This window comes from Paenibacillus filicis, from assembly GCF_038070315.1.
In the GTDB taxonomy this organism is placed as follows: Bacteria; Bacillota; Bacilli; order Paenibacillales; family NBRC-103111; genus Paenibacillus_G; species Paenibacillus_G filicis.
The window spans coordinates 1-115,343 of sequence record NZ_JBBPCC010000024.1 but is presented as its reverse complement, the minus strand read 5'-3'; the positions used below and the strand labels follow the sequence as shown (position 1 = coordinate 115,343).

92 protein-coding genes (1 of these 92 running past the window's edge) are annotated in these 115,343 nt (G+C 54.8%); 69 read left to right on the top strand and 23 right to left on the bottom strand.

Annotation, left to right across the window (positions count from 1 at the left end; genetic code table 11):
• Positions 1 to 295: the 3' end of a hypothetical protein gene (locus WMW72_RS28665; RefSeq protein ID WP_341419015.1), read on the top strand. It extends 704 nt beyond the left edge of the window; the window shows 295 of its 999 coding nt (coding positions 705-999); its start codon lies beyond the left edge, outside the window; the stop codon is at positions 293 to 295.
• A gap of 109 nt (positions 296 to 404) precedes the next feature.
• Here the strand turns inward: WMW72_RS28665 and WMW72_RS28660 are convergent, their stop codons facing one another.
• On the bottom strand, positions 405 to 734 hold the full coding sequence (locus tag WMW72_RS28660; protein ID WP_341419014.1) for a zf-HC2 domain-containing protein: 330 nt from the start codon (positions 732 to 734) through the stop codon (positions 405 to 407).
• Complete coding sequence (locus WMW72_RS28655; RefSeq protein ID WP_341419013.1) at positions 731 to 1,210, bottom strand: RNA polymerase sigma factor; 480 nt, start codon at positions 1,208 to 1,210, stop codon at positions 731 to 733. Before WMW72_RS28655 ends, WMW72_RS28660 begins: the two co-directional genes overlap by 4 nt.
• Before the next feature lie 164 nt (positions 1,211 to 1,374).
• On the opposite strand from WMW72_RS28655, the gene WMW72_RS28650 reads away from it, so the two are divergent.
• The gene (locus tag WMW72_RS28650) at positions 1,375 to 2,118 is read left to right on the top strand and encodes a DinB family protein (RefSeq protein WP_341419012.1); all 744 of its coding nucleotides are present in this window, start codon (positions 1,375 to 1,377) and stop codon (positions 2,116 to 2,118) included.
• Positions 2,119 to 2,159: 41 nt separating this feature from the next.
• On the opposite strand, the gene WMW72_RS28645 is transcribed toward WMW72_RS28650, so the two are convergent.
• Genes WMW72_RS28645 through WMW72_RS28630 form a run of 4 tightly spaced genes read right to left on the bottom strand, consistent with a single transcriptional unit; the run spans position 2,160 to position 5,197 of the window.
• Positions 2,160 to 2,738, bottom strand: coding sequence for a hypothetical protein (locus WMW72_RS28645; RefSeq protein ID WP_341419011.1), 579 nt, complete (start codon positions 2,736 to 2,738; stop codon positions 2,160 to 2,162).
• 51 nt (positions 2,739 to 2,789) lie between these two features.
• The gene (locus WMW72_RS28640) at positions 2,790 to 3,518 is read right to left on the bottom strand and encodes an ABC transporter permease (RefSeq protein ID WP_341419010.1); all 729 of its coding nucleotides are present in this window, start codon (positions 3,516 to 3,518) and stop codon (positions 2,790 to 2,792) included.
• 12 nt (positions 3,519 to 3,530) lie between these two features.
• Positions 3,531 to 4,274, bottom strand: coding sequence for an ABC transporter permease (locus WMW72_RS28635; protein WP_341419041.1), 744 nt, complete (start codon positions 4,272 to 4,274; stop codon positions 3,531 to 3,533).
• Positions 4,275 to 4,279: 5 nt separating this feature from the next.
• A complete protein-coding gene (locus tag WMW72_RS28630; protein WP_341419009.1) occupies positions 4,280 to 5,197 on the bottom strand; it encodes an ATP-binding cassette domain-containing protein in 918 nt (305 codons plus the stop codon).
• 169 nt (positions 5,198 to 5,366) lie between these two features.
• Here WMW72_RS28630 and WMW72_RS28625 point away from each other — a divergent pair, with 169 nt between their 5' ends.
• Positions 5,367 to 6,074 (top strand): response regulator transcription factor, encoded by a 708-nt coding sequence (locus WMW72_RS28625; protein WP_341419008.1) that lies wholly within the window; start codon positions 5,367 to 5,369, stop codon positions 6,072 to 6,074.
• A 6-nt stretch (positions 6,075 to 6,080) separates the two neighbouring features.
• Entirely contained in the window at positions 6,081 to 7,472 is a 1,392-nt protein-coding gene (locus tag WMW72_RS28620) for a sensor histidine kinase (RefSeq protein ID WP_341419007.1), read from the top strand.
• Between the two features lie 104 nt (positions 7,473 to 7,576).
• On the opposite strand, the gene WMW72_RS28615 is transcribed toward WMW72_RS28620, so the two are convergent.
• Complete coding sequence (locus WMW72_RS28615) at positions 7,577 to 7,936, bottom strand: ArsR/SmtB family transcription factor (RefSeq protein WP_341419006.1); 360 nt, start codon at positions 7,934 to 7,936, stop codon at positions 7,577 to 7,579.
• A 120-nt stretch (positions 7,937 to 8,056) separates the two neighbouring features.
• Here WMW72_RS28615 and WMW72_RS28610 point away from each other — a divergent pair, with 120 nt between their 5' ends.
• The 14 genes from WMW72_RS28610 (at position 8,057) to WMW72_RS28545 (ending at position 36,172) form a co-directional block, all read left to right on the top strand.
• The gene (locus WMW72_RS28610; protein ID WP_341419005.1) at positions 8,057 to 9,436 is read left to right on the top strand and encodes an MFS transporter; all 1,380 of its coding nucleotides are present in this window, start codon (positions 8,057 to 8,059) and stop codon (positions 9,434 to 9,436) included.
• 243 nt (positions 9,437 to 9,679) lie between these two features.
• Entirely contained in the window at positions 9,680 to 11,968 is a 2,289-nt protein-coding gene (locus tag WMW72_RS28605) for a helix-turn-helix domain-containing protein (RefSeq protein WP_341419004.1), read from the top strand.
• Between the two features lie 250 nt (positions 11,969 to 12,218).
• Positions 12,219 to 13,850 carry an extracellular solute-binding protein gene (locus tag WMW72_RS28600; RefSeq protein ID WP_341419003.1) on the top strand — a complete coding sequence of 544 codons (1,632 nt, stop codon included), beginning with the start codon at positions 12,219 to 12,221 and terminating at the stop codon, positions 13,848 to 13,850.
• An 85-nt stretch (positions 13,851 to 13,935) separates the two neighbouring features.
• Positions 13,936 to 14,904, top strand: coding sequence for an ABC transporter permease (locus WMW72_RS28595; RefSeq protein WP_341419002.1), 969 nt, complete (start codon positions 13,936 to 13,938; stop codon positions 14,902 to 14,904).
• Positions 14,905 to 14,910: 6 nt separating this feature from the next.
• Positions 14,911 to 15,792, top strand: coding sequence for a carbohydrate ABC transporter permease (locus tag WMW72_RS28590; RefSeq protein ID WP_423227612.1), 882 nt, complete (start codon positions 14,911 to 14,913; stop codon positions 15,790 to 15,792).
• Between the two features lie 24 nt (positions 15,793 to 15,816).
• Positions 15,817 to 18,117, top strand: a complete 2,301-nt coding sequence (locus WMW72_RS28585) for a glycoside hydrolase family 88/105 protein (protein ID WP_341419000.1) — start codon at positions 15,817 to 15,819, stop codon at positions 18,115 to 18,117.
• Positions 18,104 to 21,670: a BNR-4 repeat-containing protein gene (locus WMW72_RS28580; protein ID WP_341418999.1), complete on the top strand. Its 3,567-nt coding sequence runs from the start codon at positions 18,104 to 18,106 to the stop codon at positions 21,668 to 21,670. The genes WMW72_RS28585 and WMW72_RS28580 overlap by 14 nt, the downstream gene beginning before the upstream one ends.
• Before the next feature lie 33 nt (positions 21,671 to 21,703).
• A complete protein-coding gene (locus tag WMW72_RS28575; RefSeq protein WP_341418998.1) occupies positions 21,704 to 23,905 on the top strand; it encodes a family 78 glycoside hydrolase catalytic domain in 2,202 nt (733 codons plus the stop codon).
• Positions 23,906 to 24,299: 394 nt separating this feature from the next.
• Complete coding sequence (locus tag WMW72_RS28570) at positions 24,300 to 26,645, top strand: helix-turn-helix domain-containing protein (protein WP_341418997.1); 2,346 nt, start codon at positions 24,300 to 24,302, stop codon at positions 26,643 to 26,645.
• A 152-nt stretch (positions 26,646 to 26,797) separates the two neighbouring features.
• A complete protein-coding gene (locus WMW72_RS28565; RefSeq protein WP_341418996.1) occupies positions 26,798 to 28,435 on the top strand; it encodes an extracellular solute-binding protein in 1,638 nt (545 codons plus the stop codon).
• Between the two features lie 145 nt (positions 28,436 to 28,580).
• Positions 28,581 to 29,438 (top strand): ABC transporter permease, encoded by an 858-nt coding sequence (locus WMW72_RS28560; RefSeq protein WP_341419040.1) that lies wholly within the window; start codon positions 28,581 to 28,583, stop codon positions 29,436 to 29,438.
• Positions 29,439 to 29,522: 84 nt separating this feature from the next.
• Entirely contained in the window at positions 29,523 to 30,347 is an 825-nt protein-coding gene (locus tag WMW72_RS28555) for a carbohydrate ABC transporter permease (RefSeq protein ID WP_423227613.1), read from the top strand.
• Between the two features lie 22 nt (positions 30,348 to 30,369).
• Entirely contained in the window at positions 30,370 to 33,147 is a 2,778-nt protein-coding gene (locus tag WMW72_RS28550) for an alpha-mannosidase (protein ID WP_341418995.1), read from the top strand.
• A 283-nt stretch (positions 33,148 to 33,430) separates the two neighbouring features.
• Positions 33,431 to 36,172, top strand: a complete 2,742-nt coding sequence (locus WMW72_RS28545) for an alpha-mannosidase (protein WP_341418994.1) — start codon at positions 33,431 to 33,433, stop codon at positions 36,170 to 36,172.
• 222 nt (positions 36,173 to 36,394) lie between these two features.
• Here the strand turns inward: WMW72_RS28545 and WMW72_RS28540 are convergent, their stop codons facing one another.
• From WMW72_RS28540 to WMW72_RS28530, 3 genes are all read right to left on the bottom strand, one after another.
• Entirely contained in the window at positions 36,395 to 37,000 is a 606-nt protein-coding gene (locus WMW72_RS28540) for a DedA family protein (RefSeq protein WP_341418993.1), read from the bottom strand.
• Positions 36,997 to 37,572, bottom strand: coding sequence for a class I SAM-dependent methyltransferase (locus WMW72_RS28535; RefSeq protein WP_341418992.1), 576 nt, complete (start codon positions 37,570 to 37,572; stop codon positions 36,997 to 36,999). Before WMW72_RS28535 ends, WMW72_RS28540 begins: the two co-directional genes overlap by 4 nt.
• 203 nt (positions 37,573 to 37,775) lie before the next feature.
• Positions 37,776 to 39,191 carry a hypothetical protein gene (locus WMW72_RS28530; protein ID WP_341418991.1) on the bottom strand — a complete coding sequence of 472 codons (1,416 nt, stop codon included), beginning with the start codon at positions 39,189 to 39,191 and terminating at the stop codon, positions 37,776 to 37,778.
• A gap of 204 nt (positions 39,192 to 39,395) precedes the next feature.
• Here WMW72_RS28530 and WMW72_RS28525 point away from each other — a divergent pair, with 204 nt between their 5' ends.
• From WMW72_RS28525 to WMW72_RS28485, 9 genes are all read left to right on the top strand, one after another.
• Complete coding sequence (locus WMW72_RS28525) at positions 39,396 to 40,562, top strand: acyl-CoA dehydrogenase family protein (protein ID WP_341418990.1); 1,167 nt, start codon at positions 39,396 to 39,398, stop codon at positions 40,560 to 40,562.
• A gap of 233 nt (positions 40,563 to 40,795) precedes the next feature.
• On the top strand, positions 40,796 to 42,481 hold the full coding sequence (locus tag WMW72_RS28520; protein WP_341418989.1) for a DUF6138 family protein: 1,686 nt from the start codon (positions 40,796 to 40,798) through the stop codon (positions 42,479 to 42,481).
• Positions 42,482 to 42,737: 256 nt separating this feature from the next.
• Complete coding sequence (locus tag WMW72_RS28515; RefSeq protein WP_341418988.1) at positions 42,738 to 43,400, top strand: FusB/FusC family EF-G-binding protein; 663 nt, start codon at positions 42,738 to 42,740, stop codon at positions 43,398 to 43,400.
• A gap of 215 nt (positions 43,401 to 43,615) precedes the next feature.
• Positions 43,616 to 44,872: an Nramp family divalent metal transporter gene (locus tag WMW72_RS28510; RefSeq protein ID WP_341418987.1), complete on the top strand. Its 1,257-nt coding sequence runs from the start codon at positions 43,616 to 43,618 to the stop codon at positions 44,870 to 44,872.
• A 132-nt stretch (positions 44,873 to 45,004) separates the two neighbouring features.
• Positions 45,005 to 45,553, top strand: a complete 549-nt coding sequence (locus WMW72_RS28505; protein WP_341418986.1) for a GNAT family N-acetyltransferase — start codon at positions 45,005 to 45,007, stop codon at positions 45,551 to 45,553.
• A gap of 235 nt (positions 45,554 to 45,788) precedes the next feature.
• Positions 45,789 to 48,218: an EAL domain-containing protein gene (locus tag WMW72_RS28500; protein ID WP_341418985.1), complete on the top strand. Its 2,430-nt coding sequence runs from the start codon at positions 45,789 to 45,791 to the stop codon at positions 48,216 to 48,218.
• A gap of 153 nt (positions 48,219 to 48,371) precedes the next feature.
• The gene (locus tag WMW72_RS28495; protein ID WP_341418984.1) at positions 48,372 to 48,968 is read left to right on the top strand and encodes a hypothetical protein; all 597 of its coding nucleotides are present in this window, start codon (positions 48,372 to 48,374) and stop codon (positions 48,966 to 48,968) included.
• A 77-nt stretch (positions 48,969 to 49,045) separates the two neighbouring features.
• Entirely contained in the window at positions 49,046 to 50,905 is a 1,860-nt protein-coding gene (locus tag WMW72_RS28490; RefSeq protein ID WP_341418983.1) for a cyclic nucleotide-binding domain-containing protein, read from the top strand.
• 155 nt (positions 50,906 to 51,060) lie between these two features.
• A complete protein-coding gene (locus WMW72_RS28485; protein ID WP_341418982.1) occupies positions 51,061 to 51,615 on the top strand; it encodes a GNAT family N-acetyltransferase in 555 nt (184 codons plus the stop codon).
• A 96-nt stretch (positions 51,616 to 51,711) separates the two neighbouring features.
• Here the strand turns inward: WMW72_RS28485 and WMW72_RS28480 are convergent, their stop codons facing one another.
• The gene (locus tag WMW72_RS28480) at positions 51,712 to 52,131 is read right to left on the bottom strand and encodes a CTP synthase (RefSeq protein ID WP_341418981.1); all 420 of its coding nucleotides are present in this window, start codon (positions 52,129 to 52,131) and stop codon (positions 51,712 to 51,714) included.
• A gap of 257 nt (positions 52,132 to 52,388) precedes the next feature.
• Between WMW72_RS28480 and WMW72_RS28475 the strand changes: the two genes are divergently transcribed.
• From WMW72_RS28475 to WMW72_RS28460, 4 genes are all read left to right on the top strand, one after another.
• Entirely contained in the window at positions 52,389 to 53,891 is a 1,503-nt protein-coding gene (locus tag WMW72_RS28475; protein ID WP_341418980.1) for an FTR1 family iron permease, read from the top strand.
• A 31-nt stretch (positions 53,892 to 53,922) separates the two neighbouring features.
• Complete coding sequence (gene efeO, locus WMW72_RS28470) at positions 53,923 to 55,122, top strand: iron uptake system protein EfeO (RefSeq protein ID WP_341418979.1); 1,200 nt, start codon at positions 53,923 to 53,925, stop codon at positions 55,120 to 55,122.
• Positions 55,123 to 55,142: 20 nt separating this feature from the next.
• The gene (gene efeB, locus WMW72_RS28465; RefSeq protein ID WP_341418978.1) at positions 55,143 to 56,378 is read left to right on the top strand and encodes an iron uptake transporter deferrochelatase/peroxidase subunit; all 1,236 of its coding nucleotides are present in this window, start codon (positions 55,143 to 55,145) and stop codon (positions 56,376 to 56,378) included.
• 163 nt (positions 56,379 to 56,541) lie between these two features.
• Positions 56,542 to 57,057 (top strand): GNAT family N-acetyltransferase, encoded by a 516-nt coding sequence (locus tag WMW72_RS28460; RefSeq protein WP_341418977.1) that lies wholly within the window; start codon positions 56,542 to 56,544, stop codon positions 57,055 to 57,057.
• Between the two features lie 114 nt (positions 57,058 to 57,171).
• Here the strand turns inward: WMW72_RS28460 and WMW72_RS28455 are convergent, their stop codons facing one another.
• Positions 57,172 to 57,723, bottom strand: a complete 552-nt coding sequence (locus WMW72_RS28455; protein WP_341418976.1) for an NADPH-dependent FMN reductase — start codon at positions 57,721 to 57,723, stop codon at positions 57,172 to 57,174.
• A 42-nt stretch (positions 57,724 to 57,765) separates the two neighbouring features.
• Complete coding sequence (locus WMW72_RS28450) at positions 57,766 to 58,497, bottom strand: copper homeostasis protein CutC (RefSeq protein WP_341418975.1); 732 nt, start codon at positions 58,495 to 58,497, stop codon at positions 57,766 to 57,768.
• A gap of 159 nt (positions 58,498 to 58,656) precedes the next feature.
• Between WMW72_RS28450 and WMW72_RS28445 the strand changes: the two genes are divergently transcribed.
• The 8 genes from WMW72_RS28445 to WMW72_RS28410 all read left to right on the top strand — a co-directional run bounded on the left by WMW72_RS28445 (position 58,657) and on the right by WMW72_RS28410 (position 69,431).
• A complete protein-coding gene (locus WMW72_RS28445; protein WP_341419038.1) occupies positions 58,657 to 60,003 on the top strand; it encodes a spore germination protein in 1,347 nt (448 codons plus the stop codon).
• Positions 59,996 to 61,105 (top strand): GerAB/ArcD/ProY family transporter, encoded by a 1,110-nt coding sequence (locus WMW72_RS28440; RefSeq protein ID WP_341418974.1) that lies wholly within the window; start codon positions 59,996 to 59,998, stop codon positions 61,103 to 61,105. Before WMW72_RS28445 ends, WMW72_RS28440 begins: the two co-directional genes overlap by 8 nt.
• Entirely contained in the window at positions 61,081 to 62,175 is a 1,095-nt protein-coding gene (locus WMW72_RS28435; protein WP_341418973.1) for a Ger(x)C family spore germination protein, read from the top strand. Before WMW72_RS28440 ends, WMW72_RS28435 begins: the two co-directional genes overlap by 25 nt.
• Before the next feature lie 142 nt (positions 62,176 to 62,317).
• Positions 62,318 to 63,211, top strand: a complete 894-nt coding sequence (locus WMW72_RS28430) for an ABC transporter permease (protein WP_341418972.1) — start codon at positions 62,318 to 62,320, stop codon at positions 63,209 to 63,211.
• Between the two features lie 3 nt (positions 63,212 to 63,214).
• Positions 63,215 to 64,111, top strand: a complete 897-nt coding sequence (locus WMW72_RS28425; RefSeq protein WP_341418971.1) for a carbohydrate ABC transporter permease — start codon at positions 63,215 to 63,217, stop codon at positions 64,109 to 64,111.
• Positions 64,112 to 64,216: 105 nt separating this feature from the next.
• Positions 64,217 to 65,887, top strand: a complete 1,671-nt coding sequence (locus WMW72_RS28420) for a type 2 periplasmic-binding domain-containing protein (RefSeq protein WP_341418970.1) — start codon at positions 64,217 to 64,219, stop codon at positions 65,885 to 65,887.
• Positions 65,888 to 66,040: 153 nt separating this feature from the next.
• Positions 66,041 to 67,849 (top strand): sensor histidine kinase, encoded by a 1,809-nt coding sequence (locus WMW72_RS28415; protein WP_341418969.1) that lies wholly within the window; start codon positions 66,041 to 66,043, stop codon positions 67,847 to 67,849.
• Positions 67,821 to 69,431 carry a response regulator gene (locus tag WMW72_RS28410; protein ID WP_341418968.1) on the top strand — a complete coding sequence of 537 codons (1,611 nt, stop codon included), beginning with the start codon at positions 67,821 to 67,823 and terminating at the stop codon, positions 69,429 to 69,431. Before WMW72_RS28415 ends, WMW72_RS28410 begins: the two co-directional genes overlap by 29 nt.
• 97 nt (positions 69,432 to 69,528) lie before the next feature.
• Here WMW72_RS28410 and WMW72_RS28405 read toward each other — a convergent pair whose 3' ends face one another.
• Positions 69,529 to 71,658, bottom strand: coding sequence for an alpha-galactosidase (locus WMW72_RS28405; RefSeq protein ID WP_341418967.1), 2,130 nt, complete (start codon positions 71,656 to 71,658; stop codon positions 69,529 to 69,531).
• Positions 71,659 to 71,948: 290 nt separating this feature from the next.
• On the opposite strand from WMW72_RS28405, the gene WMW72_RS28400 reads away from it, so the two are divergent.
• Positions 71,949 to 72,959, top strand: coding sequence for a LacI family DNA-binding transcriptional regulator (locus WMW72_RS28400; protein WP_341418966.1), 1,011 nt, complete (start codon positions 71,949 to 71,951; stop codon positions 72,957 to 72,959).
• A 274-nt stretch (positions 72,960 to 73,233) separates the two neighbouring features.
• On the opposite strand, the gene WMW72_RS28395 is transcribed toward WMW72_RS28400, so the two are convergent.
• Together WMW72_RS28395 and WMW72_RS28390 are read right to left on the bottom strand one after the other, a co-directional pair.
• Positions 73,234 to 73,671 carry a GNAT family N-acetyltransferase gene (locus WMW72_RS28395; protein WP_341418965.1) on the bottom strand — a complete coding sequence of 146 codons (438 nt, stop codon included), beginning with the start codon at positions 73,669 to 73,671 and terminating at the stop codon, positions 73,234 to 73,236.
• A 200-nt stretch (positions 73,672 to 73,871) separates the two neighbouring features.
• Positions 73,872 to 74,342: a pentapeptide repeat-containing protein gene (locus WMW72_RS28390; protein ID WP_341418964.1), complete on the bottom strand. Its 471-nt coding sequence runs from the start codon at positions 74,340 to 74,342 to the stop codon at positions 73,872 to 73,874.
• A 254-nt stretch (positions 74,343 to 74,596) separates the two neighbouring features.
• Between WMW72_RS28390 and WMW72_RS28385 the strand changes: the two genes are divergently transcribed.
• From WMW72_RS28385 to WMW72_RS28365, 5 genes are all read left to right on the top strand, one after another.
• A complete protein-coding gene (locus WMW72_RS28385; RefSeq protein ID WP_341418963.1) occupies positions 74,597 to 75,619 on the top strand; it encodes a zinc-dependent alcohol dehydrogenase in 1,023 nt (340 codons plus the stop codon).
• Positions 75,616 to 76,443 (top strand): sugar phosphate isomerase/epimerase family protein, encoded by an 828-nt coding sequence (locus WMW72_RS28380; protein ID WP_341418962.1) that lies wholly within the window; start codon positions 75,616 to 75,618, stop codon positions 76,441 to 76,443. Before WMW72_RS28385 ends, WMW72_RS28380 begins: the two co-directional genes overlap by 4 nt.
• A gap of 72 nt (positions 76,444 to 76,515) precedes the next feature.
• On the top strand, positions 76,516 to 77,373 hold the full coding sequence (locus WMW72_RS28375; RefSeq protein WP_341418961.1) for a sugar phosphate isomerase/epimerase family protein: 858 nt from the start codon (positions 76,516 to 76,518) through the stop codon (positions 77,371 to 77,373).
• Between the two features lie 49 nt (positions 77,374 to 77,422).
• Positions 77,423 to 78,337, top strand: a complete 915-nt coding sequence (locus WMW72_RS28370) for a helix-turn-helix domain-containing protein (protein ID WP_341418960.1) — start codon at positions 77,423 to 77,425, stop codon at positions 78,335 to 78,337.
• A 41-nt stretch (positions 78,338 to 78,378) separates the two neighbouring features.
• Positions 78,379 to 80,697: a glycoside hydrolase family 95 protein gene (locus WMW72_RS28365; protein ID WP_341418959.1), complete on the top strand. Its 2,319-nt coding sequence runs from the start codon at positions 78,379 to 78,381 to the stop codon at positions 80,695 to 80,697.
• Positions 80,698 to 80,708: 11 nt separating this feature from the next.
• On the opposite strand, the gene WMW72_RS28360 is transcribed toward WMW72_RS28365, so the two are convergent.
• The gene (locus tag WMW72_RS28360; protein ID WP_341418958.1) at positions 80,709 to 82,595 is read right to left on the bottom strand and encodes an ABC transporter substrate-binding protein; all 1,887 of its coding nucleotides are present in this window, start codon (positions 82,593 to 82,595) and stop codon (positions 80,709 to 80,711) included.
• 161 nt (positions 82,596 to 82,756) lie between these two features.
• On the opposite strand from WMW72_RS28360, the gene WMW72_RS28355 reads away from it, so the two are divergent.
• From WMW72_RS28355 to WMW72_RS28305, 11 genes are all read left to right on the top strand, one after another.
• Entirely contained in the window at positions 82,757 to 83,722 is a 966-nt protein-coding gene (locus WMW72_RS28355) for a DMT family transporter (RefSeq protein WP_341418957.1), read from the top strand.
• Between the two features lie 353 nt (positions 83,723 to 84,075).
• Positions 84,076 to 85,524: a substrate-binding domain-containing protein gene (locus WMW72_RS28350; RefSeq protein WP_341418956.1), complete on the top strand. Its 1,449-nt coding sequence runs from the start codon at positions 84,076 to 84,078 to the stop codon at positions 85,522 to 85,524.
• Positions 85,525 to 85,578: 54 nt separating this feature from the next.
• Entirely contained in the window at positions 85,579 to 85,944 is a 366-nt protein-coding gene (locus WMW72_RS28345) for a hypothetical protein (protein ID WP_341418955.1), read from the top strand.
• Between the two features lie 98 nt (positions 85,945 to 86,042).
• On the top strand, positions 86,043 to 86,885 hold the full coding sequence (locus tag WMW72_RS28340) for an STM4015 family protein (RefSeq protein WP_341418954.1): 843 nt from the start codon (positions 86,043 to 86,045) through the stop codon (positions 86,883 to 86,885).
• Positions 86,886 to 86,887: 2 nt separating this feature from the next.
• Positions 86,888 to 88,120: an STM4014 family protein gene (locus WMW72_RS28335; RefSeq protein WP_341418953.1), complete on the top strand. Its 1,233-nt coding sequence runs from the start codon at positions 86,888 to 86,890 to the stop codon at positions 88,118 to 88,120.
• Positions 88,121 to 88,151: 31 nt separating this feature from the next.
• Positions 88,152 to 88,928 (top strand): STM4013/SEN3800 family hydrolase, encoded by a 777-nt coding sequence (locus WMW72_RS28330; protein ID WP_341419037.1) that lies wholly within the window; start codon positions 88,152 to 88,154, stop codon positions 88,926 to 88,928.
• 56 nt (positions 88,929 to 88,984) lie between these two features.
• Entirely contained in the window at positions 88,985 to 90,367 is a 1,383-nt protein-coding gene (locus tag WMW72_RS28325; RefSeq protein ID WP_341418952.1) for an STM4012 family radical SAM protein, read from the top strand.
• The gene (locus tag WMW72_RS28320) at positions 90,364 to 91,230 is read left to right on the top strand and encodes an STM4011 family radical SAM protein (protein WP_341418951.1); all 867 of its coding nucleotides are present in this window, start codon (positions 90,364 to 90,366) and stop codon (positions 91,228 to 91,230) included. Before WMW72_RS28325 ends, WMW72_RS28320 begins: the two co-directional genes overlap by 4 nt.
• A 136-nt stretch (positions 91,231 to 91,366) precedes the next feature.
• Positions 91,367 to 91,582, top strand: a complete 216-nt coding sequence (locus WMW72_RS28315; RefSeq protein ID WP_341418950.1) for a hypothetical protein — start codon at positions 91,367 to 91,369, stop codon at positions 91,580 to 91,582.
• Between the two features lie 66 nt (positions 91,583 to 91,648).
• On the top strand, positions 91,649 to 92,599 hold the full coding sequence (locus WMW72_RS28310; RefSeq protein WP_341418949.1) for an MBL fold metallo-hydrolase: 951 nt from the start codon (positions 91,649 to 91,651) through the stop codon (positions 92,597 to 92,599).
• A 136-nt stretch (positions 92,600 to 92,735) separates the two neighbouring features.
• Positions 92,736 to 93,038 (top strand): hypothetical protein, encoded by a 303-nt coding sequence (locus WMW72_RS28305; RefSeq protein ID WP_341418948.1) that lies wholly within the window; start codon positions 92,736 to 92,738, stop codon positions 93,036 to 93,038.
• A gap of 227 nt (positions 93,039 to 93,265) precedes the next feature.
• Here WMW72_RS28305 and WMW72_RS28300 read toward each other — a convergent pair whose 3' ends face one another.
• The gene (locus WMW72_RS28300; protein WP_341418947.1) at positions 93,266 to 95,275 is read right to left on the bottom strand and encodes a serine hydrolase domain-containing protein; all 2,010 of its coding nucleotides are present in this window, start codon (positions 95,273 to 95,275) and stop codon (positions 93,266 to 93,268) included.
• Positions 95,276 to 95,466: 191 nt separating this feature from the next.
• On the opposite strand from WMW72_RS28300, the gene WMW72_RS28295 reads away from it, so the two are divergent.
• From WMW72_RS28295 to WMW72_RS28285, 3 genes are all read left to right on the top strand, one after another.
• Positions 95,467 to 96,147, top strand: a complete 681-nt coding sequence (locus WMW72_RS28295) for a hypothetical protein (protein ID WP_341418946.1) — start codon at positions 95,467 to 95,469, stop codon at positions 96,145 to 96,147.
• A 340-nt stretch (positions 96,148 to 96,487) separates the two neighbouring features.
• Positions 96,488 to 98,200, top strand: a complete 1,713-nt coding sequence (locus WMW72_RS28290; protein WP_341418945.1) for a proline--tRNA ligase — start codon at positions 96,488 to 96,490, stop codon at positions 98,198 to 98,200.
• Between the two features lie 244 nt (positions 98,201 to 98,444).
• Positions 98,445 to 99,959 (top strand): methyl-accepting chemotaxis protein, encoded by a 1,515-nt coding sequence (locus WMW72_RS28285; RefSeq protein WP_341418944.1) that lies wholly within the window; start codon positions 98,445 to 98,447, stop codon positions 99,957 to 99,959.
• Between the two features lie 90 nt (positions 99,960 to 100,049).
• On the opposite strand, the gene WMW72_RS28280 is transcribed toward WMW72_RS28285, so the two are convergent.
• Positions 100,050 to 100,373 carry an AMP-dependent synthetase and ligase gene (locus WMW72_RS28280; protein WP_341418943.1) on the bottom strand — a complete coding sequence of 108 codons (324 nt, stop codon included), beginning with the start codon at positions 100,371 to 100,373 and terminating at the stop codon, positions 100,050 to 100,052.
• Positions 100,374 to 100,571: 198 nt separating this feature from the next.
• Between WMW72_RS28280 and WMW72_RS28275 the strand changes: the two genes are divergently transcribed.
• Positions 100,572 to 101,585 (top strand): helix-turn-helix domain-containing protein, encoded by a 1,014-nt coding sequence (locus WMW72_RS28275; protein ID WP_341418942.1) that lies wholly within the window; start codon positions 100,572 to 100,574, stop codon positions 101,583 to 101,585.
• A 105-nt stretch (positions 101,586 to 101,690) separates the two neighbouring features.
• Complete coding sequence (locus tag WMW72_RS28270) at positions 101,691 to 102,872, top strand: MFS transporter (RefSeq protein WP_341419036.1); 1,182 nt, start codon at positions 101,691 to 101,693, stop codon at positions 102,870 to 102,872.
• Positions 102,873 to 102,911: 39 nt separating this feature from the next.
• On the opposite strand, the gene WMW72_RS28265 is transcribed toward WMW72_RS28270, so the two are convergent.
• On the bottom strand, positions 102,912 to 103,211 hold the full coding sequence (locus tag WMW72_RS28265; protein ID WP_341418941.1) for a hypothetical protein: 300 nt from the start codon (positions 103,209 to 103,211) through the stop codon (positions 102,912 to 102,914).
• A gap of 134 nt (positions 103,212 to 103,345) precedes the next feature.
• Between WMW72_RS28265 and WMW72_RS28260 the strand changes: the two genes are divergently transcribed.
• From WMW72_RS28260 to glyS, 4 genes are all read left to right on the top strand, one after another.
• Complete coding sequence (locus WMW72_RS28260; RefSeq protein WP_341418940.1) at positions 103,346 to 103,648, top strand: putative quinol monooxygenase; 303 nt, start codon at positions 103,346 to 103,348, stop codon at positions 103,646 to 103,648.
• Positions 103,649 to 103,750: 102 nt separating this feature from the next.
• Entirely contained in the window at positions 103,751 to 104,803 is a 1,053-nt protein-coding gene (locus tag WMW72_RS28255; protein WP_341418939.1) for a GNAT family N-acetyltransferase, read from the top strand.
• A 401-nt stretch (positions 104,804 to 105,204) separates the two neighbouring features.
• Entirely contained in the window at positions 105,205 to 106,092 is an 888-nt protein-coding gene (glyQ, locus tag WMW72_RS28250) for a glycine--tRNA ligase subunit alpha (protein WP_341418938.1), read from the top strand.
• The gene (glyS, locus tag WMW72_RS28245; RefSeq protein ID WP_341418937.1) at positions 106,085 to 108,169 is read left to right on the top strand and encodes a glycine--tRNA ligase subunit beta; all 2,085 of its coding nucleotides are present in this window, start codon (positions 106,085 to 106,087) and stop codon (positions 108,167 to 108,169) included. Before glyQ ends, glyS begins: the two co-directional genes overlap by 8 nt.
• A 440-nt stretch (positions 108,170 to 108,609) precedes the next feature.
• Here glyS and WMW72_RS28240 read toward each other — a convergent pair whose 3' ends face one another.
• Positions 108,610 to 108,783 (bottom strand): hypothetical protein, encoded by a 174-nt coding sequence (locus tag WMW72_RS28240; protein WP_341418936.1) that lies wholly within the window; start codon positions 108,781 to 108,783, stop codon positions 108,610 to 108,612.
• Between the two features lie 445 nt (positions 108,784 to 109,228).
• On the bottom strand, positions 109,229 to 110,107 hold the full coding sequence (locus WMW72_RS28235) for a LysR family transcriptional regulator (RefSeq protein ID WP_341418935.1): 879 nt from the start codon (positions 110,105 to 110,107) through the stop codon (positions 109,229 to 109,231).
• A 149-nt stretch (positions 110,108 to 110,256) separates the two neighbouring features.
• Between WMW72_RS28235 and WMW72_RS28230 the strand changes: the two genes are divergently transcribed.
• Together WMW72_RS28230 and WMW72_RS28225 are read left to right on the top strand one after the other, a co-directional pair.
• On the top strand, positions 110,257 to 111,141 hold the full coding sequence (locus WMW72_RS28230) for a DMT family transporter (protein ID WP_341418934.1): 885 nt from the start codon (positions 110,257 to 110,259) through the stop codon (positions 111,139 to 111,141).
• 75 nt (positions 111,142 to 111,216) lie between these two features.
• A complete protein-coding gene (locus tag WMW72_RS28225) occupies positions 111,217 to 111,957 on the top strand; it encodes an SDR family NAD(P)-dependent oxidoreductase (protein ID WP_341418933.1) in 741 nt (246 codons plus the stop codon).
• 58 nt (positions 111,958 to 112,015) lie between these two features.
• Here the strand turns inward: WMW72_RS28225 and ahlS are convergent, their stop codons facing one another.
• Positions 112,016 to 112,864 carry an AhlS family quorum-quenching N-acyl homoserine lactonase gene (ahlS, locus tag WMW72_RS28220; protein WP_341418932.1) on the bottom strand — a complete coding sequence of 283 codons (849 nt, stop codon included), beginning with the start codon at positions 112,862 to 112,864 and terminating at the stop codon, positions 112,016 to 112,018.
• Positions 112,865 to 113,023: 159 nt separating this feature from the next.
• On the opposite strand from ahlS, the gene WMW72_RS28215 reads away from it, so the two are divergent.
• Positions 113,024 to 113,440: a winged helix-turn-helix transcriptional regulator gene (locus tag WMW72_RS28215; protein WP_341418931.1), complete on the top strand. Its 417-nt coding sequence runs from the start codon at positions 113,024 to 113,026 to the stop codon at positions 113,438 to 113,440.
• Between the two features lie 607 nt (positions 113,441 to 114,047).
• Positions 114,048 to 115,343 (top strand): alpha-helical endospore appendage domain-containing protein (locus WMW72_RS28210; RefSeq protein WP_341418930.1); only part of this gene is annotated, 1,296 nt, incomplete at its 3' end.

The window sequence follows — 115,343 nt, the reverse complement described above, 5'->3', positions numbered from 1 at the left end:
TCCGGCTTCGAGCGGAGCCACCGTTCAAATCCAAAGTACAGTTGCTGTAGCCGAGGAGAAGAGTTCTGTTGTATCGTTTGGGTTTAGTGATCATCTTCGGCTTTGGATGAATGACGAAGCGGTGTATGATGGTTCCTGGAACTGGAGTCCTCCTAAACATGACGGGCGTATTCGTCCGGATTTCGTGAGTATTCCTGTCTCATGGCAGGCTGGTTCAAATACCATCCGAGCGGAACTTTCCTCTAATGAGAAATTTGGTTGGGGAATTTCGTTGAAAACAGGTCTGACGGAGTGAAGTTCGATTGGTGGTCACTTTCTGCATCCAGCCGTCACGGTAGGGTGACGGCTCCTCACGGACAGAAAACAGCGGCTTCCGAATCATGGAGTATTCCCTGTTAACAGAATTAGGCTTTCGGCACAACCTTGACATCCACAAAAACATACAACACAAGAAGAACAATCGCTATTGTTGTTATCGCGATAAAAACTCCTTTTAACAAAGATTGGAGCATTCCTTTTTTCCACCTCCTGGACAGGTTTTGTACGGCTTCGGCTTCTTTCAAATTCTGCTCTGTTTGGTTCATGGGCAGCTCATCGTCCATAGCCTGTAACTCGGCTTTGCAGCTATCACAAGCAGCAAGGTGTTCCTCGACCATGGCTTTCGTCTCATTACTGCAGACACCATCGTGATACAAGGGCAGCAAATCTTTGATGATGGCACAAGATATGTTCATCGAAATTCCTCCTGCAGTTGTTTTTTTGCCCTATAAAAGATCAGCCTCGCCCAGCTATCGGTTTTCCCGAACAACTCGCCGATCTGTGAGAAGGGCAGCTCTCCAAACACGCGTAAAGTAAAAACCTCTTTGTACGGCTCGTTCAGATGATGGAGCCGAATATGTAACCGACGCGCTGCGTCTTTGTCGAGAAAGCTAGTTTCTATATCCGGTGCTCGATCTGATGAACAGTCCGTATCCAGACCGGGAAGCGTACGCTTCTGTTTCTGGGACCATGAAAAATAAGTATTTTTCGCTATCTGGCAGAGCCATACGTACAACTTACACGTTCCGTTGAATCGATCAATGTTCTGCATAGCCTTGAAAAAGGTCTCCTGCGTAACTTCTTCCGCAATGGCTTCATTTCGGCTAAGAGACAGTACGTATTTGTATACATCAGAAAAGTAGTGTTTATAGATGGCATCGAAGCCTGTCACTTTGTCACCTCCTATGGATAAGACTCAAATCTATCCAAAGCGTTTCAAGATTTTTTATTTTCTTTTCATCGCTTATTCTAAGGCTGCTGGAATCTTTCATGATAAACTAGGTATAGCTATCATTTCCATATCAAATATCACAGCTTATATTGGAGTGGATTTCCATGGATTTGGAACAACGAAGGGCTTGGAATGAAACGCATAAGAGATTAACTGAAATGATCTTAGTTCCAAATGAACATCCTCGAGCGATTGAACTATTTCTCGAGCATCACGCTTTGTTGTACGCTTCGAAGATGGTGAATGGCTGCATCCATACATTAGAGGATGATGTTTGGGAGGGTCTGGAGGAACGTACATTGAGGGAGTACCCTGTACAGGCTACGGATACAAAGAACTCAATCGCATGGCATCTCTGGCATATAGCAAGAGTCGAAGACATGACGATGAATATTCTAGTTGCTGACAGCGAGCAGGTGCTGCATTCCGATCATTGGTTGCACAAAATGGACGTCAGATTCACCCACAGCGGAAACAGCATGAGTGACGAAGATATCGCAGAACTCAGCTTTCATATTGATATGGATGCTCTATTAGATTATCGGATCGCTGTAGGCAAACAAACTAGGCTGATTATTTCGTCTCTGCAACCAGGAGGGTTCAAAGATAAAGTTCAAGATCGTAGAATCCGAAGGCTGTTTGAGGAAGGGGCTATCCTTCAAGAAGCCAGCGGTATTGCTGAATATTGGAGCAAGAAGACGATTGCCGGACTTGTGCTGATGCCAGCAACAAGGCATAACTTTTTACATTTGAACAAATGCGTCCGTATCAAGGATAAGCTGCAGAAAAAGATGAAAAAATCAAACCGGCAAGCGCAAAACCCTAATAGCCGCAGCATGGGTCTATGACTCAGAATCATAGAGCAACGCTGCGGCCTATTAGACGGCAGTTATCGGTTAGTGCAATAGGATAAGATTTTATCCATATTCATAGGTATTGATGTAGCCGTGTCCACAACTAATTCTTCTTCAAAAAACGCTGGCCCCGATTCCTTATAATGTTCTTTTAACTCAGATAAATTAGTGATGAGTTGATTGGGGAGCGGATTGTTGCTTCGTTCAGAAAGCCGTGCTGACCAGATCTTTTCATCATTGCAGACACAATGTATCGTGATGAGTTCTCCGCCTCTTTCTGTAATCCACTGATCTAATTTTCTAACATCCTCAAGATTATTGAGTCCATAATCGACTATGATCGTCGCTTTTGAATCGATGATGTTGACTAGAAAGCGATAAAGAAAGTCGAAGCAGACTTTGTTTCTTGAACCGTGCTCCGGAATGAAGCCAGTTCCTCCATAGGTTTTGAGTCTACTGTTCAAGCTACTCATTACTTCGTCAACAAGACGCAAACAAATGGGAAGATGTTTCAGATCCTCATCGTAATGATGCAGCGAAAAAGGGACAGAGAACCCCCATTGATCCGTGAAACAATCGTGAGCCATTCTAAAAAATAGCTTTGTCTCGGACAAGGGCCCTGCCTCTAAAACCGAATCGGCATGAAACAGAAGACGGCTGCTCCTTCAACCCACATCCCCCCGCCGCAATCCCCTAACTGTCAACGCCGTGAAGCCGGCCGTGAACAGCATATTCATCAACATAAATGCTCCGTTCTCCACCACGTTCAAGCTCTCCTGACTCAGCACGCCCATCCCCAGCGTCAGCAGGGAGTAGGGAGAAAGGTAGCCTAGCTTAGCCACATACAACCCCAACCCCAGAAACACCGCGCACAGCGCGATGCCGACCGGGGCGGCGAAGCTGCGGATGCGCATGGACAGCATGAGCTGCACGGCGCCGATGGCGACGGAGGCAAGCCAACCCCTCAGTGCCCATCCGGGCAGCTCAGGAGGCAGGGAGTTCCCTAGTCCAAGTGTCAGTCCCGCTCCCACATACAGCCCGACAAACAACAGCTGGACGCCTGCGATCAGGACGCTTACGACCCCTAGCTTGGAGAGCACGACGCTCGCCGGAGAGACGGGGGCGGTCAGGAGGGCATTCCAATTGTGATTCATATGCTCCAGGCGGCAGACGTAGGCACAGCAGATCGCGATCAGCACGGGCAGGAAAAACTCGCCGTAGAACAGGCTGACCTGGGTCCACAGGCTGTACCAACCATTCTGCAGCACGGCTTGGTTGATGACAAAGTTGGCGCAGCCCATCAGCAGGCTGAGCACCGGAAGGACAGCCAATACGAGCCCCAGGCGGGATCTGCGCAGCTTGAGCCACTCGGCGGAAAAGGTTTGTTGCCACATCGTAACCACCTCCTACATATCCTGCCGGGAGACTTGAAGGCTTCCGGCCAAATACAGAATCACGGAAACCATCCCTACAGCCAGCAGCAAGCCGACATGGATGGAATGAAGCTCGTATTGCGCCGTTTGACCAGTATACACCATCTGTACGGGATTCAGACCGGTATAGTACGACCAGATGAGGAAGCGGCGGACAGGCTCCGGGAAGAAGCTGGCGGCCATGCCGATGAAGCCGCCAACCATGCCGAGGCAGAGGGCGAAGGCCTGGTTTCTCACGGCCAGTGAGATCCATTGCTGCAGTGCGCTGACGGCCAGATTGACCAGGATGGTTCCGCCGAGAAAGGCCAGCAGCAGGCGGATGGGGACCAGGCCCGCGAAGTCCTTGACCAGCCCGAAGGCCACCATCACCCCTGCTTGCAGCAGCACATAGTAGAGAAGCAGCAGATTGGCACAGGCGTACTTGGCGAGGTACAGCCGGCTGCGCTTGACGGCGACAGGGATCAGCAGCTTCCACGTATTTCCCTTATGCTCCATGTCGCAGACGCGGGAGATGGCGATGGCCGACATCAGGGGCAAGAACAGTCCGTTGATGGACCCGGCCATGACGAGGATGGTCTCCCACGAAGCGTTGCTGGTATTTCTGGACATGTAGATGCTTATGGACATTAGCATCCAGATCAGCTGCACCCCCAGGAATAGGGTCATCATGACCAGAATCCGCTTGCGGCGCAGCTTGTAAAATTCCAAGGCCAGCATCTGGATCACAATGTTCGCTCCCTTCCCGTCAAGTCTAGAAAAATTTCTTCTAGGCTTTTCTTATGCTCCTCAATCCGGATGACGGGAATTCCCGCACTCACCAGCAGCCGATTGGCCTCGGCAATCTGCTCGTCCTGCATGCCTTCGATATGAAGGCGCCCTTGACGATTCACGGGCTGGAACCCGCTTGCTAGCAGCAGGCTTTCCGCGGAAGCGGCATCCTGGGTTGTGAAGGATACGGAGGATTGTCCTCGGGCCTGCAGCTCGGTCAAGTCTCCTTGAAACAGCAGCTTCCCTTCATGAATAATGCCGACTGACGTGGCCATCTGCTCGATTTCCGATAACAGATGGCTGGAGATCAGCACGGTGATGCCATAGCGTCCGGGCAAGGACTTGATCAGCTCGCGAATCTCGCCGATTCCGGCCGGATCGAGTCCGTTGGTCGGCTCGTCGAGGATGAGCAGCCGGGGAAAGGCAAGCAGCGCCATGGCTATCCCCAGCCGTTGCTTCATACCGAGCGAATATTGATCGACCCGCTTGTGCTGGTGCTTCTCAAGCCGGACGATGCCCAGCGCCTCCCGGATATTCCGTTCAGGTACGCCCCGCAGCCGCTTCATCACGCGCATATTTTCCAAGCCGGTCAGGTGCCCGTAGTAGGAGGGGGATTCGATCAACGAACCGACCTGGCTGAGAATGGATATGCGGTGCTGACTTAGCTCCTTGCCGAATAAGGTGATTCGTCCGCCAGACGGCTGGGTTAGGCCGAGCAGCATTTTGAGCGAGGTGGACTTTCCGGCTCCGTTCGGTCCGAGGAAGCCGTAGATCTCGCCTTGCCTGACATTCAGATTGAGAGTGTCTACCCGGTAGACACTGTTGTACGACTTGGACAGGTTGTAGGTGGCGACCATGTATTCGGCGCTCATGTGGCTATTCAGCTCCCATTCATAGATTCTGTGCTCACCACCTACTGTAGCGTTAGCAGCTTGCGACAGGCTGACGCCAACCTTACACTAGCCTTAAATTCATCTCCCCGGCTTGTAAGAAGCAGCATACAGATTCGCGGGCATGTATAATAGGGTCAGGTGATGCTGAGTGGACATACTCAAGGACAAAAAAATATTGCTTGTGGACGATGAGCCGGAGATCAGGCAGATGGTGGAGATGTTTTTACGCAAGGAAGGCTTTTACCGGATTTATTCAGCGCCGGACGGGGAATCGGCGTTGTCGATCTGCCGGCTGGAAAAGCCGGATATCGCGATTCTGGATGTGATGCTTCCAGACCTGGATGGCTTCGCGGTGCTGACACGAATCCGGCAGTTCTCCCAGCTGCCAGTGCTGTTTCTGTCGGCGAGGGGTGAGGACGAAGACAGGCTGCTGGGGCTTGGACTCGGAGCGGACGACTATCTTGTGAAGCCTTTCTTGCCCCGCGAGCTGATCCTGAGGCTGCTGGCGATTCTGAAGCGTGTATATGCACCGGTCGTCTCCGAGAGCCTGCCTTGCTTCCAACTGGGCGGATGGGTGGTGGATCTGGAACTGGCGATGGTGACCCGTGATCGGGAGGAAATTCCGCTGACGCCCAAGGAGCGGGGGCTGCTGGTCAAGCTGTATGAGAACCAGGGTCGGATCGTCACAACCGATGCCCTCTGTCAGTCGGTCTGGGGGGATGATGCGTACAGCTACGAGAATACGCTGATGGTGCACATCCGGCGCATCCGGGAGAAGATCGAGCGAGATCCCTCGAAGCCCAAACATCTGCTTACGGTCAGAGGACTCGGATATAAGCTGCAGGTAAAGGAGTAACTCGGGATGGACGGCATGATCCGCATATTGAGGCGATTCATCGGGATTACCCTGCTGATGTTCGCCCTCTTAGTCATCGTAAACCTGGTGCTGCTGGGGACGTTGATTTTCAAGGGAATGAATGAGGGGCAGTCTCCCGGTGCGGTGGTGAAAGAAACGGCGCAGGCGCTAAGCCGGGAAGGGGGCGACTATCGGCTGAGTAGCAGAGAAGAGGAACGGCTGAATCAGGCGGAGGCTTGGGCTATGCTGATCGGCCCGGATGGCCAAGTGGCGTGGAGATATAAGCTGCCGGAGGAAATCCCCCTCTCGTACAGCTTGATAGATGCGGCCAAGTTTTCCCGTCATTACTTGATGGAATACCCCGTGTACAGTTGGGAGCATCAGGACGGTCTTCTGGTGGTCGGCTACCCGAAAACCAGCTATGCGAAGTACCAGTTCATGTTTCCGGTTAGCTGGGTCAGTACACTGCCGCTTAGGTCGCTGCTGCTGCTGGCAGGCAACATCGTATTGGCCTTGCTGCTGTCGGTGCTGATCGGCACACGGATGGTACGTGCGATCAAGCCGCTAGTTGCAGGCATTCACGGCCTAGCCAAGGAAGAGCAGGTGCATGTCGAACCGGGTGGGGTGCTGAACGATCTGGCTCAAAGCATCAACCATACCTCCGGGATACTTCAGGCCAAGAATAAAGCGCTCAAAGCCAAGGATGAGGCCCGCTCGAATTGGATCGCGGGGATTTCTCACGATATCCGCACACCGCTGTCTATGGTGCTCGGCTATGCCAGTGAGCTCGAGGAGCACGGGGAACTGCCTGAGGAACAGCGGCAGTATGCGGGTATTATCCGCAAGCAGGGGGAGAAGCTCCGCTCACTCGTGCAGGACCTGAATCTCGTGTCCATGCTGGAGTATGATATGCAGCCGCTGCATGTTAAGCGGATGAGACTGTCCGCGGCCGCCAGGCAGACGGTATCCGACTTTCTAAATCAGGGGCTGGATGCCCGATATTCGATTACGCTGCACATAACGGATGAGAGCATCGCTGTTAAGGCGGATGAGAAGCTGCTGCTGAGAGCGATTGCCAATCTGGTGCAGAACAGCGTCCGCCATAACCCGCAGGGCTGTGAGATCCGCATCGAAGCCGCCCTGCAGCCTGGAGGCGTCACGTGCCGCTTGAAGGTAACGGATAACGGCCGCGGCATCCCACCGGAGGAGTTATCCGGTCTGCTGGAGCTGCCGTATGCCTCGTCCCGCAAACGCCTCGCCGCTAACGGTCATGGACTCGGACTGCCCATGGTGGCTAGAATTGCCCAGGCTCACCATGGACGACTCATACTCCGCAGCGGACCAGGTCAAGGGCTGGAGGCTGTACTGGAGCTGCCGGCTCTACAGAGCGCAGGCTAGCAAGTCCATGCTTTCTTCTATTATAGAGTGGGCCTTCTCCGGTCAGATGAGCGGGGAGGGCTTTTGCGCTAGGGTATGAATGACGTCCCCGGCGAATGGCTTGCCTAGAAACGGCCGACTACCGTTCCTTGCGCCCTCAGCAGCTGTTTCTTTTCTTCCGACGTTTCGAAGGCATCGAGAATAGAGGAAAGCAATCCGGGAAAACGTAATTCCAGATCCTCCGTTCGCAAGGACAGAAGACGCTGTGTACCCTGGACACGGACCTTGATGATGCCAGCTTCCCGCAAGGTGCGGGCGTGATGGGATAGTGTGGATTTGACGACAGGCACCGAGATATCCCCGCAGGTGCACTCCTGGTTGTTGCGGAGCTCTGAGACGATTAGCAATCGGATCGGATCGCTTAAAGCATACAGGACAGAGGATAAATGCAAGTCTGCTACGTCCGGATGGAATAGAACTTTCATGAGAGAGAGCCTCCTCTTTGTAAAGCTTTTATGATTGCATTATACCACAACGCATGCTATATTAAATACAATTATTCGATGACAATCGAACTTTCGAAATAAAGAAAGAGGAGGAGAACCATGAATAACCATGCTGTACATGACACAACTCAGGCAGCGGGGAAACCAAGCGTGATGAAGGAAGGGATCGTCCTCTCCCTGCTGGGGGTTGCGATCGTGCTCGTCATCATGAATACGATGATGTTCAATCTGGCCTTACCGGACGTTGCCGAAGCTTTTCAATTATCTGCTGCTTCCACCTCGTGGATCGTCACCGGCTATTCCATCGTATTCGCGATCTCATCGATCACGTATAGCCGATTGGCCGACTTCATTCCGATCCGCAGGCTATTCATTATCGCTATTCTGTCGCTAAGCCTCGCGGCTATCGCCGGGTTGTTCAGCAACAGCTTCATCATGCTGCTGCTCGTCCGTATTCTTCAAGCTACGGGAGCAGGTGCGATCCCGGCCCTGTCCCTGGTGTTGATCTCCCGCTACATCCCGCTGGAGAGACGGGGGAAGGCGATGGCGCTGATTATGTCGTCCGTATCGCTCGGCCTTGGCCTCGGTCCGGTCGTCGGCGGAGCAATTGTTGAATTTCTGGGCTGGCATGTTTTATTCGTCGTCACCGGGATAACGATACTGTTGGTTCCTTTATTCGCCGCGCTGATTCCTAAGGAAGAATCGCAGCAAGGCTCATTCGACGCGCTGGGCGCACTTTTCATTAGTGTTGGAACGACGGGGCTTCTTTTATTCCTGACAAGTCATTCCCCGGTCGCATTGATTGCCGGGTTGGTCTCGCTTATTTTGTTCGTGCTTCGCATTCGTTCTGCCAAGGAGCCTTTCGTACTCCCGTCACTCTTTGCGAACCGATCGTATCTGGTGCTCGGCGCGGTCGGGATTGCAGCTTACCTGTGCAGCTTCGCGACACTGTTTCTAATGCCGCAAATTCTCGTGAAGCAGTATGGCCTGAGCGCGATCCAAACCGGCCTGATCATCTTCCCTGGGGCCTTCCTCGCGATGCTGGTGTCCAGGAGCGTAGGTCGCTTCATCGATAATCGCGGCAACAGCTCCATCATCCGGGTTGCGCCTCTGATGATGCTCGCCTCGGTGGTCTTGTTCGCCTTGTTCGAGCGAACTTCGTTTGTGGCCATTCTGGTTATTTATATGCTGATGAGCACGAGTTTCACCGCCTTATCGAGCAGCATCTCCAATGAAATGTCCAGAATTCTGGAGCCTGAGCAGATTGGGTCGGGACTCGGCTTGTTCCAGCTCCTTCAATTTTTCACCGGAGCGTTCGGTGTGGCGGCGACAGCCAGCGCGCTTGTCCTGCAGAAGGATCTGCCGTTGGCCAGTGCCTATAGCAATATTTATTGGGGCCTGACCGTTATCGTTATTTTGTCCATTATCTGTGCAGTTGTGTACCTGCGTTCGGCGTGGCGTTCCGTCCAAGCTTCTTAAGACTTATGATATGTGAAAGCTCAAGAGCCCTGATGTATGGGGTGGCTTGAGCTTTTTTGGTATGTTTTTTTTTCGCAAATCTCAATTTTGTTCATGGCGTTATGCCTCTGAGTTCTTATATAATGGGAATCCGGTCAGGTGATGATCGGGTGTATATCATAGACAAGCCTGTATCCCTTCAAAAACGGGCAGTGGTATAATAAATTCCGACAGAGGTCTTGAACAAAAAGAGGGGGAAGGCAATTGTTTCGAAAAGTGGCATTCAAGCGGCGCAGCATCATTGTGACCTGGCTGTTATCCTATATCGCGATATTGCTTGTTCCGGTATTACTGAGCATTGTCATGTACACCCAGATGAATCAGACGATTGTGGATGAGATTAACCGCTCCAACAGCCTTATCCTATCCAAAGTCCAGACGGATATGGATAATCAGCTTCAGGATATTAACCGGCTCAGTGTTGAAATCGGTTACAATCCGCAGGTGCAGGAGCTGCTATCGATTGGCGAGCCATTGAGGACTGAACAATATTTTTCGATCTACAAGGCCTTTGAGAACTTGAAGGTATTCCAGGCCTCTAGCCGTTCGGCTCATTTCCTGGTGTATTTTCGTGCTATCGACACGATCATTACGCCGGACAGCAGCAATACGAGCGAAGTGATATTCAATAATTTGTACCCTGGGGAGCGGTCTTCCTATACGGCATGGATGGAGAAGCTTAATCATTACTACAGCGGCGAATATGTGTCCCTGGGGGAAGGGGAGAGCCGGATGAACGAGCTGGCCTATATCCGGTCGATTCCCATCGGAAGGACTGGGGTCAGCCTGGGCAGCGTTGTTATATTCCTGGACCCAGATAGGTTCTGGGTGAAGGATGGGGCGGATTATATTCATAGCGGTGCTGCGGTCATTCTGGATCAGAACAATCGGGTCGTAGCCTCTTCAGAGCCAATGGCCGAGCCGGTCCCGGTGAGCTACAGCGAGCTTACGGAGCAGAGCGGGATGGTCAAGGCCCGCTGGAAGGGCCAGGAGACGGTCGTCTCGTACATAAGCTCCGGAGCGACCGGATGGAAGTATATGATCCTGATGCCGCGCCATGTATTCTGGGATAAGTCGGAATCGATCAAGAAATCGACTGCCATCGGCCTGCTCGCGTGTCTGATTGTCGGTGGCGGCCTATCCTACGCCTTTGTCCGTAGAAATTATTCACCCGTTCGCGGGATGATGGAGCTGCTCCAAGGGCGGAAACACACTGCCGACCCGGATAAGGTGCCGGGCAACGAATACGAGTTCATGCGTCAGGCCATCAGCTCTACGCTGATGGAGAATACCGATATGAGCAGCAGGCTATGGCGGCAGAAAAGCTTTATGCGCGGCTACTTTCTGGAGAAGCTGCTTAAAGGCAGGAGTAGTGCCGTGCCACTAGAGCCATCGCTGGAAGCATACGGGGTGAGGTTTGCATCCGATGCGTTTGCCGTCATGATTTTGAACGTGGAGGAGGATCAGGACCTGTCATATCCGCTGATCCGTTTTGCGATGATGAACGTGACAGAGGAGTGGGCAGGCCGGATGCATCAAGGCTTCATGACGGAAATCGATGACCTGCTCGTCTGCCTGATCAATCTGACAGGCCAAGACACGGAGGCGTGGAAGGAGCAGCTGGCCGGAATCGCCGCCGGGGTGGCCGGCTTCATGGGCAATTACTACCACGTCGCTGTATCCATCTCCGTCAGCAGTCCGCATTATACGGTTGTCGGTATTTCCCGGGCCTATGAGGAGGCGCTGGAGGCGATGGAATATCAGAGCATCTATGGCGTGAAGGATATTATGCACTATGATGATATGGACATCCCGCGTGCCAAGGAGGAGTATTATTATCCGCTAGAGAAGGAGCAGGCACTGATGAATTGCATCAAAACGGGGGACTATGCCAGCGCAGAGGCCATCGTGGATGCTGTGTTCAAGGATAACCTGGAGCAGCGTAAGCTGCCGCTGAAGATTGCCAAATGCTTATTCGTTGACTTGGTCAGTACGATGCTGAAGACGATTCATGAGGCAGGCAGTCATTATGACAGCTCGTTCCTGGAAGAGCTCAATCCAATCGAGCAGCTGCTGAATTGCCATACGGTCAGTGAAATGAAGCAGCAGCTCAAGGATATTCTGCAGAGCTTCTGCAGCTATATTGCGCAGGAGCAGGGCAGCAGACGGACAATGGAAATTCTGCAGAGTATCATGGAGACGGTCCACAGCCAGTATCGGGATCTCAATCTAAGTATCGCTTCCATCGCGGAACAAATCGGACTGCATCCCGCTTACGTCTCCAAGCTGTTCAAGGAACGGAGCGGGGGCTCGCTGCTCGATTATATCGGGAAAATCAGAATCGAGCAGGCGAAGGTCATGATGAAGGAACAGACGGCGACGATGGAGCAAATCTCGCTGTCGGTAGGGTATTCGAATGTCCGCACCTTCCGGCGGGCATTTGCCAAGTATGAGGGGGTCACGCCGGGGAAATACGCGGATTTACTGGAATAAGCGTTAGGGGGCATGGATATCGATACCATGGCTCCTTCTTCGTTTTTGTCCCTCTATAGCCGGAAATGTCCTGGAAGAATGGATAAGCCTAACCGGCGGATCAGAGGAAGATTTTACATTTTGACCCCTGATCTTGTAATCTGACTCTTTAGCTCAGACGGGTTTGCTTCTATACTTGGCACAAGGTTGACCCCAACAGCGGCAACCGCAATTACCGTAATCAGGAACATACAATCAGAGGAGGGGCAGCATGAACAAATGCACAGCGTGGATTTCATCATTAACAGCCGTAGTAATGCTCGCAGGAGTATCGGCTGGATGTTCGCAAGGAGGCGCGAAGGGGGAGCCGGGCGCACCAGGACCAGGAGGTCAGACGGGTCCGGCCGCTGCGGAGCAGGGAACAGGCTATCCGATCCCAGGCGGCGTCAAATTGAAATACTGGACTCACCTGCCGGCTAATACATCGGCGATCGCCAAAAATCTGGGCGAGACCGAATTTGCCAAGGAGCTGAAGAAACGCACCGGCATCGAAATCGAATACATCCATCCGGCCGCAGGCAAGGAGGATGAACAGCTGAATCTGATGATTGCCTCCGGCGATCTTCCGGATATTATCGAATACGATTGGACGAAGTATCCCGGCGGACCGGAGAAGGCCATCTCAGATAAAATCATCACCAAGCTGAATAGTCTGCAGGATCAGTATGCGCCTAACTGGTCCGGGTATTTGAAGCAGCATCCCGATATCGAGAAGATGGTCAAAACCGATGAGGGGAGCTACTATTCCTTCCCGTTTATCCGCGGCGATCAGGCGCTGCTGGTGTCTGCCGGTCCCATCATGCGGAAGGATTGGCTGGATGATCTGGGTCTGGCGGCACCGACAACGATGGATGAATGGTACACCGTTTTGAAAGCGTTTAAAGAAAAGAAAGGTGCGGTCACGCCGTTCAGTCCGTACTGGAACTTTCAGAATAGTGTTCTATCCTGGGGAACCTTCGTCGGCGCTTACGGCATAACGAAGGGCTTCTACGTCGATGACGGCAAGGTCAAATACGGGCAGATCGAGCCAGCCTACAAAGATTTCGTGGTGACGATGAACCGGTGGTTCAAGGAGAAGCTGCTGGACAATAATTTCGCGACACTGGACACCAAGACCGTGGATGCCAATATTTTGGACGGCAAATCGGGGGCGACCGTCGCCAGCGCCGGAAGCGGCGTAACCAAATGGATGACGACGATGAAGGACAAGGATCCTAAATTCCAGGTGATGGGTGTGCCGTATCCCGTGCTGAAGAAGGGGGATAAGCCGCAGTTCGGACAGTATTCGCTTCCGTTCGTCGGCTTCGGTTCAGCGGTCTCGGCGAGCAGCAAGCACAAGGAGGCGGCTGTCAGATTTCTGGATTACTTATACGGTGAGGAAGGGCAGAGACTGGCGAATTTCGGAATTGAAGGAGCCAGCTATACGATGGAGAACGGCAAGCCGAGATTCACGGACCTGATCATCAACAATCCGAATAAGCTTCCGCAAAGTCAGGCCATGGCCAAGTACACCTTATCCCATGACATGGGGCCCTTCGTTCAGCGTGGGGATGTGAATCAGACGATGAATCCCGTGCCGACTGAAGCGGTTCGCACATGGGCAGACACCGATGCGGCCAAGCATTTCCTGCCGCCCATATTTGTCGCGCCCGATCAGAGAGAAGCGATGGCCAAGATCATGAATGAAGTAACGACCTACGAGAATGAGATGCTGTTGAAGTTTATCATGGGCACGGAGCCGCTGGACAACTTCGACAAGTACGTGCAACAGATGAAAAAGCTCGGTATCGAGAAGGCCGTGGAGATGCAGCAGGCAGCCTTCGAGCGCTATAGCAAGCGTTAAAAGGACCATGCCGGTGGTTGGAGCCTAACGGCTCCCCCGGCATCCTAACGTAACGACGAGCAGGAAGCAGGGAGTGGTTGACGACATGAATGTATCTTCATCACGATGGCAAGAGCTGGAAAGACCGGCAGGCAGCGAGAGGGAAAGTCTGGGGCAGAAGCTCCGCAAGGACTGGCTGAGACATTACCCGCTGTATCTCATCGTTTCACCCGTACTCATCTATTACTTGGTGTTCCATTATGTGCCCATCTACGGCGCGATCATTGCCTTCAAGGATTATGTGCCTACGAAGGGAATCCTGGGCAGTCCTTGGGTGGGCTTCAAGCATTTTCAAGCGTTTTTCGACAGCTATTATTTCTGGAGGATTTTGAAGAATACACTCGTGATCAGCTTGACTTCGCTTGTATTCGGGTTCCCCGCCCCGATACTTCTCGCGTTGTTGATCCATGAGGTCAAGAGCCGTCTGTTCTCCAGATTCGTGCAAACCTTAACGTATATGCCGCATTTCGTATCGCTAGTCGTGGTTTGCGGTCTGATCATCGACTTTACGATGGACAACGGAATTGTCAATTCAGTGATTGGCATGCTCGGCGGGGAGAAGGCTACGCTGCTGAACTATCCGTCGAATTTCGTCCCGCTCTATGTGATCTCCGAGATCTGGCAGGAGGTGGGCTGGGGATCGATTATTTATCTGGCGGCGATGGGATCGATCGATCCGCAGCTGTACGAGGCGGCGACGATTGACGGCGCCAACCGGTGGAAGCAGACGCTGCATGTAACCCTGCCGGGCATCGCGGCGACGATCATCATCCTGCTGATCCTGAAGGTCGGGGGCATCCTCAGCGTAGGCTACGAGAAAATTATATTGCTGTACAACCCGGCGATTTACGAGACTTCCGATGTCATCTCTACCTTTGTATACCGGAAGGGCTTGCAGGAATTTAACTGGAGCTTTAGCTCGGCGGTAGGACTGTTCAATTCAACGATTAATTTCCTGCTGCTGGTGGGTGCCAACTGGGTCAGCAAAAAAATAAACAATTCCGGCTTGTGGTAGGAGGGCTTGAGCTTGAAGGAAAGCGCAGGAAGAAGAGCATTTCGCCTCTTGAACGCCATCGTCTTATCGCTGCTGTCGCTAGTGACCGTCTATCCGATTCTCTATGTGGTATTGGCATCGTTCAGCAATCCGGCCGAGTTTCTGGCTCATCGGGGCCTGCTGATCACGTCCCTAGGGTTTTCTTTGGATGCCTACCGGCTCGTATTGTCCAATACCATGATTCTTCACGGCTATGTGAATACGATCATCGTTGTCGTGTCCGGCGTAGCCCTCAATCTGCTGATGACTTCGCTCGGAGCCTACTTTCTCTCGCGTAAGGGCATGCTCTGGCGAGACCCGATCATGTTCCTGTTCGTCTTCACGATGTTCTTCAGCGGCGGACTGGTGCCTTATTACTTAACCGTAAGGGGTCTGGGTCTGGATAATTCGTACTGGGCGCTTATTATTCCCACCGCTGTCAACACGTTCAACCTGATTCTCATGCGCACGTCCTTCCTCGGCATTCCCGATGAGATCGAGGAATCCGCCAAGCTGGACGGAGCTTCTCATCTGACGATACTGTTCCGCATCTTCCTGCCCTTGTCGATGCCTGTCGTCGCGGTAATGATTCTATATTATGGCGTCGGACACTGGAATGCGTGGTTCAACGCGATGCTGTTCATCCGGGACCGGGATCTGTACCCGCTGCAGCTCGTCCTGCGCGAGATTCTCGTGCAGAACGATACGAATGCGATGCTCGTCGGCACGGACTCCTTCGATAAGGGCTTGGTGGCGGAGACGCTGAAATATGCCGTGATCGTGGTGGCTACTCTGCCGGTGCTGGCGTTGTATCCGTTCCTGCAGAAATATTTCGTCAAGGGCATGATGATCGGCGCATTAAAAGGCTAAGCAGGCCAGCGAAAGGAGCCAGTCATGAACGAAAAGTTGGAGAAGGGCAAATCTTTGTCGGAGGCGGGGGTGACCGATCCGGCTCAGGTCATCCGGATCGTCGCTGGTCGGATGCTGGACACCCGCCCCCGGGAACCTGTGCGGCTGAGGCCTTATCTGCAGCAGCCGATCCGCCAGAAGTCTTCATTCGGACCGTATGAGGGGGACTTCGCCGCCTGCTGGCCGGATGCCAAGCAGGGCTCCGCTGCGTATGCGGCAGCGCGCTTCTATGCAAGCCGCGACCAGGACGTCATGCTCACGGCGGGCGGAGTGCGGAAGCTGTGGCTCAATCACGAGCTGCTGCTGAGCTGTCCGGAAGAGATCGAACGGCCAGTAGCGCGGGAAGGTGCCGGTCCAGACGACTCTATCCGAATTCCCGTGCGGATGAGAAAGGGCTGGAACGAGCTACTGCTGACAAGCGTCCAGGACTTGGCGGGCTGGGGGTTTAAGCTCACGATCGCATTCCCGAGATATCCGGGGATGTGGGCCAAGGACTACTTGTTCGCCACGCGTCCAACCTTTCCCCAGAAGGAGCTGCAAGGGGAGGAAGGCTTTGCGTACATCGGTCCGTTCGATCCGGGGGCGCAATCGTTAAGCGAGGCTTCTCTGCTGGACCGGTTGGAGTTTGCGAATCTGCCGGAGGCCGATGGCGTTGATGAGAGCGCTTGCGAAGCGGTCTGGCAGCCGGTCGTATCGGCGCAGCCGCCATCCGGCTTGACCGATCTGTGCGAGCTTTACGGAGAAGCAGCAGCCTGTGCGTATGCTTTGACCTGCTATGATGCGGGGAAAGCCGGACTGCTCCTGAGCCTTCGATGGACAGGCGCGGTCGTTGTCTGGATCGGGGGAAGGGAGGTATACCGTTCGATAGATGGAGGCGTGCAGGCGATCCCGATTCCGCCTGGAACGGCGGAAGGGCAGGTGCTCGTGAAATGTGTACGCACGGCTGCAGATTGGAGCCTTGGGGCGGAGGTTATCGATACATGCACCGGCCGGCGGGCAGAGATATTGCCCATGCTCGACACGGGGCGCGGGGATGGGGCGCACTGGCTCCATATCGGGCCCTTCGGCGACCGGGAACCCGACCCGGACCCTCTGCTCTTGCTGGATCAGTGTTTTGCCGTGGAGAAGGAGATCCGCTTCGATCGGCCGTATCCGTCCGGTGAGCCTGGGCGCTCTGTCTACTGGAGGCTCTCGGCTCCGGGTACCCTGGTCAGGCCGTACCGGGACGGATTTTTTTTCGGACAGTGGTTCTATGCGATCCAGGTCGGTCTGTACGGCCTGCTGAAGGCAGCGGAAACGATCGGCGAAGCGGAACTGCGGCAGTACGCCCTGGATAGCACCTCCGCGCTGGGGCAGTATCACGACTACGCTCTATGGGATGCGAAGGAATACGGCGTGCCTTCTTTGCTCCCCAGAGCCGAGCGTTTGGAAGAGCTGGACCCGTGCGGAGCGGCAGGTGTGATGCTGCTCGAATGCTATGAGCGTACCCGAGACCCTGTGCTGCCCCCTGTTATCGGACGGTTGGCCGATACGGTGATGAAGGTCGTGCCGCGTATGGAGGACGGAACCTTTTACCGGATAGAGACGCTGTGGGCGGACGATTTCTTCATGAGCTGTCCGTTTCTCATCAGGATGGGAAGGTTTACCGGCGAGGAACGCTATTACACGGAAGTTATCCGTCAGGCAGGCGGCTTCCACAGCCGTCTCTGGATGCCGGATAAGCGGCTGTATGCGCATATTTACTTTCCTTCTCAAGGCGTTAACAGCGGAGTGCCCTGGGGACGCGGGAACGGCTGGGTGATGCTGGCCCTGACGGAGATTCTGCTGTATCTCCCCGAGGAGCATCCGGAGCGGGAGCTGATGCTGGCGATGCTCAGGAATCTGGCCGCAGGCATCGCCGCCTATCAAGCCGATTCCGGACTCTGGCATCAGGTACTGGATGAACGGGATTCCTATGAAGAAACCTCGTGTACGGCGATGTTCGTGGCCGCAATCGCCAGAGGGATTCGCCTCGGATGGCTGGATGCCGCGTTGCTGGCGAGTGTCCGGCGAGGATGGGAAGGATTGTTGAGCGCTTGCCTGGATAGCGAGGGCAACGTGTACGGGGTGTGTCTGGGTTCTGGCTGTTCGATGGAAGCTGCCTATTATGAAGACATACCGACCTATATCAACGACGACCATGGGACCGGTATCGTGCTGTTGGCCGCATCGGAGATGCTCCAATTGGCGGAATGGTCCATCCCAGGCGTACATGAACATGGAGGGGTAAATCATGAAACGGTATAAAACAAAGCTGCTTACGCTGCTGATTCTGCTGCTGATGCTTCCTTCGAACAGCCAGTGGGCTTATGGCTTCACGGGCGGCCCCCTAACCGAGTCAAGCGCCAAGCCCCTCTTCAAAGTCAAGCAGGTGACGGAAGTGGCTCCAGCCTTTGCGGGCAATCCGGTTGGCTTATCCTGGCTGACCTACGGAGGCTACCAGTATGTTGCTTTCTACGATCCCGACCGTCAGTTAACTGTGGGGAAAAGAGACCTCACATCTACGGCATGGCAGTTCCACAAGCTAGATGAATATGTGGCGCTTGACGCGCATAATTACGTCACGCTGACTGTGGACAGCGAAGGGTACCTGCATATGTCGGGAAATATGCATGTGGACCCGCTGAAGTATTGGAGAACCGCCATCCCAGGTGATATCGACAGCTTCGTGCGGATCAGCTCCATGGTCGGCACCGAGGAGAGCAGCGTGACCTATCCGTTATTTATGAAGCTGCCTGACGGAAGATTGCTGTTCTCCTACCGGAACGGGTCCAGCGGCAACGGCAATCAGCTGATCAACGTCTACAACACGGCTTCCCGTACTTGGTCGAGGTTTCTCGCTGCCCCCATGTTTGACGGTGAATCGCTGAGAAGTGCCTACACGTCGGCGACAAAACTGGGGCCGGACGGGAAGTTTCATATGGGCTGGGTATGGAGAGATACGCCAGGTGCAGAGACCAATTCGAGGCTGTCCTACGCACAAAGCCCGGATCTGCAGAATTGGACGGCCAGCTCCGGCCAGCCCGTGCAGCTCCCGATTACTTATGCGAGAGGGGAGGTGGTAGACCCTGTCCAGCCGAAATCCGGGATGTTGAATAATGTCAAGTTGGGTTTTGATTCCGCGGGCCGTCCCGTGCTGACCTATATCAAATTCGATAGAGAGGGGGATACCCAGATTTACTCCAGCCGACGGAATGCGGCAGGCTGGCAATCGTATCAGATGACCGACTGGACTGGCCGCTGGGATTTTAACGGGGGAGGCAGCTTGCCGAATCTCATCTCCATGGGCAGCGTGGAGTACATGGGGCCGGAACTCGGCTTATGGATGAAGTTCAGCCATACTGGCCAGCCTGGCGGCGGCAGACAGCAAGCCTATCTGCTGGATGAAGCTACCTTGCAGCCGAAGGCGCAGCCTGTGCTGATCTATCCCGATGAAGTGGGGAAGGTCCAGTCCGCCATTCCCGGCATGAAGGTGAATCTGCTGGAGGATTATTCGCAGCTCCAGTCGAGCGGGAAAGTATTCCTGCTGCGCTGGGAGACGCTGGATGCGGCCCGGGATATCGTCAAGCTGGAGGATCTGCCCCGCGATCAAAAGCTGCAGCTCATCGAGCTGGAGAAAAACTACAGCGAGCTGAAGCTCCCGGTGAACGGGGCTCCGGCCTGCCAGGAAGCGTCCGGGCCGTACATATGCCCGGCGCCTTATGCGCCCGGTAAATCCCGGACAGCATCCGCCAACGCTTTTTTCCAAAGCTTGAATTACGATCAGTCCCTGGAGCTCAAGCAGATTGAGCCTTGGGTACAGAACGGGCAGTACACGGAGGCCGCGCATCAGCTGAGAAATGTGATGAAAAACAGAACGCAGCCGGCCTATCGGGTTAACCCTATGTCGCATCCAAGCCCGCCCGCGTTACCGGTCAAGGATGCGGCAGGGGAAGATATGCTCAAGCATCGCTTTGCATGGAGCGGACTGACACGCACCGCTTCATATGATATCCGGACCTGGTGGCCTTATCCCAAGGAGATGGCGGTTTGCTGGAATGCTGACTTGCAGTTCGATACGTGCAACCCGATCGGCTACGATGAGCTGGAGCGGATCAGCCCGATCGCGGGATGGTACAACCGGCTGAATGCGTGGACCCATCTCGGTACGCTGGGCAAGGCCTATTTCACAACCCGGAACCCCGAGTATGCGCGACAGTGGGCGCATGATATGATGGATTGGATCTATGATAATCCGGTGCCCGCGAAGCTGCAGGATCAGGGACCGTGGAGCGTATCGGCAGCAGGCATCCGGCTGTCCGGCCCGCTGATTGATCATATTCATCAATTCCTGGATGCGCCTGAAGTAAATGACGAGGAGTTTTCGGCGCTTCTGCAAGCGCTGTCTCAGACTGCCGATCTATTGACCGGCTATGAGCCGGGTCCTCTGGATGGGGGAGTTGTGATCGGGAGAGTGGCCGCAGCGCTTCAAGCCGCCGGGACATTGTTCCCTGAGTTCGCCCATGCTTCCGCCTGGAAGCAAAGAGCTGACAATCTGTACCTGCTCTCGTTCTCCGCTCCGCGTGTAGGAGCCTATGCTTCCCAGTCGCATGGCACATTTCCCGTATCCCGATTGATCGATGGCAATGTGAATACGTTCTGGTCGACACCGACCAGCAAAACGAATGTGACGCAATGGGTTTATCTCGACCTCGGGCAGAAGCTGCAGGTGGGCCAGGTCAGGCTCGCTCCCCGTCAGGAAGCCGGGTATGGCTTCCCGGTAGACTTCATGCTGGAATACAGCGGGGATGCGGTCAACTGGGCACAGGTGCCAGGGCAGAGCTATAGCGGATATCCAAATCCGGGCAAGCAACTGCAGACGTTTACGTTCACAGAGCCGGTGCCTGCCCGCTACATCCGGTTAACCGTAACCAAGCTGGGGAAGGACAATAACCTGGACTATGTGCTGCAGCTGGGAGAGTTTTGGGCGGACTACAAGCTTACGCCTGCAGGTAACGAAGAGCCTCCTGCCGATACGGTTCCTCCCAAACTGACAGAGGTCACCAGAGTTAGCGATACCCGGCTGATTGTAACGTTGAGCGAAAGCTCGGTGAATTTGAACCAGCCTCATGACGGAGGGTTTACCGTGTCGGAGACGGGCAATACGTCCGTGCAATATCCTGTCACCTCCGTCGCCCAGGGAGAGGATAACCGGCATGTGGTGTTAACGGTAGCCGATATGGGGGAATCCGCGCTAACGGGTGTGACCGTGACCTATACCGCCGGCGGCCATGGCCTGATCACTGATCTAGCCGAGAATCCGCTCGCTACGGACACGGTGGGAGTAACGGTCCCTGCCTGGGAGACGCCGGGACAATTGCACCAGGCTCCGCGCATAGGAGCAGGCGCCTCGCAATCGCATCCGCTCTTCCCTGTGGAGCGACTGATCGACGGCAACCTTCAGACGTTCTGGTCGACGCCGACCAGCTTGACGAGCGTAACCCGGTCGGTCTATCTGGACATGGGGCAGATCTTGCCTGTGAAGCAGGTAAGGCTGGCTCCGAGAGCTGACCGTGGCTACGGGTTCCCCGTCGATTTTCAGATCGAAGCCAGCACGGATGCGTTGAATTGGACAGTCGTGCCGGGACAGTCGTATACCGGGTATCCGAATCCGGGGCCTGCGGTTCAGACCTTTTCCTTCGCGGAACCCGTGTCTGCCCGTTATATCCGGATCTATGCGACTGGATTAGGTATAGATAATAACCGTGACTATGTATTCCAGCTCGGAGAGCTGTGGGCGGACTATATCCGCTCGCCGTAGCAACCGGTAAACGATACAGGGAGAGGTTAATCGATGTCCAAAGCATGGAAGGCCAACTGGCTGACGGATGAGCCGTTCGGCGAACTCGCGAAGCTTCATCCATTTCACAAGGAAATGAGCCCTGTAAGCGCCATGACGCATCGGGAAGATTTGCTTCATCATCATTGGCTGGTCCGGGGCGTATTCCGCATAGAGGAGGCGGAGCTTGCATCCGGACTTGCATCCGGCCCGATCGTTCTGGATATTTCGGCGGATGATTACTACAAGCTCTATATCAACGGGCATTTCGTCGCCCAAGGACCGGCGCAGAGTGAAGCGGATCATTATTATTACAACCGACTGGAGGTCGGAGAGTTTCTCCAGCCGGGACCTAATGTGATCGCCGTTCATGTGTATTACCAAGGCCTGCTCAATCGTGCATGGAACAGCGCTGACTACAGACAGGGCCTCATCGCCGAGCTGACGGCAGGCGGGCGTATGATCGCAGTGTCGGACGGTACCTGGAAGGCCCGGCGGGCAGAGGATAACCAGCCGGGAGATATATTCGGCTATGACACGCAATTCACCGAGCATATCGATGCCCGCAAGACGGAGCGAGGCTGGCGTGAGCTTGACTTTGACGACTCTTCCTGGTCTGAGGCCCACGTCAGCAAGCAGACGGACTACGTATTCATCGAGCAGCCGACACCTGCATTGACGGTGTATCACAAGCTTCCCCAAGCCGTAACCCAGCTCGGACCGGATCGTTATCTGATCGATTTTGGCGAGGAAATCACGGGGCAATTCACGATGGAAGCATCGGGCCGGGCCGGGGACACGATTGAAATCCGCTGCGGCGAGGAGCTGGAGGAGGACGGACTGTCCGTAAGGTTCCAACTGCGCTGCAATTGCCTGTATCGGGATCTATGGACACTATCGGGCAGGCACGACCGATTCGAGAGCTACGATTACAAAGGCTTTCGTTATGTGGAGGTAGCGGGTGGAGAGCTGGCTGTCGACCCTGACTCCTTCGGAGCGGTCGTCAGACATTATCCGCTCGAGGAGGATAACTGCCGGTTTCACAGCTCGGATGAACGGATGAACGCCATCTTTCAGATCTGCAAGAACGGGGTGAAGGCTGGTGCGCAGGAACATTATGTGGATTGCCCGACGCGAGAGAAGGGGCAGTACCTGGGGGACAACACGGTCATCGGGCATTCCCATATGCTGTTGAGCGGCGATTTCCGGCTGTATCGCAAGACTATCGGGCAGTTTGCCCGCAGCTCCACGTTGTGTCCGGGCTTGATGGCCGTCGTTCCGGGGCATTTCATGCAGGAGATTGCCGACTTCTCGCTCCAATGGCCCGGGCAAGTGCTGGAATATTACCGGTACAGCGGTGATCTGGACTTTGTTCGGGACATGTATCCTCATGCGAAGAGGCTGCTGGAGCATTTCCGCCAGTATGACCGGGGAGACGGGCTGCTGCATGAGATCACCGATAAGTGGAATCTGGTGGACTGGCCCAGGGAGCTTCGCGACGGCTACGACTTCGAGCTAGCCAAGCCGATTGGCCCGGGCTGCCATAACGTGATCAATGCCTTCTATCTCGGCTGTGTACGCAGCGTGGACGAAATGGGTGAGATTCTGGGTATGCCCATTGAGTCTGAGCTTCCCCGCCTGAAGCAGCGATTCCTCGAGGTCTTCTACGACCCGGCGCTCCGGCTGTTCAGAGATGCGGAGGGCAGCGGGCATCACGCGCTTCACTCCAATACGCTTCCGCTGCTGTTCGGGCTGGCTCCCACCGAGTCCGTCCCCGCTGTGGTGGAGCTGATCCGCGGTAAAGGCTTTTCCTGCGGCGTATACTTCGCCTACTTCGTGCTTCGAGCCCTGGCCCAAGCGGGGGAGCACGCCCTGATGACGGAGCTGCTGTTGTCGGAGGAACAGCGTTCATGGGGCAATATGGTGAAGGAGGGGGCCACCGCTTGCTTCGAGGCTTGGGGCAAGGACCAGAAGTGGAACACAAGTCTCTGCCATCCGTGGGCGAGCGCTCCCGTTCCGGTATTGATCGAAAATATCATCGGGCTGAAGCCGTCCAAGCCGGGCTGGAAGGAGATTTCCTTTGCTCCCCGTCTTCCTGAGGCATGGAAGAGCTTCTCTCTGCAATTGCGTGTGCCTACGGGATGGATCCGTCTAAGCTATGATCATGGGCAATGGACCGAGGAGTTTCCCGATAAGGTCCGGGTCATCCGCTGCTGATGTCTTTTGGCTCCTTATGTGTATGATCCAGCGGTACCGATGAGGCTGTCCGTGCTGTCAATAACAACAACGGGAGCGGGCGTCTCGGATGGCTCGAATGGAGCAGCGGGATCGGTCAGACCAAAAATCCGGCCGAATACGGTAAGGTTTGGACGACAATCAGTCCCTAGTTCAATTCAACACAGGATTACCCTACCCTAGGGTGATCCTGTGTTTTTTTCTTTATATGATGGTTGGCACGGGCATCCGAAGCGGGATAATCTTACAAATGGATCATCGATCCAACGAATCGATTGGACTTATCTGGTTGTAATGTTGGTATACTAGAGGCACATTACGAGACCCGCGTTCGTGTGGGCAGACTGACAACCGTGTTGAAGGTGGGAGAGATTGGATGGGGGAGAAAAGCATTGGAAGCTGGCAAGGGTTTAGATTCAGAGGCGCATGGTCGGCCTTATTCTGGTCGTATATCGCTATTCTGCTGCTGCTGATCATACTGGGCGGATTGCTCTATTGGCGCGCCAATGACGTGGTAGAGAAATCCGTAGAGAGCACGAATTCGGCGATGCTGGGACAGCTACGGGAGCTTGCCGACGGTCAGCTTCAGCTGATCGAGCAGTTGGAGCAGCAGATCGCCAATCATCCGAAGCTTCAGCAGCTGATGAGCGGTAGAATACCAGCTTCCGATTGGGAGCAGTACGAGATGATCTCGTTAATCGACGATCTGAAACGCTACCGGCAGCTGACGCCGTTTATTTACGATTATTATGTGTACTTGCCCAAGGTGGGTACGATGCTCGGTCCTGGCGTTAGAACGACACCGGATATTTTTTTCGGACAGGTAGCCCGGTTCGAAGGAAGGTCGCCGGGGGATTGGGTGAAGGAGTTTGAAAGCGGCTATCATTTCCGCACCTTCGAGCCTGCTCTGCGCATTAGCAATAACTTTGGCGAGAGCCGGCAAATTCTCGCTTACATCCAAACGCTACCGCTCGTCGATCGGTCCAAGCAGCTGGCTACGCTGTTCATTATGATCAGCGACGAACAACTGATGAAGATGTTCCAGGGTCTGGCTGAAGCCGGCAAAGGAAAGATCTATATTGTCGATTCGTCGGATCGGATCATCGGGTCAACAGGGGCAGCGAGCGATCCGCTCACGTTCCGGTACGCCGATATGCCGGGAGACCGCGGCAAGCTGGAAGCCCAGCGCAGCGGAGAGCAGCTGGTTGTTTCTTATGCTTCATCCAGCGTATTCGGGTGGAAATATGTACTGGAGGTGCCGCGAGCCGTGTTCCTCGAAGAGGTCAACAAGGTTCAGCGCTGGGCACTGTGGCTGTTCGCGATGGCCGCGATCTCCGGTGCGGTTGTCTCCTGGTATCTGGCTTACCGCAACTATAGGCCGATCCGCGATCTCGTGCGGACCGTAACCGGCCATGGCGGCGACTCGTGCAGCAAGCAGAGTCCGATCGAGTACGAGCTTATCCGCACGTCGATCCATACGGCCAGGATGACGGAGTCAGAGCTCCGAAGCCGATTGTCGCAGCAGGCGCCGGTAATGCGTATTCATTTCCTAAGCCGGCTGATCAAAGGCTACGCGGGCCCGCATGAGCTGCGCCCGGAAGCGCTGCAGTTCATGGGAATTCGCCTTGTATCGGAGCAATTCGCTGTCATGCTGATTGACGTGGAGGATAGGAGCGCATTCTCGGCAGAGAATGATGAGAAGGAATGGCTGTTTGTGAACTTCATTATTTCCAATATCGCCGCTGATCTTGCGAATGAGCGCCATGTGGGGTACGCGACCGAGCTGGATCAGGGCCGGATTGCGTTACTGGTTAATTTCAACGAAGTAAGCGACGAGGAGGGGCAGGCCGAGCTGGTATCGGTCGCTGAACGTCTGGAGCAGGTGCTGCGCCAGCGCTTTCATCTGAAGGTAGCGATCGGGAGGAGCTTGATCGCACATGATGTCCAGATGATCGGGGAGGCGTTCCGCGATTCGCTCAAGCGGCTGGATGAAAGTCGCAAGAGCCAGGCGAGAGACAGTGCGGTGGATCGATTGCTGGAGCAGGCCCCCGTGTATTACTACCAGCTCGATGTCGAGCAGCAGCTGACCAATTATGTGAGGTCAGGTGAGGAAGAGAAGACGGAGCAGCTGCTCGACGCGCTATACGCCGACCATTACGAAGGCAATGAAGCCAATCCGCTGATCGGCTCCTATTTTCTGCGGCAATTATCCACGACGTTATTCCGGATCGTGCAGAGTACGCCCAAGGTTCACCCCGATATTGCGATGCGGCTGCTGGAGCTGCACACGGAAGCGGCTGCTGACCCGCGTCGGACCTTCCTGGAGCTGAAGGAGGATTTCCGGGCCATCTGCAGGCTATGGAAGGAAGGACGGAGCGATCAGGGCAATCGGATGCTCGAGACGATCAAGCGCATCGTCCATGAGCGTTTCAGTCAGAATATGCTGAGCGTTGGCTTTATTGCGGACGAACTCGGCATTACGCAGCCGTACTTGTCCTCGTTCTTCAAGAAGGCGACAGGACAGACGATTTTGGAGTTTATCGCTGAGGTTCGTCTGCAGGAGGCAAAGCGACTCCTCGGTGGCACCGAGTATACGATGGCGCAGATTGCCCAGGCGATCGGGTATTCCAACGATATCGGATTTATCCGTTTCTTCAAGAAGCACGAGGGAATTACACCCGGCCAATACCGTGAAAACACACAAACGGAACATAGATCTTAAGTCTGTATAGTCCCCGATCTTCCAAACCGCAAGCCGATCTAACAACCGGACTGTATCGGGCTCGCTATACAACCGGGTATTCTGAGATCGGGAGCTGAGAAGCAAGCGCATCCCGCAGCACCAGACATGATGAGATGAGGGGAGACTTATTCATGAAGCACCGCAACAAAAGCTTGACCGCTATGATGGCGGCGGGGACGGCATTGGCAGTTGCCTTGACGGGCTGCTCAGGCAGCAACGGAACGTCCGTGGACACGTCCACACCGGCACCGGCCGGAGCGGCGGAGGCGCCGAAGGACGGCAAGATCGTATCCAGTCCGCTGACATTGAGCTACTTTGTTCAGATGTCGGGCAATCCGGCGCCTGGGGTTAAGAGCTACAATGATATGGCGGCTTACCAGGAAACGGAGAAGAAAACCGGCATTCACATCGACTTCCAGCATCCTGCGACCGGGCAGGAGAAAAATCAGTTCAACCTGCTGATGGCCTCCGGCAGCTATCCGGATGTGATCGAATGGGGCTGGGGGGATTATCCGGGCGGCGGCGTAGGGGCAATGAACAGCGGCGTCATTATTCCGCTCAACGACTATATTGCCAAATATGCGCCAAATCTGACCAAGCTGCTGACGGACAATCCGGAAATCAAGAAGGCGATATCGACCGATGACGGTAGAATCTTCGCCTTTCCATTCCTGAGAAGCGATCCTTACCTGCGGACTTACTTCGGACTTGGCATCCGCCAGGACTGGCTGGATAAAGTCGGACTCAAGATGCCGGAGACGATTGATGAGTGGCATACGGTTTTGAAAGCGTTTAAGGAAAACGATCCGAACGGAAACGGCAAGGCGGATGAAATTCCGCTGCTGATCCGCAAAGACACGATGCTGAACTTCAGCAACGTCTTCCTGAATGCATGGGGGATCTCTGCCCGCTTCAATCTCGACGGGGGCAAGGTCATCTACGGCCCGATTCAACCCAAATACAAGGAATTTCTGCAAACGATGCGCAACTGGTATAAGGAAGGCTTGATCGATCGGGATTACGCTGGAACAGATGATAAGCAGAAGGATGCCAAGTGGACGGGAGAGCTGGTCGGGGTATCCGAGCTCGCCGTAGGCGGCGGGATCGGGAAGTACACGACGGCCATGGCCGGCAAAAATCCGAAGTTCAGTCTCGTTGGTGCGCCATACCCAGTCTTGAATAAAGGCGATAAGCCGGTGCTTGGTCAAGTAGAGCCGATCTTCAACAGCGTGGGCGCTGCGATCACCAAGAACAATAAACATGTGGTAGAAACGGTGAAATGGCTGGATTACAAGTACGGCCAAGAGGGCGCGATGCTGTTCAACTTCGGGATCGAGGGCAAGAGCTATACGATGAAGGACGGATTCCCGGCCTATACAGATGAAATCATGAAAAATCCTGACGGCTTGTCCTTCGCTACATCACTGGGCCGCTATGCGGTTCCATTCGGAGGTCCGTTCGTTCAGGACAAACGCTATCAGGAGCAAAATGCCGCCCTGCCTCAGCAGCAAAATGCGCTCAAGACCTGGATGGATGTGAAGAACGACGGATGGCTGCCGCCGCTCTCATTCACCAATGAAGAATCCACGCGCCTGGCCGCCATCATGACGGACATTACGACCTACCGTGATGAGATGTTCGACAAATTCATCATGGGTGCTGAGCCGATCGAAAACTTCGATAAATACGTGAAGACGATTCAAGGTATGGGCATTCAGGAAGCGATCGACATTCAAGAAGCGGCGTACAAACGATACTTGAAACGGTAATGCCGGCTGAAGCGGGTTCTTCGGGCATAGCCGCAAGTCTATGCAATGCCCGGAGACACCCGCTGCTTTTCCGCCTTGCATGCGAAGGAGGGCATAGGGGTTGAAACTTGCACGTGATTGGTCCAGAAATAAGTACATCTATCTGATGCTGCTGCCTGTCGTGATTTATTACATCGTCTTTCTCTACTTTCCGATGTACGGCCTGCAGATCGCCTTCAAGAACTTTATGCCTGCCAAAGGAATCTGGGGCAGCGAATGGGTCGGCTTTAAGCACTTCATCTCCTTTTATCAGAGCTATTACTTCTGGAGACTGCTGCGCAATACGGTGATGATCAGCTTGTATGAGCTGGTATTCGGCTTTCCGGCTCCGATCCTGCTGGCACTGCTGCTCAATGAGCTCCGGAATCGCGTATTCAAAAACTTTGTCCAGTCGGTCACGTATTTGCCGCACTTCATATCTATCGTCGTCGTGGCGGGGATGATGGTCGACTTTCTGTCGGGAGACGGATTGATCAATCAACTGACCGGCATGTTTGGCATGCCCTCCGTTTCCTTCCTGATCGTACCGGAGTGGTTCCGCTCCGTCTATGTGTCATCCGGGATTTGGCAGGGAGTAGGCTGGGGGTCCATCATCTATCTGGCCGCGATCGCTGGCATCGACCCGAGTCTGTACGAGGCGGCCAAGACTGACGGAGCAGGGCGGTTTCGGCAAATTCTGTACATTACGATTCCCGGCATCATGCCGACCGTGATCATCATGCTGATCCTGAGGTTCGGGACGCTGATGTCCGGCGGAAGCCTGGAGAAAATTCTGCTGCTGTACAATTCCACGACCTATGAGACGGCAGATGTGATCTCGACCTTCGTCTATCGCCGGGGTCTGCTCCAGATGGACTACGGCTTCTCGGCCGCCGTCGGTTTGTTCAATAACGTCATGAATTTCATCCTGCTCGTCTCGGCTAACGCGATCAGCCGGCGAATCAACAACACGAGCCTGTGGTAGTTCAAAATTGTGGGGGTGAACAAACCTTTGAAGATACGACTCAGTTTGGGCGAACGCTTTTTTGATGCGTCGAACGCCTTGCTTATGCTGGCCTTAACAGCCGTCACGCTGTATCCGTTCCTGTATGTGCTGTTCTCCTCGTTCAGCGACCCGGCCGACCTGATCCAGCATCGGGGACTGCTGCTGTTCCCTGTAGGATTCAGCCTCGAATCGTATAAGCTCGTGTTCGAGAATCCGATGATCACCATCGGCTATCTCAATACCTTGATCTATGTGATCGTAGGTACCGCGCTGAATCTGATCTTGACCAGCTTTGCGGCGTATGCGCTATCCCGCAAGGGAGTGCGGCTCGTCGGACCGATCATGCTGGGCATCGTATTCACGATGTTTTTCTCCGGGGGGCTTATCCCGACTTACCTGAATATGAAAAATCTCGGGCTGCTCGATTCCAGATGGGCGATGATTCTTCCGTCTGCGATCAGTACATGGAATTTGCTCGTGATGCGCACTTCATTTGCCGGGATTCCCATCGCACTGGAGGAGTCGGCGAGAATTGACGGAGCGAATGATTTTCGCATCTTGTTCCAGATCTTCATCCCCGTGTCGCTGCCGATCATGGCGGTGATGACGCTGTTCTACGGTGTTGCGCATTGGAATTCCTATATGGATGCTCTGATCTACCTCAGAGCCCGGGACCTGTACCCGCTGCAGCTCGTGCTGCAGGAGATTCTGATTACGAACAGTACGGACTCCATGATGACCTCGGTTGCCGATGTGAACAAGGGACTCGTCCAGGAGACCATTAAATATGCGACGATCATCGTGGCCACGGTGCCGATCCTGCTGCTGTATCCGTTCCTGCAGCGCTTCTTCGTCAAGGGCGTTATGCTCGGCTCCGTCAAAGAATAACGAATGTGAAGGGGGAAGCCTGATGACAAGGCACCTGCATCTCATCTCCCATACCCATTGGGACCGGGAGTGGTATTTAACGTTTCAGCAATTTCGGCTAAGGCTGGTCGAGCTGGTGGACAATCTGCTTGACCTGCTGGACCGAGATGAGGAATTTCGGCATTTTTACCTGGATGGCCAGCAGATTATTCTGGAGGATTACCTCGAGATACGGCCCGGGCAGCGGAAGCGTCTGGAGCAGCATATCCGATCGGGACGACTTGGGATTGGTCCATGGTACGTGCAGAACGATACGTTCCTGACGAGTGCGGAGGCGACGATCCGGAATTTGCTGCATGGCATCCGGGATGCGCGGCGCTGGACCGAGCATCCGATGATGATCGGGTATTTACCGGATCAGTTCGGACATATCTCCCAGCTGCCGCAGATTCTTCGCGGCTTTGGCATCGACAATGCCATTCTCGGCCGGGGGTATAAGCCGGAAGGACACGCCGGAAAAAGTGAGTTCGAATGGGCGTCCCCGGACGGCTCGTCGGTGCTCGCGATCCATCTGCCCAACTGGTACAACAACGCTCAGCGATTGCCTGTCGAGCCGGAGCAATCAGCCCGCTTGCTGGGCTGGATCGCGGAGAAAAGTGAGCGTTACGCCAGTACGAAGCATCTGCTGCTGATGAACGGCGTCGATCACCTGGAGGCCCAGGAGACGCTCACGGAGGCGCTTCGCGCGGTCAGGCCGCTGCTCAGTCAGGATACCGTTATTCACCACACTGACCTGGCATCGTATGTGGCACGCGTCCGCGAGGAGGTGGAATTGCCGGCGTGCGTTACCGGGGAGCTGCGCGAGGGCGACCAGTATTACCTGCTGCACGGGACGTTGTCCGCGCGGGTCTATCTCAAGCAGGCCAGTCAGCGTACCCAGGATCTGCTCGAGAGGTATGTGGAGCCGGTCGCCGCCTGGAATGCTTTGCTCGGCTTGCAGGCTTACCCGCATGATGCCCTGTCCTTCGCCTGGCGCAAGGTCATGCATAACCATCCGCATGACAGCATCTGCGGCTGCAGCCGGGATGCCGTGCATGACGAGATGCTAGCGCGCTTCCGGCAGTCGGATGAGGTGCTGAACGCGCTGCTCGAACGAGGTCAACAGAGCCTGATCCGTCAGGTGGACGTCTCCGGTATGGGCGATAACGACCAACTGATTTTCGCTTACCACACGTCCTCCCGCGATCGTACGGATCTTGTCGAAGCCGACGTGGATGTACTGCAGGAGGACGGCGAAGATGCCGGTATCCGGCTATACGATGCATCAGGGCGACAGGTGCCTCATGAGACGCTTGGCAGGCGCAAGCTGGGCAAACGGATGCTCAGCCCGATCAACCTGCCTACGACGATACCGGTCACGCGCCATCGCATCCGGTTTCAGGCGGACGCTGTACCTGCGATGGGCTATGCTGTCTATCGGGTTGAGGTCGTGAAGGCTCCGAATACGGAAGCGGACAGTCCGGTACGGATCGAGAGCAGCCTGTCTGTCTCTGCTTCTACGGCCTCGAGTGAATCGTCTGCGTTGTCTACACAGGTGATGCCAACCAACCGACCGCCGGTATTGGAGAATGAATGGCTGCGAGCTGAAATTGCTCCGAATGGCTCCATCCGACTGACAGACCGTGTGACAGGACTGACGTACGAGGGGCTGCATGTGTTCGAGGACGACTCGGATATCGGGCATTCCTACGTATCTCATCCTGTCTTGAACGACACGGTGGTGACGACGGCTGATGCGGTCACACAGATCGAGTGCCTCTCCGGTGGCGGACTGGAGCAATCGTACCGGATCACCATTCCATGGTCTCTGCCGATTGAGGCGGATGAGGAAGGCGGACGGCGCTCGGAGCTGTACCGCGAGTGCTCGATCGTGACCGAGGTGACCCTGCGTCAATCGGCCCGGGTGCTGGCATTCAACACTCGATTCGATAACCGTGTCGAGGACCACCGTCTTCGCGTACGGTTCCCGGTTCCGTTCTCATCCGGGGTATGCCGCGCAGGTGGCCAGCTCGATGTCGTGACCCGGCCGGATGCGCTGGAGTGGCAGCGCGACCGGAATACGCACCCGAACTGGCGATTCGTCGGCTTGACCGGAGAAGCGGGCGGGATCGCTATGCTGAACGAAGGGCTCCACGATTACGAGCATACGCATGACCCGGAAGGATTGACGCTGACGCTGCTCCGCGCCGTACGCTCGATCTCTCGCCGGGTACCGGGGGCGATTGACGAATACGGACTGGAGGAAGGGCATCAGGTGCAGGGAGAGCACGTGTTTACGTATGGCGTTCATGTGCATGGCGCAGATGTATCCCATGCCGAGCTGTACTTGGCGGCTGAGGAGTTTGCCAATCCGATCCGCAGCGTGGTGCGTCCGGTGAAGGATGACCGCTGGAAGTCGGGCAGACCCTGGGTGCAGGAGCCAGGCATCGAAGGCATGTTCGAGCGGCCAGATCCGAATGCAAGCAAGCCGAAGCTGCCGCTGACCGGTTCCTTTCTCCAGTTGTCCGAACCGAGGATGCTAGTAAGCGCGGTGAAGATGGCGGAGGATCGCGACTCGCTAATCCTCCGGCTGTGGAACCCCGAGGAACAGGCGATTGAAGGAAACGTAGCCGTGGATGCTGCCGAGCACACCTCTGGCGGAGCTTACCTGGTGAATTTGCTGGAGGAACGCGAGCGTGAGCTTCTGCTCACGGAAGCTGGCGTGTGGATCGCATTGCGGCCGAAGCAGTTTGTAACCGTGGAGCTACCGCTTGAGCGTTAACCGATAGATGGAGTCTGGGTGGAGCATGCGGGGGAAGAAAGGCTAAGAAGTTGGAAGACTAGTGGAATGCAAGTCAAATGGAAGATGAAAACGAAAAAGGCAGCGTAAAGAACGAAGAACCAGGGACCTGAAACAAACCCAAGAACCGGCTAAGACCAAGCGAAGACCAAGCGAAGACCAAGCGAAGACCAAGCGAAGACCAAGCGAAGACCAAGCGAAGACCAAGCGAAGACCAAGCGAAGACCAAGCGAAGACCAAGCCCAAAAGGAAAGGACTCCTATACATGACTTCAAAAACCTATGCCCATATTATCGCTCATTCCCACTGGGACCGGGAGTGGTATCTCCCTTATGAGAAGCATCACGTCCAGCTCGTGAGACTGATGGACACGCTGCTGGAAACGCTGGAGCGCGATCCGCAGTTCCACAGCTTTCACCTGGACGGCCAGACGATCGTGCTGGAGGACTACCTGCAGGTCCGCCCCGAGAACAAGGAGCTGCTCAGGAAGTACATCCAGGAAGGAAGGCTGATCATCGGACCTTGGTACGTGCTGCAGGATGAGTTTCTGACCAGCGGGGAAGCCAATGTCCGCAATCTGCAGATCGGGCATCGGGATGCGGCCGAGTATGGGCCGGTGTCCAAGCTGGGCTATTTCCCCGACTCGTTCGGCAACATGGGGCAGGCACCGCAGCTGCTGCGGCAGGCAGGCATCAACGTGGCCGTATTCGGACGCGGCGTGAAGCCGGTCGGCTTCAATAACGAAGTGAAGGGCAACTACGAGTCCTCGTTCTCGGAGCTGAACTGGGAGTCCCCGGACGGCTCCAAGGTGCTGGGTGTCCTGTTCGCCAACTGGTACAACAACGGGATGGAAATCCCAGTCGACGAGGTGGAAGCGCAAGACTACTGGACTGAACGCCTGGCCAAAGCGAAGACCTATGCGTCCACGCCCCATCTGCTTTTCATGAATGGCTGCGACCATCAGCCGGTGCAGACGGATCTGACGGCTTCGCTGGAGACGGCACGCCGCCTCTTCCCGGATGTCGAATTCATCCACTCCAGCTTCGACGACTATCTCCGCAGTCTGCAGGAGTCGCTGCCGGACCGGCTGTCGACGGTGAAGGGCGAGCTGCGCAGTCAGCGGACGAACGGCTGGTGGACGCTGGTGAACACGGCCTCAGCGCGTGTGTATATCAAGCAGGCCAACCAGCGCTCGCAGTTGCTGCTGGAGCGGGGAGCGGAGCCGCTGGCCGCTTTCGCCTCGACGCTGGGCGAGGCGTATCCGCATCATCTGCTGCGCTATGCGTGGAAGACGCTGATGCAGAACCATCCCCACGACAGCATCTGCGGCTGCAGTGTGGACGAGGTGCACCGCGAGATGATGACCCGCTTCGCCAAGAGCGATGCCGTTGCCGAGGAGATCATCGACCGCAGCAAGGCAGCAATCGCCAGGCATGTGGATACGGCGGGAGCCTTCGCCGCAATTCCGGGTGCCGTGCCTTTCCTCGCGATCAATACAACCGGTTGGGCCAAAACCGAAGTTCTCACGGTCGACCTAGAGATTGACCGGGTATCATTGAAGGGTCGCCCGGCCTCCGAAGCGGTCCGCGAGTTGGAGGCAAGAGGGCCGCTTACGGGTCATATATACGATGCAGCAGGCCGGGTAGCGCGAGCGACGATCGAATACGCAGGCGTCCGCTTCGGCTACGACCTGCCGGACGACCGGTTCCGTCAGCCTTACATGGCGCGTGTCGTACGCGTGACCTTGTTAGCTGAGCAGGTGCCTGCACTCGGCTACCGTACGTATGCGTTCGTCCCGGAATCAGCGGCGGGAGTACGTAATGTGAGGACGCTCGCGGGTCTGACAGACGGTCATGCCGGCGAGCGCCTGCTGGAGAATGAATTTCTGAGCGTGACCGTGCTGGACAACGGCTCCTACACCGTAAGAGACAAGCGCAGCGGGCAGGTGTTCTCAGGCCTCGGGATCTACGAGGATAGCGGAGATATCGGGAACGAGTATATCTTTAGAGCTCCCGACGGTGATGAGCCTCTGACAACCGAGGGACTCGAGGCCCGAATCGTCAGGCTGGAGAACGAGCCGTTCCGGCAAACGATCGAGATCGTCCACGAATGGTCATTGCCCGAAGGGGCAGATGATCGTTTGGAGCAGGAGAGACTGGCTTTTGTTCCGTTCCTGGAGCGTGAGGCTGCCAGAAGCTCCAAGTTTGTTCCAATTCGTCTCACGACGCGGCTTTTGCTGACTGACGGGGACCCGCAGCTTCAGGTGGAGACAACGTTCGACAATGCGGCCAAGGATCACCGGCTGCGGGTGCTGTTTCCATCAGGCATTGTGTCGCCGGTTCACCGGGTCGACTCCGTCTTCGAGGTCGCCGTGCGGGACACGGTGCCTGCGGCGGAGTGGACTAACCCGAGCCACTGCCAGCATCAGCAAGCATTCGTCAACGTCAGCGGGGACCATGGAGGGCTGACAATCGGTAACCTGGGGCTGAACGAGTACGAGGTGCTGCGGGACGATCGCGGAACGATCGCTGTGACGCTGCTCCGCGCGGTAGGTGAGCTCGGTGACTGGGGAGTGTTCCCCACGCCCGAAGCCCAATGTCCGGGCACGCATACGTTCCGGTACACCGTCATCCCGCATGGCGCAGGCAGCGCCAGAGAGCAATCCTTTGCCTTGGCATACCAGAACCAGCTGCCGATAACGGTTGTACAGGCACCGCTCCAAGCGGGCGCACTGGCGGCGGAGCATGCATTTGCCGAGTGGTCGGGCGAAGGACTGGCTCTCACCGCGGTCAAAATCAGCGAGCCCGGGGAAGATATCGTGTTCCGGTGGTTCAATATGACCGATCGCCCGAAGGAGCTGAGCCTGACTGTGGGGAATCGCTTCGGCGATGTGTACCGCAGCGGAATACTCGAGGAGAGGGGGGAGCAGATCGCTGCTGCCGGGAACGCTGCCCTGTCTGTAGGCCCGGCCGAGATAGTGACGCTTTGCGCAGCTGCAGATGAGTGAGAACGAGTCGGATCTATTCCGTTTCAATCGAGGTGTATCGGCGAAAAGTGTATGGCCGCTGCGTGAAATACAACGAAAACGGCAGCAACGTCAATAAGTGGAATAATATATGGGGAATCGAGGTTTACGGAAAATAAGATCGTTTCTATGAAATCGGACCAAGCTTGCATGCCGCTCGGGCACAAGCTTGGTCCGATTTTTTGACTCAGGCTGTAAGGGTGTTTACTGCCTTCCTCTCGCATAGCCGCGGGCGAGCCTGATGATCACGTAGCAGGCTGCAGCTGCGACGAGGGCCAGCATGACATAGAAGCCATATTGATAGATCAAGGTGCCGATCCTTGGAACATCCTTGCCAACAAAGCGTCCGAGCATGAAGAATACCAAGGTCCACACGAAGCCTGTCGTGTACGAATAGGCGGCGTACCGCCAGAAGTTCATTTTATTGATCCCCACAAGATAGGGCACCACATGCCGGATGACGGGAAGAAAATAGCTGAAGCATAAGGCGGCGCTGCCGTATTTGCGGATTAAGTTCTGCGATGCTTCCAAGTACTTGCCCATATTTTTCTTACGCTGGAGCTTCTGAAGAATAGGAGCTCCTACCCAGGTGCCTAGCACGTAGCCTATAGATAAGCCGGTGACAACCCCCAGGTAGGTTAGCAGAAAGGCAGGTAGAGTTTGGAGCATGCCTGTGGCAGTAACCGCACCGCCGGTCATGACGATGACCTCATCGGGGATCGGCATGCCGACGATGCCCAGCCATAGGGCAAAGAACAATGCCGCATAGCCCAGATGCTGGATCCAGTCGTTTAAGGCGCTGTAGTTCATTGTTGGCTGCCCCGTTTGCGGCAAATATAGACGAAGGCCGGAGGGACATTCATCCAGGTCCACTGAATCGCTTCGACCTCCAAATACCGCGAAAACTGCTCCTTCATCTGAAGCGAGTATTGAAAGGCGATAAACTGGCCGTTTGGCTTCAGGGATACCGAGATTTGCTCCATCAGGGCGTCCCGCAGATGCTGCGGAAAGTTAAAGTAGGGCAGCCCGCTGATAATACAGTCGAGCTGATCGACTCCGCGCTCCTGAATAGCGGATCTGAGCCCTGTTGCTTCCGCACAAGGATGATAGCCCGGATAATGCTTGGCCAGGTCGGCACGCAATTGGGGGTCCTTCTCGAATAGAAAGACCTGGGAGCCCGGCGTCGTGATGCGGTTCAAATGCTGGGTAATAGCCCCGGTGCCGGAGCCAAGCTCGGCTATATGCAAGTCTTGCTTGAAATCCACCGCATCGAGCATGCGCAGGGCCAGATGTCTGGAACTGGGAATAACGCTGCCGATCTGCTTCGGGGACTGTATAAATTTTTGCAGAAAAAGCAATTTATCTTGAACAAATGTATACATCGAAAGCAACCTCCCGGATTCCCCTTATCATGTCCATCAATGACAACATCTATCCATCTTCTTCCTAATCATGATTACACTTAATGATAAAAGAGATCCGGTGATTGTAACACGCCCTATAGTTGTGTTTTAGTATGGACCAAGGTCCGGGACTTACCTAGACTTTAGTCCAAGGAACCCGGAGCTTGAAAAGTTGTTCGTGCTTAGGGGGCCGAGATTCGGAATGGCATTCGCGTGTAATGATTGCGGAGTTCCGCTTCTTTTGGGTTCTCCTTCGTACCTTCCAGGCCTTCAGCGAAATAAGTGACGGGAGCGAGCGGCAAGAGCCGGAGCTCATAGTCTCCCTCCGGCAGAGTGAGTCCTTGGCTATCCGTCTGCTGCCAGCTGATCTTCTCATCCGTGCTGATTAAGGTATAGGCCGGAAGGAGCTTTTCTGTAAATACCGGCAGTGCCGCCTGCCAGACAGGCTTGATATCCGTCCCGGTCACGCGTCCGATCTCAATCCGCAGACTGACGGGAGTGGTCAGCTCCAGCTTATTCTGCGTAACATTAAAGAGATGAGCGTCCAGACTAAGGGTGTCTCCGGCTTTCAAGAGCATTTTCTGTGCTTCTGGATCATAAGAGAAGCCCTGGAAGCCAAGCTCTACGGAAAGCGGGGCTTCTCTGCCTCCGATCCCACCGATTTCACGGATAGTCGAGTTCCATCCACCGGTGACTATAACCGGTATTACCGGGTCGGGCTCCTGATAAGAGCCTGCCGGCTGCATGGGGTACAGCCATACATCTCCCATCCACTCACTGTGAATCCGAACCCAGCCGCCCGAACGTTCGAAGACCTGGACGGATTGAGGAGCGAGGGTGCCTAGTGATCTGGATTCGAAGGTAGGGTACCGGAACAGCTTCACCGGCCTGGTCAGCTCGATGGTTGCTTCTGCCGGAACAGCGGCAGCAGGCTGGGCGATGGCCGGATTCACCCACATGGGACCCAGCCAGGTTTGGATATGTACCCATGCTCCGGACCGCTCAAAGGCTTGCACCGTTTGCGGGGAGAGCTCCGTGACCTGTCTGGAGGCAGCATCCGGCAGCTCGAAGACAGCTGTTGCAGACTGGAGTACAAGCGGCTCATCGACAGCCTGAACGTCGAACAGCATAGCGTCGCTGTGCCGAATCCACTTGGGACCGAGCCAGGTATCAATCTGAAAATATTCGCCAACTCTCGCTTGAACACGCACGGTTTGAGCCACGATGGCATCCTCTCTCTTGGCGGAAAGCCGAGGTTCATCGTACAGAGCTGCAGAGCGAAGCAGGACGAGAAGGGAGTTATCCGGCTCCTGTTGGCCCGTCCAGTCGCTTTCCTGCAATTGAATCCATTTCTGACCCTGCCAGGTTGCCACCTTGTACCAGTTCGTAGCGGCATTCTCTGGCGGCACTAAAGAATCCGTGATGTAGATCAGCTGGGGAGAGATGCCCAGCACTGGCTTCCCGCATACACAAGGACTTTCATACGCAGGAGTCTCCCGCTGAAGGGAGATTGCCGGTGGGCTTGGATACGCAGCTTGAGCGACGCTCGGCAGCAGCATGAGGCCTGAGGCCAACGCCCATACATAAGAATTCCGCATAGGTAACCGCCTTTCCTTCGAGAGAATGCAAAGCTATTGAAGATTTGACGAAGAGCAGGCATGGAAAGTTTCATCCCATGAGTATAAATTAGAATGAAAACGGAGTGGAAGAAATATACAAAATAAGGAACTCGTGCTATGATTTAATTCATATTAAATGCATCGAATAACTAGTAATAAATGATAAATGGGAGGTAGGCATACTTGTTTTCCATACAAGACTGGTTTGCAACGACAGATACGCAGAAGGACTGGCTTCGCCGCATCGGCGAAGTGGTGGATAGGCATGCGGCGGAAACGAGAAGGGCCGATGAGACAAACGGCTTCAACTACAGCCTGGTGGCCGATCTGAAGCGGATCGGCTATCCAGTACTGACAGTCCCACGGCAATTCGGAGGTTCGGAGATCACACTGACAGACCTGCTGCTATACCAAGAACGTATCGCCCAAGGAGATGCCTCCATAGCACTGGCGATTGGCTGGCATATGTTTACGATGCATTTCACCCAAACCCGGGTGCGGGAGCCCCGGGTATTCGCCGCGCTGTGTCGTGACGTGCTGGAGCGGGGTGCGCTAGTGAACCGCATAGAGACGGAGGTGGCTACCGGCAGCCCGTCACGGGGAGGCATTCCGCAGACCAGGGCGGAGAGGACGGATTCAGGCTATCGAATTACTGGACGCAAGACGTTTGCATCACTGGCCCCGGCACTGGATTACTTCATTATCTCGGCCTTCGACACGGAGGCTCAGCATATTTCGGAATTCCTGATCCCGAGGGAGGCTCCGGGATTGTCAGTCGAACCTACTTGGGACATGGTAGGGATGAGGGGGACGGGCAGTCATGAGCTGGTGCTTGAAGCCGTTGCCGTTCCAGACGAAGCCAAGCTGTTCGAGAGATCGGATGTATCGGCCCTCTCAGAGCCGATTCCTTATATGCTGTTTATTCCCGCTACCTATCTGGGAATAGCGCTAGGCGCCCGCGAGGAAGCGCTCCGCTTTGCCCAGAAGTATCAGCCCAACTCGCTGGACAAGCCGATCGCTTCGCTTCCGCATGTCCGGCAGCTGATCGGGCAGATCGAGCTGGAGCTGTCGTCCGCGCGGCATTCTCTGTATGGCCTGGCTGGGCGCTGGGAGCAGGAGCATCTGCAGCATCATGCACAGGCGGCGCCCGATCTGGCAGCGATCAAGGTTGTTGCTATCCAGACGGCCTTGTCTGTCGTGGACAAGGCTATGCGCATCGTGGGCGCCCATAGTCTGGCCGCCTCGAACCCCCTGCAGCGGATGTACCGGGATGTCCGGTTCGGGCTGCATAATCCCCCGATGGAGGATGCGGCCATCCGGCAGCTGGCCCAGCGGGCGCTGGGCGAATGACATCCGGATAAACAGGGAGAATTCGAGTCAGGTAAGCCGCTGTCGTGTTCCGCGAGGCAACACGGCAGCGGCTTTTTGTCATGCGTGATGTTTTCCCGGACTCTAGCGATTGCGAGTGTTGTCCTATGCGTATTTTTTCGATAATATAAACTATTATTGCTTAAGGCTTTCATAGATTCGGCGGGAAGTAGAGCAATCCTACATCTTAGACACATAGGCGGTGACAGCTCGCGATGAAGCAGGAGTTGGACTGGGATGTCATATCGGACGATATTGCGTCAGCGATCAGTCAATGGTTCGAACAAATCAGCATCAGAGATGCCGATGTGATAGCCGGGCGTACGACCTTACAGGCGGGCATTTATGATTTTGTCCGTATCGAATACAAGCAAGGAAGCATCGAGGTATTCTCCTCGGATTTTGATTTCAGCATAGCTGAGGTTGAATATAGGGGTGTGCCTCAGCCCAACCGTCTGACGGACGCCCAGCTCGTGGAGGAGCTGCAGCCTCGTATTGATCGGCGGCTTCGGCCCCTCATCGAAGCGCGGCAGCAGACGGCGCTGCTCGACTTTGCCTTTACGGTTCACGGCACGTTCTGGACAAGCGAAGGGATCAGCCGGATGGTGCTGCTAAGGGTCGTGAGTCCGCTCAAGAAGCAGCAGCTTCTTGGAAACATCGAGGCATACATTCAGAGCAAGCTGATGGAGCCCCCAAGCGCTATACCAACCGATGAGCTGGAGACGTTCTTTTTGGCGAGGCATCTCGTGAATCCGGAGCTGTACCCGGACTTGACGGCCAAGGATTTCATCCAGATTTATGAACGGATCGTCGAGATGAACAAGCGAAACAGGGAGAGCGTGCTCCAGCACCGCCATCATATAATCAGTGCCTTGAGGAGCTGGGTAGAGAACGGTCTGCTTCCGCTTTATTACGATATTCATGCGAAGGAATGGCACCGCAAGGAGTATAAGCTCCGGGAGTCTCAGACCGCGCCTGAGCCAGATGAGCAGGCGCTGGAGCTGCTGCTGTTTACGGCGATCCTTATCCTGAAGTATGAGCCCAACTATAGCCGCAGCACCGGTCTCGGCTATCTGGACCGGGCAAAGGAATTAGGCAGCGACCGTGCAGCGCGTATAGTCAAGGAAGGCAGCGGCGATTGGAAGCCGGAGGAAATCGGCTACAAGGATGAGCATGTTACCTGCAAGGCACATGATGTGTTTGCGACGATCACGGTCAAGATCCTGAGAGAGTCGGCCGAGAGCTACGCCAAGGCGCTGGATTTCATCATCCGTCTGCTTAGCAGCGGCTTCCCGAAGAGCTATCTGATTCAGTGCCAGTCTGCGACGAAGCACTACCTGCCGATCAAGGGATTGGCTAGAAGCCAGACCCATTCTTTCTTTGCCAATGCTTTGCAGTATCCCGATCTGCATCCGAAGCTGGAGGCTTACGCCAGACTGGCGATGGCGGAATTCGAATGGTATGGCGATACAGAGGGAGAGAAAAATGGCATGCCCGGCACCTACGCGGTATTCGGCCTGGGACTTGCAGATCCTGAGTATTTTCCGCTCGTGAGGGAATATATGGCACTGCTGGACCGAGAGCATCAATCGGTACAGGATCGGTTCACACTGGCATGGGCGCAGAAGTATGGCGTCAATCCAGACACGATCCCGACTCTGACGGCTTGCTTGCTGGGCTGTACAGATTCGGTCAAGCTGAAGGAGCGCACAGCTTGGAAATCCGCAGACAATCTGCAGGCGCTCGCGGCCAGTCTTCAGACCTGTGAGGGCTATGAGGCTGCGCATGTGATCGATATCATCTGGGGCGGAGCTGATAAGCTTCAAGCCTTGGCTGGCAAGGAGAAGAAAGGGAAGCTGAAAGCCCCCCTTAGCGCGCTGGCCGAGCTCGCCGCGAGGTAGAGCAGGTACGGCTGTGAGAATTAGGATTTGCGGCTGAGCGCGATAGCTTTTATAATGAGACATGAAAGGTGGTCGGTAAAGATGGCAAATCAATTTGCCGCGACTCGATACAGCTCATGCAAAGCCTAACTAGGGGCGATACTTTGCGTGGGCGGAGATGATCAATGATTTGATCGCCCGTAAATAGCTTATATCGTTTCTAATAATGGGCTTTGCACCTTATTTTCTTCATTAAAATAATAAGGGGCTGAAAGCAATGGTTACACCATTCATTAGAAACCATCAATATAACGTTATTAAGAAACAAGCCGGTCTGCTGCAGCAGGCATGCCAGACCGTGTCCGATCCGAAAGTCGTGGAATCGGTTAGATACAGTGCTCAACATAAAATTTCAGAAGCATTCCCGGAAGCCACAGAGCTCCAAAAGCAGCAGCTGGATCAGATTTCGACTTTGAAGACGACGGAAGATTTCCAGCAGTATTTGCAGGCACTCGAGCCTTATTTGACGGACTTCGGGCAAGTAACGGGAAAGCAGCTCAATAAACTTTTTCCTAAAATTAAGAAATTGAAAATACCTGATCTCAGCGAGATCGATTACCGGCGCACCACTTATCTGGGCTGGGTCGACATTGCGGTCAATAAGATGTTTCTCGTCTATCCTCTGAACGGACAGTTCATGGGTATCGAAGGCAGATTTACACCGATGAATAAGGGTGTATGCTTCTTGTGCAACCGGCACGAAGAGCTTGCGTTATTCACAGCGGTTACGAAAACAAAGCCTGCCAACGCTTCATCGGATTATTATAAAGCCATTGGCAATTATGTATGTGTAGACAGTCACGTATGCAACAAGAACATTACGGATGTCACCGTCCTGGAAAAATTCATTCGAGAAGTGACGGGATATTCTGCATCTTAATGGACGAACAAGCTCATACTGAACGCATTCGGGCCGGAAACGGGCCTGAATGCGTTTTTCTTTTTTTGGCGTAGCTTCCAACTTACACATAAATAAACCACTGAAAATTTTAAAATCAAACATTTACATTTCTAAAGGATGGGATTATAATCAAAGCAAAAGTTGTGTGATACTAATTTTTTTGCATACAAGCAACTTTTCTTGGAGGGATCCGCATGACTGAACATGACAAAACAACAATGGCCGCGGCTTCGGTGCTCCGTGGAGATACAAGAGGAATGAAACGGCTGCTGCCATTCCTTGGGCCTGCTTTTATTGCAGCGGTAGCGTATCTGGACCCCGGCAATTTTGCGACGAATCTGACAGCAGGCTCTCAATATGGCTATCTGTTGTTATGGGTAGTCGTGGTATCGAATCTGATGGCCGTGCTGATTCAATCTTTATCTGCCAAGCTCGGCATTGCGACCGGCCGGAATCTCCCTGAAATTGCCAGGGAACGGTTCCCGAAGGGAGTGTCCATTTTCCTGTGGATACAGAGCGAGCTTGTCATTATTGCTACGGATCTGGCTGAATTTATCGGCGCTTCACTCGGTCTGTACTTGCTGTTCGATATCCCGATGCTGATGGCTGCGCTGATTACAGCCGCCGGGTCCTTCGCAATCCTGGAGCTGCAGCGCCGGGGCTTCCGTTCCCTGGAGGCCGGGATCGCGGCGATGGTGCTGATCGTCGTATTGGCCTTTGCCTTCCAGATCTTTGTCGCTAAGCCCGATATGGGAGCTGTCGTGATCGGTTCACTTACGCCCCGCTTCGAAGGCGTAGACAGCGTGCTGCTGGCCGCAGGCATGCTGGGGGCGACGGTTATGCCCCATGCGATCTATCTGCATTCCTCGCTGACGCAGAACCGCATCGTTGGGCGGAATGAGAAGGAGAAGAAACAAATCTTCAAATGGGAATTTATCGATATTATCCTGGCGATGGTCATTGCCGGAGCAGTCAACATGGCGATGGTCGTTGTCGCCGCGGGACTTTTCCATCAGCAGGGTGTGGTCGTTGACGATCTGATCGTCGCTTATCAGCAGTTCGGCGTCCTGGCCGGTCCTGCTACGGCTGTCTGCTTCGGTCTGGCCCTACTGATCGCAGGTCTATCCAGCGCGTCGGTCGGCACGATGGCCGGGGATGTGGTGATGCAGGGCTTCATCAAGAGACGGATTAATCTATACGTTCGCCGGGCGATTACGACGATCCCGCCGCTCACGCTAATCCTGCTCGGGATTGATGCTACCAAGGCTTTGATTGTCAGCCAGGTCGTCTTATCTTTTGGTATTGCCTTTGCACTTATACCTTTGATTTTGTTCACGAGCAACCGGTCGATTATGGGCGGTCTGGTGAATCATCGCGTCACCTCGACGCTAGGCTGGATCATCTCAGCCATCGTCATTGCGTTGAACGTATTCCTGGTCTTTAATCTGTAATTGTGTAAAAGCTTGAGCGATCAAGCTTTTTTTATTTGCTCATGTTACATTAGAAGAGATATCCTTATTCACAAGGAAGATAAAAATACGGAGCCGAATATGAAACGGTAACGGACACATGGGGGTGCGAGCATGATTTATATGGAGACAGCGAGACTGCAGCTGCGCGACTGGGAAGAAACGGACTTAGAACCGTTTAGCCGACTCAATGCCGACGAAGAGGTGATGACTTATTTTACTAAAACTTTATCAGCCGAAGAAACCCATGTGTTCTATCAATCTATTGTTTCCGAGTTTAAAGCATGCGGATATGGGTTGTATGCCGTGGAAGTAAAAGAAAATAAAGAATTTATCGGATTTATTGGATTTCGTAGGGCAACCTTCGAGGCAGATTTTACACCGTGTATAGAAATTGGATGGCGACTGAAAAAAGCAGCCTGGGGAAAAGGGTATGCAACGGAGGGAGCAGAGGCTTGTTTACAATATGGATTTAACAGCTTGGGCTTTGTTGACGTTTATAGTTTTACAGCTGATCTGAACGCTCCTTCGAAAAACGTCATGAAAAAAATCGGCATGAGCTTTATGAAAACATTTGATCACCCTAAAGTTGAGAAAGGCAGTCTTTTATATAAGCATGTGTTATTTCATGTCAACCGGGATTTCAAGAGAAGTAAGTCATAATCAATCTCGGGCCCTAGATCATTAAATATTTTACAATCAAGCCACTTGCTAAAAGTGGCTTTTTTCCATAATAATTAATAGATCGCAGGCGATTGTGTCCTATTCAAGTCCGTTTCAAAAAAGTTTCAGAACGTCCCGATATAATAGAAGGTGAGTCATCGGACCTAATTTTACTTTGGATTTTAGGCCAAATGGAATATGATAGAATGACAGACAAACGAGGAGAGGGAAATCGATGGAACATGTTCACGGCTCCTATGACATGGAGCTCATTGTATTTTCGTATATAGTGGCAGTCTTAACCTCATATACGGTACTTAGTCTGGCTGGCAATCTGGGTCGCGCTCGCGGAAGGAGCCGATGGATTTGGGTTTCAGTAGGAGCGGCGGCTATGGGCCTCGGGATCTGGTCTATGCACTTTGTCGGCATGCTGGCTTTCTCGCTGCCATTCCCCGTCGCCTACGATGTGATGAAGATTGCGCTTTCTGTCGTCGCGGCGATCGCTTCATCCTGGGTCGCGCTGCTGATCGTGGGCCGGGCACAGGTTACCATCGTGCAGTGGCTGAGCGGCAGTCTGATGCTGGCTGCCGGCATCGTGGCTATGCATTATATCGGCATGGATGCGATGCAGATCGATATCACCTATCGTCCCGGACTGGTCGGACTCTCTGTCTTTATCGCCGTGGCAGCTTCGCTGGCGGCCCTGGCCCTGTCTTCCTATTTCCGCAGGGGAGGCAAGCAGGGGGAGGTATGGAAGAAGCTTGGCAGCGGATTGCTGATGGGAGCCGCCATTGCCGGTATGCATTACACGGGGATGTACGCTGCGCAGTTTCAACTGGGGGAAAAATCTGCATCATCGTCCGGCATCCTCCTCGATCCGAAATGGCTGGCTTATGTCATCGCCTTTGGCACCCTGGCCGCACTGGGCTTCTCCTTGCTGGGTGTGTTTTTGTCCCGGCGGTTTGAACGGCAGCAATCGGTCATTATCGAGAACGAAAATATGTACAAGTCGCTATACGACAACAACAAGGACGGGATTATTACTGTCGATCTCGATCACCGCGTTCTTGCGATCAATCCGGCTGCCTCCCGTATTGCGGGCGTCGACGGAAGGGCTTTTGTCAACCGGCCGCTGGCCGAATTCATCGATGTGGCCATAGGCCGTGAGAACTGCCGGAGCCAGGAACTCTTGAACTCGCCGAATGGGGCCAAGCACAGCTTCGAGGCGAAAATTCAGCTTCTATCGGGACAGCAGCTTGATCTGCACGTGATGAATGTACCGCTTGAGATCGAGGGAGATATGGTGGGACAGTACATCATTATCCGCGATATTTCGGAAGAAAAACAGGCTAAGGAACGCATTCATCATCTGGCCTTTCACGATGAGCTAACAGGGCTCCCGAATCGGCGGAAATTCAACCAGAATCTGGAGCAAGCTCTCGAGGAAGCGAGGCCCCGCGGGGCGAGCTTTGCCGTGATGGTGATGGACTTCGACCGGTTTAAAAATATTAATGATTCTCTGGGCCATACCTATGGCGATATTTTCTTGCGTGAGATGAGCGAGAGAATCAGCAGGAGCTTGGAGGGCCAGAACGTCGTGCTGGCCCGGATGGGCGGCGACGAGTTCACTCTATTGGTCGAGGGGGCGGAAGAAGAACAGGCCTCCCGGCTCGCCGAGCGGGTCATTGCCGAGCTGCAGAAGCCTTATCGCTTGAAGGAAAATGACTTCTACGTCACGGCGAGCATTGGCATCGCTATGTTCCCGGAGCATGGACAAGATTCCACCCAGCTGCTGAAGAACGCGGACTCTGCCATGTACGAGGTGAAGAAGAAGGGCAAGAATGGCTATAAGTTTTACAATAGCGAGCTCAATAACAAGCTGCAGGAAAAAATCGAGCTTGAAGGTGAGCTGCGCAAAGCGATAGAGCGGCAAGAACTGTTTCTGCATTATCAGCCTCAAATCCGGGCGCAGGATGGCATGATGATCGGCGTAGAGGCGCTGGTCCGCTGGAGGCATCCGTCGAAGGGGATTATTTCGCCAGGGACGTTTATCCCCATAGCCGAGGAGACGGGTCTGATCAGTGAGATCGGAACTTGGGTGCTGCGGGAGGCTTGCCGCCAGATGAGGGAGTGGCATGAGGGCGGAGGTCCTCTGATCCCGGTATCCGTCAATCTCTCTTCCCAGCAGTTCCACCAGAGCAATCTGGTCGCCTACATCCGCGATATTCTGGACGAAACGGGTCTGGAGCCCAAATATCTGGATCTGGAGATTACGGAAAGCATGATGATGGACCCGGCCGTGTCGATTCAGATTCTCAATGAGCTGACGCGAATCGGGATTCGCATCAGTCTGGACGATTTCGGAACGGGTTACAGCTCGCTCAGCTATCTCAAGCTGTTCCCGATCCACAAGCTGAAGATCGACCGATCCTTTATCCAGGATATTACCGGCAATAAAAATGACAAAGCGATCGTTGCGACGATCATCTCCATGGCTCAGCATCTGGATATGGAGGTTATCGCCGAGGGGATCGAGACGAAGGAGCAGCTCGATATTCTGATGTACAACGATTGCAAGGAAATCCAGGGCTATTATTACAGCCGGCCTCTATCGGCTGTTGATGTTGAGCAGGCGTTCTTCGCTCCACAGCGGGGGTTGGCTTAACGGGACAGGGAGATTGAGAGGTAGTCCAGGGCAACCCGAGAAAATGTTGTCATTTTGTGTGCGGCGCTACAGTAATGCAGGTCAACCTGTGTTATTCTATTTCTCGTAGCCAACATGGCAAATGCAGGACATTGGATTCGGGGGGACTTATCTATGAATAAAAAATCAATCGCCACCACGGTCGGAGCTCTCATCCTGGGCGTAGCCGCAGGAGCCGGCATTATGCTCAACGACACGGCATACAGCTCAGTTAAGCAAGCCATCGGTCAAGGGGCAACGAATAATGCAATCGGCGGCATCAATGGGCAAAATATCGCTAGCATGGATATCGAAACGGCATTGATGGCTGTCCAAAGTGAGCGTACCCGCTTGCTGGATGCTCAGCTTCAGGAGCAGATCAAGGCGGTGCAAGAACGTAATACTCAAATGGCTCAGCTCAATTCACTGCTCAATGAGCTTAGAGTTCAGCGCACGGGCCAGGCTCCTTACAGTTTGCCCGCTGGTCTGCATGATCAGGTAAAGATGCATCTGATCCAGTATGCTTCCAAAACGAGCTTCAATGCGGCGGAGATGGATTCCATGATTCAAGAACTTAAGCAGAAGATTGATGCGGCAAATAATTCCCAGCAGATGGATATGCTCCGGCTGCAAAGCATGAGCAACAAGCGCAACGAGGCATTTGACGTCATGACCAATTTCGTCAAAAAGATGCAGGATAGCCGCAGCAGTATCATTGGCAATATGAGATAGAGGATATATAATAAGGAAAACGGAACTGGAATCTGCTATGGCGGGTTCCTTTTTCCATGTAGAGAGGTTGCGCGCACATGGCCAATATCGTAGATATATTGCGAGGGCATTCGCTGCTGCACGGCGTACCGGACCATGAATTGTCGGTCGCGGCCGCGACGATGAGCGCCGTGAGCTATAGGGATGGGGAGACGATTATTAAAGAAGGCGCTGACGGCACCGATTGCTTCTTCATCGTGTCAGGCGAGGTCCGGGTTATGGCCCGCAGCCTGATCGGCCGCAGCGTTCAGCTGGCTACGCTGGGCCCTGGTGCTCTGATCGGCGAGATCGCGTTGCTCTCCACGGAGCCAAGAACGGCAACGGTCTGCGCTGCGGGACCGGTCGACGCTCTTCGGCTGGACCGGGATGCCTTCCAATCCTTATCGGCATCCAGCCCATTCTTCCACGAGAGCCTCACCTATGGAGCGAGAATCCGCGGTATACACGGTCTGTTGAGCAAGGCTTCCATCTGGTCGTCGATTCCCGATTCGGAGCTGAGGGGGCTTGCCGAAATCTCGCTGCTGCGTCAGGTCAAGCCGGGTGAGGTCATTGTGCGGGAAGGAGAGCCGGGCCGCGAATTCTATACCGTGGGCTCCGGCAGCTTCGAGGTCCGCATCGGTGGCAAGCGGGTCGCGGTGCTCGGACGAGGCGATTATTTCGGAGAGATCGCGTTGTTGGCCGGTGTCCCGCGGACGGCTACGGTGACGGCGCTCGAGGAGGGTCAGCTTCTGTCTATGGGCCAGGAGGAATTTGGATTTATTCTGAAGCAATACGAGCCGGTGAAGCGGCAGTTCCTGTCGGCCCTGGGCATCCGTATGCCCGATCTGGCAGAGGCTGCAGCGAGACAATGGACAGATGGAGACGGCTATAAGGACGGCTCCAAGGCGCCACCTGCTATCGGTCGTCCAGCTCCGTCAGAGCCGCTGACGAGACTGGCCAACCGCCAGCGTTGGGTGGATGTGCTGCTGCTCATGGGGGGTCTGTTCCTCGCGACAACCCTGCTGGCGATCTGGCTGGGCGGCAGGTTCTGGGTGTATGCGGCTTTGCTCGTGGGTGGCATGGCGGGGCCGGTCACTTTCGTCGCTTATGCGAGAAGCTCACAATTGCTCGGCTTCCGCTTAACACGCCTGGTTAGCGTATTCCTAGCATCCGCCGTCATTGCGGGACCGCTGGCTCTTTTCGTGGAAAAGCGGTGGCTGTTCAGCAGCGTTTCGGACGGACAAGCCTTCTCGCAGCTCCACTTGCCGCTATCCGTCGCATTGATCGAGGAAGCTTCAAAGCTGCTGATCTGCTACTTCTTCTTAAGAGGCCGGAAGCAGCGCTTCAAGATGGACGCTGTCGTCTTCGGCGCCTCTGCCGGGATGGGATTCGCCGCGATCGAGAGTGTGATCTATGGCTGGAACTTCCTGGGGGATGGCGCTACGGGAAGCATGCTCGCGGTTCTGTGGATGAGAGGGCTGCTTTCTCCCTTCGGGCATGGCACATGGACGGCGATCGCTGCTGTCGGCATATGGCTTGGCTTACGCAGGAGCCCAGGAGGCGGCAGAGCCGCCGCGCTGATGAAGATGGCGGGCCTGCTGGCTGCTGCCGTGCTGCTGCACACGCTCTGGGATTACCACTTTGCGAGCGGGCTGCTGAGGATAGCCGTCATGGCGGCAGCCGGAGCGGCGGGGATCATGCTGCTGCTACGGCTGATCCGCACCGGCTCGGAGGAAGAGCTGCAGGCACTGACCTCACTGAATCCGGAGCTTAGTGCGGACCGGACTGTGGCGGAGGAGCCAGTGACCGCAGAGAGCACGCGGATGTTGACCTGCCAGGCATGCGGTACATTATGTCCGCCCGACACCCGCTATTGTCCGCGCTGCGGACAAGCGCTGCGGCTGAATGTGGAGATCTAATAGAAAACCTTAATTTTTCATAGAAAACTTCTATCAGAGGACGATTGACGACCATGAACGGAAAATGGTACGTTAATCCAAGATTAAATCTTATTTAGTTGATGAATATTATCGGAATTAATAACAATTGAAAAATAGGGAAGGTGTCGACACCGATGACTCATTCAGGCCAACTCTTGATCAGAGATGCCCGCGATAGCGATAAGGAGGTTATCCGCAGCCTCATGTTGAATGCTTACAGCCAATACGAGCAGGTGCTGCCTGCCGAAAGGTGGGTGCCGTATCGCGAATCGATCAGCTCGTCGGTTGATGGCGATGGACCGATAGCACGGATTGTCGCAGAGATCGACGGACGCGTGGTAGGCAGTGTGCAGATGTACATATCCGGTGAGGTCGCCTACGGCAGGCCTGAATTGAACCTTCATTCCCCTATTATCCGCTTGCTGGCTGTATCGCCCGATGTCAGGGGCCGAGGCATTGCTACGGAGCTCATCCGCGAGAGCGTACGGCGTTCCGTAGCGCTGGGGGCTACGACACTTCATCTGCACACATCGGATATGATGGAATCGGCTGTGAAGCTGTATGAGCGGCTGGGATTTGAACGTGCATCCGACAAGGACATCATGAATGGGGAAACGCTCGTCAAGAGCTACCGCCTGCAGTGGTCCGATCACGCGGAAATCAGCCATTTGGTGGGACAGCAGGCGTAGCCTTGCGCAGAGGGTTAACAGCAGATAGGGAATGTACGTGGAGGAGCTGCCTGGGCCGGGCAGCTCTTTTTGGAGTTCTCAGGGGTTCCCCGGTCTCTAGCTGCTCATCGATTCGAGGAAAGCATTCACCAGACCATGGGGATGTTCCGGAGTCGAGCTGAGCTGAGGCACGAAGAGAGTGCCCATATAGAAAGGATGTTCCGGCAATTCGATGATTCTGGGCTGAGCGTGGGCATCTTCCCCCGTTATTCTTAATCCGGCTTCGTGAATCATCCGCTGATATTCAGGGTTGAGTCCATACTTACATCGGAAGGCTTCCGTTACACGTGACTGCTGATAGATGCCGAACGCCCGTGAAGGCTGCTGGATGATATCCATTCGATCCCGATGCGAAGCCCTGCTTGCCGTGCCGCGTGCAGGAGCGCTTCGCACGTAGTTCGTTGAGACGGATACGCCGGATTGTAATCGCCGATAATGCCGATGTTCATATAAACCTCCTATAGATGCTTCCTGCATGGATTCCCCAGATAGATGCCTGTCAAGCATGCTCGCATAGGCCTAGTATATCATGAAGAAGTAACCGCGGAGAGGGCCCTGCAGCCGTTACCTTTCATCGTGCTGGCAGCCGGAATGCAGTATGAAAATGAGGCCTGCAATTGTCACCATTTTTACATTGACAACCATCCAGCCTGATCCTATAATTCATTTAACAATAATGATAATCATTTTCAATTAATGTTTTAAATTCTGATTACATATAAGGAGATGAGCCTATGTCAGACACAAGCTGGCCGATTCGCCGTTTGTTGATTGGGGCAGTTTGTGTGTTTTTACTGGCGGGAAGCCTTTTTTTTTCGGCTTCTTCGTCGCTGCAGGCAGCTGCCGGCGAGCCAGCTAATGGGGAGAATCTGAGTTCCGTCGTTGCGCAAGCGGAAGCGCTGAAGGCCTACCTCGAGACCGGGGACCTGGAGCGGTCGGCGCAAGCTTTCGGGGCGGTCAAGAAATGGTGGAGCTCGAGCAAAGCGGCCGTCAAGCAGGACTCGCTGCAGCTGGCGCTCGAGATCGATAACGAGGTGGCCGGACTGTCGCTGGCCCTGCTGAACAAGGATGCGGGCAAGGCGCAGGAGCTGGCTGCGACCCTTCATTTCTCCTTGCTGAATTACCGTGACGGTGCATACGCGGACAATGAAGGGAAAACCCGGATGACACTGGATGCTTATATCCTGAAGCTGAGAGCGGCTGGAGATCTCATCGGACGCGAGCAGTGGACGGAGGCTAGTGCTCAAGTGAAGCATCTCCAGCAGCAGTGGCTGTCGGTCGAGGGAGATATCGTGAGCAGGTCGCAGACGGTTTACAATGCGTCCGAGCGCGACCTTGTGCTGTTGGATGCTTACCTGAACAGTGAGGACAAACGCCCGCAGGCCAAGGCAATTGTCGACCGGATGATCGAAGCGCTGACGCCGCTCACTGGCGCCTCGTACTCGTGGTGGGATGCGGCGCTAATTCCGGTCCGGGAAGGGATGGAGGGGCTCCTCGTCGTCGGTGCGCTGCTGATGTATGCGAATAAGGCAGGCTCGGCGGCCGCCCGGCGCTGGGTGATCGGCGGGTCCGCCGCCGGCGTGATCCTCTGCATCGGGGCCGGCTTTGCGGTAGCCTTCCTGCTGTCATCAGGGGCCTTCGGCCGCAACAATGCGCTGATCAATGGGTGGACGGGCGTGCTGGCGAGTGTCCTGCTGCTCTATGTCAGCTACTGGCTGCACCGGAACTCGGATGTCAAGCGGTGGAATCAATACTTGTCAGCCAAGAGCTCGCAGGCGATCTCCGGAGGAAGGATGGCTAGTCTCGCGCTGCTGGCGTTATTCGCGATCGTACGTGAAGGACTCGAAACCGTTATTTTCCTGATCGGCATGGCTGGGAAAATGTCCGGAGGCGAGCTGGCGGCCGGGATTACGGCAGGCTTCGGCGTGCTGGCGGCCTGTGCGTTCGTTGTGATCAAGGCAGGGACACGGCTGCCGGTCCGGCCGGTATTTACGGTGTCCAGCGTCATTGTGTTTTATCTTTGCTTTAAATTCATGGGGTCGGGCATTCACAGCCTGCAGATGGCCGGGCTACTGCCGACTACGATGCAGGATTACCTGCCCGAGCTTCTCTCTATCAGTCTGTACCCGTCGTGGGTCAGCACGCTGCCGCAGCTGCTGCTCGTGGCTGCAGGTCTGATCGCTCTCCTTGTGCAGCGGCTGACCCGCAAACAGAACGGAAGCCTTACCATCTCATAGGCGCGAGCCGCCATGATCGGAGGAATTATCCATGTTCAAACCTTTGGCTACTGCAGCTTCCGCTTCACTCGCCGCAATGCTGCTGCTTAACGGCTGCACCAGCGCTCCGGGCACCCCGAACACTACGAATGCCCCCAAGCAGGAACCGGCTCAAGGAACCGTTCAGCAGGAGAAGGCGCCTTCTATAGAAGGCAAGAGTGCGATCCAGCAAGGAACCGCCAAGCTGCAGGAAGAAACCAAGAAGTTCCAGGACGCGGTGAAGAAGCAGGATACTGCCGAAGTAAAGCGTCTGAGCAAGTCCATCAATGATATCTGGATTTCGTATGAGAATGCCGTCCGGCAATCCTTCCCGTTAGAGTATACGGACGTGGAAAAGTATGAAATGCCGATTTTCTCCGCTTCGGCCTTTGACAAGGTGGATTTTGTAGCTCTGACGGTTACGGCCGACAAGCTGCAGGCTGCGCTAACCAAGCTGCAGAATGCCAAGGAATCGACTGCGAGCACATCCGAGCTGCTGAACCAGGCGGTCGCGGGCTATAAGGCGTTCGTAGACGAGCAGGCCGATAAGCTGGCCGCCGGGACCAAGACCTTTGCCGCAGCTGTGAAGGCCGGTAATATCGAGCTGGCCAAGCAGGAATATGTGAAGGCCCGGGTCTACTTTGAGACGATCGAACCGATCGCCGAGAGCTTCGGGGATCTCGATCCGAAGATCGATGCCCGTCTGGCGGATGTTGAGAAGGAAGAGGAATGGACGGGGTATCACCGAATCGAAAAGGCACTGTGGGCAGATCATTCACTGGCCGGCCAAGACAAATACGCCGATCAGCTGATCCAGGATACGGAGGAGCTGCAGAAGCAGATCAAGTCGCTCAAGCTGGAGCCGAAGACGATGGTGGCCGGTGCGATGGAGCTGTTGAATGAAGCGGCCACGTCCAAGATTACCGGAGAAGAGGAGCTGTACTCCCGGACCGACCTCGTCGATCTGGCTGCCAATGTGAACGGGTCCAAGATCGTCTACCTTGCCATTATTCCGGCCTTGAACGAGAAGAACCCCGGATTGGGCACTCAGTTGGACAAGCAATTCATGGCGATGGAGGAAACGTTGCTGAAGTATCAGAAGGACGGGCAGTATGTGACCTACGATAAGCTGACAGCCGAACAAATCCGCCAGATCAGCGATCAGCTCGGTCAGCTGTCGAATCTGATGAACCAGTCGGCCGCTATTCTATAGAGCGCAGAGGAGGGGCAGCTATGGAGAGGACGCCGAAGGACGCTGGAATTACGCGCCGTGAATTTCTGAAATGGTCAGCCGTAGCGGGATCGGGTATTGCTATGGGGGCTGCGGGGGTGAGCGCGATCCTGGGCCTTAGCCAAGCGCCCGGCAAGGTATCGGAGGCTGCGGGTGCCGGCCAAATCCCGATGTACGGGGAGCATCAGGCGGGGATCGTCACGCCGCAGCAGACCTACATGTATCTGGCCAGCTTCCAGATCACGGCGGCCGATCGGCCGGCGGTTATCGGGTTGTTCCGCGACTGGACCCGGTTCAGCGACCTGAGCACCCGCGGAGGCACGATGCAGTCCGGTGACAACAAGCTGCTGCCACCGAGCGACACGGGCGAGACGCTGGATTTGCCAGCGTCTCGGCTGACGGTCACGTTTGGCTTCGGACCTGCATTCTTCAGCCAGGACGGAAAGGACCGGTTCGGGCTGGCGGCTCAAGCGCCCCGCTATCTGAAGGACATTCCGCGGATGCCGCGGGAGAATCTGGACAAGACGCTGTCGGGCGGGGATGTATGTATCCAGGTATGCGCCGAGGATCAGCAGGTAGCTTTTCATGCGGTCCGTAACTTCATTCGTCTGTCGACGGGCTTGGCCTCGCTGAAGTGGCTGCAGGAAGGATTTATCAGCGGCGGGACAGCCGGGCAAACTCCGCGCAACCTGTTCGGATTCAAGGACGGTACGGCCAACCAGCTGCATCAGACTCCCGAAGGCTACCAGGATGTGGTCTGGGCCGGAGAAGGGGAGCCCTCCTGGATGGCCGGAGGCACCTATCTCGCTTACCGGAAGATCCGGATGCTGCTGGAGGTCTGGGACCGGACGCCGCTGTCCGACCAGGAGGATACCTTCGGACGGAACAAGACTTCCGGCGCCGCTTACGGTGCCAAGCATGAGTTCGATCCGGTCGATCTGGGGCAGCTTCCTGCGAACGCCCATGTCACGCTGGCGAAGCAATCGGGCAAGCTGATCCACCGCAGAGCCTACTCGTACACCGGAGGGATCGACCCCCGTACCGGTCATATGGATGCGGGGCTGCTATTCATCAGCTATCAGCGAAACCCGGACGAGCAATTCCTGCCGATGCTGAAGCTCATGCAGAGCCAGGATAAGCTCAATGAGTATGTGTCACATGTGGCGAGCGCAATGTTTGCCTGTCCGCGCGGGCTCCGGGAAGGCGAGTATCTCGGGCAAGTCCTGTTCGAAGCTTAGCGGTCCTAATTGCATGTTTCACTTCAACTTATTACCAAGACAAGCAGCCGTCTGCCTCATGCGGGCTGCTTGTCTCTTTGTGTATTCAGCCACCCTAATTTGTTATTATCCGAATAGGCGAGTAAAATAAAAGAATTATAATTTTCAAAGGATGGTTATTTTCATGAAATTGGTTTTTCCAAAAGTAGGGACAGAGGAAGAAGTCACGTCTTTGGCTCGCCTGGCTTCGGATATTTGGCACGAATATTATCATTTTATTATCTCCGTTGAACAAATCGATTACATGATTGGGAAGTTTCAATCCGTTCCGGCCATTACGGATCAGATCCGCAATCAGGGTTACGAGTATTACTTCATGAATGTCAATGGCAGCAACATCGGCTATGTGGGGATCAAGCAAGAAGAAGGCAAGCTGCTGCTAAGCAAGTTTTATATACAGAAGGAGCATCGGGGACAAGGTTATGCAAGCCAGGCTATGGAGTTCCTGGTGAACCTATGCCAGACTCGGAAGCTCAGCGTAATGTGGCTTACGGTCAACCGGCATAACGAGGTCTCCATTGCAGTTTATGAGAAGAAAGGATTTAGAACCGTACGTACTCAAGTCGCGGATATTGGAAATGGGTTTGTGATGGATGACTATATTATGGAGAAAGAAGTGGTTTGGGAAGCAAGCTCCTAAGCTATACATACGGTGATATCCAATAGACAAGAAGCCGCCGGTTCGGGCGGCTTCTTGTCTATTGGGCTTGCCTGGCCGTTTCTCGGCGGGCGTAACGGACTCCACTACCTATCGCTACACGCGGATCGTTCTCTCCAGCGCCAGCAGAAGCGCCTTGACCGCCTCGGAGGTCACCGGATCACTCAGCCGCCCCTCACCGTCCAGCTTGCCGCTGAGCTTCGGAATCAGTAAGGTTGCACCCTCCGCAATACGAGCATTGACCATCGTCAAGACCAAGACGAGGGAGGCGAAGGCATGGACGCCGCCTTGAGGGGAAGGAGAGGCGCTGATCAGCCCGATAGGCTTGTCGTACAGCTCGGCCGAAGAAACGAGCCAGTCCAGCGCATTCTTGAGCACGCCGGGTAGGGCATTCGCGTATTCCGGCGTGCAGATCAGTACCCCGTCCGAGGCCCGCAGCCGCTCGCGGAATTGCTCGACGGCAGCCGGGTAAGGCTCGATGTCCAACTCGGGATTGAACGGGGGAAGGTCGGCAAGGCCTTCATAAAGGGTCAACTGCATCTGCGCCGGCGCCAGCTCCGCAGCAGCCTCCAAGAGAGCCGTATGGGAGGAGCGGCTCCGCAGACTTCCGGAGATGGAGCAGATGCGCAAGGTACGTTCGGTCATCATTTCAGTTCACCTGCTCTTCTTGATTTGAATGCTTCTTGCCTCTCATGGTTCCGGTAAGGTTCCCTTACGGCTTGAGGCTTCTTGGCGAAGGCCGTTCACAATCGCTACTGCTGCGCAGACCTTGTCCGCGTCAAGCGGGGCCGAGACACGGCCTTCCACGCGGACCCCTGTGCCCATATGGACCTCGCTGACGCCGGTCTGCTTGATGAAGGCTGCGAGGGAATCCACACCCAGGCCGCTACCTGCCAGAATCGATATCTGCGATTCCCTGCTGAGAGCGAGCAGATTGCGGATCTCAGCAGCAGCCTCCAGCACGCTCGGCTTGCCTCCCGAGGTGAGGACGCGGTTAATGCCTGGCAGTCGCTCCAGCTGGCGGAACGACTGCTCCAGCGACCGTGTCTCATCGAACGCACGATGGAAGGTCACTGACAATCCTTCGGCCTCACGGAGCAGAGGAAGCAGGGCTTCCTCATCGATATCGCCGTCCGCACTCAGCGCGCCGACGACGATTCCGACGGCCCCGCAGCCTCGGGCAACCCGGATGTCCTCTTGCATCGATTCCAGATCATACCTGTCATACTGGAACGATAGGGCGTGGGGGCGTATCATCACATGTACAGGGATGGTTACGGCACGCAATACGCCGCAGATTAACCCGTAGCTAGGCGTAACCCCTCCCTCAGCCAATCCGGAGACCAGCTCGATCCGGCCTGCCCCGGCTTGCTCGGCGATCCGGGCATCCTCCACGCTGGTTGCAATAACCTCTATGAGCATAGCTATGTCCTTTCTCGCTACCTGATTATGATCCAATTCGCAGTTCCAAGATAGCATATCATATTTCTTTTTCATATTTCTTTTGAGAAAAAGGAGAGTGATTACCCCATTGCCGGGAATACTGTAAGGTAAGAAATGGGGAAAGGAGCGGATAACGTGATGGACGCTCACCGCGGTAACCCTAAAGAATGGATTCTCGGAGAATTGGCGGATAGCGCCGATGTGGAGAGCCGGAAGCTCGTGACGGACGCCGGGTCCGTCGATCTGATCTATATGACTTCCTTGTGCGATTCCCTTACGATCAAGCAATCCGTCGTCAAGCCGCTGTACGAGCTCGGCAATGAACGCAGGTATCACCAGTACATCACCTCATTCCCCGGGTCCAAGTCCTCCGATCATCCCAAGGAAGCTCTGGAGGCTGTACTCAGAGGGTATGCGCTCTTATTCGTCCATGGGGACATGGTGCTCTTCGATGCCAAAAAAATAGAAGCGAGTCCGGTCGCGGACGCCAAGGTGGAAAGCATCGTCCAAGGCCCTGCCGACTCCTTCACGGAAAGCCTGGAGACGAACATCAACCTGGTTCGCCGGCGCTACCCGTCTGAGGCTTTGAAGCTTGAGACGCGTACAATTGGGACCACAAGCCAGACGAAGGTCGCCATCGCCTATGACAAGAAACGGGTGAGTCCCAAGGTGCTGGACGAGCTTAGGGAGCGGCTGGATAGACTGGAGCTCGATATGCTTCAATCTGCCGGAGAATTGCTGCAGATTCTTTCCCCTACGAGGTTTAGCTTGTTCCCGACTATGATCGTGACGGAACGGCCGGACCGGGTGGTGAAGAACCTCTCGGAGGGTAAAATTGCAATCCTGCTGGACACATCGGGCTTTGTGATTGTTCTGCCCTCGGTCTTCTATGATTTTTTCTCGGCGATGGACGACAGGATTCAAATGCCGCTGGTCGGATTTTTTCTGAAGACGCTTCGGATGCTGGGGCTGTTTATGGCATTGACGATTCCGGCCTTTTACATCGCGTTCACCTCGTTCAATCCCGAGATTCTCAGAGTCCAGATTACTCTGCTGATCGCCGGAAGCCGTGCCTCCGTGCCATATCCCTCCTTCGTGGAGGTGCTGTTCATGCTGATCATGATGGAATTTCTCGTCGAGGCGAGCTTGCGGCTGCCCAAGTCGATCGGTCCGACAGCTACGACGGTTGGGGGATTGATTCTGGGTCAGGCGGCTACGGAAGCCGGTCTGGTCGGTAATATTATGATTATTCTCGTATCGGCCGTGGCGATTTCCAACTTTGTCATCCCGATCAACATGATGAACTTCTCGATCCGGGTCATCAAGTACGGGTTTGTTGGTTTGGCGACGGTTCTGGGTCTGGTCGGCATCGTGCTCGGCGTCATTGCGCTAATCATCTATTTGTCCAGCCTGCGGAGCTTCGGGGAACCGTACTTCACAATCATTCCGCCTGCCAAACGAAAAGGGGATGAGACCCTTGCTTAGTAGCAAATATTTTGCCTACCTGTTCATCATCAGTGCGCTGATCAACATCATCAACTTCGTACCGCGCACGCTGATCGATCATCGGTTCGATGGTGCTTTAATGTCCATTGCAGCCGCTATTGTCGTGGGCAGTGCGATGATGGTTCTGGTTACCTGGTCGATCCAGAAAATTCCCGGTATGGGCATGCCGGAGCTCTATGCCAAGGTGTTCCCTGCCTGGCTAAGCCGGGTGCTGCTGGGGGTGAATATGTGCTTTTGGTATTTAGGGGGCGCGGTGACACTGCTGTCCTTCGTCGATATCACCCAGCGCTTCATCAGCCCGGATGTCCCTCAAACGCTGATACTAACGGGCTTTTTGCTGATCGTCTGCTGGTCGGCACTGAAGAACTCGCGGACGATCGTATTTGCACTTGAGGCCATTCTGCTGATGAATCTGCCGCTCATCATCTATTTCTTCGTAAAGTCGGTGCTAAACCGTCATTTTAGCTGGGATGCGGTATTTTCTATGCTAACTCATGTCTGGAATGCGCCGAACTTCTCATCGATGAGCGGAGCCATTTTTATTTTTACCGGCTATGAAAGCGTCATTATCCTGAACAGGGTGCTGAAGCCGCTTCCGGTCAAACGGTTATGGCTGTTGTCCACGCTTAGTCTGGGCGTGCTGCTGACGACGTTCCTGATCCCGATCGCCTTCCATGGGACGATCGGGGTAGGCAATCACAGCTATCCCTGGTTTTCGACGGCGGATTCCATTCGTATCGTGTATTTCGTCTTCGAGCGCGTGTTGTTCATGTTCTATCTCATCTATCTGATGATGTCGCTGATGAATGCGATTATTAACTGGCACATTGGGGTCGAGCTGTTCAAGAGCATGTTCACCCCAACAGGACAGAGCACATATGCGCACAGGGGCGGCGTGGTACTCATCCTCGTGTTTGCCGCGGTTACGTATGCGCTGCGGGAGATGGATTATTTTTCCTTTCAGCAATACGGAATCCTCTTCCTCCAAATCAGGTTTATCGCAGAGATGCTATACGTCCTGATTTTCGTCTATGCCGTAAGGAGGTATGTTCAGCTATGCGCAAGACAGCTTTCGCTCTGATGTTGCTTATCCTGCTCTGCGGATGCGGATTCAAGGATGTGGACAAGCGTCACTTTGCTGTAGCGATCGGGTTCGACAAGTCCAAGCATCTGGAGGGCGGCTACAACATTCTGCTGAAGATCGCGATTCCCCAAGGTGATCCCAAAGGAGGAACCCAGCAGTTCGAGGTCATCCAAGAGGAGTCGAAGAGTATCGCAGAAGCGCTTCGCCGCTTGAAGTCCAAGGTCGACAAGGAGCTTGATTTCAGTCATACCAAGGCTATTCTGATCGGGGAAGGGCTGGCCAAGGAAGAAATTTCCCCGTTCATAGACTGGGCTTCCAGACGTAGGGACATTCAGCTCGTCGGTCTGGTCGCTGTCGCAATGCCTACTGCCGAGGCGGTGATGCAGGTGAAGCCGAAGGGAGAGCGCATCCCGGCTAATGCTCTGTTCCTGGCGCTGGGTGAGGAAGGAACCGAGTCGCCGTATATTATCGGCACGTATTTATTCGACCTGGAGCGCCGGCTGAGCGAGGAAGGGCTTGATCCGATCATCCCGATCGTCGAGGCGAGAAAAGGCGATCTGACCATCGAAAAGGCCGTGCTGCTTGACAAGACGAAAATTGTACTAGCGCTGACGCCTCAGGAGACCCGCCTGTACAAGCTGCTTACAAAGAATAATCTGAAGACGGACTTCGCGATTACCCAGCGGCAGGGGGTAATCTCGATGAATGTAGAACGCTCGAGAGCGGCTTACCGGATTGTCAACGAGCCGGAGGGCAAGTCCTATCTGCACTACCAGCTGAACCTGGAAGGAGATCTGGAGGAGGAGCACAATGGGATAAACAAGCTCGACCGGGAGACGATTCAACGATACACGCAAGCGTTCGAGGCTGAACTTAACCAGCAGGTAAAAGCGCTGCTCCAGAAGATGCAGCAGCATCATCTCGATCCTGTCGGATTTGGACTGCGTTATGCAGCGCACACGTGGAGCGTGAAGAATAAGGCGGAGGCGTGGAAGCAGTTGTATCCAGAGCTGGATATGAAAGTGACCTCGAAGGTGAAGCTCAAGGAAACAGGGGAAGTGCTGTAGGAGAATAAGGGGGTGTCCCGAAGCCATAGGGCTCAGGGGCACTCTAGCATAATACAACTCCCAATCAAAACGATATAAATCCAATCGTTGTTATATGGTTGCGCTTTCAGTGGTGCCCTATAATTAAGCGAGAGGTGATGACATGCTTGCTAAACTGACCAAATACCGCTGGCAGTACGTAATGATTTTACCCGGCATTATCCTGCTGTTTCTATTCAGCTATATTCCGATGGCGGGCATTCAAGTGGCATTCAAAAATTTTCATATCGGCTATACGATCTGGAATGCCCCGTGGACGGGATTTGAAAATTTTTCTTTTTTGAAGGATGACCAATTCTGGATGGTGGTGAGAAATACCATTGTCATCGCGCTGCTCAAGTTCGTATTCGGCTTTCCGGCGCCCATCTTGCTCGCCCTTCTAATTAATGAAGTGAGACATAACGGGTACAAACGGTTCGTTCAGTCCGTCAGCTATCTGCCGCATTTCTTTTCCTGGATTGTTGTCGCTTACATTCTTCAGTCGCTGCTGACGCTCGACGGCGGACTCGTCAATGAGCTGGTGCGTAAGGCCGGTAAAGATCCGATCTTCTTCCTCGGCTCCACGGACTGGTTTCGCCCGATGGTCGTGGTGAGCAGTCTTTGGAAGGAAGTCGGCTGGAACACGATCTTGTATTTGGCTGCCATTACGACCATCGATCCACAGCTCTATGAGGCGGCCAAGGTGGAAGGAGCGGGCAGAATGTCGCAAATCCGCCACATTACGCTGCCGGGCATTATGCCCACAATCTCCATCGTACTGATCCTGAGCATGCCAAGTTTAATTAACGTCGGTATGGATCAAATTTATCCACTAATGAATCCGGCCAACCAGCCGGTTGCGGACGTCCTGGATACTTATATTTTGCGCAACGGGCTTCAGCAAGGATATTTCGGAATGGCAACGGCCGTGGGCCTGCTTTCCTCCGCGATCAGCTTGATTCTCGTGCTGATAACCAATCAACTGTCGCGCAAAATAAACGGGGAGGGTCTCTGGTAACGTATGAAACGTTCATTTGGTGATAAAGCCGCTCAAGTCATCATCACGGCACTTTTGTTACTGCTGTGTGTCTCGGTCATCTATCCTTTCTTGTATATGTTGGCCATCTCGCTGAATACAGGGAGCGATGCAGCTAAGGGTGGCGTGTATCTGTGGCCGCGTGAGTTTACACTATATAATTTTCAGGTTGTGCTCGGCAATGAAGTGATACGGCAAGCTTATTGGGTGACGATTGCACGGACGATTGTGGGGACGATTGTGGGCCTGTCTGTTACGATGCTCGTTGCGTTCGGCTTGTCCTTCCGCAGCTTGCCACTCCGTAGGGTGCTGCTTGGTTATGTACTGATCACGATGTTATTTAATGGCGGACTTATTCCTTTGTATATCCAGTTGTATAATCTTTCGCTCATTAACTCGTTCTGGGTGTACATCCTGCCAAGCGCATTCTCGGCATGGAATATGTTCGTGATGATGAAGTTTATCCAGGGCATTCCCGATGCCTTGATCGAATCGGCCGAAATAGACGGTGCCCATCCGTTCCGGGTACTCTGGTCGATCATCTTGCCGCTGTCCAAGCCGATGCTGGCGGCGATTGGATTGTTCACCGCTGTCATGCACTGGAACGATTGGTTTGCCGGCGCGTTCTTTGTATCGGACCAGAAGCTGATTCCTGTACAGACGTTTCTCCAACAATTGCTGTCGGCACAGGACATGTCGGCCGTTCTTGGCGGCAACAACAACATGGAGGCACTGGTCAGAGGCACGAACATGGCGAGTGTGACGTTAATGTCGGTCAAGATGGCGACAGTCATGGTGAGCGCCATTCCGATTCTGTGCGTATATCCTTTCTTGCAGCGTTACTTTGTCAAGGGGGTACTGATCGGCTCTGTCAAGGGCTAGTGCTTCCGTCATCCATCGGCAAGTCACCTAAGATAGGAAAATGTCCTCAACGGGTGTAGGGGAACACCATATATAATGAAAAGACAGAAAGGGGAAAGTGCTCGTATGAAGAAGATCACGGTAAGGAAAAGCATGACGGCTGCATTGGCTGCGCTCATGCTGGGGCTGACGGCTTGCTCTGCCAGCAATGCTCCAGCAGGAGGGAAGGGGACAACACCTGGCGGAACCGCTTCGGACAACGGAAACAGCAAGGCCTTCAAGCTGTGGCTGGGTTGGACGGCGACCGTTAACAATGACAGTATGGTGCAAAAATATTGGAGAGAGCACGAGCCGGGCATTGATGTTAAGGTGGAAGCTACACAGGGGGATGCCGTGACGGCGCTCAATCTGAAGCTGAACACGGGGGGCTTCGAGGACGCGGCTTTGTTCAGCCGAAGCGATATCGTCAATACCTCCATGATTCGCTCGGGCAGTATTCTTCCGTTGGAGGAGTACTTTAATCAGCCTGACAAGTATCCCGGGCTGGCCTCGATTCCGAAGCAATACCTGGAGGCCATGAAGGACAAGGACGGTCACATCTGGTCCATCCCGACCTGGTTCGACCAAAACCCCGATAAGCCATGGCCGGGCTGGGCTTCCCTGGGATGGTTCATTCGTACCGATGTGCTGGAGAAAACCGGCATGAAGAAGGAAGAGCTTGCCACCTTGGAAGGTATCGAGAAGTATATGCGTCTTGCGGCCAAACAAACCGACGCATCGGGCAAACCGCTTCTTCCGCTCAGCTTCTTGTCGGATGCCAATGATGAGAATGTGATTCTAAGTACATTTGGCGTAACCACTTCGACGGCAGGCGGGGTGATCCCCGTGGAGAAGAAGGGGAGCGACTATGCATTTATTTACGATAATCCGCAATACAAAGCGGCCTATAAGTGGATGAATAAGATGTACCGTGAAAATCTGATCGACCATGAAGTGATTACCGACAAGAAAGAGCGCTATAAGGAGAAAAATAAAACAGGCCGAGTTGCGATGAATGTCGGAGGCTTTTTCAACATTGATCATCTGCTGTGGGAATCGCTTGACGGTCCAACTGAACCGGCTTGGTTCTATGAGACCATTCCATATCCGAAGGTCGATGGCGTAGAGCGGCTTGGCTTCAACCAAATCGTGAATCCATACCCAGGCAATGATCTTTACATTAGCAAAAATACGAAAAATGTAAGCGCCATTCTAAAATTTGTAGACTACACGCTGCAGCCTAAGGCTGAACAGCAGCATGTGACAACGGATGGGCCGGTAGGCGTATTCTGGAATTGGGTGGACAAGCCGCTCGGCAAATGGAAGTATGTGGATCCTAAATACCAAGAGCTGATCACATCCGGTGATGCAGTAAAAATGGCTAGCGCGGGCTCGGGACTGTTCTCCATCGCTTCCTACAACAATGATTGGTATCCCTGGTGGAACTATGAGATTATGAGTCCGAAGGGACGCCAGAAAACCATCGATTTCTCGCAGCAAATTGGTAAGATGGGAGCCGTTCGCGTGGCAGAGCCGCAAGATCGGGTAAAGGCTAAGCCTGGCGGCCTGTGGGAAAAATATTTGCCTGAGCTGGAAAATGTCCGTAAAGAATACAAAGCGAAGCTGCTTATGGCCAAGACGGACAACGAATTTGAACAGGCATGGACAGACTTCCAGGGTGCGTTGGAGAAACGTGCGCATTGGAGCGACCTCAAGAAGGAATGGCAGGAAACGCTGGCCCAAGGGGCCAAGGGTTGAGTTATGATTGGGTATGAAGGGAGGAGGAGCCGTCGGATGACGGCTTCTCTTTCCAATGATGTGAGGGTGAGGGCTCCATAACTGGAAGGCCTTGTCGTTCCCTGTGTATGAGGGATGCGGTATACTTTGGCTGTACAAAGGAGGGGCCGAGCCTTGCAATCGTGGTTGGAGAGAATGACCATTCGCTTTACCCGCAGTATGAACCTGCGCGGTAAGGTGCTGGTGATGTATGTTCTGATTTTGTTGGTTCCAACGCTGCTGTTAAGCGGGGCAGCTCTCTTCTTTGTCATTCAAAGCTATCAGAACAGCTATCTGATCACGATGGATGAAGTAGTACGGCAAACGGCCCGCAATGTTGATTTCGGCAAGCAAAGCTATGATCTGCTCGCGGTGCGCACGGCGACTGATAACGAGCTGATCGCGAGACTTGGCCGGAAGTATGACGATATGCCCGAAATTGTCGATACCGTTAACTATGTAGACCGCACCTTTCTGTTTACGAGCAAATATTTGCCGGGTATTGCCGACTTCCGCATCTATCATACGAATGAAACGCTGGTGCAGGATGGGCAGCTGTTGTGGCGGCCAGAGGGGCGAATGCTGGCCGGTAAGGATGAACGGATCTGGTACAAGGAGGCCGTACAATTTACTAGTTCACTGCGCTGGAGCAATGCGCCCGATCATCCGGACCAGATTGTCATTACCCGCAAAATGATTGATGACAGCGGGACTGCGCTAGGCATGGTTTATATTTTGCTTAATTATGATACCGTATTCAGCGAAATGCTGTCCCAGCCGTTCAAGGGACGGGGCAGTCTGTATGTCATTGACAGCGAACAACGGATCCTCGCCGCAACCGATCGCTCCAAAATCGGGGGCAGTCTCTTGTACGATGCCTTGGGGAAAGAGAAGATAACGGATAGGGACGTTAATCTTGCGGCAACTCACGAGCTGCAAATTATGAAGCCGCTTTCTTCAGGCTGGCAGGTTGTCGCGCTTATTCCGATGAAATACTTTGATACACAGAACGTCACGGTGCTCGTGCTTATTTCTGCCATAACGCTATTCTTCCTGCTGCTGTCCACTTTTCTGATGATGACGATCGTCAAAAATATTGTATCTCGTATCCGCAAGCTAGGCGGCAGAATGAGCAACCTCTCGCGGGGGGAATTCGAAGTTAGTGTTCGCAATGCGCATCAGGATGAGCTGGGGGAGCTGGAGAGGATGTTTGGCTCCATGTCCCAGCAGATCGGGAAGCTGGTCGACGATATCACGCAGGCAGGCAAGCTGGAGAAGGAGCTGGAGTTTAAAGCGCTGCAGGCGCAAATTAATCCGCACTTTGTGTACAATTCGCTGAGTCTGCTGCGTTGGCGGGCGCTCGATGCCGGAGATGAGGAGCAGATCCGCATTATCGATGCCTTGACGACCTTCTACAGGCTTACGCTCAACAACCGGACCGGCATGATTCCGATTCATGACGAGCTTCAGCACGTGAAGGCGTATCTGGATATTCAGCAGTTTCGTTACATGGGCCGCGTACGCATCGAATGGGATATCGAGGAAGGTGTCGGTGGGCTGTATACACTCAAAACCATGCTGCAGCCAATTGTAGAGAACTGCTATATGCATGGTGCCGTGAGCCGAAAGAAGAATGCTCTGATTCGCATATCCGTCTCCAGGATGGACGATCAGGTGTTGTTCAGCGTGTATGACAACGGCCAGGGGATTCCGGAACAGGAGCTGAAGGCTATTCAAGCCGGGACATATGTCGGCAAGGGCAACGGATTTGGCACTTCAAATATTAAGGAACGGTTGGCGCTTTATTTTGGCGATCAGGCTGAGTTTAGGCTGGAGAGTCGGGAAGGCGAATGGACACGTGTCTCGATAATCATACCGGCCAGTCTGGAACAGCTGTCCATCAAGGGGGAAAATCATGCTGCTGAACGTGATGATCGTGGATGACGAACCTTCCAATATTTACGGGCTGGTCCGCTATATCAAGTGGAAGGAGCTGGGGTATGCGCAGCCGGTCACCGTGGAGTCGGGAGAAGAAGCCATGGAGATATTGGCGGAGATGCCATGCGATGTGCTGGTATCCGATGTGTCCATGCCCGGCATGAACGGCATAGAACTGGTTGTCCGGGCCAAGGAGCTTCATCCGCAGCTGCAGGTGCTGATGATCAGCGGGTACAATGAATTTGAGTTTGTGCAGGATGCGATTCATGTCGGTGCGCAGGCCTATGTGCTCAAGCCTCTGAAGCTGGAGGAAGTGTCCAGCAGGCTGACGGTCATCCGCCATGCGATCGAGAAGACACGACGGATTATCGAACAGACGGCTGAGCTGGAGCAAAAAATATCAGGCAGCCTGAGGCTGGTAAAGGAAAGGTTCGTCAGTGATTTGATATCCGGTCTGGCGCTGACCGATGATCTGCTTGCTTCTTGGAGTGACTTGCTGCCGCTTCCGGACTGCCGGCAGGGGCTGCAGGTGACGCTTTTCGGCCTGGATCATTTTTTGTCACCGGGCAGGGATGCGAAGGAGCGGATGCGTCTGGGAAGCGGGTTCAAGAAATCGGTCGACATCGGGCTATCCGACTTCGATACGCTGTATGTCACGCAGACGCGGCCGGATGAAATGGTCGTGCTGCATGCCGGAACTTCGCCGGATGACAAGGCGAGGGCCGAGAAGCAGGCGCAATTTATCCAGAGGATGATGCAGGAGCAGTACGGCTGCACCGTCACGGTCAGCAGCAGCCGGATCGGGACCGAGTGGGATGAGGTGCCGTTGCTGTACAAAGAAGCGAGGTTTATGATGGCGAAGGCCAGACTCGTGGAGGATGGCCAGATTGTGCGGCGGGATCGTTTGGATGAGACGGAATTCAAGAGCTACCGGCTGCGCGAGGAGTTTATCCCCCAGATGGTCAGCTTGATGGAGCAGGGAGATGCGGCCAAGGTTAGTGAATATCTCGGACGTATGCTCGACATGCTGCTGGCTGAGGAACCGGTCTCCTTCTCTTATGTCCAGGCCCTCGGCATGAGCTTCCTGAGCGAGCTTATTCGGATGCTGAAGGCCAAGGACGCCGCAGACAACGAAACGAACCTGGTCATGTGGCGCCAATTGCTGGAATGTACCGAGACCGAGCAAGTGATCGAGCTTCTGATCGGAGCTGTCGACCGTTACATGCAGGAGGAAGGGAAGGAGCGCCAACATCAGCAGCATCATCTGATCCGGCAAATCGCCTCATTTATTGAAACGCATATTCAGGAAAGCTGGACGGTCCGACAACTGGCTGAGCAGTTCAATCTGAACGCCAGCTATCTTAGCGTGTTGTTCAAGAAAGAGATGGGACGCACCATCTCGGAGTTTGTGCAGGATACCCGAATCGAACTGGCGAAGAGGCTGCTTCAGGACCCTGGGATTAAAGTGTATGAGGTGGCGGAGATGGTCGGCATTCAAACGTCAGCTTATTTTACGTACGTGTTCAAGAAGAGCGTAGGCAGTACGCCTCAGGAATTCAGAGATTATCATTATTCTCGTTCATCCTGATCGATGAGGCTCGGGCAAGCCGAAGGGGTGCTCCCCGAAGTCCATAACCATGGCTTCAGGGAGCACCCCTTCATCTAATTGTACAGTGAGCTTGCTATTAGCCGGAGATTTCCGTAATCTTCACCAGTTTGCTGCTCAGATCGGACTTCAGGTCCAGATCGATGCCCCGGTTCATCAGCGCGCTGCCGCTCAGCGGCTGCTCGAACTCGCTGACCTGATACAAGGCATCGCTCTTCAGTCCGCGCAAGTAGATGCGAGGAGAAGGGTTCTGGAATTTCCGCGGATGCATCAGGGCGATGAGTACCGACTCGCGCTGATCCTCCGTGACGTACTGGACAGCCGTCGTATTGCCCGCTCTCGGGGAGAGCAGGCGATACTGGTTGCCCTTCTGCACGATATGACGGATCGCCTTGTATTCCTCTACCCACCTGCGGGACTCTTCCAGCTCTTCCTCCGACCAGTTCAGCAGGTTGCCGCCGATACCGAGCGAGCCCATCATGGACGAATGGAAGCGGTACGCGACGGAAGCCGGACGGTTCTTCATCCACTTGCCGGCGTCAGCCACCCAGCACATCATCGCCTGAGCGGAGTAAGCGAGCGAGTAGCCCTCCTGGATGAAGAGGCGCTCGTAAGGGTCGGTATTGTCACTGGTCCAGACCTGATCGGTCAGCTGCATAATGCCCAGATCGATCCGTGCGCCGCCGCCGGAGCAGGCTTCAATGGCGACAGTTGGATGCTTGGCGCGCAGGCGGGCGAGAATGTCATACAGCCCTTGCACGTGGCGCACCCAGATTTCCTTGTGAATCTCCTGCGGCGCTTCCAGCCAGCCGACTTCGCTAAGGGAACGGTTCATATCCCATTTGACGAAGGAGATGTTGTTCTCGCTCAGCAAGTTGTCCAGCATCTCGAAGATAAAGGACTGCACCTCAGGTCTGGCGACATTAAGCACCAGCTGGTTCCGGCTCTCGGTCCGCGGACGGGTAGGGAAATGATAGATCCAATCCGGATGCGTGCGGTACAGGTTGCTGTCCGCATTGACCATCTCCGGCTCAACCCAGATGCCGAATTTCATCCCCAGTGCTTCCACCTTGTCGATGAGCGGCTTCAGCCCGTGAGGGAACTTCTCGGGGTTGACCGTCCAGTCGCCCAGACCGGCCCGGTCATGGTTGCGCTGACCGAACCAGCCATCGTCAATGACGAAGAGCTCAACGCCCATCGCTGCCGCTTTCTCGGCCAGCTTCGTCTGCCCTTCCTCGTTGACGTCGAAGTAGGTTGCCTCCCAGGAGTTGTACAAGACCGGGCGCAATCCTTCCGAGATCGGCTTAGGCAGGATATGCTCGCGTTGGTAACGGTGGAAATTGCGGCTCGCCTGGCCGAAGCCTTCGCGAGAATAACCGCCTATGAATGCAGGCGTTTGGAACTTGGTTCCGCCTGCCAGATGCCAGGAGAAGTCGAAATCATTCACCCCGCCGCTCACCTGCAGCAGCTTGAACGGGTTGAACTCCACCGTAATCTTCCAGTTGCCGCTCCAGGCGAGCGCACCGAACCAGACATCGCCGTGATCCTCGGTTGCTGTGCCCCGGTCAATGGCAAACCAAGGGTTAGCCTGGCCGCCTGTATTGCCGCGCCGGCTCTCCAGCGTCTTCTTCCCAGGTGTGATCTCATCCTGATAAATCTGGGTTTCTTCGATCCATTTGCCGGCCAGATGAGTCAAGCGGTAACGGTCGCCTCTTGGCGCATGCCAGGTCGCAGAGAGCGCTTGCTCCAGCGTAATCGGCTGCTCGCCGGTGTTCTCGATCACGGCGAACCGCTCGATGATGTCATGCTTCGGATACAGACGATAATGCAGCTGCACGAGCAGCGGATAGACGGTATCCTTCAGCACGATGATCAGCTCGTCGCGATCCGCGCCTTCCGTAATATGATGCTCTTGGTAGACCAGCTTGGTGTCCCGAACCTGATCCGGGAAGGTCGCTTTCAGACAAGGCTCGTAATAGTACATCCCGCCCCAGGCCGGGAACTCCTGCTGGAGAATGCCTCCGGACGGCTCGAAGGAAGAATGATGAATGGCGGCTTGATCGGAGGCCGGCAGGTCTGTCACGTAAGGAAGCTTAGGGCCGTAGTAAAGATGCTGCAAAGTGCCGCTCGCATGAACGCCCAAGCCATACGATAAGTTTGTTCCTTGAAGGAGCCAACGTGAGCTTTCTTTATCATACAGGATTGACATAGGAATTCGCCTCTTCTCGTTTAGTGAATATTCACTTTGTAAATATAAAATATTTCACTGAAAAAAGAAAGCGTTTTTTATTTTAACGTTATTCGGCACTGTTTGAAAATAAGTGAATCTTCTTACAGAGCCTATGAATTCTATTCGTACCTAGCGAAATGACTCATTTTAGTTCATATTTACTTAAAAAATTACTGAAAAAATGATTGAAACGGCTTTTCATCAATTGTTAACTTGTACGAAATCGTTTAGAATAAAGAATTAATTGACATTATAGACAGGGTGAAGTCATGGCAACCATTCGTGATATTGCAAAGCTCGCAAGTGTGTCGAGTGTGACCGTCTCCCGGGTGCTTAACAGGGACAGCAGCCTGTCCGTTTCCGACGATACCCGGCAGCGTATCCTTGCTATCGCCGAGGAGCTGAACTACCAGACGCCCCGCAGCCGCAAAGCGTCGGTAAACAAGTCTAGCTTAGATCCGCATGATCTGTCCCATATGAAGATCGGTACGGTTATGTTTCTGACGGAAGATCAGGAGGAGCACGATTATTATTTTCACGGGATTAGGCAGGGAATCGAGAAGGAGTCCGCCGCATCCGGCATCCGAATGGCCGATATATTCAGAATGACGCAGGATGAAGCGCTGGACATGAACTTCGGCGATATGGACGGCGTGATTTTCCTGGACAGGCCTTACGACTTGAATCCGCAGAAGATCAAGTATAGTCCCCCTATTGTATTTGTCGATTCGGCACCCGATGTCGAAAGCTTCGATTCGATTGTGATCGACTTCGAGCGGGCTACGAACCTGGCGCTTGATCATCTGTCGGAGCAGGGGCATACGAAGATTGGCTTTATCGGGGGGAACCGTACCTATGGCAAGGATCAGCGGCAGCATTACTATGAGCGATACATGAAGGAGCGGGAGTTGTTCAACCCTGAGCATGTCTTCGTCGGCGGCTGGTCGACGTCTGAGGGCGACCGGCTCATGAGCGAAGCGCTTCAGAAGGGGGATCTGCCTGCGGCGTTCTTCGTCGGCAACGATGCGCTGGCGGTGGGAGCGATACATGCCGTCAAGGAAGCTGGGCTGCGCGTGCCGGAGGATGTGGCCATCGTCGGGTTCAACGACATGGAAATTGCCGAATACATGAGCCCGCCGCTGACATCGATCCGCATTCAGCCTGAGCTGATGGGGAGAATGGCAGTGAAGCTGCTGGTTGATCGCATCAAGGGAAGGGACATTCCGGTCCAGGTGGTCGTGCCTTCCCAATTAATCGTGCGCAGCAGCTCCGGACGGTAAACGGCGTTCTGCTAGGATGAAATTAGCGAACGAAACCTAGTATTGAACCTATGTCCCTGCAAGAAGAGTCCTTATTCTAAAAGGGCTTTTTTCTATTGGCTATGTTAAATTCTAATGTTGATATTTGACCATAAGAAAACCGTCTTCATTGAAAAGACGGTTTATTGCTATCGTTCTCCGATAGCGTAAGGGATTGTACTTGAACCTTTTTATACGCTTCACCGTGCTGTTTAAAACGGTGGAGTCCCTGACAGAAAGTTTCCCAACATCCTTATTAAATATTCATTGACATATAGTTTTTTCCTTCAATAAAACCAAGACCTTCATACATCGGTTTTGCCATATCAGACGAATGAAGCAGAATTTTTCTAATTCCCTGCGTCTTCAAATCTCCTACTGCTTCACTAACAAGTCTGGATACTATACCTTGACGACGGTAATTTGGGATTGTGAAAACATTAGTCATATATGCAACCAATCCAGAAGGATTCTCAAATCTTGGTGCAAATCGACATAAGCAAAAACATACTGATGATACAACTACTCCGTCATCTTCAGCAACCCATGCAACGAGTGACTTGTCCGATAATGAGGAATCAAAGTAATTTCTAAATGCTTCATCCATACTACTGTTATCCTCATTACATAACAATATCTTACGAAAATTAATTAATTGCGGTATATCGGTTGTAATAGCTTTTCGAAATAGCACAATTGACTTCCTTCCTGTTAATAAGTGATATCGAAAATAACTGCCAGTTAGCTTAAGAAGAATAAGCAGAAAGCCGAAGTTTGGTGTTACTGTCGATCACAGTAAACAGGCATGATTTGACCAACATATTTTTCTAATTCGATGCGGTATTCTCATAAGAAATTACGACATGATATTGGTATTATAGAAAATTTTGCCCTTCATTTGTCCTTGATTAAATCTGAAATTAAAATACCGTTTATTTTCAGTCCAGTAATGTCGCAATCGGTTATCTCAACATTGGTTAAATCACAATTTCTTAATTGCCCATTAGAAAGGTTGCAGTTATGAAAGCTTACTGGTTTATATAGCCCATCGGGCTTGTAGTTTCCATCTCCCTCCATAGGAAGAACCACATGATGAAACTCTGTGCCAAACAGATGGACATGATCAATAACAGCGTGGCTAAAATTTGCATGCTGAATGCCTAAACCTGACAAGTTTGCGTTCGAGATTTTAGTTTCACGCATATTAACATCGTTTAAAGTCATTTCACTCATATTTACGTTATTCATTGTCGTCTTCGCCAAACTGACATTATCAATATCAAGCTCCTCAGCTCTAACCTCCTGCCACTTGGACACCGATATATCCACATTTTTCAAATCCCGCGGTTCAGCTTTTAAGCTCATTCCCATGTCTCCCTTGATTATAAATTTTGCTGCAATCGTAACTTCGACATACGTCTCGAATCCCCTTTTTTATCCAATTATCTTTACTCCTGTTTAGTTTTCATGCAAGTTGCCAATAGGCGAGGTGAATAGCAAACATACCATCATGAATTTGTAATTTTGGACAAATAATCATAACGTCAGTCAAAGACAATCTTCCCTAAAAACGATTACATTGGAGAGGAACAATCAGATCAGGGGAGAGTGAATGCGCCGTGAAGAACCGAAAAGTGATGTTCATGAGCCCGCTGCAGGTGCAGACGGTCGAAGAGGAATATGTGCCTGGAGGTTTGGGCGATAATGAAATTTCAGTCAAATTGATTTATTCCCTAATCAGTCCCGGGACGGAACAGGCCATGCTCGCAGGAACGGAATCCTGGGCCCAGCTTCCGCTCTGCCCGGGGTATGCCAGTGTGAGCCGGGTGTTGGAGGCGGGACAAGGGGTCAAGGACTTCAAGCCGGGTGATGTCGTGTTCCACTACGGCAGTCACTGTGAGTATCAGACGGTGGAGGTCCGGGATGTGGTACTAAAGGTGCCTGACGGGCTGAATCTGAAGTGGGTGCCGTTCACACGTATGGCCACGGTGGCGTTTACGTCACTGCGGGTTTCCAATATTGAGCTGGGCGATAAGGTCAGCGTGACCGGTCTTGGCTTGGTCGGCAATCTGGCTGCACAGCTCGCCCGCCTGCAGGGCGCGACAGTGATCGGGGTGGATCTTTCGAAGGAACGTCTGCGCACCGCCAGTCAATGCGGCGTGAACTATACGCTGGAGGCCGGCAGCGGAGTGAAAGAGAAGCTGATGGAGATAACGAGGGGCAACGGGGTATCCAGCCATATCGAGGCTACCGGTGTACCCCAGGTAGCTGTGGAGAGTCTCCAATATATCGGCAGCGAGGGCGAGATTATTCTGCTGGGCAGCCCGCGAGGAGTCTTCAATACTAACGTGACGGATGTGCTCAACTATTCCCATCTGGCTAACTTTGGCTGCATCACGTTCAAAGGGGCCCATGAATGGCGTTACCCGACGGAGCCAGACCGCTTCGTGAAACACTCGCTGGTGAGAAATTCACTCATTGTATTCGACTTGATGCAGCGGCAACAGCTGCAAATCGAACCGCTGATCAGCCATGTGATCAAGCCCGAGCAGGCTGCTGATGCCTACCAGGGGCTAAGAACGGATAAGGACAGGTACAATGGGGTCTTGTTCGACTGGTCTGCGGAAGGAGAAGCGAGATGATTAGAGGAGTGACCCGAGCCGGTCTCGGTGAGATCGGCTCCAACGAGGCCTATATCCGGCATGCGGCGGAATTTGGATTTCAGTCGGTGGATCTGAATCCGCTCGAATTAACCGGGGAATATGGAACAGCGGGGGCGGCCGAGCTGTTAGCCCATCATGGCGTGATCATCGGCTCCTTCGGACTGGAGGCGGACTGGCGCGGCTCGGAGGATGCGTTCAGAGAAGGGCTTCCAAGGCTTGTACAGATGGCCGAAGCAGCAGCCGCACTTGGATGTACGTCCTGCGGTACGTATATACTGCCTGCGACGGATCTGCCAGCTGCTCCGTTCATGATTGCGGCAACTAGGCGGCTGCGGCTATGCGCCGATATCCTGGGCGCTTACGGTATCTCCTTGGGGTTGGAGTTTGTCGGGCCGCATCACCTGCGCACGCAGTGGGCTAACCCGACCCTCTGGACGATGCAGGATACGCTGGACTGGATCGATGCGATTCATGTGCCTCATGTAGGTCTCTTGCTGGATTCCTACCATTGGCATACGAATGGGCTAACGACCTCAGACCTGCTCGCGTTAAGGCCGGATCAGATTACATTCGTCCATATTAACGATGCGAAGCCGCTGCCGATCGGTGAGCTGCTGGATTCCGACCGGCTGTACCCGGGTGAAGGAGCTATCGACCTGACAGGCTTCCTGAGAAGCCTGAAGCACATCGGATACACCGGGGTCGTGGCCCAGGAAGTGCTGGCACCCGCTAGCGGGGAGAGCTCGCTAGAGCTGTTAGCCCGCTCGAAGGCGGGCTTCGACAAGCTCTTTCAGGAGCTGTAGGAGAGCGGTTCCAGGCACCGGCCCATTATGGGCTGTTCAAGCAATCCCGCAGGGTAGAGGAGGATGTTATTGATGGCCGAACGATCAAGATTTCAAGGGAAAATAGCTGCTCACGCCATCACTTGGGGACAGCAGCATCTTCAAGCGGTACAGGACATTTCGAAGCTTGGTTACAGGGGAATTGAGCCGTGGGCTTCTTTCGCCCTTCAATATGAGGATCGTCCGCAAGCGTTTCGAGAGCTTCTATCCGGTTACGGACTGTCCATGACGGCTTTATATGGAGGAGCGTCCGGTGGACAAGATGAAAGCTTCGGCAGCCTGGCCGCGCGGGAACGGATTCTGGGGTACAATGTACGCCTGGCCAACCTGCTGGCAGCCTGCGAAGCGGATATTCTAGTGCTCGGACCTGGCGGTACACGCAGCCGTCCCACGACGCCGGAGGAGCTGAAGATTGCTGCGGAGACGGTCAATGAATTGGCGAGGCGCACCGCTGCTATCGGGGTAAAGGCCTGCCTTCATCCTCATCTGTGGACGGAAGTGCAGGATGAGCACGAAGTAGCGGCGATGATGGAGCTGACCGACCCGGATCTCGTATACTTTGCCCCTGATTCGGCCCATCTGCTGGGCGCGGGCATGGATCCTGCCGCTATCATCCGCAAGTACGGGGACAGAGTGGCGTACGTCCATCTCAAGGACTTGACCCCTAGACCGGACAATCCAGATCATGAACGGGGCGAGGAGCTGCCCTTCTTCTGCGAGCTTGGACAGGGAAGTGTCGATACCTCCTCCGTCCTAGAAGTTCTGACGGAAATCGGCTATACTGGTTGGGTTACGCTCGAGGTAGACGAGTCGGGGAATTCCCCTTACCAGAGTATGGAAATATGCCGTGATTATGTAGAACGGCAGTTGGGAATTCCGGTCAGGGGATAGGGGAACGTTCAATAGGAAGATCGGCTGTACAGCAGGGAGGGCAACCGGGGTGGATAGAGAATGGATGAACAGCATTTCCCCTTACGCTCGGGCAGCCCGAAGGATGAAATCTTCGTCGCTGGCGGGTGAATGGCTGGATGGGGACCATGTGTATACCTATATTGATCAGGGTGAAGCCGAATTTATCCTGAATGGGGTGAAGTATGACGTGCAGGAAGGCGATATATTGCTCATGCATCCGTTCATGCCCCATATCATCAAGTCCGCCTCGGATGCTCCTTTGGTCCAATATATCGTTCATCTGGATCTGTACTATGACCCAATCAAGAGCTTGATTGATAAAGTGGGTCTATCGAATGCAGGGGAGTTATTCGACACAGACAGCAGGGAGCTGCAACTCACTTCCATTCATCCGCTCTCCCATCTGCCGCAGCCCGACCGCGTGGAGTTCAAGCGCAGATTTACCGTTATCCAGAAGGAGCTGCAGCACCCTACACCTGGTGGCGTCTTGGCCGTCAAAGCCGCCTGTCTGGACTTGCTGTACCTGTTCTTCAATAATCAGACCCTGCCGCATACGCGAGCAGGACGAATGACTAAAGGCTGGCCGCTGCTTGAGCGCGCCATTCATTTCATACACGAGCAATACCGGGACTCTCAGTTAAATAAAGAGGATATCAGCCGACATGTGGGCATTACGGCCAATCATCTATCGTATTTGTTCAAGTCCCAGCTTGGGATTACCGTATACAATTATCTGAAGCATGCGCGCATCGAGCAGGCGAAGCTTCGGATTGTGCAGGGAGGACAAAATCTGACGGAGATTGCCGAGGATATCGGGTTCTCCAGTATTCATTTGTTCAGTCGGACGTTCAAACGCATCGTCGGTGTGTCGCCAAGCGAATTCGCCGCCACCCAGTCGGACTTCTATGATCAGAAGCTGTTATGGACCCGGCAGGATCGTTGACATGAGGTTTCAATTAAACTCTGGAGCGGAGGCAGCATGTAATGAATGAACTGAAGTTAAGATATGACAAGCCGGCTGCCAAGTGGTCCGAAGGACTTCCGGTTGGAAATGGGAGATTGGCTGCAATCGTGTACGGCGGTGTCGAACAAGAGGTTTGGAACATCACCGAGTCGACGTATTGGTCTGGAAAACGGGAGCGTATAGCCGGGCCATCCTCTGGTCCAGCGGATTTGGCGCGACTCCGTCAATATTTTTTCGATGGAGATTACGAAGCCGGGGAACGGTTAGCAAGCGAGTGGCTTGAGCCGGCCAAAGGGAATTTCGGTACGAATCTGCCCGTTTGCGACGTGGTATTGAAGTTTAAGGTTGCCGGTGAGAAGGTTACCCGAGAGCTAAGTCTTGAGAACGCTATCATGAAGACGGAGTATCAGATTCATGGTGTGAAGGTACACCGGGAGCTTTTTGCTTCTCATGCAGACGGAGTTATCGTATGCAGGCTGTGGAGCGAATTACCGGAGGGCGTGTCATTCACGATTCATCTGGAAGGAAAGACCGATTATTTCGAGAGCTGGAATGAGCAGCATGGAACAGGCAAGCTTTCCTTCAAAGGTCAGGCGCTTGAACGGCTTCATAGCGACGGTGAATGCGGAGTTCGCTGCCAGGGGAGCCTCCATGTACAGACGCAGGGAGGGCAAGTAACCGGCGCTTCCGGGAAAGTTGAGGTTGCGAACGCCCAGGAAGCCCTCATTTATTTCGCGCTCGGGACAGACTATGCGGGTGCGGGCGACGGCTGGATGAGCGAGGGGGAAAGAAGGAATGCTCTCGCGGAGGCCAAGGGCTATGAGCGCCTTAGATCGGATCATGTCGCTGACTATCGCAGCTTGTATGATCGGGTAAGCTTAGAGGTGGGAGAGTCCGAACGAAGTCTTCTACCGACGGACGAGAGAATCCGGAAGCTGGCCGCAGGCAGAGATGAAGACCCGGCCTTGTACGCTTTATTTTTCCAATACGGCAGGTATTTGACGATCTGTGGCGCTCGGGCAGACTCGCCTCTTCCGCTGCATTTGCAGGGAATCTGGAATGATGATCAGGCCTGCCGAATGAGTTGGACATGCGATTACCATATTGATATTAATACGCAGATGAATTATTACCCGACGGAAACGACTCATTTGACCGAGTCTCACCTGCCGTTGATACGGTATATTGAGCGGCTAGCGGAGAGCGGGAGAGCAGCGGCCAAAGATTTCTATGGTTGTGAGGGCTGGGTGGCTCATACGGTGTCGAATGCTTGGGGATTCACGGCTCCTGCCTGGCAAAACTCCTGGGGACTTAACGTCACGGGCGGTCTATGGCTGGCGCTGCAGCTCCGTGATCATTACGAGTATACACGGGATGAGGAATTCTTAAGCCAAACGGCGTACCCTGTCTTAAAGGAAGCGGCGTTATTTTTCCTGGATTATATGGCTGTACATCCCAAGTATGGCTGGCTTGTAACGGGGCCTTCCATTTCCCCTGAAAACACCTTCCATGCAGGCGGAACGAAGGTGCATCACTATCTGTCCATGGGTACAACGCTGGATCAGGTGTTGGTGAGTGATCTGTTTGAATTTTGCCTGGAGACCGCAGAGAAGCTGCAGGCGGACGAGCCATTTCAAGCTGAATTGATGAGGGCCATGGACTTGCTCCCGCCGCTTCAGATCGGCAGCAACGGGCAGCTTCAGGAATGGCTGGAGGATTACGAGGAAGCGCAGCCGGAACACCGGCATTTGTCCCATCTGCATAGTCTATTTCCGGCTTATCGTATTTCGCCGCAGCACACTCCTGAACTAAGCGAAGCCGCACGCATTACCCTGGAGGGGCGTAAATCGAGTGGCAACCACGAGGATGTGGAGTTTACGGTCGCTGCCTTTGCAGGCTGCTATTCGCGTCTGCACGACGGAGAACGTGCGTATGAGCAGATTTCACATCTGATCGGAAGCTTATGCTTCGATAACCTGCTGACCTTCTCGAAGCCAGGTATCGGAGGGGCGGAGAGCCCCATCTATGTGGCGGATGGAAACTTTGGGGGAACGGCAGCGATCGCAGATATGCTGCTGCAAAGCCATGCCGGAGAGCTTCATCTGCTGCCGGCTCTGCCTGCCGCATGGTCTTCGGGCGCGTACCGGGGACTTAAGGCAAGAGGGGCTCTGGAAGTAGACGTTACCTGGGAGGAAGGGCAATTGGCCCAGGTGACTGTGCAAGCCTTCGCAACGGGACAGACGATTGTTCGCTTCAGTGATCGGACAGCGTTACTCCAGTACGAAGCAGGACATAGCTATCGGCTGGATGCCGAACTCCGAGTAGAGTCACTTGGTTAGTCTTCATGACCTCAGCTCGGCCGAATCGCCAGTCCGGAGAAGTCCACCCAGCCGTAGGGCTCGTCGCGCTCCGCTCCAATCAATCCCGGCTGATGGAAGGAGACTTGCCGTACATGATAGAGCAGATGCACGGAATCTGCGCTTAGCATCAGCGCTTCCAGGCCGCGGAGCAGCGGCTGGCGTTTGCCAGGATTGTCTTCGGCAGCAAGGGCGGCGAGTTGTTCGTCGATCGCTTCGAGCCGGTCGGCTGGCAATCTGGGCCGTATGCCCGTGCTTGCATCTTCCAGCAGGTTCAGCAGCGACCACTCGCGATTGGGGGTGTTGACCGGATTGAGCAGCAGCAGATCGGCATCGTCCGTCTCTCCTTCGCGCCGGAACTGCTCGTCAGGCAAGACATGGATGTCCACGTCGAGGTGTGCCGCTTGGAGCTGATGCCTGATCCAGCCTGCCGTTTGCTCCAGGGAATGGTTCAGGATCGGATGGGTATAGAGCTGAAGGCGGCAGGCGCTTTGGATAGGGCCGATGACAGGCGGCGGCATCACAGGACCGTGGGTTATGCGCCGGTCAGAAGGGAAGCCTGTTCTTCCGGCTGCCGGCGTGTCGGCATCTCCAGCACTCCAGTCGGGGAAGAAGCTGATCGCCGGGATCATCCGTTGCCCGCCTAGCTCCGCTATGCAGCGCCGGTTGTCCAGTAAGGTCCGGATGGTCCGCCGAAGCTCAGCGCACTGGAGCGGTCCGCGCTTCCTGGCATTCATCAGCAGAAAGGTACAGCCGCCCTCCGTCCGTTCAATGGCGGCCGCCTGCTCCGCGCCCTCGGCATGAATCTGAAACGGATGCGTATACAGCAGAGGTTGTCCTCCCAGGCTGGCAGAGCTGGCTTGCTGCGTGAGCAGCTCCTTCAGAATCCACATTTCAATTCGGTCCAGTTGAGGGCGTCCCCTGAAATACCCGGCATGGGCTTCGAGCACCAGCAGCTCGGCATCGTTGCGTAGCACACGGAACGGGCCCGTTCCGACGGGTAGACGGGGGAAATCCGGTCCTGGCGCCTCCGGGAGAATAGAGGCATGAGCTGATGCCAGTAAGGGCAGCAGCAAGGCGTTCGGAGCCTTCAGCCGGATGTGCAAGACCCGGGGATGAAGCGCCTCGATAGCGATCAGGCCGAGCTGCTGCCACGGACCGCGGGAAGGAGCCAATCCGATGCCATCTCGTTGACCGTTACCGAGCCCGGCTGCCCACAGCAGTGAGCTGCGTATATCCTCTGCCGTGCAAGGACGGCCGTCATGGAAGGTCACGCCCTTGCGGAGATGGAACCGCCACTCCCGTCCATCGTCGGAACACTCCGTATGGAACGCCAGTCGGGGTGTTACTTGTCCGCTGACGCCATCCCAGTCTATCAGCGTATCGAATATCTGCCCAGCCAGGTGAAGCTCCGTGCGTCTAGCCGCATGAAGCGGGTCCAGGCTGGGCAGTTCTCGGTAGAAGGGCAGCCGCAGCAGGTCGCTTGCTACCACATCCGGCTGCGACTGTGCCGCTTTGACGCCTAACTGTCTAGAGATCGAGGCCAGTACCTCCCGGTTCATCAGCGGGGACTGCGGGGCATATTCCCGCATAAGATCCATCGCTTCCGGGTACCGGCCTCTTTCGATATGCGCTTGAATGAGCGGCAGCAGAACATCCTGTGGCTCGGCAAGCAGGGCGAGGGTGGAGAGCTTGCCCCGGCCGCGGCCAGAGGTCCGGCAGATCCATCCCAGCTCTGTGCATTGCTTCAGAATCAGCTTCACGTTGCGTGTGGAGCAGCAGAGAAGGGCAGCGAGCTGCTCCAGCGATATGGAGAAGGGCTCGCGTCCTTGGTCGCTGTAATGCCGCTTAAGCTGCAAATAATGGTGGGCGATATGCATAACAGAGTCACTCCCTAAAAGGGGAAATCATATTGCTCACAGTCTACCCTTTTTATCCCCTTTTCTCAAGCCTATGCTTAATACAGCCGGGAAGGACAGCAGCTGTTGCTAAGCAGCATGCTTCGGGCGGTTACAGCAGAGGGAAAGGGGATGGGATCGAGATGCTGACAGGAGGACGTTTATTGGCCGTCGGAGCGGCAGTATTCGTGACGCTGCTATGGTCGTCATCTTATGTATTGAATCAATACGCATTTGCGGAGGGAATTGGACCGTTTACGCTAGCAGGGCTGCGTTACGGGCTGGCTGTGGCCGCTCTTGCGGTAACTATGAAGCTCCACCGCGGATCGCCCAAGCCGGCCGCAGGTTATGCGGCGGATGAAGAACAGAAGAAGAACGCAATGGGGGGCAAGCTGACCTGGAAGCTGTACGCGCTGCTGGGCCTGACCGGATTCGTACTGGCACAGGGCTTTCAATATGCAGGTCAGCATGTCGTCACGCCCACGCAGGCTAGTATGATGCTGTCAATCGGGAACACGCTGATGCTGCTGTTGGTTGATGCGCTGTGGCTGCGCGAGCTGCGAAGTCGGTCGGCCCTGCTGCTTATTCTGGTCGCGATGGCCGGAGTCGCACTTTACAACTATCCTTGGGAATCCGGGCAAGCCGGTGCGATCGGAATAATTCTGCTTCTGTTCTCATGTCTGGGCTACGCGCTTCACACGGCGCTTTGCCGCTATCTGCTGACGAAGAAGGACGCAGCTCCCGCCGACCTGGTGCTGAAGCCTATGCTCATAGGGGCGGCAGGGATGCTGCTGACCGGCCTTATGCTGGAAGGAATTCCTCCCCTATCGGTCAAGCTCTTACTTATTCTGCTATGGCTGGGACCGGTGAATGGAGCGGTCGGCTTCACCCTATGGGCCTGGTCGCAGAAACACCTGCGTGCGTATGAGAGCAGCCTGCTGAATAATATGATGCTGCTGGAGGTGGCGGCTCTGGATATTGTGATGCTCGGACGGTCTATCACCGGGCTGCAGGCGTTTGCGCTGGTGCTGGTGGGAGGTGCGATTCTGGCCGTGCAGGTATGGCCGGCGTGGAAGAATCGCAAGCAGGGGGAGCAAGCGCAGGCTTAGATTTTGAGAAGCAGGGCACCCAACCATGGAAAGGTTATTCTGGAATGCGAGCTTGAATGGTCAGATGAAGAAACGAACTAACGTAGAAAGTCCCTTTTTCCTTTTTCGAGGGACTTTTTACGTTAGTTTTTTTAAACCACAAGCATGACTCTGGAGATTCTGTCTAGTATATTCGGAACGTATAAGAGCAGTCCGGTCATGGAACTTAAGAGGAGCATGCCGGCGCTGATAGGCATGGGATTGTTCACAGGTTCCACTCCGATATAGAATCGTGGTACAATTGCCGTAGTTTTCCAGATTTTTTGCTGGCACGGCAATAGCCCAGACCGGCAATGCTGAGGGGGTACGATGCTTTGAACGAAGAATCTGCGGCCTCGAAGTCGGGCACCTTGCGCTCGGCACTTGCCGCCCTGCTGTCTGTATGTGGCTGGGGGATGTTCTTTTTGGTAGCTTATGTGCTGCTTACCCTCCTGTTTGGCATTCTTGTAGAATTCCATGTCGATTATTTCACGGGAACGACCTGGGCGGATAGCAGTGTGCTGGCAGTGACGGGTTTATATGTATCTCTCATTGCGATGATCTTCGTAAGCTATGGCGTCGCGGTTTCTGTGAGAGGTAAGGGGGGCTTGTGGCGTCAGGCAGTGGCCGTATCTTCCGTGGCCCTACTCAGTCTGATCATCTGGCTGCCCATCTACTTCTCGGTGAAGGGCTCGACGTCCGAGCTCGGCGGGGCCCCCTGGTTTCTCTTCTCGGTTTACTCGTTCTGGGCCATGCCGGTTACCGAGCTGCTGAGATATTATATACCGGACCCCGGACGTGTCAAGGTGATCGGGCTGCTGCTCTCCTTCGTGCCGACAGTCTCGGCATGGATCGGAATGGGACTGGTACATATCTATCGCAGCCGGATATCAGTCCGTAAGCTGCTCGCGCGCGCAGCGCTCGTGCCTGTGGGGCTGGCGGTTGTGTTCGTCATCTCCTTGCTGCTTCCCAGGCAGCAGGCATTTTCGCTGGAAAGCTTCCCATCCATCGATGGAGCGACAGCCGCCATTCCTTTCGCTCAAATTACGATGCAGCGGCTGACAGGAATCAATAAGCCTTATATCGCGGAAAAGGCAATTCGGTTCAACACTACGCATAACGCTTACGTCAATCTCATCGAGAAGCGTGCCGATCTGATTCTGGCAGCCGGGCCTTCGGCAGAGGAAGAACAGCTGGCGAAGCAAAACGGGGTGCAGATGAAGCTGACCCCTCTAGGAAAAGATGCGTTTATCTTCCTCGTTCACCGGGAGAACGGCATCTCCGGCTTATCAGTTCAGCAAATTCAGGATATTTATGCGGGCAAGGTGCATAGCTGGAGCGAAGTGGGCGGCGATGATAACCGGATCGTGGCGTTCCAGCGCGAAGCGAACTCGGGCAGCCAGACGTACATGGAATCCAAGGTGATGAAAGGGCTGAAGCTGGCCGACCCGCCCATGGAGCGGAAATCCTCGGGAATGGGGGGGCTGATCGACGCGGTGGCCGACTATAGCAACTCGAAGCAGGCGATCGGATATTCCTTTTACTACTTCGCCAGTCAGATGTACAAGCGGGATAACGTGAGATTTGTCCCGATTAACGGTGTGGAGCCGAATCACGCGAATATCCGTAATGGCCAGTACCCGTACACAGCTCTGCTATATGCGGTGACCCGCAGCGATGAGCCGGCGGATAGCCCGGCAGGCCGTCTGCTGACGTGGCTGCAGAGTGAGGAGGGGCGCCGGGCGGTTGCAGACGGAGGGTTCGTGCCGCTGACGGAGAAATAGGGGAAGCTGGGCGGCAAGCTTTATCGGATAATCGGCAAGGAGGACAAGTGGAAATTGCCAGTTTTTCCTAGAATTCAAAAGCCTCTGATTGCGCTTGGTTTGTTCTTATTTACTATCGGTCTGTTTGTGGGCCAGGGTTTAGGTTTCGAAGCGCTCGCGGCTCTCGGGACTATAGGCTTCGTTTGGAGTATCGGTCTGGCCTGCGTTCGCGACGCCAAACCGACCGCTCCAGGCATGCTGTTCATCTTGTTGTACCTGACCGGTCAAGCGATCGCCTATACCTGTGACTTGCCTTTTCTGAAAAGCTATGAAAGGACGCCTGACGGAAACGGAGCTTCCTACAGTCTAGTCAGCGTTGTTTTTCCTGTACTTCTGGCCTGGGTGGTCTCTAAGGTGTACAAAAGGATAGGAAAAGCCTAGTTTCTTGGGGATTCCGAACAGTTGCGGACCGTTTTTGTTATCGTTTATAGTAGGATTTGTACAATCATTCAGGCAAGATCTTGCGGGGAGGCATGGGGATGAAGGAAGTAAAACTGTCCATTGACTATGATCAGTACGAGGAAGGCAAGAAGATGCAGGACTTGCTGGAGGAGCTTGCCGCAAGTCCTGCTAGCGGAGAGCTGACCAGTCTCATCATCGGGGACTGGGGCGGTTCATACGAGAATGACTCCTCGGAAACGGTCGAGGCCTTGGTCAGACTGAAGGAGCGCTTTCCCAAGCTCCGCAAGCTGTTTCTTGGCGATATGGGCTTCGAAGAGTGCGAGGTCTCCTGGATCATGCAGTCTAACTTGGGTCCGCTGCTTACCGCGTATCCGGAGCTTACCTCCTTGACGATCAAGGGCAGCACAGGGCTCTCGTTGGACCCTGCCGCTCACGGCAAGCTGGAGGAGCTGGTCATCATCTGTGGAGGGCTCAGCCGTGAGGTACTGGCGGCAATCCGGGACGGCCAGTTCCCTGAATTGACGAAGCTGGAGCTGTACCTGGGCGTGGACCAGTATGGCTTCGACGGCAGCCTGGACGATGTATTGCCGCTGGCTGAGCCGGGCAAGTTCCCGAAATTGACTTACCTAGGGCTGAAGGACAGTGAAATTCAGGATGAGATCGCCATCGCACTGGCTGATTCCCCGATTCTCGATCAGCTTCATACGCTGGATCTGTCGATGGGGACACTGTCGGACGAGGGCGCTGAAGCGCTGCTGCAGAGCGAACGGGTACGCAAGCTGCAGCTGCTGAATTTGAGCTATCATTATATGAGCGATTCGATGTTGGAGCGCTGGAAGCAAACGGGTCTCAACGTGAATCTGGATGAACAGCAGGACGCGGATGACGACGATTACCGGTATCCGGCCCTGACGGAATAAACATGGATCCCATGCTGCTGATCGGCAATCCGGATAACAGGCGCACGGCCGGGCTTCAGGCAGCGAGAAGTCGGCTGGGCCTACCTCCGGCCCGAGTCGTCCCGTATCTGGAGCTGCTGCGCGGGGAGATCACGCTAGCGCAGCTCGCTGAGGAGCTGGCAGCAGAGCCGAAGCATGCGGGGGAGTCGGGAGAAGCCGGGCTGATCATCCGGCTGGATGCGCCGGGAGAGCACTTCGAGGTGGAGCGCGAGCTGATCGCGCTGGGAGCGCCGGACTGCCTCCGGGACGAGCGGGCTGATCGGCTGCTGCCGTTTGTGGGCGTAGCCGATCCCGAGCCGCTATCGGCTCGGTCGGCGCGTGCGCTGTTAGAGCAGCAGGGACGACTGTATCACCCGTCCCAGTGGTTCCGAGGCTATGGGCGGCTATTGGCCCGCCTGGAAGAAGAGGCGGCGGTGGTCTTGCCGACTGCCCGCTGGCATCATCCGCCTGCGGCGATTGCGGCTATGTTCGACAAGCGGCATACCCATCATGTGCTGATGGCAGCCGGAGTGCCGGTGCCCCGGCAGCTTACGCCAGCGGGAACGCTGGATGGCTACGAAGCGCTGCTGGAGGCGATGCGCAGCCGGCGGATGCATCGCGTATTCGTGAAGCTCGCATCAGGGTCCGGGGCTTGCGGCGTCGTGGCCTATCAGTGGAATCCCGCGACCGGCGCGGAGCTGGCTGTGACGACGATCGGCGTCGAGCGACAGCTGGCCCGGCCGCCGTTATTCTATAATGCGATCAAGCTGCGGCGTTATACCGACTCGGCAGACATACGCCTCATTCTGAACTGGCTGCTGGCACATGGGGCGCATGCCGAACAATGGATGCCCAAGGCATCGTACGGGCCCCGGGTCTTTGATATCCGGCAGCTCGTCGTGGACGGGGAAGCCTGTCACAGCGTGGCCCGAGTGAGCAGCACGCCGATCACGAATCTGCATCTGCGCAGCGAGCGGATGAGTCTGGACGAGCTCGGGTTGCACGAGTCGGTTCAGGCCGAGGTGCGGAGCTGCGCCGAGCAGGCGCTGGCGGCATTCCCGGGAGCGCGGTCAGCCGGGGTCGATGTGCTGCTCGGCAGCGGCTCGCAGGCGAATCGGCCGTTTGTGCTCGATGTGAATCCCTTCGGCGATCTGCTGTACCGGGTGACCTATCGGGGCTTGGACCCCTACCTCTGGCAGATGATGCGCCGGGTATGACGGGGAAGGAGAGTAACGCTTGACGACTAATATGAATGAGATCGTGGGCAGCCACGATATTGTGATGATTACCCTCGATACGCTGCGTTACGATGCGGCCGTTCTCGAGGAGAGCAATTGTCCGAATCTGTGCGCCGGAGGGTCCTGGGAGAAACGGCATACGCCGGGAAGCTTCACCTATGCGGCCCATCACGCCTTCTTCGGCGGATTCCTCCCGACCCCTGCCAATACGGACAAGGCCTCGCATGTGCGGCTGTTTCACTCGCGCAATACCGGACTGAAAACGCATCCGCATACATGGCTGTTTGATACACCGGATATTGTATCCGGACTTCAGGCCGAAGGCTACCGGACGATGTGTATCGGCGGGGTCATTTTTTTCACCAAGAAAGTACCGCTGGCGCGCGTGCTGCCGGGCTACTTCATGGAGAGCTACTGGCGGATGACGTTCGGCGTCACCAATCCTCGTTCCACGGAGCATCAGGTGAACCACGCGTTAAAGCTTCTGGATCGCGCCGGCTCTGAGGAGCGGCTGTTTTTGTTCCTGAACGTATCTGCGATTCACGGGCCGAATCATTATTTTGTTCCCGGGGCCAAGGCGGATTCCGTGGAGACGCAGCGGGCCGCACTGCGGTATGTGGACGGCGAGCTCGGCCGGCTGTTCGAGGCGCTGCGGGCGAGGAAGCGCCCGGTGTTCTGCATGGCGTTCTCCGATCATGGAACTACCTACGGCGAAGACGGATACCATGGACACCGGCTGGCGCATGAAGCCGTCTGGAATGTGCCTTACCGTGAATTTATTTTATGAGCGACGGAGACCGCGCAAGGCTTAGGCTCCGCGCTGGAAAGGATGTGAACGGCCGGATGATCCATTTTCCTCGTGACGGGGCTTTGGAATCGGTAGCGGATGAAGCCCTGATCAGAAGCTGGAGGGATGGTCTTCGCTCCGATCCTTACCGCTCCTACCTATATGCTTATCCGCATAAGACGGCCTATCGTGAATTCGACGCGCCGAAGCCGTTGTCCGAGCTGTGGAACGGAGAGCCGGCGGAGACATTCTTCCTATACATGCATATCCCGTTCTGCGGGGCGCGCTGTGGCTTCTGCAATCTATTCACGCTGCCGGACAAGCGAACCGGCGTCCATGAGCAGTATGTGGATGCACTGGAGCGGCAGGCGCGGCAATGGGCGCCCTATGTAACCCGCAAGCCGTTCGCGCGGTTCGCCATCGGTGGTGGAACGCCTACGCTGCTGGCTCCGGCACTGCTGGAGCGGCTGTTCGATATTGCGGAGCGGGTGATGGGCGTGGACACGAGCCGGGTCTCGATCTCGGTGGAGACGTCACCGGAGACCGTGACCGGCGATCGTCTGCAGATTCTGCGCGACCGGCAGGTTGATCGGGTCAGCATGGGGATTCAGAGCTTTGTGGACAGCGAAGCTTCGGCGATCTACCGCCCGCAGAAGCCCCGCGAGGTGGAGCGTGCGCTAGACTTATTGAAGGCTTACAGGTTCCCGGTGCTGAACCTGGACCTGATCTATGGCCTGCCCGGGCAGACGGTGGAGTCATGGATGTATTCGCTGGAGCGTGCGCTCGCGTATGACCCGGAAGAAATCTTCATCTACCCGCTCTACACGCGGGAGCATACGATCGTGAAGCCCGGGGATATCCGAGGCAGCGAGGGGGAGAGCGATCTGCGGCTGGCCTGTTACCTGGCCGCCCGCGACAGGCTGGCGGCTGCAGGCTATGTGCAATCGTCGATGCGGCGGTTCGCCAAGGCGGATGCCGGTTCGGTCAAGCCGCTGCTGCCCTACGGCTGCCAGGAGGAGGGCATGGTCGGGCTCGGCTGCGGGGCGCGCTCGTACACGCGCGGCGTTCATTATGCTTCGCGTTATGCGGTGAGCAAGGGCGCGACAGCCGGCATCATCGCCGATTACGTGGCCGCCGAGCGGTATGATACCGCGGATTACGGCATCGAGCTGAACCTGCCTGAGCAGCAGCGGAGGTATGTGCTGAAGGCGATTCTTCACCGCGAGGGCTTGGAGCTGGCGGGCTATCTGGCCCGCTTCGGGAGTGAAGCGCTGGGGGATCACCCGGAGCTCGGGCTGCTGCTGCGCTCGGAGCTGGCGGAGGTTGAAGAAGGCGTACTCCGGCTGACCGACGAAGGCCTGGCTTATTCCGACGCCATCGGCGACTGGATGATCACGCCTGCCATACGCGAGCGGATGGAAGGATTTGTATTCGCATGAGGGCGACCCTGTACTATCGAGGCAGTCTGTCCTCTTGTAATTACGACTGTCCGTACTGCCCTTTCAGCAAAAACAAGGACAGCGCCGAGACGCTCGCCCGGGACCGTTCGCAGCTTGCAAGCTTCGTAGACTGGGTCCGCCTGCAGGCGGGGGAAGGGCATCGGCTGTCCGTCTTTTTCAATCCGTACGGCGAAGGCCTGACCCATGCCTGGTACCGGGAGGCGATGGTCGAGCTGTCGCATATGCCTCATGTGGACAAGGTGGCGATCCAGACGAACCTCTCCGCGCGCCTGAGCTGGACCGGCGACTTGAATCCCGAGAAGGCCGCCTTCTGGGCCACCTACCATCCGGGACAGACCAAGGAGCGGTCCTTCGTCGCGCAGTGTCTGGAGCTGCATAGCCGCCGTATTCCATTCAGCGTCGGCTCCGTCGGGGTGCGGAGTGCGTTCGACGCGCTGCGTTCGCTGCGGGCGGCTTTGCCCGCCGATGTGTATATGTGGGTGAATGCTTTCAAGGATAAGCCCAATTATTACACGGACGAGGAACGGGAGCTGCTCCGGGAGATCGATCCGTATTTCGACAGGAATGCTGCGGATTATGACAGCATCGGGCGGACGTGCCGGACCGGAGAGGATGTCTTCTACGTCCAGGGGCCTGGCCTGGTTAAGCGCTGCTACAAGGACCGAACGGTCATCGGGCATCTGTACCGGGACGGTCTGGATGGACTTTCGCGGAAGCGGCCATGCGGGATGAAGCAATGTGACTGCTACATTGGCTATATTCATATGCCTGAGCTGGAGCTGGAGAGGGTGTACGGCGGCCGGCTGCTGGAGCGTATCGCGCAGGCAGCCTTTGATTCTTAGACGGTTGGTATCCGGCTGGGCCGTATCTCATTAGTCGGGGCTCATCCACCATGGAGATGCACGGTGATCCTTTTTTACTGCAATTCCAACCAGACCAGATTGATTATTTTTGTTAGGGAGGAGTCTGAACGCCAGTATGGGCCTGTATGCCTGGATCATCTTTCAAGTTTTATTCGTCCTCTTCCTGATCCTGCATCTCGTCTTGTCCACACAAGCGAAGCGAATGATGATGTATGAGAAGAATCCGGATCTGAATAAAGTCAAATCTACCCGTACCCTAGCCATGTGGTTTATGATCGGGTGGATCGTTTCCCTGCTGCTGATGATTATCAGCATTGTCCAAACCTCTTGAAGACCTTAGCATCAGCAATTCGGAATACATGATCATGCTTTGTACATAAGGAAGGAGCCTTACCCTATGACTCGGGAGCTCGATAAGCTTATTCAAGGTCAAGAGAAATTGCAGCCGGATTTTCACGAGCACTTGAAGGTGATTTTGCTCGGTACCGGTTCTCCCCGTGCCGTCTACGGCGTATCCAAGCCGGGAGTCGCCGTCCTCGCCGGACATAAAGTCTTTCTCGTCGATTGCGGTGCTGGCACCGTGAATCAACTGCTGCTGGCGGGCATCATGCCGCAGCGCATCTCGGATGTGCTGTTTACGCATCATCACAGCGATCATAATTCGGGATTCTTTGACGTGTTCATCAGCAGCTGGCGTACGCATGTGGTGCCTGGAGCGGTCTATAAGAACCGTGAGGTACCGATGCAGGTGTACGGACCGGAGACGACGGCGTCGATCATCGGCAAAATGGAGGAATCGTTCGCCTTCGACGTCAATCTTCGCATCAACTACAACAAGTCGGCGTTCGAAGGGTCACGGATCGTCGTCCACGAGTGCAACGAGGGCGTTGTGTACGATCAGGACGGCATCCGCATTACGGCCTTCGAGGTCGACCACCGTCCGGTGTATCCGGCAATTGCCTACCGGTTCGACTATAACGGCCAATCGGTTGTGATCTCAGGCGATACACTGCCCGTGGACAATATGGTCAAGTATGCAAGACATACGGATCTGCTTGTTCATGAAGCTTACAACAAAGGCTGGCTGGATGCCCTGATCGACATGTACCCGGAGGAAGCCGTAGGTCTGAACAACCCGGCCAAGTATCACACGACTACGCTGGAGGCGGCGGATATCGCGCGCCGTGCGGAAGTCAAGCATCTGCTGCTTACGCATCATATCCCGGCACCGGCGCGGACCAAGGAAGCCGAGGAGGCTTACACGCAGGGGATGAGCGATATTTACAAGGGGCCGATTACCGTCGGACGCGATCTGATGGAGGTTGATTTGGGAGATAACCGGCACTAGCAAGACATAAGGTGTTTCGAATGATTAAGTATGAACGACAGCACGTCAGCTATCTGCCTATGCGGCTTGGCTGACGTTTTTCTATGCAATCCATCAAGTAATAAGATGTTATAGGAGAATTCCGGGGGCGATTAACTTGGCAAAAGTAGGTTGGTTGTTTAAGGATTCTCACGATACTAGGGTAACTACAACAACAGATGTAATTATTAAAAGAATGCCTATTCTTTTTGTATCTCATGATTCTGATGATGGTATGTGGCAGTTTCATAGCGGTGAAGATGTAAATATGGACGATGCAATGTTGGTGAGTTTGAAAGAGATTGTGGATTATGATGCCACGGTCACAAAGCTTGCTAATTTACCTCTAGGATGGATCGCATGGAGAGATCGTTTGCACGCCTCTTGGTCTATGAAGGAAATATTACCCGTAAACTTATGAGCTAAGACGCCAAACCCAACTAATGTATCTCCATCAAAGGCTCCAATAGCTGTCCCGCCATTACGACTGACACCATTGATAGCCTCCTATTATTGGAAAAGAAGCCTCCAAAGCCACAGCCAGGTGGATATCGGAGGCTTCTTTTTGTGCTTTCAACGCTCAGAGCAGGCAGTTACACGCCCGGTTGAGCTCATAAAGGGAATCGGTGGGGTTCCGTAGCCAGCCTTCTACAACTTCAGTGCCTGGGCGAGCATCGCAGCCGCCTCCTGGCGCAGCATCGGCTGCTTGGACTTGTAATCTATGGCACCGTTCGCATCCTGTGCAGCTTCCGGCCCGAACAGGCCCAGAGCCACAATCAGCTTGACGTTGTCCACCGCCCAGGCGTCCGTGCTTCCGGCCAGCGCAGCTTCCATCGGCTCAACGCCTTGAATTTGCAGCATTTTCGCCAAGATGGTAGCTGCCTCCTGGCGGGCGATCGGCTTGTTCGGCTGGAACGAAGCATCGGCACTGCCGTCGACTACACCGAGTTCGTACAAGGTCTGAATCGCGGATGCGCTCGGGAGGCCCCTGGCATCGGCGAACACCACAGGTTGCTTGGACAGTGTCATGAATAACGACTTGGCCGCCAGCTCTGCGAATTCCCCGCGTGAGACGGGCTCGGCTGCCCCGAGCGTGCCGTTCTCCTTACCCTGCATAATGCTGAGCAGCTGCAGGTAGTGGATAAACGATGCATAAGGGCTGTTTGCCGGAACATCGGCGAAGGGCTTCGGGTTTTCTAATTTTATGGCTGTGCTTAGCTCATACAAATATTGCAGATACCCGATCGAGCTGTCGCTGTTTGCTTGGAATACCAGCGTGTTGCCTTGCTCATCCTTGAACAACAGCTCATCAACTTGCTGCAGCTCATGCTTACCAGTGGCAGGATCCTCGACGAGCAGCTTGCCTTCCGGAGTTGCCGTTACCTTAACCATGGAGGTTTTGGTTCTGAGCTGGCTGTACAGTCCCTCGAATTTGGACAGCTCGGCTTGCGTTGGCTTCAGGAATGTATCTGTCTTCGGTTCAGTCGGATAGTAATGATCCATGAAGGCTTCGAAGAAGAGATCCCGTGCATTGGTAATCGAATTCGTCGTGATGAACAAGCCGGTCTTCTCCTCAGGCAGCAGCCACAGCTTGGATGAGAATCCGTGAATATTGCCGCCTTTGCCGATGACGTTCTGTCCGTTGAAGTGGTTTCGGTTCGACATGTCAAAGCCGTAAGCCATAACAGGGACCTTCGGATTTAGCGAGAGATGGACGCTCTGCATATCTCGTGCCGTCTTTTCCTCCAGAATACGCTCGCTGCCGTAAGCCCCAAGATTCAACTGGGCGATCATGAATTTGGACATATCCTCCGGTGTTGAGAATAAGCCCCCCTGGGGCAGCTCCGTAGGTGTCGTCGTATAAAGCGGGTAAGGCTTGCCTTCCGGGGTATATCCCTTAGCAAGTCTGGCACGAACGTCGTCCGTTAACAGGTAACTGCTATGCTGCATGTCTAGAGGCTTGAACAAGTGCTCGTCCATATATTGATGGTACGGTACACCGGATACTTGCTGAACGATATAGCCTTGCAGCATAGAAGCGAAGTTATCGTAATTATAGGACTCCCCGGGCTTTCGGACGACTGTCGGCATGTTGGCTGCTATGTAATCCTTCAGAGGCGTGGACCGGTTCAGGTCAAAGCTGATATCTCCGAGCTTGGGCTCCGTAAAATCGAATCCGGTCGTATGGGTCAGCAGATGCTCCATCGTCACGGGCTCTGCGAAGCTGTTAATGGTCTGTACGTCACCCATGTATTTGTTAATATCCGCGTGGAGATCGATTTTCTGCTGCTCGACAAGCTGCATGACGGCCGTAGCGGTCAGCGCTTTGGATAAGGAACCCAGCCGAAATACGGTATTGGCCGGATCTACGGGAGTCTGCTTCTCCACATCGGCATACCCGTATCCTTTCTGCAGGGTGACTTTACCGTCTTGAACAACGACGACGGCAGCACCGGGAACTTGCAATTTCTTCACATCTTCACGATCAAAGAAACGGTCGGTAAACGCCTCAAGTTCCTTGGCATCCTTGACGCCGTGATTTGTTGTCAGAGGGGCTGTGGCGGAGGCGGCGGACGGAACGAGGCTGAGCATCAGGGCAAAGGCGCAGATTCCCCAGGTCAGGCTGGTTTTTCTGCGAGTGGACGAACGGTTTAACATAGGATGGGTTTCTCCTTTTTCCATAAATTTCAATGACACAGTCCTAATATTAAACTAAGAAGGAGCAAGAAAAGACCTGCCAAGGTATAGTAGACCGGCTGGACTTTAGTCCAGAATTTGGTGCAACTTCTGCATTTTCCAATACGTCTATGAAGGAAACTAGATGTCGAATCGTATGTGGAGGTGCCGGAATGAAGAAGCTGTTATGGACGGGAGGACTTGCGGCTGCACTGATACTGACAGGCTGCGGTCAGCCTGTTCCCACCCAAGTCTCGTCGGAGCCGTCGTCTCAGGAGGGGCCTAGGGTGGGGAAAGCACGGATCGAGCATCCTCCGGGCGGTGCATCCAAGCCGGCCGAGCTGGAAGCGGTGAACCAGACCATCATCACGCAGAGGGCGTCTATCGAATATAAGCACGGGATCCGGCTGATCTACTGGGGAGTCGGAGCAGATCATCTCATGATGGAAATCCGCAGTGCCGGTGATCCTGAGCGTGTGATGACGGAGGAGGAGCAGATAGCCGTCAAAGAGACGCTGTACAAGCTGGCTGGCAAGCCGTTTTCCCTCGCGCTTACGGTGCATTCCTGCTGTACGCAGCCGGCTAATCTAAGCGGCACCGTCAAGAAGTTCGATGCGCAGCAGCAGCGGATTCTGGTGGTCCATCCGACCGGGAAGAACGGCAATACCGACGATCCGGAAGCGAACTGGGTGCGTCTCGAATCGGACGGGAGGCTGATCGTGAAGGGCAAGGAGGTCCCGGACGGGCTGGACGCCACCCTTGTGGGGCAGCAGGTGGAGGCGTGGACATCGGGGATGACGCTCACGTCCTATCCGGGACAGACGAGTGCGCTGAAGATTGTGGCAGGCCCTTGACAAAGGTGAAGACGATCTTGTAGGATGATCCTAATCATGCAAGGTATTAAAGACCAAACTGCATATCCAAAGGCTAAGACCAAGGAACGAATAGCTTCCTTCGCTGATCCAGAGAAGAAACCCATTAGGCTGAGAGGTTTCCCGATGCGAATCGCTATCCCCCCGCCTTGAGAGCCGCATCGGGGAAGTCCAGTATCCGATGCCGGAGTCATTCCGTTATGACAATGAAGTGCTGCGATCTGTCTGGTTGCGGCTAAACTAGGGTGGTACCACGACGCGACGCATTCGTCCCTGACGCATGTGTCTTTTTGCGTTCTTATCTGACAAGGAGGCTATCCCTATGCGCCAATCCCGATTACTGATCCCTACACTTCGTGAAATTCCTTCGGATGCCGAGACGGCGAGCCACCAGCTCATGCTTCGCGCCGGACTTATCCGCCAGCTGGCCGCTGGCATTTATACGTACCTGCCTCTTGGGTATCGGGTGCTCAGGAAGGTCGAGCAGATCGTCCGGGAGGAGATGGACCGCGCGGGTGCGCAGGAGCTGCTGATGCCTGCGCTGCAGCCGGTAGAGCTGTGGAAGGAATCCGGCAGATATACCGTGTACGGTCCGGAGCTCATCCGTCTGACGGACCGGCATGACCGCGAGTTCGCTCTCGGACCTACACACGAGGAGATCGTTACTTCCCTCGTCCGGGATGAAGTAAATTCCTATCGCAAGCTCCCCATGACGTTGTATCAGATCCAGACCAAATTCCGGGATGAACGCCGCCCGCGGTTCGGCTTGCTCAGAGGCCGGGAGTTCCTGATGAAGGACGCCTATTCGTTCGATATGGACTGGAGCGGATTGGACCGGTCCTACGACTCGATGTATGGGGCGTACCATCGGATCTTCGAACGCTGCGGCATGCAGGTCAAGGCCGTGCAGGCGGATGCCGGTGCCATAGGCGGCGAGGGAGGCACTCATGAATTCATGGCGCTCGCTGAGATCGGCGAGGACACGATCGCGTCCTGCCCGTGTTGCGACTATGCCGCGAATCTCGAGCAGGCAGAGTGTAAGCCGGAAGGCGAAGCCGTCACGAGCTCCGGCTCAGCAACGGCGGCTTTTTCCAAGCCGGAGCTTGTCCACACGCCAGACATCCGGACTATTGAACAATTGAGCGGTTACTTATCCGTACCGGCGGAGCGTTTTATCAAGACGCTGATCTATAAGGCGGACGGCCGCGAGGTCGCGGTGCTGGTACGCGGGGATCACGAGGTCAATGAAACGAAGCTCAGACATGCACTCGGTGCAGAAGCTGTGGAGCTGGCGGAAGGACTGACTGCCGCGAGCGTGACGGGAGCGCCTGTAGGCTTCGCCGGTCCTATTGGGCTAACCGTGCCTGTGCTGGCCGATTATGTGGTGGCCGCGATGGATTCGGCGGTGACCGGCGCGAATCAGGCGGATTATCATCTATCGGGTGTTCGTCCCGGCCACGATTTCGTCCCCTCCTATGTCGGCGATCTACGCAATGTCGTGCAAGGGGCGGCATGTCCCGCTTGCAGCGAGGGCAGGCTTGAGCTGCACCGTGGGATTGAGATCGGGCATGTATTCAAGCTGGGGACGAAGTACAGCGAGAAGCTGGGAGCTTCGTACCTGGACGCGGAGGGCAGGGAACAGCCGATGATCATGGGCTGCTACGGGATCGGGATTTCGCGGATATTGTCCGCCGTCGTGGAGCAGAAGCATGATGCACAGGGCATTCTGTGGCCGGTGTCCATGGCTCCATTCCAGGTTCATCTAATTCCTGTCTCTCTTAAGGATACGCATCAGATGCAGCTGGCTGACGAATTGTATGAGCAGCTGCAGCAGGCCGGGATCGAGGTGCTGCTCGACGACCGCGACGAGCGGCCGGGGAGCAAATTCAACGATGCGGATCTGATAGGCTGTCCGTACCGCATTGTCGTCGGGAAGCAGGCACAGCAGGGAATCGTAGAGTTCAAGCTGCGCAGCGGAGGGGAAGTCCGCAGTCTGAAGAAAGAGGATGTGCTGCCGGAGCTGCGGAGGCTGTAGGGATAAGCCCGCCGGGCCAGATGACACGAAGTAGATGGAACAGCCAGGCATCGACTCGCTGCGGCGAGTGTAGGTTATGATACAAAAATAGGAGTCAAAGCCTCAATCTGCACTTCCTCTTGGGAGAGCAGGCGGAGGCTTCTTGGCGTCTGCAGGACCCGGTTCAAAAAAGTTTCAAATCAACTTTGTATACTAACGCTTAGGACTTAATTCTGTATTCAATGCTGAGAGGACGGAAACAAACATGCTTGACAAGAAAAACCAGCTTATGCTGCAGCTGGCTGCCGGTGCGGGAGTGCTGAACGTCTTGATGTTCATCGCCGCAAAGAAATGGCCTATGTTCCATGATGAGGGGCATGTATCCCACTCATTCTCACCCGATACGGAGCCAGGGCAGCTGCTGATTCTGGCTGCATCACTTCTCGCACTGGCCGCCAATGTCGGTCTGTTTCTGCGCAAACGCGGGCATCGGGCGTTGCCCTGGCTGAACGCTGTATGTTTGACATTAGCTAGTATGTCTATGATTAGCGGCAGCGGAGGAGGCGTCGAGTTTCACTTCTCGATCTTTATGGTTATCGCTGCCGCTGCCTACTATGAAGATACTAGGATCATCGGGATGATGACGGCGCTGTTTGCCGTCCAGCACGTGGCCGGCTACCTATTCGTGCCCCAGCTCGTATTCGGTACGGACAGCTACCCGATCCTGATGGTAGGGCTGCATGCCTTGTTTTTGCTAATGACCTCGGTGTTCACGTTGCTACAAATCCGCTCCAAGCACCGAATAACCGAGCAACTGGAACTGGATAAGAAGGAGAAGGATCTGCAATTGGCGGAACTGCTGGAGGAGGTGCGGGAGCTATCGGACCGGATCGGCTCTACAGCCTCGCTCGTGTCGTCCACTTCCGAGTCGAATATGGGAATCAATCTCGAGATGGGCCGAGCTTACACTGACGTGCTCGGAGGTCTGGGCGATCAGAGGCATTCCATCGAGCAGATGGGTAGTCTCCTGAATGAAGTGTCCGAGCCGATCCGGCTGGCGTTTATTTCCTCTGCGGAGGGACAGCGGGAAGCGGCGGCTACAGAAGAAATGCTTGCTTCCAGTCATGCTCATTTCCAGGCTTTGGAGAGCCAGATGAGCCGTATCTACGAAGCGGTGACGTCCGGGTCCGAGGCGGTGCGGACCATGCAGGACACGATACGGAGCACAGCTTCCGCTGGGGCTCTGATCCGCGAGGTCGCCGATCAGACGCAGCTGCTAGCATTGAATGCGTCTATTGAAGCAGCAAGAGCGGGAGAGAACGGTCAGGGCTTTGGTGTGGTGGCTGCCGAGATTAGAAAGCTGGCGTCTCAGAGCCAAGCTGCAGCGGTAGAAATTCAAGTCGGTCTGAACCGCTTGCAGGAAGCGGGTCAGCGGACAACGGGGCATGTCATGACCGGACAGCTCGCAGTCACGCAGTCGAGTGAGCTGCTCGAAGTCTTCTCCGGCGGATTCCGACAAGTACAGCAGACAGTCCTCACACTGCTGGAATTCATTAAATCTACAGACAGCCTGATGCTGGACATTCACAACGGTTCTGCGGGCGTGACAGAAGCCATGCTCCAGATGACTGAGGTCACTGAGGAAGGAATCGCAGCCCTGGAAACGATCGTGGAGTTAAGCGGCCAGCAGTCCAGAGGAGCAAAGCAGATTCATCAGGAGATTGCTGCGCTGCATGAGCTTAGCCGGACGCTAGAGAAGCAGTTCGCCGCTGGAGCTTAGATCGATTAGGACGTTCAACTCAGCTTCATGCAGTAGCGGAAGAGGACCAGCAGATCTGCTGGTCCTCTTCGGTATGGCTGCAGGTAGCTCTTAATGTCTTGGCTGTCCCGCATATGTATTGGAGTAACCGGCAGACGGCTGGTAGCCTGAAGGAAATGGGGGAGCCGAGCTCTCGATCTGCTGGGCCAGACTAGAGATCTGATGGAGCTGCTGGACGGCCAGCTGATGCCCCTGGAGGGCATGCTGAATGATCTGCACGGCCTGGTGCTCACGCTGGGCGATCTGCTCCAGCTGAATGGCATTGCTTCGTTCCTGCTCAAGCAATTGCTCATACAAGCCGGAAGCCTGCTGAGTTTGCTGGATCAATTGCTGCACGAGCTGGGAGATGTGCTGGGAATTCTGAACATGTGTCATGAAAGGTAGCCTCCTGATTTTGTATACATATAGTTTTAAGCTTGAATTACCAGGTTATTGTGCATGGTAACGAATCATTCTATACATGAGGTTTCTTAAAGTTCCAAGCGAGTCTGTTTGCTTTACAATAGGCTCTCCAAGGACGTACAATCGATGTACTTGGATTGATAATTATTCTCAATATAAAGGGGGGATTCCATGTCTTCGATAGTCCGCATTGAGGGGATGCATGATTATTTCGACCGGTTCTCCACGATGTTGGGCGGGAGGATGTCCGATAGCCATCCAGACGAACAGCAGACCCAGTTGCCGCCGCAGCTCGGGCAGGGAACGATTACCCGCATCCCGATTCGGGCCGGTATGGAGGTTGTGATTACCGACATGGTGCTGGAGCGGGATCTTCAGGTTCAGATAGAGGCAACGTATGGTCTGTTCGAGCTCAATTACTGTATGGAAGGGGAAATCTACTGCGCCTGGGACGGTCAAGAGCATCATACGGGCCGTCATGGCGGGAATGTGTTCAATATGGATCAGATCCAGCTCTATATGGAAAAGAAGGGAGGAATGCCGATACGAACGGTGGAGGTTCGTCTGAGCCCCGCTGAGCTGCTGCGTTATGTGCGGGGCACCCCGGATCAGCCGGTCGTGGAGGCGCTGCTGCAGCGAACGCGGGGAAGAATCAGACCGTATGCCGATTCTCCGCTGGTGCAGGCCTGTGTCCGTGATTTGTTCCAATGTACCGGATGGAGGAGCATGAAGCGGCTTTATGCGGAAAGCAAGGCTATGGAGCTTATCGCGCTGATCGCCCAGGAAGGGGAAGGTGAGCGGGATACCGGCGGATCTCTCATCGCGCTGAGTGCGGACGATAGAGAGCGGCTAGAAGAAGCCCGATCACTTGTCCTGTCCCGGTTGGAGCAGCCGCTGTCGATCCCCGAGCTGGCCCGCCAGGTTGGCATCAATGAATACAAGCTGAAAAGAGGCTTCCGCGAGCTATTCGGCCAGACCGTCTTCGAGCTGGTGCGTCAGGGAAGGATGGAGAAGGCGCTGGAGCTGATGGAGCTGGATGGGATGAATGTCAGCGAGACAGCGGTTCAAGTAGGCTATAGCAACATGAGCAACTTCACGTCTGCGTTCCGGAGGCACTATGGGCTGAATCCCGGCGCGTACATCAAGCAGCTTAGCCGCAGAGGGGTTTCCCTCCGCAGGCCATAAGGCTCCCTTTGCAGGTAGTGCCCGATATCCCGATGCCCTGATAATAAGAGCATCTAGAGCCTGGGAATCAGGCGGGGTGGAAGGGAGTGCTTCAGGTTGAAAACGATGCGTGTTGTGCTATTCGCTGCGGTGCTCGTAGCGATGGCATCGATAGCCACTTTTAATCCAATTCTCGGACTGTTGTCCAGGGGGCTCGGCTTCACCGAAATTCAGTCTGGCAGCCTGGTTACGGTGACGGGTATCTGCTGGATTGTCGGCAGCTTCATCTGGAGCCGCCGGGCCGGGAGCAGCCGCAAGCCGATCCTGATCGCAGCGATGGCCGGGTATGCGCTTACGCTGGTCGCCTTTGCTTATGTGACGGACAGGGCCCAGACGGCAGGCTGGAGTCCGGGCCTGCTCTATGCCGGGTTGCTGGCGCTGCGCGCTGCCGGCGGGTTCTGCTTTGGAGCGATTCCATCGCTCGTCCAGGCCTATCTGATGGAGAGTACAGGAGCCGAGAGCCGCGCCGGAGGCATGGCATTGTTCGGGGCGGCCAACGGGCTGGGCTTTGTACTGGGGCCGGCGCTGGGGGCTGCGTTGACGCCATTCGGCTTTACGGCACCGATGTATGCGTCAGCGATTCTTCTGGCGGCGGTTATCGTCCTGTGCGGATGGATGCTGCCCAGGGGAAAGGCCATCATCGTTGCGTCTGGGGGAGATCGGCTGTCCGTTCGCGATCCGCGGATTCGTCTCTATCTTGGAATCGGTCTTCTCCTGTCTACGGTGATGATCGTGCTGCAGGTTACCTGCGGCATCTACATGCAGGACCGGCTGGGAGTGGATGCCCCGAGCGCCGCGCGGATGGTAGGTATAGGACTATCCGTGGGAGGCGTGATCGTCGTAGCGGTCCAGCTTTTCATCGGACGCCGACTGACCTGGAAGCCCAACCGGGTAGTGCGGACCGGACTGTTCGCACTGCTGGCGGCCTTCACGCTGTTCATGGTAGCGCCATCGTTGTATCTGGCCGTATTTGTACTGTTCGGCCTCGGGATCGGCTTCACGCTGCCGGGCTATATGACCGCAGCTTCGCTGGCTGTCCAGGAGCGGGAACAGGCTGCTGTGGCAGGCTTTACGGCAGCTGCACAGGGAGTCGGTTCGTTCATCGGACCGGTGACGGGAGCGGCGCTGTACGCGGTTCATATCTCGTTGCCGTATGCGATCTGCGCGCTTGTCCTGTTAGTTTTTTATGTAAGAGTGGTCTGGCTGTCCCGCAAGCCCGAGGTTCGTCTGCCTGGACAAGGCTCATAATGGAGGAAGAAACGGAACGCTCATCTAGCGTTCTGCGCATCAGTCTTGCTCATGTACGGTGCCCAGTAGAGAGACGAAGTAGGCTTTCTGCTGCCCCCGTACTGGGGAATCAGTAGGGAGCTGTCCGCAGGCGAGCTCGAGCACGACGCTGCGTCCCATAAACGCCTGAGACGAGCTGACGGTGCGGATCACTCCGCAGCCATCGGTCCGCGGTTCATTTTGCTTGGCGATATACCGGGCTGCTTGGGAGGCGGCTGTGCGTTCCGTGATCCACGGTGCATACGGAAGCAGGCAGACAAGCAGGACGCCCAACAGGACGGCTAGCATAGGTTTCGTCATGGCGGATCACCTCGGTTCCTGTGCAGGCCGTTATGGCCTGATTTTCCTTATTATACTATAATTAGAGCCTGGATGGGGATTGCCGGACAAGCGGTCCGGGCACCCCGATAACTCTTACCCAGGAGGATATCCTCATGAAAGTATTGGTAGCTAGATACACGGTGAAGCCCGGTCAGACGGACAAGGTGATCGAATACCTGAAGGAGATGACCCGGAAAGTGAAGGAAGTAGAACCAGGTTGTATCATGTACCGGGTTCATCGTCCGACGGATGGTTCAGATACGCTGCTGCTCTATGAGGTTTACGAGAATGAAGCGGCCCGAGAGCTTCACCGTCATACGGAGCATTTCAAGGCGATTATTGAAGCTCAGGTCATCCCGCTCCTGGAACGTCGGGAACGGGAGTTTTTGGATGTGGTGATCGATGCGGCGCAGTAGATTTATTTTCTAACGATACTCTCCGTTTTCTCGCATTCCAGACTATGCCATAATTGGTTGCGAAGGTACGGATTAGTAATCTAGGAAAATGAGGTGTATGCATTGATCGAATTGCGTGCTTTGCTATTGCCGGACGATTATGAAGCGATCGCCGCGTTGTTAAATCAGGTAGGGGCGGAGCCGACGTCTGCCGAGAAACTGCTTGAGGAAGACGGCAAGCTGTATGAGAAGGGACATACCTGGATCGACGAGAATGGACGACTGGCGGGGTATGACCGGGAACGGCGGGTTGCGGTCACAGAAGCCGGGGAAATCATAGGTTTTGCCATCTCTTGGCGGGCACCGTGGACGGAGCCGGGCCATCTCTGCAATACGCTGGTCGTGGACTCGCGCTACCGGGGACAAGGCATCGGAGATCTGCTTCTTGCCCATGTGGCACAGTGGGCGTCCAAATCAGGGGCCAGCCGGATGCTGTCCGAAGCTTGGGACGACGATCCTGCGGCGGTGGCGTTTGCCGAACGAAAAGGCTTTTCTATCGATCGCCATACGTTTCAATCCCTGCTGCAGCTTGAGGGTGCGGATCTGCCCCCGGCTGCGCTTCAGCTTCCAGAATCGTTGGAGGGGGAGGGCATTCGCTTCCTGACGCTGGCGGATGAGTCCGGTGAGGACAGCGAGACCAAGCTGTACGAGCTGTACCGGGAAACACTCGTGGACATTCCCGGATTTCTCGGGGACGTGCCGAACCAGACCGAGTGGCGCAAGTGGTATTTGCAGGTACACGGCTATGCCCCGGAGCAGGTGATTATCGCGGCGGAGGGAGATCGGTTCGCCGGCGTGACGAATGTGCTCTACCATCCAGTGACCAACGGGATGTACCACGAATACACGGGGGTGAGCCGAGATTTCCGGGGACGGAAGGTGGCGCTTGGCTTGAAGATTCAGGCGATCCGGATGGCTATTGCCCGCGGTGCGGCCTATCTTCGTACGGATAACGACTCGATGAACGAACCGATCCTATCCATCAACCGTAAGCTGGGCTATGTGCCTTTGCGCGGCCATTACCGGCTTCATGCAGACCTTGACCAGGTGCTGGCCTCGGTCCGCGGGCGGGTGGAAAATACTGAAGCGGGACCGACAACCGCAGGCTTGGGATAGCCTGGAAGTACGGGGACTGAACGAATGAGGTTTCGGGAATGAGCTTTCGTTTGACAAACGGTCCGCAATTCGCATAAAATAGCAATCAGAATTGAATCGTTCTCGATGATGGAGAAAGTTGCCGGATAACCGTCGGCCTTTGCAGCGAGCTGGGGATAGTGAAAGCCCGGACAGACGGATCGGAAACCATGGCGCTCCTGAGAGACATGCCTCGGAAAAAAGCGGATTCTCCGGCAGATTGAGCGGAGGATCAAGTAGGGTGGAACCGCGGGAGCCTATAACTCCCGTCCCTACGTCGGCCAAGTCGGCAGACGTAGGGACGGGAGTTTTTTGCGTGCCGTTGCTGCTCGAGCCGTCGACTGTGTGCCGGACCCCACTTATCGCAAAGGAGCGAGTTGACTATGAATTTTCAGCAAATGACGCTGACACTGCAGCAGTTCTGGGCAGAGCAAAACTGTATCGTCGTACAACCGTACGACACCGAGAAGGGCGCAGGTACGATGAACCCGATGACCTTCCTCCGTACGATTGGACCGGAGCCTTGGAATGTGGCTTATGTAGAGCCTTCCCGCCGTCCGGCGGATGGCCGTTATGGGGAAAACCCGAACCGGCTGTACCAGCATCACCAGTTCCAAGTCATCATGAAGCCGTCCCCTGACAATATTCAAGAGCTGTACCTGGAGAGCCTGTCGCGTCTGGGCATTGACCCGCGTCAGCATGATATCCGCTTCGTCGAGGACAACTGGGAAGCTCCAACGCTGGGCGCCTGGGGACTCGGCTGGGAGGTATGGCTGGATGGGATGGAAATTACCCAGTTCACGTACTTCCAGCAGGTCGGCGGCATCGACTGCCATCCGGTAGCCGTGGAGATTACGTACGGGATGGAGCGTCTGGCCTCGTACATTCAGGAGAAGGAAAATGTGTTCGATCTGGAGTGGGTGGACGGCGTCACCTATGGCGACGTGTTCAAGCAGCCGGAATTCGAGCATTCCAAATATACATTCGAGGTATCCGACGTCGCGATGCTGTTCCAGCTGTTCTCGACCTATGAGGGGGAAGCCAAGCGCGCGATGGAGCAGAATCTCGTCTTCCCAGCTTATGACTATGTGCTGAAATGCTCGCATACGTTCAACCTGCTGGATGCCCGCGGCGCGATCAGCGTCACGGAACGGACCGGCTATATCGGCCGGGTGCGGAATCTGGCCCGGTCGGTATCGGCTACGTATTTGCAAGAGCGGGAGCGTCTCGGCTTCCCGTTGCTGAAGAAAGGGGTGGAGCAGCATGGCTAAGGATTTGCTTCTGGAAATCGGGCTGGAGGAAGTGCCTGCCCGCTTCGTACGCGCTGCGATGGAGCAGCTCAAGGATAAAACAGAGAAATGGCTGGAGGCCAGCCGTTTGTCGCACGGCGGCGTTCAAGCCTATGCAACCCCGCGTCGTCTCGCGGTGCTAGTCACGGCGCTTGCCGATAAGCAGGAGGATGTTAGCGAGGAAGTAAAAGGACCTGCACGCAAGGTCGCGCTGGATGAAGCTGGCAACTGGAGTAAGGCGGCGCTTGGCTTCGCACGCAGCCAGGGTGTGGCTCCAGAGGAGCTGTTCTTCCGCGAGCTGGCCGGTGTGGAATACGTATACGGAGTGAAGAGCAGCCAGGGCGTGGAGACATCGTCGCTGCTGCCGGAGGCACTGCCTGCGCTGATCACCTCGCTCACTTTCCCGAAAAATATGAGATGGGGCAGCTACGAGCTGCGCTACGTCCGTCCGATCCGCTGGCTCGTTGCGCTGCACGGCGCAGAGGTTGTACCGTTCGAGATTACGGGCGTGGCTTCCGGCAACGTGACGCGCGGCCATCGCTTCCTCGGTCAGGATGCCGTGATTGAGCAGCCTGCCCAGTACACAGCCAAGCTGAAGGAACAGCACGTGATCGCGGACGTGGAGGAGCGCCGTCAGGCGATCGCCGCTGGCATCGATGCCCTGGCTGCTGAACGGAACTGGCATATCGCGGTTAAGGAAGATCTGCTGGAGGAGGTTCTGTTCCTCGTCGAAACGCCGACCGTGCTGGCCGGTTCGTTCGACCCTGACTTCCTGTCGATCCCGCAGGATGTGCTGATCACATCGATGAGAGAGCATCAGCGTTACTTCCCGGTGCTGGATGGCGAGGGACGCCTGCAGCCGCATTTCGTCACGGTGCGCAACGGAGATGCGCTGTCTCTGGATCTGGTTGCCAAGGGCAACGAGAAGGTACTGCGCGCACGCCTGTCCGACGCCAAGTTCTTCTACGAGGAAGACAAGCGCCTCGTGATCGCGGATGCGCTCGCGAAGCTCGAGAATATCGTCTACCACGAGGAGCTGGGCTCGATCGGGGACAAGGTGCGCCGTATCCGTGCTATCGCCGACAAATTGGCTGCACATCTGTCGGTTGATGCGTCGACTGGCAAGCAGATCAGCCGCGCGGCGGACATCTGCAAGTTCGACCTCGTGTCCCAGATGGTATACGAGTTCCCTGAGCTGCAGGGCATCATGGGCGAGGATTATGCTGCACTCGCTGGTGAGGACGCGGCGGTTGCTCGGGCGATTAACGAGCACTACTCGCCACGCAACGCCGGAGATTCTGCCCCTGCCTCGCTGGTAGGCGCGCTCGTCGGTATCGCCGACAAGATCGATACGATCGCAGGCTGCTTCTCCATCGGTATTATCCCGACGGGCTCACAGGACCCTTACGCGCTGCGCCGTCAGGCTGCAGGCATCGTCAGCACGCTGCTGGCGCACGGGCTGGAGCTGACGCTCTCCGAGCTGTTCGATATCGCGCTGGATGCGCATGCTGGCCGTGGTCTGAAGCGGGAAGCTGCAGAGATCAGACGCGACATGCAAGAATTCTTCACGCTGCGCGTGAAAAACGTGCTGTCCGAGAAGGGCATCCGCTACGACGTCGTCGACGCGATCCTCGGCGCAGGAGCCGACGACGTGCGTCGCACGCTGCTCCGCGCAGAGGTACTGGCTGTTGCTGCGTCCGAGGACAACAAGGATTCGCTGCGCAAGGCGGTTGAATCGTTCAACCGCGTCTGCAACCTGGCCGCTAAGGCCGAGTCGCGCGAGGTGAATGCCTCCTTGTTCGCCGAAGCGGCGGAAGGCGCGCTGTATGAGCAAGGGCAGCGTGTGCACGGCCAGTTTATCCAGGCAGTGGCAGAAGCTCGGCTAGCCGAAGCGTACGACCTGCTGTCGTCGCTGAGCGCTCCGATCACGGATTTCTTCGATGCGGTCATGGTTATGGCTGATGACGAGGCTATCCGCCGCAACCGGCTGGCGCTGCTCGCAGGCGTTGCCGAGGATATCAAGGCGTTCGCGGACTTCTCCAAGCTCGTGTCCAAATAAGCGGCGAGATGACGGTCCCTGCAGCTTAGACAGCTTCTTTCCAAGTGTTTAGTCTGTGGGGTCCGGCCTAACGTTCCGTTTCGTTAAAATAATCACGTTTAAATCCGATAAGTCCTTCGATACGTCGAAGGGCTTATTTGCTGTTTCTTTTTGAACATGCGGCTAACATACAAGGCTATGTTAAATTTGAATGTTGGTTTTTACTCTAAATTAAAACCGCCCTCACGGGCGGTTCGTTTCGCTCAGCTAATCTCCCTCTTTAGGTTCAATAATTTCTTTAAGTCAATTCTTGTATATGTCTTCTCATAACTTGAGCCATCTTCATTGAAGTGTATGGCGTCTTTTGATTGTTTTTTTATCGTGCAGAGTCCATCCATATCATTAATACTAGCCATCGCTTTCCTAAGATGAAACTGAATGTTGGAGACTTGGAGACAATATTACCCATGTCCAATCACCAATCGTAGCTTGATATCCGAGTTGTAAGATTCCCTCACGTTAAAGAACAACATATTCCGTGAGAAGATTTCGGTATCTGCAATAGTTTTATTGGGATCAACTGGAGATTCAAGTGTTTGTTTCTTCCATGTTACTCCGCCATCTTCTGTTCTCATTATATAGGGGATCGCAGGGGCATCCTTCTCAAAATAACCGAGAAGCCACCCTTGTTTGTCGTCAAGGAAACTTAATTGCAAGGAGTTCTCAGGACGCTTTATTTGTTAGAGCATCCCAATTCTTTCCCCCATCGAAGTTACGTCGCAGCTTCCACCTATCTTCTTCACTTATATGGAATAGGGCCCATCCATTATTCGGATCAATAAATGTATTATCAAGCGAGTTGCCCGGGCCGCTGATCGCCCTGCCTCCGTGCGGCCGGGGAAACCAAATTTTTTGTTCAGGCTCATGGATAGCAGTAGTTTTGTTATCAATGCTTGTAAGGGCCTCAAATGTCCCCAAATCGATTGTTGAATGAGTCGAAGACGGAGGCATCCGCCCCAGTGATTGACTTCTTGTTTTCCTGTTGAAGGCCGGAGCGGACCGCTCTGCCGGTTGCGACTGTCAGACCGGGCCTGCCGCAGTCTCTCGGGCAGTCGGCAGCGTCTGTATAAAGGCTTGCAGGGCACTGCTGACAAATGAATCCTTCCGCGTAATAAATTCCGTCGGCATCCGGTTCACCGAGTCCGGCAGCGCGTGTGCGCGGATGAGTCCATCCGCTTCCTGCCTGACGATAACGGACCGTGGCAGAAGGGAAATGCCCAGACCCGCAGAGATGCCCCCGATAATAGCCTCGAGCGTACCGAATTCCATCTTCACGGATTGTGTGTGACCGCTCTCCTGCAGCCATCTTTCTAACAGCTCCCGATATGAGCAGCCTTCACAATAGACAAGAATAGGCTTCTTCATCGCTTCCTCCAGCGTTTCGATCGCGGAGTGAGAGGCAATGACCACCTCCTCAAGGAAGGCCGGGACCGACTGAAGCTCCGGATGCTCGCACCGGCAGCCGATGAACGCGCCATCCAGCTCATAGTGCAGTACCTTTTCCATCAGCATCTGAGTATTACCGGTCGTCAGGGAGAGCTGTACGTGCGGATGATCCTTGTAGTAATCAACGAATATTGGCGGGAGCCGGACGGCAGCAGCCGTCTGCGTGGAGCCGATCATCAGCGGGCCGCTCGGCTCGCTGGAGGAGGACAACGCCTGGGCGGCCTCATCGAGCAGGCCGACGATTTTGTCTGCATAGGCGAGCAGCGCTTTACCGCTAGAGGAGAGCGTCATCCCCCGGTTATGTCGGAAGAAGAGAACGGTACCGAGCTCGCTTTCCAGCTGCTGGATACGGGCGGTGACGTTGGACTGCACGTAGCCTAGCTTCGTGGCAGCTCTGGTAATGCTGCCTTCTCGGGCTACGGCTTGAAAGATGCGAAGATCCGGGCTTTCCATAGAGGCAGCCACCTTTCTGAATGTCTTGAAGACTTCGGATAGGATTCTGATATCAGTTTGGATGATAGTCAGTTTCATTAACAATCATTATACATGCAACCTATTCCCCGCTACAATAGCCATATCCGATAGTGAAGGGGTTAGCTAACATGAAGCCAATCAAGTACATGAGTCTGATTCTGATTACCACATTCCTGATGGGTATTGCGTATCCGTTGGGTAAAATAGGGATGAGCTACGCTCCCCCGTTCCTGCTGATGGGCATCCGCTATGTGCTGGCGGGAGGGCTGTTGGCCTTGTTGGTAATCGGCAGGCCGCTGCCGCGGGGAGGCAAGCAATGGGGGCAGGTAGCCTTGATCGGTCTGTTTCAATCAGCCGGGGTCATGGGCTGCGTCTACTATAGTATGCATTGGATTACATCAAGCGAATCTGTAATCATCAGCAGCTCCAGCCCGCTGATTGTGATTCTGCTGGGCACGTTGTTCTCGGGAGTGGTCTACCGATTCCGGCAATGGATGGGTGTGGTCATCGGCTGTATAGGCGTCGCAATCGCATTTGGTCTGCATCTGCGTATCGAGCCCGGAACTTGGTTCAGTCTGGCAGGGGCTGTCTTCTTCGCTGTCGCTGCTTTTCTGGTCGGCAAGTGGGGAGGAGGGTTCGACAAGCTCGTGCTCGCCGCGTACCAGATGCTGATTGGTGGCGTGGTGCTGCTTATTCTCAGCAGCCTGACGGAGCCTGTCTCTTTCATGGTCAACAGCACATCCATTACTGTGATGCTGCTGCTGGCGCTGCTATGCTCGATTGTTCAATTCTCGATCTGGTTTTATCTGCTGACGAATACCGATCCGGCTAAGACGTCATCCTTCCTGTTTCTGGTGCCGATCTTCGGTGTCCTGTGCAGCTGGCTGCTGCTCGGCGAGCATATCGCTTGGTACGTCTATGCGGGTGGAGTCCTGGTCTGCGTGGGCATCTATCTAGTGAATAAGCAGGTCCAACCTGCTGCTTTTCGTAAGGCCTCCGGCAGACCTGCGTAAGGGGCAGTACCAGGCTTTGGGAAAAAGGCTGGAAGGTCAAGCATTTAAAAACGAATTTACGGGAGGAACTGACCCATGGAGCTTCAAGGAAAAACGGCAATTGTGACAGGCGGAGGAACAGGAATAGGCAGGGCGACAAGTCTGCTGCTGGGGAAGCGGGGAGCGTTGGTCGCAGTGAACTATTCTCGTTCCCGGGCTGAGGCGGAAGAGACGGTCGGGCTTATTCGGAGCGAAGGGGGAACGGCTATAGCCGTTCAAGCGGACGTGTCTCGGGACCGTGAAGTGAAGGAGATGGCCGCGATCGTGGCGCAGGAGTTCGGCAGCATCGATCTGCTCGTCAACAATGCAGGCATGACCCGGCATATTCCGCTGGACGATCTTGGAGGCGTATCGGAAGAGGATTGGGATGAGCTGTACGCCGTGAATGTCAAGGGAATGTTCTTCTGTGCGAGAGCGGCAGCCCCCTGGATGAAACGGAGCGGCCAGGGAGCCATCGTCAACGTCGGCAGCATCGCCGGTGCGACCGGCTCGGGCTCATCACTGCCGTATGCCGTATCCAAGGCTGCTGTCCATGGACTGACGAAGTCGCTGGCCCGTGCGCTTGCTCCGGATATTCGCGTCAGCTGTGTAGCACCTGGAGCTGTGGCTACCCGCTGGTGGGAAGGACGCGAAGTCCGGATGCAAGGGTTGATTCCTCAACTGCTGCTGGAGCGGATCGCGACGCCGGAGGATATCGCCCGGATGATCGTTTCGCTGCTGGAGCAAGACGCGATAACCGGGCAGATCGTCACCGTGGACAGCGGGCAGACGCTGTAGGTTTGTTTAATTTGACGCAGCAGCGGCGGTCGATGCTCCCGGTCGCCGGAGGGCCGACTTACTCGTAATATCCTTCCGTTGATTTACGTAATTGCTTGAATTGATTGGCATCATGCCCGAACCACACCTGAGAGTGGGTTCGGGCCGCCAGCGTGCGGATCTTCTCGACGGCATTCCGATAACCGAGTGAATCGTAGATAATCCCCGGCGGCCTGACCGGCGGGCCATAGCTCTCTGCTGTATATATGGCGTCGGATGCAAGGATAATCCCGCCCGTCTCCGGCATCTCAATGTGCAAGCCCAACATGCCCCAGGCATGTCCGCTGCCAAGGTTTATGATCTGAATACCTTCAGCAAGCTCCAGGTTATCTGCACCGCGTTTGACCGTTTTCCAGTGCAAGTGATTTTTGATCCAGGCGTCGATATCCGCCCACACATAAGCCCCTTCCTTTTCGTTGCGGGCATACGATTGCAGGGCGCCGTTCAGCTCATCCTCATGCACGATAATCGTAGCGTTCGTGAACATCTCCAAGCAGCCGGCATGATCCAGATGCAGATGGGAGGCGACCACGTACTTGATGTCCTCTGGCCTTACATTCAGCTGCTCCAGCCGGTTATGCAGGTAGCATTCCTCGCTGGCTACCCAGGGGAACGCATGCTGGGTGGATGGGGCCCATCGTCCTTCCGTCCCCATCGAATCAGGATTGCAGGATGTATCGAACAGAATTTTCCCCTCTGGGTGATCAATCAATACCGTATAAATCGGAAATTCCACAAACTCTGTCCGGGCGTTAGGATTGCTGATCGTAGCCGGATTGTGCATGGCGATAAGCCAATTTTTGTCCATACTCATTCGGCCGTTATCCATTACATACAGCTTAGGGCGGGCTTTAATTACATTCGACATGTTATTGCCTCCTTATTGTAAAAAGAAATGATGCAGATCTTGGGTCCTCTTACCTGCAGCGGTGCTTGGTGATCTAGACATACCATAATATATAAACTAATATGACGTAAGTAGGCACTTTATTGTATCCAATATGCATAGGCGGGGGAGGATGACCCATTGACGACTTCAGAAGAAAAAAGACAGCCCGAGATCACATTAACAGGCTGCGGCTATCATAGAGTCCTTGAGTTGATCTCTGATAAATGGACGGCACTTGTTATCTATGCATTGGAAAATGGAAGTGTAAGATATGGAGAGCTTCTGAGGAAAATCGAGGGGATTTCCAAGAAAATGTTGACCCATACGGTGAGAAAGCTGGAAAGAGACGGGTTGGTACATCGCCATATTACACCGATCGTGCCCCCAACCGTCGAATACTCGTTAACCCCGTTGGGAGAATCCTTGCTGGAGCCGATGAGATCGCTGAGGCAATGGATCAGGGTCCATGATTCGCAAGTCATGGCGGCAAGAGTCAATTTCGATCAAACTTACAATAAAGATAACGACTCCCCTAATCTTGAAGATCACTTATAGTGAATGATGAAGTCCGCAGGCGCAGAGGCTGGCGGATTTTTTTCGTTGTTTATGGTTGATAGGGACGGGGAATTTGATATGATGCTCATACATGATGAATGATAATTGGAATCGCAAAAATGGAGAGTGCCTACCCTGTCTATCAAAATGATTAGGTTTCATCGGGAGGAAAAGACCTTTCTAAGTCTAATATTGATGGCCATTGATAAGGCAAGCGAGGCTGGGATTACATTAGAAATTACTGAAATGTAGTCTAAGTAATAAAGTGATCGCTTAAAATTACCCTGGAGTGCGAAATTGGAGGTTTTTCGTTATCTATAGGTTCTAAGGCAATTTTTTTCATTTTTCTTCAGCGATATGGTTAAGAAACTTGAGATTAGGAGGATTTTTATTTAGTAAATGACGGTTCAATAAATGATGAAGCATCATCTCTTACCCCGAGGGTCCGAGAAGGTGTTTCTTTTTTTTCTTAAAAATTTTTCAAGGGCCAATGACCTGTAAAAAGCTTATTTTTCCCAATGATGGTTGAAGTGTCCAAGCATCGGATGTACTTGTTCATAGACTACTAGTATTGCAGTTTTATTAACGAATAAGGTTGGTGAGAACCATGAGCCAAGCGAATATCCCTAACATTACTCCCAGCATCACAATTACCAGAGACGACGCCCTAAATCTTCTGCTGGCATCCATTGCTATCGAAGAACTGGGACTAGGACATGTTATTAATGCTGAAGCTGAGAAAATTCAATATGCAGTTGGTACATTGCCGGGGTTGACGGTTCCTGCGACTATTAGCGATTTACTCGCTATTGACACCGGCGTCAGAAGTACGATGCAGGAATTAATTAAGAAAGAATTGCTGCTGAGCACCAAGCTGGATGCTGTTCTGTCTGCACCATCCCTGCTAGGACCGACAGGCCCAACGGGTCCGACGGGTCCCGCTGGAGGACCGACCGGACCTACGGGGGCTACGGGAGCGGGAGCTACTGGAGCTACGGGCGCGACAGGACCCACTGGCGCAACGGGTCCGACGGGCACCTTTACAGGCGGAATATTGTTCAATGTTATAGGGCCAACTGGATCCGCAACGGTAGGTTTGAATGATAGCATTAACTTCCTATCCGACACTCTGGCTATTGCCGTAACGCAAGGTTCTGCTAATGTGAGAATTGAAACGTTAGGGTCGCCTACAGGCGCTACCGGGGCGACGGGGACTACTGGCTCTACGGGCGAAACCGGCAGAACCGGAGCTACAGGAACTACTGGTGCCACAGGTGAGACTGGAGCAACCGGAAGCACGGGAGCCACGGGTGAAACTGGAGCGACTGGAAGCACGGGAGCAACAGGTGAAGCTGGAGCGACCGGAAGCACGGGAGCCACAGGTGAAACTGGAACGACTGGAAGCACGGGAGCCACGGGCGAAACTGGAGCGACTGGAAGTACAGGAGCTACGGGTGCAACTGGAACGACCGGAAGCACGGGAGCCACGGGTGAAACTGGAGCGACTGGAAGTACAGGAGCTACGGGTGAAACTGGAGCGACTGGAAGTACGGGAGCCACGGGTGAAACTGGAGCGACTGGAAGTTCAGGAGCCACAGGTGAAACTGGAGCGACTGGAAGCACGGGAGCCACAGGTGAAACTGGAGCGACCGGAAGCACGGGAGCCACGGGCGCAGCAGGAGCGACTGGAAGTACAGGAGCTACGGGTGAAACTGGAGCGACTGGAAGTACAGGAGCTACGGGTGAAACTGGAGCGACTGGAAGTACAGGAGCTACGGGTGAAACTGGAGCGACTGGAAGTACAGGAGCTACGGGTGCAACGGGAACGACCGGAAGCACGGGAGCCACGGGTGAAACTGGAGCGACTGGAAGTACAGGAGCTACGGGTGAAACTGGAACGACC

What these genes read in the sequence shown, in the direction of transcription:
- WMW72_RS28445 (WP_341419038.1), top strand. Translation starts at nt 58,657, where the DNA reads ATGGACGCTCACCGCGGTAACCCTAAAGAATGGATTCTCGGAGAATTG.
- WMW72_RS28615 (WP_341419006.1), bottom strand. Translation starts at nt 7,936, where the DNA reads ATGAAAGTTCTATTCCATCCGGACGTAGCAGACTTGCATTTATCCTCT.
- WMW72_RS28620 (WP_341419007.1), top strand. Translation starts at nt 6,081, where the DNA reads ATGGACGGCATGATCCGCATATTGAGGCGATTCATCGGGATTACCCTG.
- WMW72_RS28365 (WP_341418959.1), top strand. Translation starts at nt 78,379, where the DNA reads ATGAATGAACTGAAGTTAAGATATGACAAGCCGGCTGCCAAGTGGTCC.
- glyQ (WP_341418938.1), top strand. Translation starts at nt 105,205, where the DNA reads ATGAATTTTCAGCAAATGACGCTGACACTGCAGCAGTTCTGGGCAGAG.
- WMW72_RS28530 (WP_341418991.1), bottom strand. Translation starts at nt 39,191, where the DNA reads ATGCGGAATTCTTATGTATGGGCGTTGGCCTCAGGCCTCATGCTGCTG.
- WMW72_RS28490 (WP_341418983.1), top strand. Translation starts at nt 49,046, where the DNA reads ATGGCCAATATCGTAGATATATTGCGAGGGCATTCGCTGCTGCACGGC.
- WMW72_RS28585 (WP_341419000.1), top strand. Translation starts at nt 15,817, where the DNA reads ATGAACGAAAAGTTGGAGAAGGGCAAATCTTTGTCGGAGGCGGGGGTG.
- WMW72_RS28565 (WP_341418996.1), top strand. Translation starts at nt 26,798, where the DNA reads ATGAAGCACCGCAACAAAAGCTTGACCGCTATGATGGCGGCGGGGACG.
- WMW72_RS28235 (WP_341418935.1), bottom strand. Translation starts at nt 110,107, where the DNA reads ATGGAAAGCCCGGATCTTCGCATCTTTCAAGCCGTAGCCCGAGAAGGC.
- WMW72_RS28410 (WP_341418968.1), top strand. Translation starts at nt 67,821, where the DNA reads ATGCTGCTGAACGTGATGATCGTGGATGACGAACCTTCCAATATTTAC.
- WMW72_RS28390 (WP_341418964.1), bottom strand. Translation starts at nt 74,342, where the DNA reads ATGAGCTTAAAAGCTGAACCGCGGGATTTGAAAAATGTGGATATATCG.
- WMW72_RS28260 (WP_341418940.1), top strand. Translation starts at nt 103,346, where the DNA reads ATGAAAGTATTGGTAGCTAGATACACGGTGAAGCCCGGTCAGACGGAC.
- WMW72_RS28500 (WP_341418985.1), top strand. Translation starts at nt 45,789, where the DNA reads ATGGAACATGTTCACGGCTCCTATGACATGGAGCTCATTGTATTTTCG.
- WMW72_RS28540 (WP_341418993.1), bottom strand. Translation starts at nt 37,000, where the DNA reads ATGAACTACAGCGCCTTAAACGACTGGATCCAGCATCTGGGCTATGCG.
- glyS (WP_341418937.1), top strand. Translation starts at nt 106,085, where the DNA reads ATGGCTAAGGATTTGCTTCTGGAAATCGGGCTGGAGGAAGTGCCTGCC.
- WMW72_RS28265 (WP_341418941.1), bottom strand. Translation starts at nt 103,211, where the DNA reads ATGACGAAACCTATGCTAGCCGTCCTGTTGGGCGTCCTGCTTGTCTGC.
- WMW72_RS28400 (WP_341418966.1), top strand. Translation starts at nt 71,949, where the DNA reads ATGGCAACCATTCGTGATATTGCAAAGCTCGCAAGTGTGTCGAGTGTG.
- WMW72_RS28550 (WP_341418995.1), top strand. Translation starts at nt 30,370, where the DNA reads ATGACAAGGCACCTGCATCTCATCTCCCATACCCATTGGGACCGGGAG.
- WMW72_RS28375 (WP_341418961.1), top strand. Translation starts at nt 76,516, where the DNA reads ATGGCCGAACGATCAAGATTTCAAGGGAAAATAGCTGCTCACGCCATC.
- WMW72_RS28630 (WP_341419009.1), bottom strand. Translation starts at nt 5,197, where the DNA reads ATGAGCGCCGAATACATGGTCGCCACCTACAACCTGTCCAAGTCGTAC.
- WMW72_RS28460 (WP_341418977.1), top strand. Translation starts at nt 56,542, where the DNA reads ATGAAATTGGTTTTTCCAAAAGTAGGGACAGAGGAAGAAGTCACGTCT.
- WMW72_RS28340 (WP_341418954.1), top strand. Translation starts at nt 86,043, where the DNA reads ATGAAGGAAGTAAAACTGTCCATTGACTATGATCAGTACGAGGAAGGC.
- WMW72_RS28435 (WP_341418973.1), top strand. Translation starts at nt 61,081, where the DNA reads ATGCGCAAGACAGCTTTCGCTCTGATGTTGCTTATCCTGCTCTGCGGA.
- WMW72_RS28570 (WP_341418997.1), top strand. Translation starts at nt 24,300, where the DNA reads ATGGGGGAGAAAAGCATTGGAAGCTGGCAAGGGTTTAGATTCAGAGGC.
- WMW72_RS28640 (WP_341419010.1), bottom strand. Translation starts at nt 3,518, where the DNA reads ATGTGGCAACAAACCTTTTCCGCCGAGTGGCTCAAGCTGCGCAGATCC.
- WMW72_RS28360 (WP_341418958.1), bottom strand. Translation starts at nt 82,595, where the DNA reads ATGCATATCGCCCACCATTATTTGCAGCTTAAGCGGCATTACAGCGAC.
- efeO (WP_341418979.1), top strand. Translation starts at nt 53,923, where the DNA reads ATGTTCAAACCTTTGGCTACTGCAGCTTCCGCTTCACTCGCCGCAATG.
- WMW72_RS28240 (WP_341418936.1), bottom strand. Translation starts at nt 108,783, where the DNA reads ATGAGAACAGAAGATGGCGGAGTAACATGGAAGAAACAAACACTTGAA.
- WMW72_RS28505 (WP_341418986.1), top strand. Translation starts at nt 45,005, where the DNA reads ATGATTTATATGGAGACAGCGAGACTGCAGCTGCGCGACTGGGAAGAA.
- WMW72_RS28595 (WP_341419002.1), top strand. Translation starts at nt 13,936, where the DNA reads ATGAATGTATCTTCATCACGATGGCAAGAGCTGGAAAGACCGGCAGGC.
- WMW72_RS28380 (WP_341418962.1), top strand. Translation starts at nt 75,616, where the DNA reads ATGATTAGAGGAGTGACCCGAGCCGGTCTCGGTGAGATCGGCTCCAAC.
- WMW72_RS28420 (WP_341418970.1), top strand. Translation starts at nt 64,217, where the DNA reads ATGAAGAAGATCACGGTAAGGAAAAGCATGACGGCTGCATTGGCTGCG.
- WMW72_RS28330 (WP_341419037.1), top strand. Translation starts at nt 88,152, where the DNA reads ATGAATGAGATCGTGGGCAGCCACGATATTGTGATGATTACCCTCGAT.
- WMW72_RS28535 (WP_341418992.1), bottom strand. Translation starts at nt 37,572, where the DNA reads ATGTATACATTTGTTCAAGATAAATTGCTTTTTCTGCAAAAATTTATA.
- WMW72_RS28510 (WP_341418987.1), top strand. Translation starts at nt 43,616, where the DNA reads ATGACTGAACATGACAAAACAACAATGGCCGCGGCTTCGGTGCTCCGT.
- WMW72_RS28225 (WP_341418933.1), top strand. Translation starts at nt 111,217, where the DNA reads ATGGAGCTTCAAGGAAAAACGGCAATTGTGACAGGCGGAGGAACAGGA.
- WMW72_RS28545 (WP_341418994.1), top strand. Translation starts at nt 33,431, where the DNA reads ATGACTTCAAAAACCTATGCCCATATTATCGCTCATTCCCACTGGGAC.
- WMW72_RS28320 (WP_341418951.1), top strand. Translation starts at nt 90,364, where the DNA reads ATGAGGGCGACCCTGTACTATCGAGGCAGTCTGTCCTCTTGTAATTAC.
- ahlS (WP_341418932.1), bottom strand. Translation starts at nt 112,864, where the DNA reads ATGTCGAATGTAATTAAAGCCCGCCCTAAGCTGTATGTAATGGATAAC.
- WMW72_RS28335 (WP_341418953.1), top strand. Translation starts at nt 86,888, where the DNA reads ATGGATCCCATGCTGCTGATCGGCAATCCGGATAACAGGCGCACGGCC.
- WMW72_RS28450 (WP_341418975.1), bottom strand. Translation starts at nt 58,497, where the DNA reads ATGCTCATAGAGGTTATTGCAACCAGCGTGGAGGATGCCCGGATCGCC.
- WMW72_RS28580 (WP_341418999.1), top strand. Translation starts at nt 18,104, where the DNA reads ATGAAACGGTATAAAACAAAGCTGCTTACGCTGCTGATTCTGCTGCTG.
- WMW72_RS28295 (WP_341418946.1), top strand. Translation starts at nt 95,467, where the DNA reads ATGAAGAAGCTGTTATGGACGGGAGGACTTGCGGCTGCACTGATACTG.
- WMW72_RS28660 (WP_341419014.1), bottom strand. Translation starts at nt 734, where the DNA reads ATGAACATATCTTGTGCCATCATCAAAGATTTGCTGCCCTTGTATCAC.
- WMW72_RS28520 (WP_341418989.1), top strand. Translation starts at nt 40,796, where the DNA reads ATGAAGCAGGAGTTGGACTGGGATGTCATATCGGACGATATTGCGTCA.
- WMW72_RS28430 (WP_341418972.1), top strand. Translation starts at nt 62,318, where the DNA reads ATGCTTGCTAAACTGACCAAATACCGCTGGCAGTACGTAATGATTTTA.
- WMW72_RS28280 (WP_341418943.1), bottom strand. Translation starts at nt 100,373, where the DNA reads ATGACACATGTTCAGAATTCCCAGCACATCTCCCAGCTCGTGCAGCAA.
- WMW72_RS28555 (WP_423227613.1), top strand. Translation starts at nt 29,523, where the DNA reads ATGCTGGCCTTAACAGCCGTCACGCTGTATCCGTTCCTGTATGTGCTG.
- WMW72_RS28230 (WP_341418934.1), top strand. Translation starts at nt 110,257, where the DNA reads ATGAAGCCAATCAAGTACATGAGTCTGATTCTGATTACCACATTCCTG.
- WMW72_RS28285 (WP_341418944.1), top strand. Translation starts at nt 98,445, where the DNA reads ATGCTTGACAAGAAAAACCAGCTTATGCTGCAGCTGGCTGCCGGTGCG.
- WMW72_RS28600 (WP_341419003.1), top strand. Translation starts at nt 12,219, where the DNA reads ATGAACAAATGCACAGCGTGGATTTCATCATTAACAGCCGTAGTAATG.
- WMW72_RS28475 (WP_341418980.1), top strand. Translation starts at nt 52,389, where the DNA reads ATGTCAGACACAAGCTGGCCGATTCGCCGTTTGTTGATTGGGGCAGTT.
- WMW72_RS28405 (WP_341418967.1), bottom strand. Translation starts at nt 71,658, where the DNA reads ATGTCAATCCTGTATGATAAAGAAAGCTCACGTTGGCTCCTTCAAGGA.
- WMW72_RS28355 (WP_341418957.1), top strand. Translation starts at nt 82,757, where the DNA reads ATGCTGACAGGAGGACGTTTATTGGCCGTCGGAGCGGCAGTATTCGTG.
- WMW72_RS28515 (WP_341418988.1), top strand. Translation starts at nt 42,738, where the DNA reads ATGGTTACACCATTCATTAGAAACCATCAATATAACGTTATTAAGAAA.
- WMW72_RS28610 (WP_341419005.1), top strand. Translation starts at nt 8,057, where the DNA reads ATGAATAACCATGCTGTACATGACACAACTCAGGCAGCGGGGAAACCA.
- WMW72_RS28275 (WP_341418942.1), top strand. Translation starts at nt 100,572, where the DNA reads ATGTCTTCGATAGTCCGCATTGAGGGGATGCATGATTATTTCGACCGG.
- WMW72_RS28480 (WP_341418981.1), bottom strand. Translation starts at nt 52,131, where the DNA reads ATGCAGGAAGCATCTATAGGAGGTTTATATGAACATCGGCATTATCGG.
- WMW72_RS28315 (WP_341418950.1), top strand. Translation starts at nt 91,367, where the DNA reads ATGGGCCTGTATGCCTGGATCATCTTTCAAGTTTTATTCGTCCTCTTC.
- WMW72_RS28575 (WP_341418998.1), top strand. Translation starts at nt 21,704, where the DNA reads ATGTCCAAAGCATGGAAGGCCAACTGGCTGACGGATGAGCCGTTCGGC.
- WMW72_RS28425 (WP_341418971.1), top strand. Translation starts at nt 63,215, where the DNA reads ATGAAACGTTCATTTGGTGATAAAGCCGCTCAAGTCATCATCACGGCA.
- WMW72_RS28560 (WP_341419040.1), top strand. Translation starts at nt 28,581, where the DNA reads ATGCTGCTGCCTGTCGTGATTTATTACATCGTCTTTCTCTACTTTCCG.
- WMW72_RS28485 (WP_341418982.1), top strand. Translation starts at nt 51,061, where the DNA reads ATGACTCATTCAGGCCAACTCTTGATCAGAGATGCCCGCGATAGCGAT.
- WMW72_RS28270 (WP_341419036.1), top strand. Translation starts at nt 101,691, where the DNA reads ATGCGTGTTGTGCTATTCGCTGCGGTGCTCGTAGCGATGGCATCGATA.
- WMW72_RS28325 (WP_341418952.1), top strand. Translation starts at nt 88,985, where the DNA reads ATGATCCATTTTCCTCGTGACGGGGCTTTGGAATCGGTAGCGGATGAA.
- efeB (WP_341418978.1), top strand. Translation starts at nt 55,143, where the DNA reads ATGGAGAGGACGCCGAAGGACGCTGGAATTACGCGCCGTGAATTTCTG.
- WMW72_RS28310 (WP_341418949.1), top strand. Translation starts at nt 91,649, where the DNA reads ATGACTCGGGAGCTCGATAAGCTTATTCAAGGTCAAGAGAAATTGCAG.
- WMW72_RS28300 (WP_341418947.1), bottom strand. Translation starts at nt 95,275, where the DNA reads ATGTTAAACCGTTCGTCCACTCGCAGAAAAACCAGCCTGACCTGGGGA.
- WMW72_RS28455 (WP_341418976.1), bottom strand. Translation starts at nt 57,723, where the DNA reads ATGATGACCGAACGTACCTTGCGCATCTGCTCCATCTCCGGAAGTCTG.
- WMW72_RS28650 (WP_341419012.1), top strand. Translation starts at nt 1,375, where the DNA reads ATGGATTTGGAACAACGAAGGGCTTGGAATGAAACGCATAAGAGATTA.
- WMW72_RS28635 (WP_341419041.1), bottom strand. Translation starts at nt 4,274, where the DNA reads ATGCTGGCCTTGGAATTTTACAAGCTGCGCCGCAAGCGGATTCTGGTC.
- WMW72_RS28290 (WP_341418945.1), top strand. Translation starts at nt 96,488, where the DNA reads ATGCGCCAATCCCGATTACTGATCCCTACACTTCGTGAAATTCCTTCG.
- WMW72_RS28495 (WP_341418984.1), top strand. Translation starts at nt 48,372, where the DNA reads ATGAATAAAAAATCAATCGCCACCACGGTCGGAGCTCTCATCCTGGGC.